A 106,405-nucleotide genomic window follows, 5' to 3' on the forward strand; every position below is an offset into this window, starting at 1 on the left:
CTCGATCGAGCGGCGGCTGACGTCGATCATCGGCCAGCCATGCCGCGTGCAGAGCTGGCGCGCATAGGCAAGCTCCTCGTTGATCGCGGCGCGGTCGATATAGTCGGTCGGCACGAAGGCGGCGCTGTTGCCGAGGATACGGTTTTGCCGGACATGCGAGATGCGCTCGGCCGTGGCGATGAGGCCGACGACCAATGGCTTCTTGGCCTCGACCAGGCTTTCGGGCAGCGGCACGCCGAGCACGATCGGGATGTTGGCGGTCTTGTGGCCGCGGTTGGCGAGATAGATGCTGGTCGGCGTCTTCGAGGTGCGCGAGATGCCGATCAGCACGATGTCGGCATCGTCCATATTGGCCGGCAGTTGGCCGTCATCATGCTCCATGGTGAAGTTCAGCGCATCGATGCGGCGGAAATATTCGGCATCGAGCACATGCTGGGCGCCGACGCGGCGGCCGGCCGGCGTGCCGAGATAGGACTGGAAGACGGCAAGCACCGGCTCCAGCACCGAGACGCAAGGCAGGCCCATGGCGGCGCAGCGTTCGTCGATCGAGCGCGCGAGCTTCTGGTCGACCACCGTATAGAGGATGATGCCGGGCTCCTCCTCGATGTCCTCGAAGACCTTGGCGACCTGCTTTTCGGTGCGGATCAGCGGATAGATGTGCTCGATGGCGCGCGCGTCCTTGTATTGCGCGGACGCCGCGCGGCCGGCCGCCAGCAGCGTTTCGCCGGTGGCGTCGGAGATCAGGTGCAGGTGGAAGAAGCTCTGAGGTTTGTTCACAGGGGATGGGTCCAGGCTGTGGGCAATTGTGGACAAGGCTGGATGGGAAGGCCTTGGATCAAAAGCTGAGTGTATCAGATGGCCGGTTGTCCACAATTCGCCCCGCTGTAGGCTTTGTCGCGGCGCTGGGGACAAAACTGGGGATCAACTTTTCTCGGCCGGTTTCATCCACAGCGCGGCGTTCGGGACGGGAAAGCCAAGCTTTTGACTCCAAAGCCTGAATCCGCGTCGTCCCCAGATCCCTCCAAATTGCGAAAGTGAGTACGCGACAATATGCTGACTGGCCTTTTCGGCCCGCAGGCTGGACAGGTCGCAACCATCACAACCAACAGACTCTTAGAATCAGAAGACTCTTTTAAAATAGATATTTGATTTAAGAGAACTGGAGAGGGCAGGCGCTGGATGGCTGGGAAACGGATGATGCTGGACGTCCTCAAGGGCGAGACGGTTTCACCGCCGCCGCTCTGGATGATGCGTCAGGCGGGCCGCTATCTTCCCGAGTATAGAGAGACAAGGAAGCGGGCCGGCTCCTTCCTCGATCTCTGCTACGATCCGGACCTTGCCGTCGAGGTGACGCTGCAGCCGATCGAGCGCTTCGGCTTCGACGCCTCGATCCTGTTCTCCGACATCCTCGTCGTGCCCAATGCCCTGGGGCGTGAGGTTCGTTTCGAAGAGGGCCGCGGACCGATCCTGAAGCCGATCACGGCCGCCGAGATCGCGGCGCTGGACGGCGATATGTTTCACGTGAATCTCGAACCGGTCTACGAGACCGTGCGCCGGTTGCGCGCGAAACTGCCGGGTGAGACGACGCTGATCGGCTTCTGCGGCGCGCCCTGGACTGTGGCGACTTATATGATTGCTGGACACGGCACACCGGATCAGGGCCCGGCCCGGCTTTTCGCCTATCGCGAGCCCGAGGCCTTCGCGCAGCTCTTGAAGACGCTGGCCGATCATTCGGCCGCCTATCTCATCCGCCAGATCGAAGCCGGCGCCGACGTGGTGCAGATTTTCGATTCCTGGTCCGGCGTATTGGACGAACCGTCCTTCGAGGCTTTCTGCGTCGAGCCGGTGGCCGAGATCGTCCGGCGGGTGAAGGCCGTGCACCCTGACGTGCCGGTGATCGGTTTTCCAAAGGGCGCCGGCGAGCGCTATCGCGATTACCGGAGGAAGACCGGCATAACCGGTCTCGGGCTGGACTGGACAGTGCCCTTGTCGATGGCAAGGGAGCTGCAGCGCGACGGGGCGGTGCAAGGCAATCTCGATCCGCTGCGTCTGGTCGCCGGCGGCAAGGCGCTGGCTGATGGCGTCGATTCTATTCTGAAGACTTTGGGTGGCGGGCCTCTGATCTTCAATCTCGGCCACGGCATCACGCCGGAAACGCCGGTGGCGCATGTCGAGGCGATGGTGAGAATGGTGAGGAGCCACCGATGAGCGATGCAGGCAATGACAACAGCACCGGTCAGGCGATGAAACGCATGGCGATCGGCATTGTCGTTCTCGTGGTGGCGACCGCGCTGCTCTATTTCGTGGCGGGCGACGGTTTCTATTCCTGGGCCAAGGCGATCCACGTCGTCGCCGTCATCGCCTGGATGGCGGGCATGCTCTATCTGCCGCGGCTCTTCGTCTATCACGTCGACGCCGAGAAGGGGTCGGTGCAGTCGGAGACCTTCAAGGTGATGGAACGCCGGCTTCTGCGGGGGATCATCAATCCGGCGATGATCGTGACCTGGGTGTTCGGCCTCTGGCTGGCCTGGAAAGGCTTTGGCTTCCAGGGCGGCTGGCTGCACACCAAGATCGCCCTGGTGCTCGTCCTGTCGGGCTTGCATGGCTACCTCGCCGGCGCGGTGCGGAAATTTGCCGAGGACAAGAACGAAAAACCGGCAAGGCACTGGCGGATCGTCAACGAGATCCCCACATTGCTGATGATCGCCATCGTCATCCTGGTCATCGTGAAGCCGTTCTAGACGAGGAGCATGATCTCCTCCGAAAATCGCTTCGGGATCACGCTTTAGGCTTCCCTCCGATCCAGCAAGAAGGCCCAGCAAAAGGCGGCTTGCTCTTTCAGACGACCGACGATACAAGACGGGTCTTCCTTCCCGTCATGCGCCGCCCCTTTACTCGCTTTCGGCCGCGCCCGGCATTTGTCGTATCCAGCCGATTTTTCTCCCCAAAGCCTACCCAGAGTCTATCTAATGCAAGAAATGAAACTCGCAGAGTTCAAGAACAAGAAGCCGCCAGAGCTGATCGCTTATGCCGAATCGCTCGAGGTGGAGAATGCCAGCGTCATGCGCAAGCAGGAGCTGATGTTCGCAATCCTGAAGAAGCTCGCCGCCCAGGACATCGAAATCATCGGCGACGGCGTGGTCGAGGTGCTTCAGGACGGTTTCGGCTTCCTGCGCTCGGCCAACGCAAACTACCTGCCCGGCCCCGACGACATCTATATCTCGCCGTCGCAGATCAGGCGGTTTTCGCTCAAGACCGGCGATACGGTCGAAGGACCGATCCGCAGCCCGAAAGAGGGCGAGCGCTATTTTGCGCTGCTCAAGGTCAACACCATCAATTTCGACGATCCCGAAAAGATCCGTCACAAAATCCATTTCGACAATCTGACGCCGCTCTATCCGACCAAGCGGCTGAAGATGGAGGTCGACAATCCGACCTCGAAGGATATCTCGCCGCGCGTGATCGACCTGGTCGCGCCGATCGGCAAGGGCCAGCGCGCGCTGATCAACGCGCAGCCGCGCACCGGCAAGACGGTGCTGATGCAAAACATTGCTCATTCGATCACCGCCAACCATCCGGAATGCTATCTGATCGTGCTTCTGATCGACGAGCGTCCGGAGGAAGTGACCGACATGCAGCGCTCGGTGAAGGGCGAGGTGATCTCGTCCACCTTCGACGAGCCAGCTGCGCGTCACGTGCAGGTCGCTGAGATGGTGATCGAGAAGGCCAAGCGCCTGGTTGAGCATGGCCGCGACGTGGTCATTCTTCTCGATTCGATCACCCGTCTCGGCCGCGCCTACAACACCGTCGTGCCGTCATCCGGCAAGGTGCTGACCGGCGGTGTCGACGCCAACGCGCTGCAGCGCCCGAAGCGCTTCTTCGGCGCCGCCCGCAACATCGAGGAAGGCGGCTCGCTGACCATCATCGCAACCGCGCTGATCGACACCGGCAGCCGCATGGACGAAGTCATCTTCGAAGAGTTCAAGGGCACCGGCAACTGCGAAATCCAGCTCGACCGCAAGGTGGCCGACAAGCGCATCTATCCGGCGATGGACATCCTCAAGTCCGGCACCCGCAAGGAGGATCTGCTTGTGCCGCGCGCGGACCTGCAGAAGATCTTCGTGCTGCGCCGTATCCTGGCGCCGATGGGAACGACCGACGCGATCGAGTTCCTCATCGACAAGCTCAAGCAGACCAAGACCAACGCCGACTTCTTCGATTCGATGAATACGTGATTGGTGGAGTGCTTCCCCTTCTCCCCTTGTGGGAGAAGGTGTCGCCGAAGGCGACGGATGAGGGGTGCTCCAGGGAAAGCCGACGTTCCACTCCGCTGGAACACCCCTCATCCGTCTCGGCGCTATCGCGCCGATCCACCTTCTCCCACAGGGGGAGAAGGAAGGCGCTATCGCCGCAACAACTTCTCCAATTCTTCTGGCTCCGTGACCACCGGCAGGCATACCTGCCCGGTGCAAAACCAGGCGCCTGCCCTGTCCGTTGGCGGCAGCACGCCGCCCGGTAGGAGCGCTCGATTCGCCTCCGAACCAATCGGAACGACGATGTCGACCCGGCGCGGATCGGGATTCCGATTCGCAACCGGAACAAGACTTGGATTCTCTACTGAGTCGACCAGAACAAGTTTCAGCGGTTCGAGCGCCTGCGCGCAGGCGTTGACGATGCCGGCCTGGCCATAGGCCTGTTGCGCGGTGCGCCCCATGGCATGCTCGGCGGTCGCCCAGGCCTTTTCCCAGAGTTGGAGATCGCCGGTGAGCGATGACAGCCGCACCAGCGCCTCGACGATCTGGCTGGTGGCCGAGGGGATGGCCTCGTCGACATCGCCGCGGATGCGGATCGGCACGTCGCCGCTGTCCGAGGCCGTCAGCCAGTAGCCGGTCTTTTCGCTATCCAGGTGCCAGCGGTCGAGTTCGTCGATGAAATGTCTCGCCTGTGCCGAATAGGCCTGATCGCCGGTCGCTTCGAAGAGCGCGATCGCCGTGTTGGTCATGGCGGCATAGTCGCTGGACAGCGCCGGGAAAAGCTTCTTGGCGCCGAGCATGGAATGTGGCATCCGGCCGCCCTCACTGGCCCCGACAATATGAGCGAAGGCTTTTGCCGCGGCGTCGACCCAGTCACGCCTGCCAAGCGAACGGCCGGCCTCAGCGAGCGCCGTAATCATCAGCCCGTTCCAGTCGGTGAGCGCCTTGGCATCGCGGCCAGGCCTGATCCGGTGCTCGCGGGCGGCCAGGAGTTTTGCCTTCATAGGCGCGAGCTGCGTGTAGTCGGCGATGCCCTGAGCTTGCTGCGTTTCGTGCTGACGGATGATCGGCTTGCCTTCCCAGCCATGCGGCGCGGCGAGCTCGAAGTAGCGGAAGAAGGTCGAAGCATCGCCGCCGAACGCACTTTCGACCTCTTCGCGGCTCCACGTATAAAAGAGCCCCTCCTCGCCGTCGCTGTCGGCATCGAGGCTGGCGGCGAAGGCGCCACCATCGACCAACATTTCGCGCAGCAGCCAGGCGACGGTCTCTTCGATTCGTACCCGGAACAAGCCGTTGCCCGTAGCCGAGTAGGCCCAGTTGCACAGACGGACCAGCTGGGCGTTGTCGTAGAGCATCTTTTCGAAATGCGGCACCAGCCATTCGGCGTCGGTGGAATAGCGGCTGAGGCCGCCGCCGACATGATCGTAGATGCCGCCGGCGAGCATTTTTTCCAGGCTGGTGAGCACGGCGTCGCGATGGGCGGCCTGGCCGTCGCGCAGCCAGGACAGCCACAAGGTGTGCATGAAGGGCGCATTGGGGAATTTCGGCGCGCCGCGCAAACCGCCGAGATCGCGGTCGATCATGCCGTCGATGCGCCCGGCGAGATCGGCCAAGGTGTCGCGGTCGAGCACCGCCTTGCCCTTGGCGCCGGCAAGCCGCTGCTCGACATGTGCGGTCAGCCCGTCGGCGCTTTCGGCGAGGCTCTGCTGCTTTTCGCGCCAGGCCTTGTCGACCGCTTCAAGAACCTGGATGAAACCCGGCCGGCCGTAGCGCGCCTCGCGTGGGAAATAGGTGCCGCCCCAGAAAGGCTTGCCGTCGGGCGTCAGGAACATGGTCAACGGCCAGCCGCCCTGCTCGCCCATGGCATGGAGCGCGGCCATATAGATCTGGTCGATGTCGGGCCGCTCCTCGCGATCGACCTTGATATTCACGTAGAGCCGGTTCATGACGGCCGCCACGGCGTCGTTCTCAAAACTTTCATGCGCCATGACATGGCACCAGTGGCAGGCGGCATAACCGATGGAAAGCAGGATCGGCCGGCCCAGTTCCCTGGCTTCGGCAAGGGCGGCAGGCGACCAGCCCCGCCAATGCACGGGATTGTCGCTGTGCTGCTGCAGATAGGGGCTGGCCTCTTCGGCAAGCAGGTTACGCGCGGGCAAGGTCACGATGAGCGGCTCGGCATTTGATTGGCAAAGACTGGGGCACGATGCCGAGACGTGTGAGCGGTTTCGGCCGTGCTTTATCTTAATCTAGGCGGTTCGGCAGGTCCGGCAAATGGTTTCCCCAATGGCTTCGAAGGATTCGATCGTAGCGCTGTCGAGCGGCCGCCTGCCCGCCGGCATTGCCGTCATCCGCATTTCCGGCCCGACGACTCGATTCGTTGTCGAAACAATTGCCGGGCCGGTTAAGGATCGTTTAACCACGTTGCGCAGGCTCAAGGCGGTGGACGGCTCGGTCATCGATCACGGCGTTGTTCTGTTCTTTCCAGGTCCCGGCAGCTTCACCGGCGAGGATGTTGCCGAATTCCAGGTCCATGGCAGCCGTGCCGTCGCGGCCAAGGTGCTGCAGACGATCACCAGCTTCGAAGGCGTCAGGCATGCGGAGCCCGGCGAGTTCACGAGGCGCGCCTTTCTCAATGGCAGGCTGGATCTGGTCGAAACCGAGGCGCTTGCCGATCTGGTCAATGCCGAGACCGAGGCGCAGCGCCGTTTCGCGCTCAGCAATGCGGAAGGGGCGCAGAGCGAGCTTTATTCGAGCTGGCGGCGCCGGCTGATCCACGCCCGGGCGATGATCGAAGCGGAGATAGACTTCGCCGATGAGGACGACGTTCCGGGCTCCGTTTCGGAGGCGGTCTGGTCCGACGTGGCGGCGATGATCGGCGAGATCGAGCGGCATGTCGAAGGGTTCAAGGCGGCGGAGATCATCCGCGACGGTTTTGAGGTCGTCATCCTGGGCGCGCCGAACGCGGGCAAGTCCAGCCTGTTCAACGCCTTGGCCAGGCGCGAGGCGGCCATCGTCACCGACGAGCCTGGCACGACGCGCGACCTGCTCGAGGTCGCTATGGACCTGAACGGGCTGAAGGTGCGCATCGTCGACACCGCCGGCCTGCGCGACGCCGCGGGCAAGGTCGAATCGATCGGCATCGAGAGGGCGCGCGCCAAGGCGGGAGCGACGGATCTGGTGCTGCTCCTCGAGGATATGGCCGACCCGGTGGCCGTGAGCGATGTCCCAAATGAGGTTCCTCTGCTGAGGATCGGGACGAAGTCGGACATTGCTCGGGCCGGCGCGGGTGACGGCTACGATCTGGTGATCTCTACCAAGGTTGGTGCGGGGATCGAGCGCCTTCTCAAAGAGATTGGAGACCGCGCCGCTGCGGCGGTGAGGAATGCAGGTGACGTCCTGCCGTCGAGATTGCGTCACGTCGAGCTTCTTAGCGAGACGCGGGATTTTCTGAGGGCGGCGTTGTCGGGGCAGAGCCAGGAATTGCGCGCCGAGGAATTGCGGCTCGCGGCGGATCGTCTTGGCCGCATCATTGGCGCGGTCGACGTCGAGGACCTGCTCGACGTCATCTTCTCGCAGTTCTGCATTGGTAAGTGATTCACGTGAAACACGGGGCGACCCTCCGCACTGACTCACGTGAAACACTCTGTGGAATACGCCGATTTATGTTTCACGTGAAACGATACGGGTGTTCGTCCTTGACAGGGAGGTGGCGCGGGGACATGTGTCGGGCAATCTCTGAAAGCGGATTCTTGGATAATGACCAGTCACTATGATGTGGTGGTGGTGGGCGGCGGCCATGCCGGATGCGAGGCGGCAAGTGCTGCCGCGCGCGCCGGCGCCAGGACGGCGCTGGTGACGCTGCGTTTCGACACGATCGGCGTCATGTCCTGCAATCCTGCGATTGGCGGTCTCGGCAAGGGACATCTCGTGCGTGAGATCGACGCGATGGATGGGCTGATGGGACGCATCGCCGACGCCGCCGGCATCCAGTTCCGCCTGCTCAATCGCCGCAAGGGTCCGGCCGTGCGCGGTCCGCGCACGCAAGCCGACCGCAAGCTCTATCGGCTTGCCATGCAGGAAGCGATTCGGCAGCAGAACGATCTTGACGTTATCGAGGGCGAGGTTCTCGATTTCGAAATCGCAGATGGGCGCGTTGCAGCGGTGCTGGTTTCAGGTGACCGGCGGCTCGCTTGCGGCGCCGTCGTGCTGACCACCGGCACCTTCCTGCGCGGACTGATCCATATCGGCGAGAAGAAGATTGTCGCCGGCCGCATGAACGAGCAGGCGAGCATGGGCCTGTCGGCGACGATGGCGCGCGCAGGCTTCAAGCTCGGGCGGCTGAAGACCGGAACGCCCCCTCGCCTCGATGGCCGTACCATCGACTGGGCGTCGCTGGAAAGCCAGGCGGCGGACGAGGATCCAGTGCCGTTCTCGCTGATGACCGATAGGATCGCCAATCCGCAGATCCATTGCGGCATCACTCGCACCATGCCGGCGACGCATGAGCTGATCCGCGCCAATCTCGGCCGCTCGGCGATGTATTCCGGTTCGATCGAAGGCGTCGGCCCGCGCTACTGCCCGTCGATCGAGGACAAGATCGTCAAGTTCGGCGACCGTGAAGGCCACCAGATCTTCCTGGAGCCGGAAGGGCTCGTTGACGACACGGTCTACCCGAACGGCATCTCGACCTCGCTGCCCGAGGACGTGCAGCTCGCGATCCTGAAGACCATTCCCGGGCTGGAAAAGGCAACGATGCTGCAGCCGGGCTACGCGATCGAATACGACCATGTCGATCCGCGCGAATTGAAGACGACGCTGGAGACGAAGCGCGTCGATGGCCTGTTCCTTGCCGGACAGATCAACGGTACGACCGGCTACGAAGAGGCTGGCGCGCAAGGCCTGCTTGCCGGCATCAACGCCGCGCGCAAGGCGGCGGGCGACGACGATGTCGTGCTCAGCCGCACCGAAGCCTATATCGGCGTGATGGTCGATGATCTCACCAGCCGCGGCATCGCCGAGCCCTATCGCATGTTCACTTCGCGCGCCGAGTTCCGGCTTTCGCTGCGCGCCGACAATGCTGACGAGCGGCTGACGCCACTCGCCGAGAAGCTCGGCATTGTATCGCCGGAGCGGTTGCAGCGGTTCGGCGATATGGCACAGAAGCTCGACGTCGCCCGCGCGCTGGCCAAATCCGTCACCTGGACGCCGAATGAAGCGGCACGGCATGGGCTGGAGATCAACAAGGACGGCGTGCGCCGCTCGGCCTATGAGCTGCTGGCGCATCCGGGCGTAGACATGGCTTGGCTCAGCCGCGTCGAGCCACGCTTTGCCACGCTCGACAGCAAGACGGCGGAGCGTCTTGAAACGGAAGCGAAATATTCTGTCTACCTGGATCGACAGCAGGCCGACGTCGCGCAGATCAGGCATGAAGAAGCGCGGCTTATCCCGGAAGCCATCGATTTCTCGGATGTGCCCGGCCTCTCGAACGAGCTGAAGCAAAAGATGAAGCTGCGCCAGCCGCGTTCGATAGCCGACGCGCAGCGCATGGAAGGCATGACGCCGGCGGCGCTGGCGATCATCGTCGCGCATGTCCGCAATGCCGAGCTTGCCGCGCGAAGGTCTGTGGCGTGAGCGCGGATGCCTGGGCGGACCTGCAAAAAGCAGCAGGTCCGGTTTCACGTGAAACATTCGAGCGGCTGCAGGCCTTCGAACAGCTGTTCCTGAAATGGAATCGCAGCATCAATCTGGCGGCGCCGTCGACACTGGACGATGTCTGGCGCCGTCACATCTTGGACAGCGCCCAGCTCGCGCGAATCGCGCCCGCCGCCACACGCTGGGTCGACCTTGGTTCCGGCGGCGGCTTTCCCGGATTGGTGCTTGGTTTTCTGCTTAAAGAGCGTTCCGGCGCGTCGATCGATCTGGTCGAGAGCAACCGCAAGAAAGCTTCGTTCCTGCAATCCGTCATCGGTCAGTTCGCTTTGCCGGCGCGCGTCGTGGCGAAGCGCATCGGCGACAGCTATGCGCTTGTTTCGACACCGGAAATCGTTACGGCGAGGGCGCTTGCGGCGTTGCCGGATCTGCTCGATCTCGCGGCGCCGTGGCTGACCACAGGGGCGCGCGCGCTGTTCCACAAAGGCCGGGATTACCGCGCCGAGGTGGAAGAAAGCACTCACCGCTGGAGTTTCGATCTGGTAGAACATTCGAGTATGACCGACCCCCATGGCGTCATCCTCGAAATCACCGAATTGCGCCCGGCGACAAGCAAATGAATTACTGGCACAGGCCCATGAGCACAGCACCGCGTATCATCACAGTCGCCAACCAGAAAGGCGGCGTCGGCAAGACGACGACGGCCATCAATCTGGCCACGGCCTTGGCGGCCATCGGCGAGCGCGTGCTGATCGTTGACCTCGATCCGCAGGGCAATGCCAGCACCGGCCTCGGCATCGACCGCAAGGATCGCACCACGTCGTCCTACGACGTGCTGACCGGCGAGCTCGAGCTGGAAGCCGCAGCTGTGCCGACCGCTGTGCCTGGACTGTCGATCATCCCCTCCACGCTCGACCTGCTCGGCATCGAGATGGAGATCGCCTCGGCGCCAGACCGGGTGCTGAAGCTGCGCAACGCGCTGCGCGCCGCTACCGAGCGTTCGGCGCCGTTCGGCTATGTGCTGATCGACTGCCCGCCCTCGCTCAATCTTTTGACCTTGAATTCAATGGCGGCGGCCGATTCCGTTCTGGTTCCGCTGCAATGCGAGTTCTTCGCTCTGGAAGGTCTCAGCCAGTTGCTGGAGACGGTCGAGCAGGTGCGCCGCACGATCAATCCGGATCTCACCATCCAGGGCATCGTGCTCACCATGTATGACGGGCGCAACAACCTCGCCAACCAGGTGGTGCAGGATGTGCGCACGCATATGGGCGACAAGGTCTACGAGACGATCATCCCGCGCAATGTTCGTGTTTCCGAGGCGCCGTCCTACGGCAAGCCGGCGATCCTCTATGACCTGAAGTGCTCGGGCAGCCAGGCCTATCTGCAGCTCGCCTCCGAGGTGATCCGCCGCGAGCGCAAGCTGCGCGCCGCCTGAGCCACAAGCGCATCCGGCTGCTTGGTTAACTAGCCGATTCGATTCCGAAACGATCTGGACAAACTAATGAGCGAAGACCAATCAAGAAAAAGACTGGGCCGTGGCCTCGCGGCGCTGATCGGCGAAATCGACCGTCCGGCGGCGCCGGAAAAGCCGAGCGCGGTGGTGGCGGCCGACGGCAAGGTGCCGATCGAATTCGTCAGCCCGAACCCGAAGAATCCGCGCCGGCATTTCGGCGATGCCGAGCTCACCGACCTTGCCCAGTCGATCCGCGAGCATGGCGTGGTGCAGCCTGTGGTGGCGCGCCCCTCGCCTTCGCAGGCCGGCCGCTACGAGATCATCGCCGGCGAGCGGCGCTGGCGGGCGGCGCAGCGCGCGGGGCTCACCGAGATCCCGCTGATCGTGCGCGACGTCAACGACCGCACCGCGCTGGAACTGGCGATCATCGAGAATGTGCAGCGCGCCGACCTCAACCCGGTCGAAGAGGCGCAAGGCTATCAGCAACTCATCGACGAACACGGCTACACGCAGGCCGATCTCGGCCAGGTCATCGGCAAGAGCCGCAGCCATGTCGCCAACACGCTGCGGCTGTTGAAGCTGCCCAATGTCATCCACGACATGCTGGTCGACGGAGCCTTGTCGGCCGGCCACGCCCGCACGCTGGTGACGGCCGAGGATCCGGCCGGGCTCGCCAAGCGCATCGTCGAGGAAGGGCTTTCGGTGCGCCAGGCCGAAGCGCTGGCGCAGATGCCTGCCGGCCCGACACCGGCCAAGGCCAAGTCGGCGGCGAGCGCGCCGGACAAGGACCCCGATACGCTCGCGCTCGAGAAGCTGATGACCGACACAATCGGCATGATCGTGAGCATCGAGCACAAGAGCAAGGGCGGCACGCTCAAGGTCAATTATCGCTCGCTGGAACAGCTCGACGAGTTGTGCCGGCGGCTGAAGGACGAGCGGTAGGCTCCTGCCGTTTATCGGTATTTGCCGGGATTTGAGGTGCTGGTTTAAGGTTGGATACGACTGATATATCGGTGATAGACAAAGAGGGCTGGCGGTTACGCTGGCCTTTTTGTTGACGGCGGTGGCTGGCGAAGGCGGCGGTGACGGCCAATCTCCCCCCTTGTGGGGGGAGATGCCCGGCAGGGCAGAGGGGGGCGCGAAGGAACGCGACGTCTCCCAGGGCGAAACAAGGAACGAGCGCCGCGCGCAGACATTAAGCCATTGTAGTGGCTACAGAATTCTGCGCCGTTGCGCCTTCCGCCACAGGCCACGGCGGGGATCCCCGGGAGGTCGAGGCCAAAGCGTCGATAAGCCGGCGGGACAGCGCCCCCCTCTGTCCTACCGGACATCTCCCCCACGAGGGGGGAGATTGGCCAATCGCCTGTCGCTGCCCCAACCTCGCGCTTTCGATCGCAACGCCAAGCAGTGCCTGCTTGGCTTGACAGTGCCGGGCATCGGCGTAACCTGATTTAGAGACAACTAAACTATATGCCCTGGCGTGCCGAGCAGTCGCGATGTCGGGCTATATGCCGTTTCCACGATGTAAGCGGCGCCACCTCGCCAAAGCGATCCGAGCCGACCCGCCTGACAGAGCCCGGAGGTGAAAATGGCAACCAGTTGGCAATTGTCTGGAAGTTATTTCGAAAACTGCAATTGCGATGTCGTGTGTCCTTGCCTGGTGTCCACCAATGCGCAGCTGACATCGAAGCCGACGCAAGGCGTTTGCGATGTCGCCTTGGTCTTTCATATCGACAAGGGCAATTTCGGCGACGTCCGACTGGACGGGCTCAACGTCGCCATGGTCGCGCACACACCGGGTCCGATGGCGCAAGGCAATTGGACGGCCGCCGCCTATATCGACGAACGCGCCGATGAGAGGCAGACGGAGGCGCTGGGCGCCATCTTCACCGGCGCCGCGGGTGGTCCGATGGCTGCCTTCGCGCCGATGATCAGCACCAACCTCGGCGCGAAGAAGGTGCCGATCAAATACCAGATCGACGGCAAGAAGCGGTCGGCGGAGATTGCGGGCGTGATGCATATGGCGGTCGAGCCGCTGCCGACAATGCGCGAGGACGGTGAGATGTCGATGGCCACCGGCCATCCCGTCAATCCCGACTGGCTGGCTCTGGCGGTGGGGGTGGAGGGTAGTACCTTCCGCGACCACGGCATGAGTTGGGACAATTCCCGCCGCAACGGACATTACGCTCCGATCAGCTGGTCCGGCCAGCATTAGCGCTTGCCGCACCTAGAGCGTTTCACCGTTTCACGGAAACGGCGAACCGCTCTATCTCTTTGTTTTGACGCAATTCCGGACGGAAAACCGCTCACACTTTTCCTGGAATTGCTCTGGTCGGAACGGGCTCGCAGATGCTGACGCTGCAGCGAAACATCATTCTCGCGCTGCTGATCGCCGCCGCAGCGGTGGCGTGGGCCTTGCTCGTCCGGCAGCAGATCGGCATGGGCGCGGGCATGCGCATGGACATGTATTCACCCACCATGGGCATGACGGCCGCGCTGTTTCTTGCCGTCTGGCTGATCATGATGATTGCCATGATGTTTCCGGCGGCCGCACCCATGATCCTGACCTTTCATCAGGTCCAGAGCGGCAAACGGGGCCGCGGCCAGGCCTTTGTGTCGACCTGGGTGTTCGTGGCCGGCTACATGCTGGTCTGGGCGGCGACGGGCGTTCTCGCCTTTGCCGGCGCGGCGGGCGCGGAGATGCTTGCCGCGTATGCGGGATTGTCGGCAGCGACGGCCGCGCGCATCGGTGGCGCACTGTTGATGATTGCGGGCGCCTATCAGCTGTCCCCGCTGAAAGACCTGTGCCTGGCCAAATGCCGCACGCCGATCGGCTTCATCCTGACCTCATGGCGCGATGGGCGGTGGGGCGCGGTGCGGATGGGCCTGCAACATGGGCTGTTTTGCCTGGGCTGCTGCTGGCTCTTGTTTTTCGCCCTTTTTCCCCTCGGGATCATGAACATCGCCGCGATGGCGGTGGTCACGCTGCTGGTCTTTGCGGAGAAGACATTCCCGCATGGAGAGTGGATAGCGAAAGTGTCGGGTGTCGCCCTGCTTCTTTACGGCGCGGCGGTGCTGGTCTTTCCGCAGGCGCTGCCGACCTTCCAGCCGATGGACACGATGATGCCGATGGACGGGATGACAATGAATTGAGCATGGGAAGCGGGTTTCGACATCCGCCCTTCTACCTTTGCCCCAGCCTCGCGCTTTCGATCGCGATACCGAGCAGCGCCTGCCTGGCCAGCGCTTCCGACAGATCGGGCCGCTTGCGGGTTTGCAGCACCGCCGTCTGCAGTCGGCCGAGCGCGCGGCCGAGCGCCTCGACATTCCAGCGCTCGAGCGTCTTTTCCACCAGCTTGCGCCGCGAGAAAAAGACCGGCGGGCGGGCGCCGGCGACGACCGAGGCGGCGTTGCGGCCGCCGGTTTCCATCTGGCCGCGCATCACCTGGATCGCCTGCAATTGCCGCATCGCCGAGGACAGCACCAGGAACGGGTGGCCGCCGGACTGGCAATGGCGGTTGAAGGCGATGTCGAAGTCGCCGACCTTGCCATCCAGCACGGCGTCGACCGCTGCGTCGAAGGAAGCGCCGGAGACATCGCCTGACAGCGCGTTGACGTCGTCGACATCGATTTCCTTCCGGCCATGGGCGTAGAGCATCAGCTTCTCGATCTCGCCGCGCGAGGCGAGCCGGTCGCCGCCGAGATTGCGGCGCAGCGCCTGGCGCGCGTCCAAGGTCATCGACATGCCGGCCTTGCGCAATTCGTCGTCGATCACCGTGTCGAGGTCGCGCGCCTCGTCGGCATAGCAAGGCAAGGCGATGGCGTTGCCGGCGGCCTCGACGATGGCCCTGAGGCCAGTGCCTTTCTTCAGGTCACCGGCTTCGATGAGGATGATGGCGTCGCGGGCTGGCTCGGTGGTCAGCGCCTTGATGTCGTCGGCCAGCGCCTTCTGGCCGCTGGCGTTGCGCACCCACAGCAGCCGCCGGTCGGAAAACATCGGCACGGTGCGCGCCTCGTCGAGCAGCCGGCCCGCGTCGCGGTCGACTGCGGCGCCATCCAGCTTGACCACCGAGAACGGATCGTCGAGCGGCAGGCCGGTTTTGGTGGCGAAGGCTTTCGCCCGCTCGGCGACGAGGCCGCGATCGGGACCGTAAAGCAGGACGATTCCCATGGCCGGGTCCGGCCGCGCCAGCCACGAATCGACCTCGTATCCTTTCTTCTGTGCCATGCAGGGTGAGTTAGCATGAGGCGGGGTGACGGAACCAGCGTTTCGAATGGGTCAGGTTCGCGTGGCGGATGTTCCGCGAGCATTTCGGTTGACACCAGGCGATCGCCTGAGCCTTGGCGGCCAATTTTCGAAAAGTCGGCGCTGCCCCTCATCGCCCTGCCGGGCACTTCTCCCCGTATAGTGACGGGGAGAAGGGGCTGGCCGCAACGACGCGCCTTTCCTGCGACGCCGGTGATTGGCGAAACCGGCGATGAAAGCGCCCCTCTCCCCGTCACTATACGGGGAGAGGATGCCGGCAGGCAGGTGAGGGGCAGCGCCAGCGTTGAAGGTTTGTTCTGAAGCGAACCAGCCGGACGTTGTCAGCTCTTGCGCCTAAAGCCCTGCCCGCATTCGCCAAATTGCGCCGCGTCGGAAAACATCGACAAGAAATTTCGCCGTCATATCTGCATCTTGTCGCCAGCGCGCCGTATCGGCCTTGATCAGCCGAGAAGCCGAGGGACGGCGCGCCATCTCGGCCGATGAATTAGCGGCGCGGATGTGCAAATATCGCACCGGCAACATTGGAGGACGTGAGCTCATGGCCGATGCTGGAATGTTGCGCTTTCATGTGCCCGAGCCCGAGGTGCGGCCCGGCGGCACGCCCGACTTCTCCAACGTGACCATTCCCAAGGCCGGCTCGGTGCCGCGTCCCGAGATCGACGTCGATCCGCGCACCATCCGCGACATGGCCTTTTCCATCATCCGGGTGCTGAATCGCGCCGGCGAGGCCGTCGGGCCATGGGCCGGGCTGCTCACCGATGACGAACTGCTGGAAGGCCTGCGCAACATGATGACGTTGCGCACCTTCGACGCGCGCATGCAGATGGCGCAGCGCCAGGGCAAGACCTCGTTCTACATGCAGCATCTCGGCGAGGAGGCGGTAAGCTCGGCCTTCCGCAAGGCGCTCAAGCCGGGCGACATGAATTTCCCGACCTATCGGCAAGCCGGCCTGTTGATCGCCGACGGCTATCCGATGGTCACGATGATGAACCAGATCTATTCCAACGAAGCCGACCCGCTGAAGGGACGCCAACTGCCGATCATGTATTCGTCGAAGGAGCACGGCTTCTTCTCGATCTCCGGCAATCTGGCGACGCAATATATCCAGGCGGTCGGCTGGGCGATGGCCTCGGCGATCTCCAACGATTCGCGCATCGCAGCCGCCTGGATCGGCGACGGTTCTACCGCTGAGTCCGATTTCCATTCGGCGCTGGTGTTTGCCTCGACCTACAAGGCGCCGGTCATCCTCAATGTCGTCAACAACCAGTGGGCGATCTCGACCTTTCAAGGGATCGCGCGCGGCGGCTCCGGCACCTTTGCCGCTCGCGGCCTCGGTTTCGGCATCCCCGCGCTGCGCGTCGACGGCAATGACTATCTCGCCGTCCATGCGGTGGCGAAATGGGCGGCGGAGCGGGCGCGCGCCAATCTCGGGCCAACGCTGATCGAATACGTCACCTACCGGGCCGGCGCGCATTCGAGCTCGGACGATCCATCCGCCTACCGGCCGAAGGCCGAATCCGATGCCTGGCCGCTCGGCGACCCGATCATCCGATTGAAGAACCATCTCATCCACAAGAAAGCCTGGTCGGAGGATCGCCACACCCAGGCTGAAGCCGAGATCCTCGAAACGGTAATCGCGGCGCAGAAGGAGGCCGAAGGCCACGGGACGCTGCATGCCGGCGGCAAGCCCTCGACGCGTGACATGTTCGAGGGCGTCTATGCCGAGATGCCAGCGCATCTCAGGCGCCAACGCCAGCAGGCGGGGGTCTGATCATGCCAAGACGGACGATGATCGAGGCGATCCGCGACGCCATGGACGTATCGATGGGGCGCGACGAGCGTGTGGTCGTGTTCGGCGAGGATGTCGGCTTTTTCGGCGGCGTCTTCCGCTGCACGCAAGGCCTGCAGGCCAAATATGGCAAGAGCCGCTGCTTCGATGCGCCGATCAGCGAATCCGGCATCGTCGGCGCGGCTATCGGCATGGCCGCCTATGGGCTGAAACCCTGCGTCGAGGTGCAGTTCGCCGATTATGTTTATCCGGCTTACGACCAGATCGTCTCTGAAGCGGCGCGGCTGCGTTACCGCTCGAACGGCGATTTCACCTGCCCGATCGTCGTGCGCATGCCGACCGGCGGCGGCATCTTCGGCGGCCAGACGCACAGCCAGAGCCCGGAAGCCCTGTTCACCCATGTCTCCGGCCTTAAGACGGTGGTGCCGTCCAATCCCCATGACGCCAAGGGGCTGCTGATCGCGGCGATCGAGGATCCGGACCCGGTGATCTTCCTCGAGCCGAAGCGGCTCTATAACGGCCCGTTCGACGGCCATCACGACCGTCCGGTGACGCCATGGTCGAAGCATGAGCTCGGCGAGGTCGCCGACGGTCATTACTCGATCCCGCTCGGCAAGGCGGCGATCCGCAGGCCGGGATCGGCGGTTACGGTGCTTGCCTATGGCACGATGGTCTATGTCGCGCAGGCCGCTGCCGAGGAGACCGGCATCGACGCCGAGATCATCGATCTCCGTACGCTTTTGCCGCTCGACCTCGACGCGATCGTCACCTCGGTGAAGAAGACCGGGCGCTGCGTCGTCGTGCATGAGGCGACGCTCACCTCCGGCTTCGGCGCCGAGCTGGTCTCGCTGGTGCAGGAAAACTGCTTCTACCATCTGGAGGCGCCGGTCGCGCGCGTCGCCGGCTGGGACACGCCCTATCCGCATGCGCAGGAATGGGACTATTTCCCCGGCCCGGCGCGGGTCGGGCGCGCGCTCATTGAAACCATGGAGGCCTGACATGGGCGAGCACGTCATCAAGCTGCCCGATGTCGGCGAAGGCGTCGCCGAGGCCGAGCTCGTCGAGTGGCATGTCAAGGTCGGCGACCTCGTGCGCGAGGACACGGTGCTGGCCGCCGTCATGACCGACAAGGCGACCGTCGAGATCCCCTCGCCGGTCGATGGCGAGATTCTGTGGCTCGGCGCCGAGATCGGCGACACGGTGGCGATCGGCTCGCCGATCGTGCGGCTGAAAGTAGCCGGCGAAGGCAATGTCAAGGCCGCCGCCGAGGCAGCGCCCGAGGTGAAAGCGCCGGCTGAACCGGTCGAGGCAAAACCGGCGCTGGCCGCTGCGAAAGCGGCGCCAAAGCCGGCCGAGGCGCCGAAAGCAACAGCCGCGCCGAAGGCGACGCGCCCTGGCTCCGTTTCCGGCGCGCCGCGCGCGGAAGGCGAAAAGCCGTTGGCGTCACCCGCCGTTCGGCTGCGTGCGAAAGAGGCCGGCATCGATCTGCGCCAGGTCGCCGGCAGCGGCCCGGCCGGGCGTATCAGCCATGAGGACATCGATGCGTTCGTCGCGCGCGGCCCGCAAACCGCCCGCGCCACCGGGCTTGCCCGGAAGGACGGCGTCGAGGACATCAAGGTCGTGGGGCTGCGGCGCAAGATCGCCGAAAAAATGTCGCTGGCCAAATCGCGCATCCCGCACATCACCTATGTCGAGGAGATCGACGTCACTTCATTGGAGGAATTGCGCGCGACGCTGAACAAGGAAAAGCGGTCAGATCGTCCGAAGCTGACGCTGCTGCCCTTCCTGATGCGGGCGATGGTCAAGGCTATCGCCGAGCAGCCGAATCTCAACGCCTTGTTCGACGATGATTCCGGCATCATCCACCAACATGAGGGCATCCATATCGGCATCGCCGCGCAGACGCCCAACGGGCTGGTGGTGCCGGTGGTCAAGCATGCCGAAGCGCGCGACCTGTGGGATAGCGCCGCGGAGGTCAACCGGCTGGCCGACGCGGCGAAGACCGGCACGGCCACGCGCGAGGAGCTGTCCGGCTCGACCATCACCATCACCTCGCTCGGCGCCATGGGCGGCGTGGCGACGACGCCGGTGATCAACTATCCGGAGGTGGCGATCGTCGGCGTCAACAAGATGATGGTGCGGCCGGTCTGGGACGGCACGCAGTTCATCCCGCGCAAGATGATGAACCTGTCGTCCAGCTTCGACCACCGCGTCATCGACGGCTGGGATGCCGCCGTGTTCGTGCAGCGCATCAAGGCGCTGCTCGAAACGCCGGCGCTGATTTTCGTGGATTGAGGGGGATGGCGGCGGTTTTGAACACTGCGGCGCCGGAATGTGGGCTCCCCCTTCTCCCCTTGTGGGAGAAGGTGTCGCCGAAGGCGACGGATGAGGGGTGCTCCAGGGAACGCCAGCATCTCACTCCGCTGGAACACCCCTCATCCGTCTCGGCGCTGTCGCGCCGATCCACCTTCTCCCACAAGGGGAGAAGGAAGAGACGCGCCGCGGCCTTCGCCAAAGGGAAGCAGTCGACATGAAAGAAATCTCCTGCAAGCTTCTCGTCATCGGCGCCGGTCCGGGGGGCTATGTCTGCGCCATCCGCGCCGGTCAGCTCGGCGTCGATACGGTGATCGTCGAGACGGGCAAGCCGGGCGGCACCTGCCTCAATGTCGGCTGCATTCCGTCCAAGGCGCTCATCCACGCCGCCGAAGAGTTCGAGAAGATCGCGCACATGGCCGGCGGCAAGAGCCCCCTCGGCATCAAAGTCGCCGCGCCGACGCTTGATCTCGCGAAGACGGTCGGCTGGAAGGATGGTATCGTTAGCCGGCTGAACAGCGGCGTGGCTGGATTGCTGAAGAAGGCCAAGGTCAAGACCGTGCAGGGCTGGGCGACGTTCCGGGACGGCAAGACCGTCGAGGTCGAGACTGAGACCGGGACGCAGGTGATCCGCGCCGAAACGGTGGTGATCGCCACCGGCTCGGCGCCGGTCGAACTGCCGTTCCTGCCGTTCGGCGGTCCGGTGATCTCGTCCACCGAGGCGCTGGCGCTTGGCGAAGTGCCGAAGAAGCTCGCGGTCGTCGGCGGCGGCTATATCGGGCTCGAGCTCGGCATGGCTTTCGCCAAGATGGGTTCGAAGGTCACCGTGGTCGAAGCGCTGCCGCGCGTGCTGGCGCAATACGACGCCGAGCTGACAAGGCCGGTGCTCAAGCGGCTCGGCGAGCTCGGCGTCGAAGTGATAACCGGCGCGAAGGCTAAGGGGCTGTCGACTAAGGGCGACGCGCTGCTGGTCGAGACGGCCGACGGAAAGAACGCCAAGGTCGCCGCCGACAAGATCCTGGTCACGGTCGGCCGCAAGCCGCTCACCGAGGGCTGGGGGCTGGAGCAGATCGACCTCGACAGGACGGGAAAATTCATCCGCATCGACGACCAGTGCCGCACCTCGATGCGTGGCATCCATGCCATCGGCGACGTCACCGGCGAGCCGATGCTGGCGCATCGCGCCATGGCACAAGGCGAAATGGTCGCCGAGATCGTCGCCGGCCACAAAAGAAGCTGGGACAAGCGCGCCATTCCCGCGATCTGCTTCACCGATCCGGAGTTGGTCACCGCCGGCCTCACACCGGAGGAGGCGAAGGCGCTCGCCGGCGAGATCAAGATCGGACAGTTCCCCTTCGCCGCCAACGGCCGCGCCATGACCAAACAGGGCGAGGACGGTTTTGTGCGGGTCGTGGCTCGCGCGGACAATCATCTGGTGCTGGGCATCCAGGCGGTCGGGCAGGGCGTGTCGGAACTGGCGGCGGCCTTCGGCCTGGCGCTGGAAATGGGCGCGCGGCTGGAGGATATCGCAGGCACCATCCATGCGCATCCGACGCAGGGCGAGGGATTCCAGGAAGCGGCGCTGAAGGCGCTGGGGCACGCGCTGCATATTTAGGGAAGCTCCCCCTTCTCCCCTTGTGGGAGAAGGTGTCGCCGCAGGCGACGGATGAGGGGTGCTCCAGGGAAAGCCAGCGCCTCACTCCGCTGGATCACCCCTCATCCGTCTCGGCGCTACGCGCCGATCCACCTTCCCCCACAAGGGGGGAAGGGAAGGGCGGCGCCGCTCAGCTCGCCAGCCGGCTCACCATCTCGTGCTGGGCGTAGGCGCGGCCGAAGCGGTTGGCGAGGAAGGCGTCGAGGGCGATGTCCTCCTGGCGCACGAAACCCTTCGACGGCAGGCTGCCGTCAGCCAGCATGTCGAGCACGGCGCAGATGCCGGAGGCGGTGGTGATCTGGATGGCGCTGCGCACCAGATTGCCGACGCGCTTGGAATAGATCTTGTTGGCGTAGGTTTCCTGCAGCAGGCGGCCGTTCTTGCGGCCCGACACGGTGACGAAGACGATGACCACGTCCTGCAGCGTCGCCGGCAGGGCGCTCTCAAAGATGTCCTTCAGCACGTCGCGGCGGTGGCGCAGGCCGAGATCGTTGAGCAGCGCCTTCATGATCGCGGCGTGGCCGGGATAGCGGATGGTGCGGTAGTTCAGCGTGCGCACCTTGCCCTTCAGCGTTTCGGCCAGCGTGCCCAGGCCGCCGGAGGTGTTGAAGGCCTCATAGGTGACGCCGTCGAGCGAGAACTCCTCGCGCTCCTCCAGCGGCGGCACCTCGATCAGCTCGCCCTCGACGATGGCCTCGCAGGGCTCGCAATATTCGTTGATGACGCCGTCGGTGCTCCAGGTGAGGTTGTAGTTCAGCGCGTTGGACGGATATTGCGGCAGCGCGCCGACGCGCATGCGCACGCTTTCCAGCGTGTCGAAGCGGCTGGCGAGGTCGTTGGCGACGATCGAGATGAAGCCCGGCGCCAGGCCGCATTGCGGGATGAAGGCGCTCTTGGCGTCGCGCGCCAGCTCCTTCACGCGGCGGGTCGAGACGACGTCCTCGGTGAGGTCGAGATAATGCACACCGGTGGCGGCGGCCGCCTCGGCGATGCGGGTGGTGAGGTGGAAGGGAGCGGCGCTCAGCACGGCGAACTTGCCGTCGAGCACTTTCTCGAGCTCGCCCGCGGCGGCGATGTCGAGCTCCTGGGTATCGACGCCAGCCGGTAATTCGGCGGCGGCAAGCTGGGCGGCCGAACGATCGACGAGGGTGACGTGGTAGTCGCCTGTGCTGCTCAGCATTTCCGCAATGGTCGAGCCGATCTTGCCGGCGCCGACGACAACGATGTTCTTCATGATCAATACCTGCCAATTTCCAATTTGGACTAATTCGATTTGGCGGGAATCTTCGCAGCTTGCCTGTCGAAAGGAAGCGTGGAATCTGGCAATATGAAGCTGAACTTTAAGCAATCTGCCGAGATGGATCGTCGAAATGATTACTGAAGCCGAACAAGCCTTGCTTACCCTGCTGCGCGCCGACGCACGCGCCTCGACCGCCGAGCTCGCCAGACAGCTCGGCGTGTCGCGCACGACGGTGCAGAGCCGCATCGAGCGGCTGGAGCAGCGCGGCATCATCGCCGGCTATGGGGTGAGGCTGTCGCCCGACTATGAGCAGGGGCTGGTCAAGGCGCATGTGCTGCTCACCGTCACGCCGAAACTCGCCGACAAGGTGGTGCGGAGTCTCGCGGCCATGCCGCCTGTGCGGACGGTGCATTCAGTGAGCGGCAATTTCGACATGATCGTCATCGTCGACGCGCCGTCGATCCGCGATCTCGATGCGCTGCTCGACCGGATCGGCGCGATGGACGGCGTGGAGCGGACGTCGTCGTCGATTATTTTGTCGACGCGGGTGGATCGGTGATTAGCTAATCTCCCCCCTTGCGGGGGAGATGGCCGGCAGGCCAGAGGGGGGTGTGAAGGAACGCTACCTTGGCCAGGTCGTCACGCTGCCTCGACTTGTAGCCAGTTGGAGACGCCGGCGGGACAGCACCCCCCTCTGCCTTGCCAGGCATCTCCCCCGCAAGGGGGGAGATTGGCCGTCGTGGCGGGTTTCGCCAATCTCCAGCGTCAGCCCTAAGCCCTTCTTCTCTCCGGCCCCTCATCCAACCACGCCACATCCTCCGGCGTCAGCTTGATATCCAGCGCCTTCAGACTGTCCTCCAGCTCGTCCAGCGTGCGCGGGCCGATCAGTGGCACCGAGGGGAAGGGCTGCGCCAGCACGTAAGCCAGCGCGACGTGGATAGGGCTCTTGCCCAGCCGCTTGGCCAATTCGATCGCGCGGTCGCGGCGGCCGAAATTCTTTTCCGAATACCAGACCCGCACCAGCTCCTCATTGTCGGTCCGGTCACGGCCCGCGCGCTCGGTGAAGAAGCCGCGGCCCTGGCTCGACCAGGCGAAGTTGGGCATCTGCCGTTTCATCAACCAGGCCTTCCAGGCGTCGGTGGAGGAGGTGACGCAGCCGGCCCAGATCGGCTCCAGCATCTCGGCCAGCGAGAAATTGTTGGAGAGCGCGCCGGGCTTCTGCCTGCCGTTCTTTTCGGCATAGGCAATCGCCGCGTCCATGCGTTCCATCGTCCAGTTGGAGCCGCCGAACAGGCCGCGGATGCGGCCGGCTTTCGCCTCCGCGTCCATGGCGTCGACGAACTCGCCGACCGGCACATCGGGATTGTCGCGGTGCATGAAATAGATGTCGACATGGTCGGTCTGCAGCCGGTCGAGCGACAGCGCCAGCTGCTTGCCGATCACATCGGGATAGCAGAGCGGCGAATGCGCGCCCTTGGCGATGATGACCGATTGCTCGCGCACGCCGCGATTTGTGAGCCACTGGCCAAGCAGCGTCTCGGTATAGCCGGCGCCATAGACAAAGCCGGTGTCGAACAGATTGCCGCCGGCCTCGAAATAGGCGTCGAGCAGGATCGAGCCCGAGGAGAAGGTGCGGAAATCCTCGAAGCCGAGCGCCAGAAGCGAGGTCGGGCGCGGCAGGCCCGGAATGGCACGCTTGCCGATCGCGGTGCCGTTGGTGCGCAGCGGCCGGCCGGAGAGGGTGGCGACGCGCTTAGCCGGCTTTTCGATCTCGTATTCCAGTCCGACCGCGGCGCGCCATCTGTCGAGGACGCGCAGCGTGCCGAGGCTGTCGGCCCAGGACATGCCCGGCCAGGCGAATTCCTGCCGTCCCGCCTGGATCGCCTCGCCGGCGGCGTCGACCTCGAAGGAATAGACATGGCGGGTCTCGTTGAGGCTGATCACCTCGCGTTGGCTGCCGGATCGGATCAATTCGATCCGGCCCGGTCCGACATCGCGGTCGCCACCGGCGAACCAGAAATCTGGCACCTCGATCTGACCCTTGGTGCCGAAAATGCGCAGCACATTGTCCTGGTTGAGCGAGATGCTGCAGGAGATTTCGGCGACGATGCCGCCGGGAAAATGCAGCAGCGCTGAGGCCCATTCGTCGACGCCGGACTGGCCGAGATGGGCAGCGCCAACGACCTTGTCGGGCTCGATGAAAGGCTGGCCCGTGGCGGCGCCGGCGATCAGCCGCGCCATCGACACGGGATAGCCGCCGACATCGAGGATGCCGCCACCGGCAAGCTCATTTGCATAGAGCCGGTGCTCGGGCATGAAGCCCGGCATGGCGAAGCCGAAGCTCGACTTGATCATGCGCACCTCGCCGATCGCGCCCGACTTGACCAGCTCAACCAGCTGCCGGGTCTGCGGGTGCAGCCGGTACATGAAGGCTTCGCCCAGAAACGTGCCGGCCTTGCGCGCGGCGTGCATCATGGCGTCGGCCTCGAAGGCGGTGAGTGCCAGCGGCTTTTCGCACAGCACATGCTTGCCGGCCTCGGCGGCCTTGATCGCCCATTCGGCGTGGCCGGGATGCGGGATCGAAATGTAGACGGCGTCGACTTGCCTGTCAGCAAGCAGCGCCTCATAGCCGTCGAGGATGCGCGGGCCGGGAAAGGTCTCGGCAAGCCCCGGTTTGCCCGGATTGCGGGCGCCAAGCGCCACCAGTTCGCCGGTGCGCGACTGCGCCACGCCACCGGCAAAGGATTTGGCGATGCTGCCGGGTCCGAGAATACCCCAGCGGATTTTTCCAGATGTCATGTCGAATACTCCATGGGTCGCCGCCACGCCTTGGGGATCGGGGCGGAAAGAAAAGTCAGCGGATCCTTGCGCCCGCCTTGTCGAAAAGCAGCGAGCGTTCCGCCTTGATCGAAACGGTGAAATGATCGCCGCTGGCGCGCTGCCGGGAGGCCTCGCGCTCGACGATCAGTTCCTCCGGTCCGGCATTGGCGTAGACGTAGCTCACCGAACCCAGATGCTCGGCGACGTCGGCCTTGACCGGAATGTCGCAATCGCCTTCACCGGCTTCGAAGAAGTGTTCCGGCCTGACGCCGAGCACGACCTCGGCGCCGACGGCGGGAAAAGCTTCGCGGAGCGGTTTGCGCAGCCTGGCGCCGCCATGATTGACGAGCTCGATGATCGCGGCGCTGTTCGACGTCTCGACGACCTTGGCGCCGAGAAAATTCATTTTTGGCGAGCCGATGAAGCCGGCTACGAATCGGTTGGCCGGGTCGTCATAGAGGTCGAGCGGCGCGCCGATCTGCTCGACATTGCCGCCTTTCAGCACCACGATGCGGTCGGCCAGAGTCATCGCCTCGGTCTGGTCGTGCGTCACATAGATCATGGTGACGCCGAGCTCCTTGTGCAGGCGCGAGATCTCGACCCGCATCTGCACGCGCAGCTCGGCATCGAGATTGGACAGCGGCTCGTCGAAGAGAAAAACCTGCGGCTCGCGCACGATGGCGCGGCCGATGGCGACACGCTGGCGCTGGCCCCCGGATAATTGTTTCGGCCGCCGCTGCATCAGTTCGTCGATGCGCAGGATTTCGGCGGCGCGCTTCACGCGACGATCGGTATCGGCCTTGGGGTTGCCGTTCATGCGCAATCCGAAGGAAAGGTTCTGTTCCACCGTCATATGCGGGTAGAGCGCGTAGGACTGGAACACCATGGCGATGCCGCGATCGGCCGCCTCGACGTCGTTCATCACCTTGCCGCCGATGGCGATGTCGCCGCCGCTGATGTCCTCCAGTCCGGCGATCATCCGGAGCAGGGTGGACTTGCCGCAGCCGGACGGGCCGACGAAGACGACGAACTCGCCGTCGGCGATGTCGATGTTGGCGCCATGCACGACCTCGAAGACGCCGTAGCGCTTGACGACATTGGTAAGAGTGACGGCCGCCATTGCGCTCCTGTCCTATTTGACCGCGCCGGCGGCGATGCCGGCGATGAAATGACGCTGCAACAGCACGAAGACGATGAGCATGGGCACGGTCAGCATGACGGCGCCGGCCATGATGCCGCCCCACGATACTTTGGTCAGACCGATCAGCGTGCCCAGCGCCACCGGCGCCGTCATCGCGCCGGGCTGGCTGTTGATCAGCAGCGGCCAGAGATAATTGTTCCACGAGGCGAGGAAGAGGATGATCGCCAGGGCCGCCAGCATCGGGCGCGCCAACGGCAGCGCCACGAACAGGAAGATGCGCCATTCCTTGACGCCTTCGACCCTGGCTGCGTCGAACAGCTCCGCCGGCATCATCGAGAAAGCCTGGCGCATGAAGAGCACGCCCAGCGAATTGAACAGCGGCGGCACGATCAGCGCGATCCAGGTGTTGGCCAAGGCGAAGTCGCGCGCCACCATGATGAATTGCGGGATCAGCACCACCGCATAGGGAAGCGTGATGGTGCCGAAGATGATTGCCACCACCGCGCCCTTGCCGTGGAATTCGTAGCGCGCCAGCGCCCAGCCGGCCATCGAGGTGAGCAGCACCGAAAGCACGGTGTAGGTCACCGCCACCGCGACCGAGATGCCGATGGCGCCGACGAAATTGGTGTCGCGCTGCAGATTGTTGAAATTGTCGATGAAGCCGTCATGCGGCAGAAGCTCGATGCCGGGGCTGAAGATGCCGTTGTCGGGCATGGTCGAGAACACCACCATCATCCACAGCGGGAACAGCCAGATCAGCGCCAGCGGCGTCAGGAAAAGATGCAGCAGGATGCTGCGGCCGAGCCTTGCCTGCGAGCGCGAGGTCATTTCGGCTCCCTCATCAGCCAGAGCTGCACCAAAGTGATGGCGATGGCGAGCCCCGCCATGGTGTAGGCGACGGCCGAGGCGTAGCCGAAATTGAGCGACCGAAAACCCTGGCGGTAGAGCAGCAGCCCGAGCGTCTCGGTGCCGCCGCCGGGACCGCCACGCTCGGTGATCAGGAACGGCTCGGTGAAGAGCTGCATGGTGCCGATGATCGACAGCACGGCGCAAAAGACGATGACGGGCTTCAACAGCGGCAGAGTGATGTGGAAGAACTGCTTCACCTTGCTGACGCGGTCGAGCGTCGCTGCCTCATAGACGTCCTCGGGAATGGACTGCAGGCCGGCCAGGATGATGATGGCGTTGTAGCCGGCCCAGCGCCAGGTGACCGCGATCATGATCAGCGCCATGGCCGGCGTGACGTTGGAGAACCAGTCGATCTTGGCCAGGCCGACGCTCTCCAGCAGCTTGTTGATGATGCCGAAATCGAGGCTGAACATCAGGCGGAAGACCGCCGAATAGGCAACCTCGCCGACCACGACCGGGGCGAAGAAGGCGAAACGGTAGAGGCCGCGCGCCTTCAAGAGCGGCGAATTCAGAAGCACCGCCATGACGATCGCCAGCGCAATCATCACCGGCACCTGAATGACCAGAATCAGCAGCGTGTTCTTCAGCGCGTTGTAGAAGGCGGGGTCGCCGATCAGGCGGCCCCAGTTGAAGGTCGGCGCGAAGCGCCAGGGCACGGTGCGGGTCGCCTGAAAGGAGATCAGGAACGAAGAGATGATCGGCCAGATCCAGAAGATGGCGAAGATCAAGAGGTAAGGCGTGAGGAAGCGGTACGCGGTGGCGTTCTGGGTGCGCATTGGCTTCCTCCTTTCTTTTTCTTTCCTTCTCCCCTTGTGGAGAAGGTGGCCGCGAAGCGGCCGGATGAGGGGTGTTCCAGCGGAGTGAGACGTTGGCATTCCCTGGAACACCCCTCATCCGTCTCGGCGCCAAAGCGCCGATCCACCTTCCCCCACAAGGGGGGAAGGGAAAGTCGCGCTCTACTTCACCGGTAAACCAGTCGCGGCGGCGATCTGCTTGGCGGCGTCGTCGAGCGCGGCCTTGGCGTCGGGATAGCCGTTGGCCAGATATTTGGTCTGCACGGCGCGCAGGATGATCTCGGCGTCGCTCTGGAACTGCGTGCCGCGGCTAGGCACGACCTTGGGCAGCGTTGCCAGGATATCCTTCCACACCGCCTGGTCGCCCCAATAGGGCTGTCCCTGCGCGACATAAGGATCGTCGAGCGCCGAGATCAGCGACGGCACCAGGCCGAAATCCTTCAGCATGGTGATCTGGCCGTCATTCGTCTCCAACGTGTATTTCAGATAGGCGTAGGCGGCTTCCTTGTTCTTCGAGGCCGAGGTGATGGCCAGGGACGAGCCGCCGAGATTGGCGGCGCGCGGGCCGTCGCCGGTCAGGCTCGGCATCAGATAGACGCCCCATTTGCCGCTTTCCTTCGGCGATTCGGTGCGGATCGTACCTTCATACCAGCCGCCATAGACCTGGGTGGCGACGGTGCCGGCGGTGTTGTTGGTGATCTTGGTCGACCAGTCGGCCGACGACACGATGCCGGCGTCCTTCATCTCCTTGACCTTGGTCATGGCGTCGACGCATTTCGGCTCGGCCACGGTGATCGACTGGCCGTCCTCGGCGAAATAGGCGCAGCCCTGTTCGTTGGAGATCATGCGGAAGAATTCGGTGTCGCCGTTGAAATCGGCGTTGGTCATCGACACGCCCGGATTGGCGGCCTGGATCTTCTTGCCGGCGGCGATGAAATCGTCCCAGGTCTTGATCGAGGCCGGATCGACGCCGGCCTTCTCGTAGAAGTCGCGGCGGTAGAAGACGGCGACCGGACCGGAATCCCATGGCATGGCATAGGCCTTGTCGCCGACCTCGAGCTCGGTGCGCTTGAAATCGGGGAATTTCTTCTGGTCCTCGGCGGTGTAGCCCAGCGTGTGCAGGTCGACGAAGCAGTCCGGGAACTGGCTCCAGTAATTTTCCGCCTCGCCGTTCTCGATCGAAACGATATCGGGCAGGCCGACGCCGCCGGCGGCGCAGCCGGCGATCGACTTGTCATAGGTCGGCTGGTTGCCGAGGTCCTGAACCGTGACCTTGATGTCGGGATATTTCTTGTTGAAGCCCTCGACCGTCGACTTCAGCGACGAAGCCGCGATGTTCCAGCTCCAGATGGTGATCTCGCCGGACTGCGCCAGCGCCGGGCCGGAACCCAGGGCAAGCATCAGCGCGGCGCAGGTCAGTGTCGTGCGCATTGAAATCCTCCCATTTCATTTGCTCTCTCGCTGTGAGCGTGGCTAGACTATGCAGCGCGGAAGGCTTGTCCCCGACAAAGGGAAAAGAAAATTGGCGGAAAGTAAGATGCCGGAAAGGCCGTTTTACCAGCCTGGGGCCAGCAGTGTGGAAGGCATGCCGCTAAAGCTGCAGATGTTCCACACACATCCCCTGGTTATGCTCAAGCCGCATTGGCACGCCCAGGTGGAAGTGAATTTCATCGTTCGCGGCAGCGTGCACTACTTGATGAACGATCACGAGATCTCGCTTTCGGCCGGCGAGATGTGCCTGTTCTGGGGTGGCTTGCCGCACCAGATGGACGATCTGTCCGACGACGCCATCTATGCCGGCGCGCATCTGCCGCTGGTACACTTCTTCCGCCTGCATTTGCCGGCCGACATACGCCACCGGCTGATGACCGGCGCGACCCTGGTCACCAACGCGACGGACCAGTCGGACAACGACAATTTCAAGCGCTGGAACGAGTATGCGCGCTCGGGCGATCCGACGAAGGCCGAGCATGCCGTCAACGAGTTGCTGCTTCGGCTCGAGCGGGTGCGCTTCGAGCCTTACCGCCTGGTGCCCGGAAGCGTGGCCGGGCAAGGGAGCGGCACTCCCTTCGACCAGCAATCCTCGCGCAATGTCGGGCGCATGTGCGACTATATCGCCGAGAATTTCCTTTACGACATCGACTGCGTGGACATCGCCTGCGCCGCCGACATCCACCCCAAATACGCCATGAGCCTGTTCAAGAAGTCGACCGGCATGACGCTCAACGAGTATGTGAACCTTTTGCGGCTGAGCTATGCGCAGGCGCTTTTGATGCATGAGGGCGCCAATGTGCTGACGGTCGCGATGGAATCGGGCTTCGGCTCGCTCAGCGCCTTCAACAAATCGTTCCGCAAGCTCGCCGGCATGTCGCCCTCGGATTTCCGCCGGGCGGGTGTCAGATAGGCAGAATCTCGCTTGGGCATAGGCCGGTATTACCCGTCGCTTGTGACGCGACCCCGCCCCGGATCTGGCCCCGCGGTGCGGTTCGTCGGCGGGCCCGGCGATTCACCGGCCCGCCGCAGATCCCCGGCCGCAGACGCGCCTATTTGGCCGGCTGGATGCTCGAAGCCGCCAGTTTGCCGGCCTTCGTCGAGTAGGTGACCGTCACCTTCTCGCCGACTTTCAGCGTCTCGGCTTCAATGCCTTCCGGCAGGGAGAATGTCTTGCCGTCGGAGAGCGTGATCGAATCGCCTTTCTTGTCGATGCTGGCGATCGTGCCGGTCGTCGCCTTGGCGTAGGCGACGCCGCTCGATGCGATCGCGATTGCCATTGCGGCCGTGATGATGGATTTTTTCATAATTCGGTTCCTTTCTCTCATCTGCCGAGGGCGGATGCCCAGGGCGGCTTCAATCCGGAACGTCCCGCCCCGCCGGATCACGAACCCCGGAGCCAGGATGAAGCGAAGCCAAACTTAGGGCCGAAAGCTTTCAACAGATTGGCCGCAGCCTTACAAATGCGTAAGCGCGGCGTGCGCGTCACAGGTCGCGCAATTGCTCGGCGGTCAGCGCCGAGGACGGCCTGGCGGTCCGAACGGCGGCGGCAACGGATGCGACGACGAGGCCAAGCATGATCGCCAGATAGAGCCATGGCACCGACAGTGCCTGCGGCGGTGGATCGAAGACGCCGGTCAGCAGCTTCACCAGCATCCAGGCGGTCAGTGCTCCGGAGAACAATCCGAAGACCAGGCCACCGACAATGATGACGAGACCCTCGCTCCACAGGAAGGCATCCAGTTGCGGCGGTTTGGCGCCTATGGCGTCGAGGATCGCGAAGGCCCGGCGCCGCTCGGCGAATCCCAGAGCCAGCATCAGCCCGGCGGCAGCGGCGGCCATCAGCACGGAAAATCCAAGCTCGATCCGCGTCAAGCCCCGAAGGTCAACCGCGGTAAGGCTCGATCCGATGAGATGTGCGGCCTGGCCGATATCGGAGACTTTCAACGCGGGGTCGACGGCAAGCACGGAAGCGACCTGGCGCGCCAATTCGACGGGATTGCCCTTCGCTCTCATCAGCACATATTCGGAGGCGTCCGACCCTGTCATGCGGGCTACGTAGGCGGCGTTGGCGACAAGGAAGGAATCCTTCGGCGCGGTCGGAAATTCGCGCACGACGCCGATAAATCTGAAGGCCACCGGATGGTACTGATGGTCTCTTGCATCGAGGAGCCGCAGATTGATCGTGTCGCCCTGCTGAAGCTGGAAATCCTGCACGGTCTCCTCCGAAACCAGGACGCCGTCGGGCGTGGCGCCCAGTTGGCTGAGCATGCCCTCGGCGTCGGCGCCGCTGAAATAGGCGTCGGAAAGGGTCGTGGCGCGCCCGATGCGTCTGGGGTCGATCCCATAGAGGTCCTGCAGATCCGCGCCCACATAGGCAAAACGATGCTGCATCGGCTCGACGGCGAGCGCATCCGTCAGCGTGGTCAAGGCCGCCAGATGCGCGCCGGCCGGTCTGTCCGACGTTCCGAAGATGGTGACGTCGGATCCATTCGTCAGCTCGGCGTCGACGTGCGCCTGGGCGTTGTAAGTGGTGTTGAAAATAGCGGTCGAAGCGGCGAAGGAGACGGCCAGCGCGGTCATGGCGATGCCGATGGTCAGGCGCTCTGACTGGCGCGATAGTGCCGCCGACACGATCGGCGTCAGACGACCCGCCACCGGGGTGAGGATCACTCGTAACAGTCCGCTGTTGTGCGCGATGATTATGCCCGACAGCCGCATGACCAGCAGCGTCATACCCATCCAGAGCAAGGCGGGGGCGATGAAAGCCTTGTAGTCGACCGAGGTCGCCGCCACGCCTTCCGGGGCCAGAACGATCTGGTATCCGGTGCTGGCCGACGACCAGAAGAAGAGGCCTGCGCCGGCAAGCAGCAGCAAATCCAGCCGCAAGCGTTGCCAGAGCGGCGCCCTCGCCCGCGTGACCGCGTGCCGCGCCGCATCGACGGTGGTCCAGCGCGCGTCGCGCCAGGCCGGCAGCAGGAGAGCGGCGAACCCCAGCAGCAGGCCGAGCAACGCGACGAGAAGGAGGGATGGATCACGAAGGGCTGCGTACCGGCCTAGCGTGGAAACAGGGTTGAAAAGCAAGGCTCCACCCATGCCGAGCGCAACTCCGGCGACGCCGGAGACCGCGGCCTCGGCGGCTGAAAGCGACAGGATCGTGCTGGTTGTGGCGCCGCGGACGCGAAGCAGCGCCTGCTCCATCCGCCGGCGCTGCTCGCCGGACGAGGTCACGGCATAGGTAAGCGCGATTCCCAGCGCCGCGCCTGGCAGCCCGAGGAACAGGAACAGCACGGAAGCATAAAGCGCATCCTCGCGAACGGCTGCGAGGCGGGAGCCGAGATTGTCGGCAACCAAGGCTTGGCCGACGGTCCTCGCCTCCAAATTGCGCGCCGCGCCGGTGACGAAGATATGAGCCTGGACGGGATCGGATGGCAGGGCTGCATGGTCCAGCCGCGCGTGCCATTGCAGCCGGACCGTGTCCGGACGCTGCTTCGCTTGCGGGGAGAAGAACTGCTGCCAATCCTGCCAGGGAAGCACGAGCACGTTGTCCGGAGGCGCTTGCGGCGCGGCCTGGGCAGGCAAGCCTACGGCCTGAAACAATGAATCAGCATCGGGCAGATCGACGACCCCGGCGATTTTGACCTTCACCTCTGGCAGGCCGATACGCTTGATCGACACCGCGTCGCCAGGGCGGGCATGAAGGTTGGCCGCCGTCTGCTGAGCGACCAGAACGCCGTCGACGTTGCCGGAAAGCAGCCGAATTTCCGCCGGAAAATCCTTGGAATAACCTTCGTCCAAGGCGATGACCTGCCCCGGCCCGGTGGTCTGCGTCGTGCCGCCCGCCAAGGCTTCGAAACCCGCCGCGTCAGCATAGCGAACGCGGTGAGCGGCCTTGACGGGTGCTGCTTCGGCGATCGCCTTGCCGATCGCTCCCGGATCGGCGCCGGAAATCACCTGAACCTGCCAGTCGACCGGGACGGCGCTGATCGCGCGGGCCGTCATCGAGGCGTTGGCATTGGCGAGGAAAAGGACCATGGCAGTTAGCAGCGCGACGGTCACCGCGACGCCGGTCGCGGCGCCGGCGACCCGCGCGAATCGTCGGGTGAGAATACCGCGCAGCCATAGAAGCATCATCATGCCGCGTCCTGCCTCGGCCATTCGGAGACGAGCCGGCCGTGGTCCATCGTCCATCTGGTCGCCATCCGGGCGGCCACTGCCTCATCGTGCGTTGCTACGACCAGGGCGATGCCGGTGCCCTCCAGCTGTTCCATGACGATGTCGAAGAAGAACTGCGCCGTGATGCTGTCGAGCTGTCCGGTCGGCTCGTCGGCCAGGACCAGTTTCGGCTTCATGACGAGGGCGCGGGCCATCGCGACCCGTTGCGATTGTCCGCCGGACAATTCCTCCGGCAGCCTGTCGCGAAGCTCGCCAAGCCCAAACAAATCCAGCAAGGCCGCGGCGGCCGGTCCAGCGGAGGCCGGGTTGCCGGCCAATACCAGCGGCAGGCCGACATTCTGAGCGACGGTGAGCGCCGGAAACAGGCTGGGCGTCTGGAACACGAACCCGATATGGCGCGGCCTCAGCTCCTCGAAAGGGCCGAGCCCGGGCCATTCGACGGTGCCGGACGTCGGCTTGTCCAGTCCGCCGAGAATATGCAGCAAGGTCGTCTTGCCGCTGCCGGACGGGCCGACCACAGCGATCCGCGCGTCGGAAGCGATCCGGCAATTGACATCGCGAAGCGCGGCAACGCCGCGCTGGAAGTCGCGGCCGAGATGCTTGCCGACGACAAGCGTGTCACTCATCGTCTATCCTCCCGTCCTTCAGGCCGATGATGCGGTCCGCCTTGTGGGCAAGCGCCTGGCTGTGGGTGGCGAGCAACGTCGCCAGGCCGGCCCGGCGCCGCGCCTCGAAATGCGCGATCAAGCGCAGTTCGGTGTCGCGGTCGACTTCGGCGGTCGGCTCGTCGGCAACCAGGATCGGCGGGTCCCCGGCAAGCGCCACGGCAAGGCCGGCCCGCGCCGTCTCGCCCCCGGAGAGTTCCGTCGGGAAGGCCCGGGCACGATGCTGAAGATCGACGCTTTCCAGGAGCGCACCAATTCGGCTTTCGTTCGGCTTCCCCGCGAGCTGCATCTGCAGGCGCAGGTTCTGTTCCACGTTGAGGTGGCCAAACAGGTTCCCGGACTGCGGAAGGATGCCGAAATTGGCGACGCGGATGCGGGTCCGCTCGGTTTCAGACCGACGGGTCAAGCGCCTGCCGGCCACCTCGACATGACCGCCGTCCGGCTCGTCCAGCCCGGTGACGCAGGACAACAGCGTGGATTTGCCGCTGCCGGACGGGCCAACCAGGGCAACGATCTCGCCGGCCGACAGATGAAAGCTGATGCCACGCAGCGCGGCGATCTCATCGTCGCCTATGTGGAAGAACCGGTAGAGTTCGTGCGCGTCCAGCGCGTACATTTCAATTCCACTGCAAGGAATTGGACATCAGTTGCCACTGGTCGACATTGTCGGCCCCCTTGGGCGCGTAGAGATCGAGCGTGACCAACTTGCCGTCCCTGAAATAGAGATAGCGTTCGTTTTCAAGACGCATTTGTTTGCTGGTGACGGCGTTCGGCTCGGAGTTGGACGTGTAGACGATACGGATCGCAGGGCCGGCGGGCAGCTTGACCTGCTTGATCGCGGTCACCTTAACGGCCCTGCCGGCCGCCTCTAGCTTCGGCACATAGTCCGTCTTGGCGCTCTCCGCGGTGGGCGCGGCGTCGGCCTTCGATACCGTGACGGAGACGCCGTCAAGCTTGTCGACGAAGCTGGCTCCGTCGGGGCGATCGGACCTCGCCCACCCCTCCGGTACCTTCAGCGTGAAGCCTTGCGGCGATACGTAATCGATAAAGACCTGGCTATCGGGAATGTCACCCGGCGGATTCTTTTCCGCAGGGACAGCTTTTTCGGCGGCGAAAGCCGGACCGATGCCGGACTGGGGAATTTGCAAGCCCGTTGCGAAGAGGCATGCGCCCAGCGCAAGGCTCGATGCGAGCCGGCCGACCTTCCAATGGAGAGAGATCATGACACGCGACCTCCGATAGAGCGGCATATGATGGCACTATAAAGTGTCAAGTTTACGGGAAGGTCGCCCCATCCATACGGATCGGTAAGCTTCAAAGACATCGACGCGCGAAATCAAATCACATGGCCGCCCGGCGACTTCGCTGCTGGAAAGCTAATGGTCGCGGCCAGGCCGGGGTTGCGGTCTTCGAGCGCTATGGCCGCGCCGTGCAGGTCGGCGACCGCCTTGACGAGGCTCAGACCCAGGCCGCTGCCGGGCGTCGTGCGGCTCGCGTCCAGCCGGTAGAGCCTCTGGAACACTTTTTGGCGTTCCTCGGCCGGAATGCCTGGCCCATTGTCGCGGACATGGATGAGGACATGGTTGCCGCTGCGCGTCACCGAAAGCTCGATGGCCGTGCCCGGCGGGCAATGCCTGAGCGCGTTCTCGACCAGGTTGGCGAGCATCTGCATCAGCAGGTCGCGATCGCCGTGGATATAGCATTTCGCATCCGGAACGATCTTGGTGGACAGCGTCTTCCCATCGTCCTCGGCGACATCGGCATAGACCTCACCGATGGTTTCCACCACGGGGCCGACATCGAGGTCGACGAAGCGCGCCTTGCGGGCGCCGGCTTCGATCTGGGCGATGCGCAGCAAAGCGTCGAAGGTGCTGTTGATCTGCTGGCTTTCGGCGCGGGCATCGGTCAGTTCGGTGAGGACATCCTCGCCGGACGCCGTCTTGTCGGCGGCGGATTCCAGGATCATCTGCAGCCGGTTGAGCGGTGTCTTGAGATCATGGGCGATGTTGGCGCTCACTTCGCGCATGCCGTCGACGAGGGCCGACAGGCGCTCGAGAGCGGCATTCACCTGGGCGGAGACGGCGTCGATGTCGTCGCCATTGCCGGTCAGCGGAATGCGGGCGTCGAGCCGCCCATGCGAGACGTCGACCATGGTGCTGGCGATGCCGTCGAGGCGGCGCTGGACCCGTGAGGCAAGCACGGCGCCGCCGGCGACGGCAAGGCCGGTGATGAAGAGCGTCGCCCAGCCGAAACTCATCAACACGATGGTTTCGAGATCCTCGGTTTCCGAAAGTGAGAAGGCGACCGTCAAATTGTTGCCGCCGACCATGCCCGAATAGGCGCGATACTCGGTATCGGGCGGCACGCCCGGCAGGTTGGCGGCGAACATGGAAAAGCCGTCCGGCAGGCTTGAGGCGGTGAAATCACCGGCGAGGCGATTGCCGTCCCGATCCGTGAGGGAAAATATCTGATCCTTGTCCTGGCTGAACTGGGCATGATCCCTGACGGTGCCGACGAGATCCTCCTCGTCGCTCTCGGCATAAGTCGCGGCGATGAGGGAGTAGGTCTCCTTGATCGATTGGTCGAGCTGCCTGGCGAGCGAGGCGCTCATCAATTGATAGACGATCGCACCCGACAGGATGAAAGCCAGCAGGAACAGGAAGGCGAAGGTCAGCGCCAGCCGGAACGGCGTGCTGCGAAGCAGGCTGAAGCGCATTCCGCTCATCCCGAGCCCGTGACTGGCGACACGCGGGTCCCCGGATGGACGCCGCCCATATGTCCAACCGCGCTAAGTCCTTGGTTTTGCGCAATTCCGGACGGAAAACCGCTGCGCACTTTTCCTGGAATGGCTCTAGGCCGGAACATGCAGGCTGTAGCCGGTGTTGCGCACGGTGTGGATCAGCGGCACGTCGAACGGCCTGTCGACCTTGGCCCTTAGCCGGCTGATATGCGTCTCGACGACGCTGGTCTTGGGGTCGAAGTGAAAGTCCCAGACGCGCTCCAGAAGCATGGTGCGGGTGATGACGCGGCCTTCGCCGCGCATCAGCACTTCGAGCAGGCTGAACTCGCGCGGCTGCAGGTCGATCGGCTGGCCCTGCCTGGTCACGCGGCGCTGGATCAGGTCCATTTCGAGGTCGGCGACGCGCAAGGCCGTCTTCTGCTCCTGCGCCGCCGGCCTGCGGCCGAGCGCATGGATGCGGGCAAGCAGCTCGGAAAAGGCGAAGGGCTTGACCAGATAGTCGTCGCCGCCGGCTTCAAGGCCCTCGACGCGGTCGTCGACGCCGCCGATCGAGGTCAGGAAAATGGCCGGCGTGTGGATGCCGGCGGCGCGCACCGCCTTGATCATCGACAGGCCGTCGAGGCCGGGAACCATGCGGTCGGCGACGATCACGTCATAGGCGTTGCGGGTCGCGGCGAAGAGGCCGTCATGACCGTCGCGCAACAGATCGCAGACATGGCCGGCCTCGGTCAGCCCGCGCACGATATAGTCGGCGGTTCTTGGATCGTCTTCAACAAGCAGAAGTCGCATTGCCCGGCGCTGTCCTTGCCGCCTCAGCCTTCATGGTAGCACCGGCTGCGGCTTTTTGCTGGCTGGTTGCCTATGTCTTTGTTTTTACGCATTTCCGGACGGAAGGCCGCTACACATTTTTGCGAGAGGCGCTGCCGCCGGAAACCGCTTCATACTTTTCGGCATGATGCTCTAGTCGAGCAGGGCATGGTCGTCCTCGTCGATGATCGTTTTCAAGGTCATGTAAAGAACGATGACCACGATGGCGCCAAGGAAGGTCACGCTGGTAACGGTGGTGCCGAAGCCCATGCCGCCGTATTCGACCGGCTGCGACAGCAGGTCGCCGAAGGAGGCGCCGAACGGGCGGGTGAGGATATAGGCGAGCCAGAAGGCGAGGATGCCGTTCAAGCCGAGGAAGAACCAGGCAAGCGTGATCGCCGCGATGATGCCGCCAAAGATGAGGCCGGTGGTGAGATAGCCCATGTCGAAGCTCTCGGCGACCAGGTCGCCGGCGGCGGTGCCGAGCGAGAAGGTGAAGAGGATCGCCAGCCAGTAGAAGATCTCGCGCCTGGTGGTGAAGATGGTGTGGATCGACAGGGTCCTTTCGCTGGCGTACCAGGCGATGAAGGTCAATGCCAAGACGATCGAGAAGACGATCGTCGTCGTCTCCAGCCGCACGCCGAAATTGTCGACGAGGTTGTCGGTAACCAAAGTGCCGACGACGCTGATCAGCACGACGGCCAGCCAATAGGCCCAGGGCACGTAGCGCTTCTGCGCGAATTGCAAAACAAGCGCGACAATGAGGATGCCGCTCATGATCAAGGATGTGACGGTGAGGCCGAGGCCGAGATTGACGGCGAGATAGTCGGCCGCCGTTTCGCCCATGGTCACCGCCATGATCTTGATCAGCCAGAAATCGAGTGTGACGTCCGGGACCCTGTTCAAGTCGGCCCGGCGTTCGTAGGTTATCGTGGTCATGGCGGCTTCCACTTTCCGGTTGGCGCTTACTTGCCGAGGATTTTCATGGCCTGGGCGAAGAAGTCGTCGGCGCGCTTGTCGTCGTCGGCGTTGCAGCGCTCGATGCCCTTCGTCTCCAGTTCGGAAACCTTGTTCTTGTCAGCGTCGCTGGGCTTCGCCGTAGCTTCGGCGGCGCGAAGATCCTTCAGCGCGGTCTCGCAAGGCGTCGGAGCGGCAACGGCCGAAGCCAAGGGAGCGGCGATCGCGGTAGCGGCAATGGCGAAAGCAAGGGCAAATTTGTTCATGATCTATCCTGACGTTGTGGGCCGGCATTCGGCGCTGTTCGGGTCGCCTCAAAATTCCGTGAGGCGCTCGTGAAGCTAGGCAGGCGAACTCACCGCAGCCTGTCCGCGTGCTTACAAATTCGTAAGGTCGGCCGAAAAATTTCGCGGGGCCTCGTCATCGCGCGGTGGAAGGGCTAAAGGAGCCTTGGCGTCCCTTGTCGGCGCCGGAGCGGTGACAAAAGAAGAATGGCTTACGCATCCCTCAAATCGGCGCCCAAAGCGTTTGACCAGCACAAGCGCCTGATCGTCGTGCAGGTGGCCGCCGTGCTTGCCATCATCCTGCTCCTGTTCAGCAAGCCGGCGCTGGCCGAAGGGTCGAACGGGCACGAAGCCCTCGAGACGATCGGGTTCGTGATGGTGCTGACCTGCTTCCTCGGCCGGCTGTGGAGCATCCTCTTCGTCGGCGGCAGGAAGAATGACCAGCTGGTCGTGTCCGGCCCGTTCTCGATGACCCAGAACCCGCTCTATTTCTTCTCGACCGTCGGCGCGGCCGGCATCGGGCTGATGTTCGGCTCGGGGCTGGCGGCCGCGATGCTCGGCCTGGCAAGTTTCCTCGTCTTCCGCTTCACGGCGCGCAAGGAGGCCGAGTATCTCGCAGGCAAGTTCGGCGCCGCCCATGCGGCTTACGCCGAACGCACGCCGCGCTTCTGGCCGAACCCGCTGCTTTACCGCGACGAGGACCAGTGGATGTTTTCGACGGGCGCGCTGCGCAGGACCTTCCGCGACGGGCTCTATTTCCTGGCGCTGTTCCCGCTCATCGAGGTGGTCGAGTATTTCCGCCTCGGCGGCCACCTGCCGACGCTCTTCACGGTTTACTAGTTGCCCGGCACCGACGGCTATGTTGCCTGGCAGGCGGCATAGGTTGGGGGATTGGCCGAAACGCCCATCTCGGTCGTCATTCCATGGCGGAGCAAGGAGCGAAGCGACGCGCGCAGACCATAGAATCCATTCCGTGACGTCGAGGCGTTGCTACGGTGCAGAATTCTGCTCCGCTGCATTTCTTGGCCAAGGTCATGGAATGGGATCCTCGGGTCTCCGCGTCCGCTTCGCTCCCGCTCCGCCCGTGGATGACGGGGTTGGGAGGCTCCAGCCAATCCCCAGCGTTTGCGCTGATTCCCAATAAGTGAACGCTGATCAGCGGGCCTTGTCGCGCGCGGCGCGGCGCGCGCTCTCCAGAAGAATCGCCAGGCAGCCGACCAGAAGCAGGAAGCCGCCGATGAGCGGCGGCATTGCGATCAGCTTCACCGCCGCGGTGACCAGCGCGATCAGGATCAGCGCCAGCAGCGCCAGGCTGCCGTCGTCGACGAACATGCCGACGAGTTCCTTGAGGACGATGCGGATCATATTCATCGGGCGGCTCCTTCGGCGGCTGCCGGATATGCGCCGCGCAGCCAGCGCACGATGGCGAAGGACGCCGCGGCGATGATGGCGAAGATGGCGAGCAAGGCCAGGTCGGCGCCCGGCCATTCCGCGCCGAGGCCTTCGCCGGTCCAGAACACGCCGAAGCTGGTCAGCATCAGCCCGACGACGAATTTGAGCGCATTCTCCGGCACGCGCGCCAAAGGCCGGTGCACGGCAAGGCCGATCAGCATCACCAGCACGAAGGCGGCCAGCGCACCGAGGCTGGCATAGAGCGTCTGCCCATGCGCGGCGCCGACGGCAATGACGATGAACACCACTTCGACGCCCTCGAGCAGCACCGCCTTGAACGACGCGACGGCTGCCAGATAATCGGCGCGGCGGTCGGCGGCTTGCCGCTGCAGCGCAGCCGTCTCCTTGGAAAAGGCCTGCTCCTCGTCATGCAGCGCAATCACGCCGACGCTGCGCAGGATCGCCTTCCTCAGCCAGCGCATGCCGAACAGGATCAAGAGCACGCCGACCGCGAATTGCAGGACCGTGATGGGGACCAGCGCCAGCAGCGGTCCGAAAATGAGCACCAGCGCCGCAAGCAAAGCGAGCGCCAGGGCGGCGCCGGTCAGCGCCGGGCGCCAGCTGCGCGTCACGCCGACGGCAAGCACGATGGTGAAGGCTTCGACCACCTCGACGAAGGACGCCAGGAAGGAAGCGGTCACGGTTGAAAGAATGGGTGTCAGGTCATGCATGCGGTTTCATCCAATGCTCGGGAATCATCGGGCGGCGGGAACGATACAGCGCTGCGGCGGCGGCGAGAATGCCGGGGACGAGCCTATCTGACTTCCGCGTAGGGCGACGGCGGGAATGGGGCATTTCGAAGAACTCATTGACGGTCTGTATCCGTTCGGTGTCCGTTGTATCGCGGCACGGCCCTGGCTATCTGCTGGAGCAACAAGGAGTTCGGGCGGCCGATGGCCGCTCCAGCAGGAATGGAGCCATGAAGAAGATCGGATTTCTGTCGTTCGGGCATTGGTCGCCCTCGCCGCAATCGGGCACGCGTTCGGGCGCCGACGCGCTGCTGCAGTCGATCGACCTCGCGGTCGCGGCCGAGGAGCTCGGCGCCGACGGCGCCTATTACCGCGTCCACCATTTTGCCCGGCAGCTCGCCTCGCCGTTCCCGCTGCTGGCCGCCGCCGGCGCCAAGACCAAGCGCATCGAGCTCGGCACCGCCGTCATCGACATGCGTTACGAAAACCCGCTCTACATGGCCGAGGATGCGGGCGCGGCCGACCTGATCGCCGGCGGGCGTTTGCAGCTCGGCATCAGCCGCGGCTCGCCCGAGCAGGTCATCGATGGCTGGCGCTATTTCGGCTATGTGCCGGAAGAGGGCAAGAGCGACGCCGACATGGCGCGCCGGCATTCGGAGATTTTTCTTGACCTGTTGCGTGGCGAAGGTTTTGCCCAGCCCAATCCGCGGCCGATGTTCCCCAACCCGCCTGGACTGCTCAGGCTCGAACCCTTCTCGGCGGGCCTGCGTGACCGCATCTGGTGGGGCGCGGCCACCGACGCCACCGCGGTATGGGCAGCCAAGCTCGGCATGAACCTGCAGAGCTCGACACTGAAATTCGACGAGAGCGGCGAGCCGCTGCATGTCCAGCAAGCCAAGCAGATCAGGGCCTATCGCGCCGCCTGGAAGGAAGCCGGCCATACGCGGGAGCCGCGCGTCTCGGTCAGCCGCAGCATCTTTGCCCTCGTCAACGACATGGACCGCGCCTATTTCGGCGGCAGCGAGGGCGAGGACCATTTCGGCTATATCGAGCCGGAGAAGCGCGCCGTGTTCGGCCGCACCTATGCCGCCGAGCCGGATTTGCTGATCGAGCAGCTCAAGGAGGACGAGGCGATCGCCGAGGCCGACACGCTGCTGCTCACCGTGCCCAACCAGCTCGGCGTCGACTACAACGCCCATGTCATCGAGTCGATCCTGAAGCATGTCGCGCCGGCCATGGGCTGGCGGTGAGGGCGCGCATCGGGGAAGGCGCCACGCGCCTTCCCTACGAACTGACCTTCAACCCGACCACCCCGAGAATCGTCACCACCGCAAAAGTGAGCCGCACGGCGTCGGTGCTTTCGCCGAAGAGCAGGATGCCGGCCGCCAGGGAGCCGACGGCGCCGATGCCGGTCCACACCGCATAGGCGGTGCCGAGCGGCAGCACGGTCAGGGCTTTCGTCAAAAGCGCGATGAAGATGACCAGAAGCACGAGCGAGACAGCAGCCCAGAGAGGCTCGGTCAAACCGGCCGATTTCTTGGTCGCCAGCGCCCAGGCGACGTCGGTGATGCCCGAGACGACGAGCAGCAGCCAGGCCAGCGACGGGCTCATGCAAGCCTCCCGGCGAAATCGACGGCAAGGCCCTGCAACTCGGCTTCGGTTCGCCTGACGCCGGCCTCCATGGCTTGCGGCTGGCCGATGGTTGGCGAAACGTGGACGATTGCCGCGTCCTTCAGGCCGATGAAGGCAAGCGCGGTGCTGAGATAAGGTGTCGCCAGATCCGGCCGGCCATAGCTCGGGCCTTCGGTGAAATCGCCGGAGGTGGCCATCAGCACGGCGGTCGGCCGCGCGCGCAGCAGCGGCGAATAGCCGGTCGCGGGATTGAAGGAGAAGCTCAGGTCGGGTTGCGTCACCAGGTCGAACAAATGCTTCAGCCGGTAGGGAACGCCGAGATTCCACATCGGCGTCGAGATCAGGATCGCGTCGGCGGCGTCGAGCCGCGCCACGTAATGGCCGATCAGTTTCCAGGCCCGGGTCTGCGCATCGGTCAGTGGCGTGCCCGAAAGTTTTGCGTATTTGGCCTCGATCGCCGCGCCGTCGAAGGTCGGCAGGATCGCCGTCCAGATGTTGAAGTGGTCGATTTCGAGCTTCGGCAGGTGCTCCTTCAGCTGCGTAAGGAAATTCCCGGCGGCCTTGCTCGACCAGGAGCGGTCGGCGCGGGGCGAGGCTTCGATGTGCAGGATGCGGCTCATGTCTGTCTCCAGTCAGGCTGGTTCGTTTCCGGAGCGCGATATATGTTCGCGGTGATGCGAGCGCATCGAGCAATTCTGCTATTCTCATTCGCATGGATGCGAAGATGATCGATTATGACGACGTGCGGCTGGTGGCGGCGATCGCAGGGGCTGGTGGGGTGCGCGGCGCGCAGGCAAGGCTCGGCACGCACATCGCGACGATCTACCGGCAGCTCCGGGAGCTGGAGAAGCGCAGCGGCGGCGCGCTGTTCGAGCGCCTCGGCGATCTTCTCGTGCCGACCGGCAGGGCCGAGCCTTTCCTCGACGCGGCGGAGGAATTGCGCGACCGCCTCGCCGAAGTGGAGCGGCGCGTGGCGGCGCAGGACGATCGCCTGGTCGGGCCGCTTCATGTGACGACCGCCGACACGCTGCTCGATATCGCCTGCGCCTGCCTGAAAGCATTCGGCGATGCTCATCCCGGCATCGCTTTGTCGCTGGAGGTGAACAACAGTTTTGCCGATCTCGGCCGGCGCGAGGCCGACGTCGCCCTCCGCCCGACGCTGACGCCGCCCGAAACGCTGGTCGGCCGGCGCGTGGCGCGTTTTTCCTACGCCGTCTTTGCCAGCGATCCGTCGCCCCTGGAGGGGTGGGTCGGCTTGGGCACCGCATTGGCCGCCCTGCCGGCGGCGCAGTGGCTGAAGGCGAATGTCGCGGAGGATCAGATCAAACTGAAGGTCAACAGCCTCACCGCGGCGGCCGCGGCCGCCGAGACCGGCTGGGGCAAGGCGCTGCTGCCCGACTATCTCGGCGCGGCGCGACGGTTGTCGCGCGTGAGCGAAACCATCGAGGAACTGGCCTCGGAGCTATGGGTGCTTTACCATCCGGACCTGAAGGGCAATCCGCGCGTGCGCGCGTTCAGCGACTTTTCGGCGAAGTGGCTGCGGGCGCGGCTCAGTCCCGCTGGACAGCTTGCGGGATAGCCGAGTGGCGCCACGCCACGACCGACGACGCGCCCTCGCGGCTTACCGTCGATATTGACATCTGGTAAAATGACAATCTAGTCTGTCGCGTAATCGGTTACGTAACCGATTACGGCTCATTAAAAGTGGAGGAAAGCATGAGCAAGGTTTCAACTACCCTTGGGCTCGATCTGGGCTCGTTCTCGCGTCGTCAGTTCCTCAAGACCAGCGCGCTGGCCGCCGGCGCGCTGGCTTTGCCGCTCGGCCCGGTTCTGGCCGCCGACAAGCCGAAGGTCGGCCTGGTCATGAAGTCGCTTGCCAACGAGTTCTTCAAGCAGATGCAGGCCGGCGCGGAGGCCTATGCGGCCAAGAACAAGGACAAGTTCGATTTCGCCGCCGTCGGCATGAAGGACGAGCGCGACTTCGCCGCCCAGGTCGACGCCATCGAGAACTTCATCACCCAGAAATACAACATCATCGTCGTGGCTCCCGCCGATTCGAAGGCCATGGTGACGCCGATCGCCAAGGCGCTGAAGGCCGGCATCAAGGTCATCAACATCGACGTCGCGCTGGACGAGAAAGCCAAGAAGAAGGCCGGTGTCGATCTCGCCTTCTTCGGCCCGGACAACCGCGCCGGGGCCAAGCTTGCCGGCGACGCGCTCGGCAAGGCTCTGGGCAAGGGCGGCAAGGTCGTCATCCTGGAAGGCAATCCGGAGGCCGACAACGCCAAGCAGCGCAAGCTCGGCTTTGACGATTCGGTGAAGGAATACAAGCTGAAGCTGCTCGACTCCAAGACGGCGCATTGGGAGACCGAGGAAGCCAACACGCTGATGACCAACTTCCTCACCCAGCATCCGGATATCCAGGGCGTGATGGCGGCCAACGATTCGATGGCGCTCGGCGTCGTCAAGGCGATCGACGCGGCCGGCAAGTCGGGCAAGATCAAGGTGGTCGGCTTCGACAACATCCCGGCCGTCGGCCCGCTGATGAAGGAGGGCAAGATGCTCGCCACCGTCGAGCAGTATGGCGCGCAAATGGCGGCCATGGGCATCGACTACGGCCTGCGCGAACTCGCCGGAGAAAAATTCTCGGGCTGGGTCAAGACCGACGTCAAGCTGATCACCGCTTGAGGCGAGCAAGGGCGCCGGGACTCCCTCCGGCGCCATCCATTCGCTTGTCTCACCGTCGTCGCCGGTAAACTGCCGGCGGCGACGGCGGCGCGCTCATATCTGTTCGCGACGGAAGAGCGCCATTCAAGGTTGCTGCATGGATGATGTGATTCTTTCCCTTGAAGGGGTCGGCAAGACCTTTCCCGGCGTCGTCGCGCTGAGCGATGTCTCGCTGTCGATCGCGCATGGCGAAACCCATATCGTCCTGGGAGAGAACGGCGCCGGCAAGTCGACGCTGATCAAGCTGCTCGCCGGCATCTACCAGCCGGACTCAGGGTTGATCGCGTTCAACGGCCAGCCTTACCAGCCGAAGACCCCGCATGACGCGCAGCAGAGCGGCATCCGCATCGTGCATCAGGAACTCAACCTGTTGCCCTATCTCAGCATCGCCGAAAACCTGATGCTGGAAAACCTGCCGCGCCGCGCCTTCGGCATCGTCGACCGCAAGGCGCTGAACAGCCGCGCCGTGGCGCTGCTCAAGGAAGTCGGCCTCGATGTCGATCCGCGGACGCGGGTCGAGGCGCTCGGCGTGGCGCAGATGCAGCTGGTCGAGATCGCCAAGGCGCTGAGCTACGACTCGAAGCTTCTGGTGCTGGACGAGCCGACGGCGACGCTGACGCCGCCCGAGATCGAACGGCTGTTTTCCATCATCAAACGACTCAAGGCCCGGGGTGTCACCATCATCTACATCTCGCATCGCCTGCACGAGGTGTTCGAGATCGGCGACCGGGTGACCGTGCTGCGCAACGGCAGGCTGGTCGCAACCCGCGATCTCAAGGGCCTCGCCGTGCCCGACCTGGTGCGGATGATGATCGGCCGCGACATCGCTGACGAATACAGCTTCGACGATACGATCGTGCCGGGCAAGGTCGCGCTCAGCGTCGCCGGTCTGAAGCGCGATGCCGCGACGCCCGCCATTTCCTTCGACGTCCGCCACGGCGAGATCCTCGGCGTCGCCGGCCTGGTCGGCAGCGGCCGAACGGAGGCTATGCGCGCCCTCTTTGGCGCCGACGCAAAACTCGACGGCGTGATCGAGATCGACGGCAAGCCGGTGGCGATCACTGCCCCGAAGGACGCGGTGCGGCATGGCTTGAGCCTGCTCACCGAGGACCGCAAGGGCCAGGGTCTGCTGCTCGACCTGGCCGTCGACAAGAACATCACCATCACCGATCTCGGCAAAGTCTCGCGCAACGGGCTCATCAACCGCCGTGCCGAGGCCGCGGCAGCAAATGATCTCGTCGGCCAGTTGCGGGTCAAGGCAAGCTCGATCGAGCAGGCGGTGCGCAACCTTTCCGGCGGCAACCAGCAGAAGGTGGTGCTGGCCAAGTGGCTGTTCCGCGGCACCTCGACGCTGATCCTCGACGAGCCGACGCGTGGCGTCGACATCGGCGCGCGGCGCGAGATCTACCAGCTGCTTTGGATGTTGGCGGCGCAGCAGAAGGGCATCATCATGGTGTCGTCCGACCTGCCCGAGCTGATGGGCATGTGCCACCGCATCATCGTCTTTTCCAAAAACAGGATCGTCGGCGAGGTGCCGCGCGCCGAATTCGACCAGGAGCGCATCCTGTCGCTTGCCTATCAGGAGTATGTGCGACCATGACCGAGACGTCCGAACCGCTGGTGTCGGCGCCTGTTTCCCCCGGCCGGGCGAAATTCCTGCGCTTCCTGATCCGCGACGCCGGCGTGCTGCTGGCGCTGGTGCTGATCACATTGTTCTTCTCGGTTACGGCGCCCTATTTCGCCACCCCCGACAATGCGCTGAAGATCTTCGTGCAGATCGCCATCAACACGGTGCTGGCGGCGGGCATGACCTTCGTCATCCTGACCGGCGGCATCGACCTTTCGGTCGGCTCGGTGCTGGCGCTCTGCACCGTGGTCGGCGCCACCGTGATGATCGACGAAGACCTGTCGCCGGCTGTCGCGATCACGCTGGCGCTTCTGGCCTGCATGGCGACGGGCGCTATCTGCGGCTTCCTCAATGGCTGGATCTCGACGCGCTGGAAGATACCCTCCTTCATCGTCACGCTCGGCATGCTCAACATGGCGGCGGGCGCGGCCCGCGTCGTCAGCGACAATTCGACCATCACCGGCCTGCCGCAGAGTTTTGTCGATTTCGGCAATCTGATCATCGGCGGCTTCCTGCCGTCGATCTTCCTGGTCGCGGTTCTGGTGATCGCGGCCGGCTGGTTCGTGCTACGCTTCACCGTCTTCGGCCGCATGATCTTCGCCGTCGGCACCAATGACGAGGCGGTGCGGCTGTCGGGCCACAATCCGGATTTCTACAAGGTCGCCGCCTTCACCATCAGCGGGCTCACCGCCGGCATCGCGGCCATGGTCTATCTCTTGCGCCTCAACATCGGCAGCCCGATCGCCGGCGTCGGCTACGAGCTCAACGCCATTGCCGCCGTCATCATCGGTGGCACCAGCCTCAGCGGCGGCAAGGGCTCGATCATCGGCACGCTGGTCGGCGCCTGCATCCTGCAGGTCTTGAGCACCGGATTGCAGTTGCTCGGCGTCGGCGACAACTTCAAACCCATCGTAATCGGCCTTGTCATCGTGCTCGCGGTCATCCTAGACGCGTATCGGGAGAGGCTGTTGCGGAAGATTCGTTAGAGCAATTCCAGAAAAGTGGGTAGCGGTTTTCCGTCCGGAGTTGCGTAGAGAAAACACAGGACAAGGGCCATGACGACGATTGCCGATGTCGCACGCCACGCCGGGGTATCCGTCGCAACCGTCTCGCATGTCATGAACCATACGCGCCATGTCGAGCCGGAAACGGCCGAGCGGGTGCGGGCCGCGATCACCGCGCTGCGCTACAGCCCGAATTCGGTGGCGCGGAGTCTGCGGCGCGGCGAGACCAAGACGATCGGCCTGCTTTTGCCCGACAATTCCAACCCGTTCTTCGCCAGCGTCGCGCGGCAGATCGAGGATGCCGGTTTCGTTTCCGGCTACACAGTGATCCTGTGCAACTCCGACGGCAATGCCGAGAAGGAGGAGCGCTACCTCTCTGTGCTGATGGCCAAGCAGATCGACGGGCTGATCTTCGCCGGCTCGTCCGACCATGCGCGGGTCTTTGCCCGCCTCCTGCCCAGCGTCCCGGCAGTGTTGCTCGACCGTGAGATCCAGTCGGTCAATGTCGATTCGGTGCTGGTCGACCACGACCATGGCGGCTATCTCGCCGGCAAATATCTGGTCGGCCTCGGGCACCGGACGATCGGCGTCATCGGCGGCCCGCGCGATTCCAGCTCCAGCCCGGCCCGGCTGCGCGGCTTCGTGCGCGCGCTTGGCGAGGCAGGCATCGAGCTGCCGCCGTCCTCGATCGTCGATTCCGACTATCATTTCGCCGGCGGCCGGCTGGCGATGGAGCAATTGATGGCGCAGGCGCCCGACATCACGGCCGTGTTCGCCTGCAACGACCTGATGGCCATGGGCGCCATTACCGCGCTGCGCTCGCACGGGTCACGGGTGCCCGACGACATATCGATGGTCGGCTTCGACGACATCCCCTATGCCGTCACCACCTGGCCGCCGCTGACGACGATCGCGCAGCCGGTCGAAAAGATCGGCACAAGGGCGGTGAGCCTGCTGCTCGAGCGCCTCGGCGAGCCGGAAGCGCCCTCGCGCCGCGAGGTGCTGGCGCCGGTGCTGATCGAGCGGGAAAGCTGCGCGGCGCGGCGGTAGTGTTGTTAATCGTCGACGCTGGCGCTGCCCCCGCTCCGTCTCGGCGCTGCGCGCCGAGCCACCTCTCCCCCACTTTGTGGGGGCGAGGAAATGCCGGATCGCAGAGGCCGCGACCTTCGCAAGCTTGGTTCCTCGCCCCCGCCAAAGGCGGGGGAGAGGTGGCTCGGCGAAGCCGAGACGGAGAGGGGGAGCGCCCTATGCGATTGGCTTATGCCGCCGGCTGCATCGCGGCCCTCAGCAGCATGCCGAACAGGTCGCGCGGCTCGTCGGGATCGGCGAGCAGGTCGAGCTCCTCATAGAGGCCGGTGGCCTGCAGCTGGTCGCGGACATAGCGCAGGGCCGAAAAATCCTCAGTGGCGAAGCCGACGCTATCGAACAGCGTGATCTGCTTGGCCGTCGTGCGCCCTTGCGCCTGGCCGGTCATCACCTGCCACAGCTCGGTCACGGGATGGTCGGCGTCGAGCTGCTGGATCTCGCCCTCGATGCGCGTCTGCGGCGGGAATTCGACGAAGATGTCGGAGCGCATCAGGATGTCGCGGTGCAGCTCGGTCTTGCCGGGGCAGTCGCCGCCGACGGCGTTGATGTGAACGCCCGAACCGACCATGTTGTCGGTGAGAATGGTGGCATACTGCTTGTCGGCGGTCACCGTGGTGATGATGTCGACGCCTTCAACCGCATCCTGCCCGGTGGCGCAGATGGTGATGTCGAAACCCTTGCCGGCGAGGTTGCGGGCGCATTTTTCCGAGGCTGAACGGTCGATGTCGTAGAGCCGCAGCCGGTCGATGCCGAGCAGCGCCTTGAAGGCGATGGCCTGGAACTCCGACTGGGCGCCGTTGCCGATGATGGCCATGGCGCGCGCGCCCTTGGGCGCCAGGTATTTCGCTGCGACCGCGGAGGTGGCGGCGGTGCGCAGCGCCGTCAGGATGGTCATCTCGGTCAGCAGCATCGGGTAGCCGGAGCCGACATCGGCGAGCACGCCGAAGGCGGTCACGGTCTGGCGGCCCTCGCGCATGTTCTTCGGATGGCCGTTGACATATTTGAAGCCGTACATCTTGCCGTCGCTGGTCGGCATCAATTCGATCACGCCGTCATGGCTGTGCGAGGCGATGCGCGGCGTCTTGTCGAACAATTCCCAGCGGCGGAAATCCTCCTCGATATAGGCGGCGAGCTCGGTGAGGAAGCGCTCGACGCCGACGGTGAGCACGAGCTTCATCATGCGGTCGACGCTGACGAAGGGAACGATGGCAAGGCGCGAAGGCTGGGTCATGCTCAGAGGCTCCCGGAATGGCTGCGGGTCGGGCGGTCCATGATGCGGCGGCCCATCAGGCTGGCGGTGAGGTCGACCATCAGGGTCGCGGTGCGGCCGCGCTCGTCGAGGAACGGGTTCAGCTCCACCAGGTCGAGGCTGGAGACCAGGCCTGAGTCGGATAGCATCTCCATCACCAGATGCGCCTCACGGAAGGTGGCGCCGCCGGGCACGGTGGTGCCGACGGCCGGCGCGATCGACGGGTCGAGGAAGTCGACATCGAGGCTGACATGCAGCAGCCCGTTCTCCTTCTCGACGCGGGCCAGGAAGGCGCGCAGCAGCGGCGCAATGCCGTGTTCGTCGATGGAGCGCATGTCGTGCACGGTGACGCCGGCTTGCGTCAGCGCGCGGCGCTCGGCCGGGTCGACGCTGCGCAGGCCCATGGCACAGATGCGGGCCGGGTCGACGGCCTGCGGCAGATCGGGGAAATAGCCCTGAAAACCCGCCTGGCCGCTGGCATAGGCAAGCGGCACGCCGTGCAGATTGCCGCTGGTGGTGGTGTCGAGCGTGTGGAAATCGGGATGCGCGTCGAGCCACAGCACGAAAAGCGGCCGGTCGCGCTCGGAGGCGCGGCGCGCCACGCCGGACACAGTGCCGGCGGAGATCGAATGATCGCCGCCAAGGAAGATCGGCATGGCGTCCTTCGAAGCCGCATAGGCGGTCTCGGCGATCGCCGCGGTCCAGGCGGAAATCTCGGGCAGCGCTTTCAGCGCGAGGTTGCCATGGACGACGGCGCGGGCCTGAGCCTTCTCGACCGCGCCCCAGTCCTCGACCTCATGGCCGAGCTCGGCCAGCACCGAGACCAGCCCTGCCGTGCGCAGCGCGCTCGGCCCCATTTCGCATCCCATCCTGCCCGCGCCGTCCTGCACCGGCGCGCCGACGATTCTGCAGCGCATGATTCTTTCCCTCGTGATTATCGCGGGATTGGATCATCGCGGGCTGGCGGTTTGAACAGCGAAAATTGGCATTTCGAGAAGACTGATCTATCATATTGGATAGATGACTTGATCGAAATGGAAAGAGATGGATGCTCTCGACGAGAAGCTGGTGACGCTGCTGAGGCACGATGCGCGGCGCAGCGTCTCCGACCTTGCCATCGATCTCGGCGTGTCGCGCGCCACGGTCAGGTCGCGCATGGAGCGGCTGGAAAAATCGGGCGGGATCATCGGCTACACGGTGGTGCTGCGCGCCGACGCGGTCGACCAGAAGATACGCGGCGTGATGACGATCGAGATCGAAGGCCATGCCGCCGACCGCGTGGTCAAGGCGCTCGGCGGCCTCGCCGAGGTCTCGACCATCCACACCACCAACGGCCGCTGGGACCTGGTGGTCGAGCTCGGCACCGCCACGCTCACCGATTTCGACGCCGTGCTGCGGCGGATAAGGCTGATCCCCGGCATAACGGGCAGCGAGACCAGCCTGTTGTTGGCGACGCCGCGGACGACAAGGGCGCGGCTGGGATAACCGATTATGCCCCGCGTTTGGGGAAGATGGATTTGAAGATGTCTTTGAGGTTAGGCAGCTTGCCGGCAGGCGGCTGCACGCCGCTTTCCGGCGGAATGTCGCTTTCCGGCTGTGTCTCGCTTTCCGGCAGTTTCTGGCTTTCCGGCTGAATGTCGACAGCCGCCGGCGGGGCGAGCTTGCTTTCCAGGAAAGCGATATGCTCACGCAGCGCCTGCATGCCTTCTCTCTCGCCCCACAGCGTGTCGACCTCGCTGGCCATGCGTTCGAGATAGGGAGCGAATGAAGCCGACGCCGTTCCCGACACGCCGGATTCCAGCGCTGTCCGGTAGAGGCCTTCCAGCTGATCGCCCGCGGCCTTGAGCGTGCGTTCGCGCCGCACTTTTGCCGTTACCTCGGCCGCGTCGTCGGCGGAATAGAGAGCCACTTCCCGCCGCAGCCATGCCTCGTTGATCGGCGTCGCCCCGCTATAGTAGCGAGGCGCGAAATTCGCGAACGACCAGGTATCGAAATTCTCCGTTGTCACCAAGGCGCCGGCCTGGGTCGGCGCCAGCGTCATCACCGCGCAGCCGGTCGCCATGGCCTCCAGCGCGGATTTGCCACTCGCGAAAACCAGATCATAGTGCTGCAGCAGCATCTCCGGCCGGGACTGGGCGTTGCCGTAGGCCGCGCCGATCTTGTCCAGCTCGAGGCCGAGCGCGGCGCAGCCGGATTCCAACTGCGAGAGATCATTTGCGGCCAGGCCACTGCTCTGAAAGAGCAGCGCCCGGCGCAACTGCGCGGGCGGCACGCGGACCTCCGAGAAGCGCGTCGTGTTGACGAAGTTCGGCACGCAGGCGACGCGCCCGGGATCGAGACCGAACTCCGCGATGACGCGCCGCACCATCCAGTCGCACATCATCACGTACCAGCGGATGCGCTCGTGCATGGGCGGCTGCTCCACCCATGGTATGGCGCCGTGACAATAGTAGATGGCAGGCGTTCGCTCGAAGCGCGCCATGGCCGCCATGGCCGGAAGATGATGATGGGCGTGGATCAGATCCGGGGTCCACGGCACTTCGTCCAGGCGGGACACGGTACGCACGCCGCTCGGCCAGAGCAGCTTGGCGACGCGGCCGAGGCGGGGGCTGAAAACGGTGATTTCGTGGCCGCGCTCGGCCATTTCCCTGGCGACCTCGACGGTGACCATCTCCGATCCGTGGAAGCCGACCAGCTCGCGCTGGGTCATCAGGAGGCGCATGGCGCTTCCATCGGCTGGGGCGGAGGCGTGGCCACGATAAGGCCGGACGTGGCGGCGTCGCTGAGATAGCCGATGCCGAAAGGCAGAGCCTGAAGGTCATCTCTTTCGGCATAGGCCGCGGCCAGATCCGACTGATGATATTTGGCGAAAACCGGAATATCGGCGACGAAGCGTCCATGCAGCTCGATGTGCCATCCCCAGGCGCGCAACAGGCTGTAGGGGATGCCGCTCGGATCCTGCACCAGAAGATCGGTCCGCTCGCGCAAGAGACCGCGAAGCCGCTCGAAAGGCGCTTCGTGCAGGAGATAGCTGGCACTCTTCACGAATGTCGCCAAACGGTGCGTGGCCCCGAGGTGTCGGCTGAGCGGGCTCTCCTGCGCCCAGTGATCATCGCGAAGATCCTGCTGGAAATAGCTGAGGCGCATCGGCGCCGCCTGGTCGCCGAATAGGATGCTGACCCCTGTACCGGAGCCATCGACTGGATCGATCCGATGCAGCGGCAGCCCGGCATGGGCGATCTGCGCAATCAGCAGCGGCAGCACGCCCCCCATGCCGCTGCTCGTCAATTGCGATCGCAGATCCCTGGTGACGAAAAAGGAACGGTCGAGATAGTGCCGCAGAATCTCCGCTATGCCGGTCAACGCGAAGCCGTCCAATCCCTCCGCCGGCGGCCAGGCGCCGCAAGGTTCGGCGCCGACCAGTATGTATTCGCGAGCGTGCGGGAAAAGGTGGAGGGGGAACAGCAGGTCCGGGCCGCCGAAAGGATAGAAAACGGTTTTGGCGGTGGCCCGGCGCGCCACAAGATTGCTATCTGCCCAGAGCGCCGCCGGCTCGCCGTAGCGGCTCTCGAAACGGGCGAACAAGGCACGGATTTCCCCTGCAGGCCCGGATCCGGAGGAGGGCCGGACAAGATTCCGCAAAGGCAAGAGCGCCTCGGCCAGACCGCTGCGCGGCTCCAAATCGGTTTGCGAGCGATCAGCCTGGTACATACGGCACCTGCGCAGCGGACGCCGCCATGGTTCCCGGACCGACAACCGCGATGCACCGAGCAGCCGTTGATAATGGAGGGAAGGTGGTCATGGATCTGGGATCTGTTCAGGCGCCAAGGGTGCCTGTGTTAAGCGACAAGCGCCTTTCGGAGCCTGCCTCGCCGTTGTTAGCGTACCTCCCATACCGGTGCAATCGTGAAGTGAACCGTCACAACTCCGCCGAGCAGCCGGTCGCGTGCGTGGCGGTCCGGCGGCACGGGATAAACGAGTACCGCGAATGACGGGGGGCGCCGGCGCGACGCTGAGGACTACGCTTACACCTGTGGCAGTCTGCAGAAAGGCATGAAACCCCGGTTCACCTCGGAGGTTGGTTGACATCGGGTGGTAGTTCTATCGACGGCTCCGGCGCCCAAGCTTCCGCCTCCGCCTTTGCATAAGCGTCGTCACCAGGATCAAGCTCGATAGAATCCGCACTTGCTTGAGCTTCATCGCCCTTTGCCAGGTTGCCCAGCGCCCTCCATCGCTTTGCCTCAACCAAGAGCCGGAATTTGCGCTCCCTTGGCTCTGCCTTGATTTCCGACAGGACGTGATTGGCTTCGGGTGAACCAAGGTCCGCGGCACGCTCGGCCAGCCACGCGAGCGCATCATCGTCACGAACACCGTCGCCCAAGGAGCGGAACCCGTTATAGGCATCGACGAAGTTGTTCAAATAAACACGCTGGATATACGCCTTGTATAGTTGTTGCTGTCGGTCGGACTGCCCGGCATCTTCAATTTCACGGCCGAGATTGTTGAAAGCCACGACATAATGCCCGGCGGCCGACTTGGTCAAAAGTTCGCGCCGCTTCGCACTACTTTGTACTTTGTTGTCGAGGACACGACCAAGAAGGAAATTGAAAACGGCATCGTCCGGATGGTCATTGAGCGACTGCCGGCATGCGGTGGTCGCCTTCGCGTAGTCGATCTCCGCGAAAACGATACCAGGGCTCCTTCTCTCAGGATCCAAGGGAGACGACGCCAGACGCTCGCAGTCACTCAATGCCGAGGCTGTTGCGGGCAACCGCTGATTACGCATGCGGCCTGCGACATACGCGACCGCGTATGCAGGCGTCATCATGTAGTCGTTGTCCATGGCATTGTCCGTGCCGACCGATACGCCACCCCTGACACGCAGGCGGTCCCAGGCCGCCCCGTAGCTCAGCGCAACCATCCGGCGAGCATAGATGTCCGCCACTTGTTGATCGAACGGCTTTTCGTTCGCAGTCCCGATTCCACCGAACACGCTCAGATGGTTCAGGAGCGAGGCGTGGAGGCCCACCGTGTCATCATTCCAGAGTGGCACCCAGTCCCCTTTTTCCACATCGGCGTCGAGCTCCTCAGCCGCGCGCCTGATAGCTGAGAAGTCTGTTGGCATTTTGTCCGCAGCGTTCAAATCCAGAGCGCCCGACGCCAAAGTCCTGTTTGCCGCTTCGACCAACAGCATGAGGTCATCGTTCGACAGAGATGGGCCTTTTTTCTCCCGCTCCATAAGTTCCGAGAAGGAGACATTGAGAAGTTTCTTATATTCTGTATCAAGTGTTGCTGCCTCAGGGCTATCTTTACCAAGCCTGTCCTTACGTGACCGCGCGTGAACGGCCATCCAAAACTTCGTTGCACTTCGAGCAGTTAGAACATCAGGTCTATCGGGAAGCTTTTCCGCAAGCGCCAAACGTTGACGCAATGTTTCTTCGACTACCTGAGAGCCAGCGCCGGTATCTTGCCGCACCGTGCTGAAATTGAACGCTCTTGGCCCGAAGACAAAGCCGTCGGCTACCGCCCTCAAACTGTCCCGTCGGGCGGACGAGACATCGCTCAATGCCTGTCGGTAGATCGCGATATCGATATTGCTGTCGTCGCCCTCCGATGCCGAGAGGTCGATCGGGCTGCCGGAGTTCTCCACGAGACTCACAATGGCCAAACGCAACCTGAGCCGCGTCGGTTCGTCTTCCGAGGAAACAGATGCGATGGTGTCGATCAACTGCAGCAACTCGGTGCGGCCGGATGGCATTCCAGGCGTTACCGGGACTGTAAGCAGAATGCGCAATATCTCGGCTTGGGCGTCGGCTCTGATCTTGGGGTCGGTACTTTTGGCTCTTAGCGACAATAGATGGAGCTTAAGCAGATCGATTTCCGGACCGCCGCCTATGAGCTTAGCCAAAGACCCCAGCGACGAAACATCCTGCGCCAATCGGTCCGAAAGAGAGGTTTGGGTGCCCGCTCCGGCAGGATCGAGAGGAGGAGCCGCTCTCCACAGTGAAAACTTTGCCGCTTCCTCGCTGCGCAGGTTCGTCGGCAGAAGATGACCGAGGGCGATGCGACGATCTCTCATCAGATCCGCATCGGTATCCTGGCCGGACTCCCGGAATAGCCGCTCAGCCAGCCAGTAATGAAGGAAGGCCTTGGCCCTGCCCTCCAACAAGCTCTCGCCCGGCTGTCCCTGCTCCGAGGAATATGCGATCAGGCGATGCAAAACCGGATCCGCAGTTTCCGCGCCAGATGAAACATATTTCTGGAATTCCGGTGGTATCTTCGAGGCGTTTGTTTCCTGTTGGGATGGGTTGAACAGCCGGTTCAACAATTGCTGTCCACCATCGCCCAGAAGTGACCCGGCATCGTGAGAAGCAGCCCAGACAAGCAACATACGCAATGCCGTGCCATCTCCTGCTGTCGCCCGCCGGAGCAATTGCGAAGCTGCAAGCGGCCAAGCCGCATCGCCTTCCTGGCTGTGAGAAGAAATCAGGTTCGCCGTTGCCACCGGGACTGTCCAGGATTTGTCAACGTCCGCGCAGGATTTGACAATGTCGGCCTGCCAGGCCGCGACCGCCCTCTCGAGATCAACGGCGCAGTCGAGATAAGGCTCGGCCGTCTGCACTTTCTTTGAGCTTCGCATTGCCTTGCCGGCGAGATCGAGAAGCGCGTCTTGATCGCGCGTGGCCGACGGATCGCTGGCTGCGCTGACGGTCTCTATCAATGTTGAAGCCGGAGCTACTTCAGGCAAGCTGAAGCGAAATACTTGGTCGCCAGTAATAACTTCGATGGTTCCGTCGTCATCGGCCAAACGAACCGTCGCCGCGCTGCCGAGGGGAAGCGGGACAAATCCGGCAAAAGCAAGGGATCCGGTCTTGGTTGTGGGATCGATCTTGACGACGAAGGCGCTCGACCATTGCGGATTTGTGCTATCTCCCTTTGCACCGCCCATTTCGTCGCGAGCAAGAAGCAGCATGTTGCCATGCGTTCGCAAGAGAGTCGCTTCGGTAAGGACGCTTGTCGGGATCTCGCTCGCGATAGAATCGACCCCGACGTTGCCGATAAAAAGCCGGTCGGATTGTGTGAGGACAGCAATTTGATCTGTTCCCACAAAGGCCGCGAGCTTGGCTGCCTCTCCAGCCGGTAGACGAACCGTCGTGGTTTGCGTAAGGCCCTTGTCGGTAGCCACCAGTACCTGAATCGAACCAGAGGACTGGTCTGCAAGAGCAACGCGACCGCCGGCCGCGTCCACGGCAACCATCCGTCCAATGTCGTCTTTGACGCAATTTAGATAACCGGCTGGCTGAAGAGCGCCAGTTGGATCTATCGCGACAATCCCGATAAGCCGGCCGCCCGATACGATAGCAAAGTCGGGCTTCGACAAGCTAATCGGCTCGATGTCCTGATACGCGGGATCAGCCGTCATCAGGGCACTTATCTTGTGCAGGCAACCCTTAGAGTCTGTGAGATGAACCGTTGACCATTTGTTTTGCTGACGAAAATTGTTAATGGCCCAGTCTCCACCAGCACTGATGGAGAGTGCCATGTCGCCGGCGCCGTCTATGGCCATCTTGCTAGCATCGCCCGGATGACTGAGATCAAATTGCGCTCCCTGCAATTTTTCTCCAGATAGACCGGCGCCGATCTTCATCTCCGCCGAGTCATAGATATCGATAGTATTTTCATCGAAATCGGTCTCTACAAATCGACTGTCTGACTGTAGTATTTTCCAGTTCGCCTCATTGTCTTCAGAGATATAACTGGTGAGCGTTGCCCACCATTTGAGAACTACTGCGTTGTCTGACGGCTCAGAACTCGGCAGCGGACCAAGCTGCCATGCCGGAAACCCATCCGCGGTCATTTGGATGGTGGGACCGGTTGGATCGAACGGCTCGGTCGACGAGCTACCAAGGTTAGGGGCCAGATGTGCCGGGCCGCGGATACTGGAAGTCGACAGATCGTAGTCCGCGAGGCAAGATGTGCCATAGTAACCGAGGTGGTCGTCCGTGAAAGTGCCGGATCTGCACGCTGTTGAAGAGATGGAGAGTTGCAGTCGCAATATCCGGGGGGCAGTGGTGGGGTAGGCTCCCGCCAAACCGCCGTAGGGGACCAGCCATTTTGATGCATTGGTAGCGGGATCGTAGCGGACCAGACCTGATCCCTCGTCAGAGATCTGCAAAATCGGATTACCCGCATCGAGAGCGACGAGATTGACTTTGGCGGACTCGATGTCCAGGTCAGTGTTACCGGCAATCGACTGCAAACTCTCTCGAATACGGCCCAATGGCCATGATGGCGCAAGCCATGCGTTCTCCTTAGGGATCACGGTCAGAAAATCAGTGTCGAATTGCGAATAGATCACCGCGATACCGTCGGTTGCCTGGTCGAAAACTGCCGCCTTGACAGTACGCGGCTTGAGCCACCGTCGATCCAATACGCGCCGTGCTTCTTTGTCCCCAAAGGACCAGCGATAGAGCCGGCCCTGATCGCCCAACAGCAAGGCATGTCCGCCATCGGCCGACAGAAAGTATTCCTTCTCTTTCGACAGATTTCCGAGCCTGTCCGGGTCGAATGAGAACACCGCCTTGGTTCTTCCGGTGCGCCGGTCGACGGCGCTGATGGTGTCTTTGCCGTCGCGCTCGCTCCAAAGCGCAAAGGCAGGCTGGGCAAAGGCCTGCTCTTCCTCCGGAACGATCCGCTTCATTCTGTTGCCGCGGGGTCGCTCTTCGTCCGCGGAGATGACAAGTGCATTGCCGGCGAGTGCCTGCCAGGCGAACTTATCTTTCAGCGTCAGTGGAAGCTCATCGGCCTCCCCAAGATTTTTGGCAAATGCGGCAAGCAGATCGCCTGCTTTGGCGTAGTCGCCATTGCGTTGATATCGATCGACAGGGCTGGCGCTGTAAAGGCGAATAGCCGAGATTGTTTCTGTAAGCGTTGCCTGCAGGGTTTTCTGCGCGCTCTTAAGGTCCTCTTGTGCTTTCGTCAGTTTGCTATTTTGCTCGTCAAGCTCCTTTCTGGCGGCTTCCAATGCGACATTCTTGTCTTCGGTCGCTTTTCTGACCGCCTCCTTCTTCGCATCGGCAGCCTGTCTTTCAGCGTCCACCATGGCCTGGGCGGCCTGCCTTTCAGCTTCCTGCCTGGCATCCGTGTATCTACTGTATGCCAGGTAGCCCACCGCGCTAACGACTGCGAGGGCGATGACTGCCCGACGCAACCAGGTGTCTTTCCTCCGTTGACGATCGGCGGCCAGGCTTCGATCCAGGAATTCGAAGACAGTCTTCGGCACTGCGACGTAGCGTGCAGCCCAGCTTTCCGAGAGACCGCTGGCGCTGCGCCAGCCGGCCAATGTGTGAAGATCACGACCTTGTAGCAGCTCTCCCTTGTCCTTGCCGGCGCGTTCCGCGGCATCCGCCAAGCGCTTGAGCTCCGCCGCGTCGCGGGCCTCTTCCTCGAGCCAGGAGGTAAGATTGGTCCACTGCCGGATCAGACTTTCATGAGAAATGTCGATGATCGTGTCGTCGGTCAAAGGCGTCGGCGGGAACGGCAGCAGGAAATTGGTGCCATGGGCACGAAATGCGTCGCATATCGCAATCACGTCCTGTCGACTGACGCCCGTTACGTTGACCAACTCAGCCAGCTTCGTGGGGCGGCGCACCGCGTCGGCGACGGAGGAGCCGACGGTCAGGGCGCGAAACAGCTGTTGGATCGAGGTCGTGCGCTCCGGCCCCAGTATCGCCATGACGTCGCGCGCGTGCTGGTCGATCGCTCCCCGCAAGCCGCCGATGGCGATGTAATCCTCAAGTTTCAGCTTGATTGCTCCCCCGGCGGCCACGGCCTTTATCCAGAGCCGGTTGAGCGCATGCTGCAGCAGCGGCAGCTGGTCGGCGCGCCGGCCGATCCGATCGAGCTGAGAAGACAAATCGATATCGTGACGGTCATCCCACGGGGCAAATTCACTGAGGTCGTTCAGAATCCGACTGACGAGCGCCGGTTCGATCGAAAAATCGCAGACCTGCGCAGGGCCCTCGATTGCCTGCCGGCATTGTTCGCGATTAAGCCGGGGCGTGAGATACTGCCCGTCATTCATCGCCTCGGCCAGACCACCGAACAAGGTGCAGGCGCCGAGAAATTCGGATCGCATCGTGAGCGTGACGAAGATCGGAAGATCGCGACTTTGAGCGCTCTCGATCAGCAGCGCGACAAAGGCTTCGGCCTCCTGCTGACCTTCATAGTGCTGATAGCGGAACAGTTCTTCGAACTGATCGACCAATATGAGCAGATTTTCATTGGCCTTCAGGTGGCCTTCGCGGCACCAGGTCGCGATGGAACGCGGCCCGCGCAACAGGAACGCGCGCATCTGCTCGATTTCGGCCTGATCGCCGTTTGGCTGACATAACCCGGCCGCCAGGCTGCGCAAGGGATCGCCACCCGGGTGGATGTCAACCACGCGCCACCATGACCCTGCCTCCGGCAGCAGGCCAAGTTCCAGCCCGTCGAGAAGACCGGTCCGAACCAGCGACGACTTCCCGCTGCCCGATGCGCCCAGCACGGCCAGGAATCTCGATTTGGCAAGCCGCCGAAGCATGTCGTTGACACTGCCTTCGCGACCGAAGAAGAGATCCGTCTCGTCGCGGCGGAACGATCGCAGCCCTGGGTAAGGCAGCCGTGCCTCAGACGCGGGATCACTCATCAGTCAAGCGCCCCAAGCACCTTGCTGATCACGTCCGGGCTGTCCGGATTCTGGCCGTCGATCCAGATTATCTGCGGATCGACGATTCCAAGCTCATCCTTCTCGCGGGGCGGGTGCAGGTAGACGGCCAGCACCTTGATCGGCGCTTCGCTGCGCGACCGGCCAAGTTTGCTGACATGCCTGAGTCGAGCCCGTACCCAGGTCGGCTGCGACTGGCCAAAAACCACGACCATACCGCTGCACTCAAGAATGGTTTCCTCAAAGTCCCGTAATATATCTTCGGGCAGCCCTTTAAAAACAGGCAGGACGACGCGCCTTTTTCTGGCCTCGATACTCTCGATACTGTTGGCAAGGACTTTAGCGAGTTCAAAATCGGTTTGATCGCTATCGACAAATATAGAGGCACTGGAGGAAGGCTGGCCAGGTGGCCTGGATTTGTCCTGCTGGGCCGCGAATCGTACAATTCTGGCCTTGAATTCTTCCATCCCCGTAGCGTTCAATTCCGGTGCAACGAACAGGCGGGCATCCCTGTGCTCCTCGCGCGCCTTGCGGTCGATATCCGGGCGACACCAAAGGAAAGGTTTGAGGCCCTCGGCCTTGGCTATGTCATACTGGCTGCAAGCATAGCCCTCGGGAAGATCGGGTGGGCGACGCTCCGACCATTCGCCCAGAAGCTGTACGAACATCGATGCGCGACGACAATCCGCTGCGAATGCCTGACGGAACTCGGCTCCGCCTTGCGGATAATTGTCTTCCGAAATCACGGCAATGTCGTATTGTTCCAGGTAGCTCTTCAGCCTGCTTCTTTCGGCTTCCAGATCTCCGGTGACCTGGGCCAGAAGCACGGTCTTTCCCTCGACCGATGGAGCGGAAGATTTCGGGGTTTTGCGCCTTTCGACCGGTACCCCTGCCTGCCTGCGTAAAGCAGTCAACTCAGAGCGAAGCTTTTCGGCCAAGTCGGCGATCTTGAGGCAGAACCGTTCCTTGTCCATCTCCAAGTCGATCGGGATGGGAGCCGACGTTTCCGGAGGGCGGTACCAGAAGGGGGTCGAGATCAGCGTATCCAGCGGCGGAGTGCACTCGGCCCGATTTTCGATCGGCAGTATTTCTACAGCAAAAATCTTGCCTTCAGAATTATTTCTCTGGCTGAAAGCAGTCAATTCAGCAAGAGTCCAGTCACGTACGATATAGCTGGGGGATACAATCGGGAGGAATAAAGCGGATAACCTCGCCTTTTCCGTCAATTGCTTGAGATGCTCGTTTCCCTTAAGCGCGGAAGTGTCGAAAAATATTGAAATATCTGTGCCAAGCCGTTGCTTCAGTGCTATCTGAAGATGCTTGACAAAGCTGGAGACCCAAGGGGCATCACCCTCATTGTCATTGTGCGCATAGCTGACGAAGATATCGTATTCGAACCGATCATCGAATGCCATGGAGAAGTCGCCCCTCCTGCCCAAATTTATTGTAGCGGTTGCTTAGAAAACACACAAGACGATCCTAATTAAGCGATACCATTTACTAGGATAGTGCGTCGTGAACGGGTTCACTTGACCGCGAGCCCGATGCCTCCCCTGCCAGGGAATATGCCCGGTCACCGGGTTCAGCCGACGCGCCTTGGAAATCTTCACAGCGGTAGCAGGAGGCGTTCGGATGAATCGGGGCGCCGTCTTTCCATCGCGGCTTTCCCCCATTCTATGTGGCTGGAGCACAAATCGTGGAGACCAGCATCATGCTGAAGACGATCGCGATCGGGGCAGATCCCGGCATTGCCGGGTCTCCAGGTGCCGGCGTCGATCCATAAAATATCGAAAAACACACACGGTCCGGCGCCCGTTTCAGATTGCAATGGAGATTACGCAATCACGGCTGTGGGCGACGGCCGCCGGCGCTGGACCTCGGTCCTTCCGGCGACTATGCAAAGACTATCATAAACCCGTGATAACAGGGGCTTGAGTCGCGTGAAAGTCAGATATGTCGCCGGCGTGAGCTGGCCGCGCAGCGGGCATCATCTGATGCATCGCCTTGCGCTCGCCTATTTCGGCGGCGACTTCAGATACTGCCTGTTCTACACCAGCGATCCGGCCTGCTGCGGCAGCGCCCCGTGCACGCGCCGGGGCATGAACTTCACGAAAAACCACGACTTCGACCTGTCGGTCCCGATCCTGCCGGACGTGCCCTATCTGATCCAGTGCCGGTCGCTCACGCCGGCGACGATCTCGGACTTCGAGCTGTACCTGCTGGACGGCGCAGAAGACACGAAGGAAAGCTTCCAGGAGTTCGCGCGCATCCGCGCCGAGGGCTGGGCGGCGTTCATGGCCAAGTGGGTCGACAGCCCGGTCCGTTTCGAACGCCTCCTGGTGCGCTACGAGGATCTGGTGGCCGATCCTCATCGGGCGTTCGGCGCGGCCGTGCGGTTCTTCGCTCCGGGCGCGAAGCCGGACCAGGCGCGGCTGGCGCGGGTCATAGAAGGCGAGACCCACGTCGCCGTCACCAAGCAGGACGGTGAAAAGTGGACCGAGAAAGCCGGCGTGAAGGCGTTTCGCAAGGTGGAGTCCTTCCGCTTTTATGACGCCGGCTTCTTCAACGAGCTCGAAAGCGTCGCGCAGGAAAGGCGGCGCAGCCTTGCCGTCGCGCCACAGGCAGGACCGGCAAGAGGTGTGGCCAGGCGCGCGCTCGACGGGCTTGCCCGCTCCGCCCGGCTGGTCGGGATTGGCCGATAGGGCAATTTCAGGAAAAGTGTGTCGCGGTTGGGGGCGGCTTGCCGCAGCACGGAAACGGCGAACCGCTCATCTTCTTGTTTTGGCGCAATTCCGGACGGAAAGCCGCTCACACTTTTCCTGAAATTGCTCTAGCAGCTGGAACCGGCGAATTGCCGGCGCAGCTGATAATTCCCGCATTGGCCAGACCGGCAAGCCGCTCGGCGTCGCTTCGCGCCAGCCCGATCAGCAACCGGTTTTCCAGCTCCGCCGGAAGGTCGGAAACCAAATCGCAGACAAGCCAGTCGTCACACGGATCCCGCACCGCCATGAACCTCACCGGTGCCGCCTGTCGCTTCAGCCCGCCGAGATTTCCGATAAGCGCCGACCGTCGCGGCGCCCGCGGCTGTGATTGCGGGAGGAATTCATTCGCCTGCCGGGCGATCCGCTCGGCCTCTTCGCGCGTCAACCCAAGCAGCAATATGTCCGGCATCCGCGCCGGCAAATCCGACAGCAGATCATACACCATCCATTGGCCGCACGGATCCTGTAAGGCGGTAAACCTCATGACCAATTTTTGTTCTGGTATGCCCCAACGTAACGATTTGCGGGAATGATCCCCGCGAACCTGCCCGGCTGAATTGTCTTCAGCACTTTCAGCAAACAATATAGTCGTCGGGGATCCGGCAAAAGGGGCTCTACAGTCCCTTGAAGATACGACTCAAGTCCGAGGGGCGGCTGACATTGTCGCGTCGATGAACACTGCCTGGATGCGCGAAGTCGAGCGCCTGAAGTTTGCGCGATCTACAGCTCTCGCGATGGTTCGAGCGCAAACCGGTGTCGGGCGCGGCGTTGAAGGCTGCCTGGCCTAAACGCGAAAAGCCGCGGAGAACCGCGGCTTTCCGATTGCTAGATCGCTGGCGAGAAACTGGAGCGGGTGAGGCGATTCAAACGCCGACCCGAAGGATATGCTCTGCCGCCGAGCGGCACCGGCTCGCGCCACTTCCGGACCGCCGGTGGCGCTCAGGCAGGCCTGGTCGCACCGGCGGCCATTTTATGAAGAGCAAATATCGTCAGCCGTTCGGATAGTAGCCGCCGTCGGCGCCGCCGCCCATATAGGTGCCCTGGCCGGTGTCGACCTGAAGCCGCTGGTCCAGATCATTGACCTGGCCCAACATGGAACGGCCTCCGGAGGTCAAGGCGGTGCGCTGGATGGTGTCCGCCTGCTGCATGAGGTCGCGGGCCTGGTCCTGCGTGATCTTGCCGACCTCCCTGGCCTCGCGGATACCCTGTTTCACGCCCAGCAGCTGCTGCATCGCGGCTCTGGCTTCCGGGTCCGCCGGCACCGATGCCGTGGTCGTGGTGTCGACGGGCACTATGCGGTGGCGGTGCACCGCATAGGCGCTCGAAAGCGGTATGGCCGCGAGGATCGAGGCGGCAATGAGCGTTTTGGATGTGAAAGAGCGCATGAGGACTCTCCTTGCGATGGAGAAGCGGTAAAATCGCTTCTGAAACGGGCCGTCTGGTCGCGTCGTGTCGCGGTGTCAGTCACTCATCGCCGGCGGTTCTCGGCCCAGGGCGGATATAGCGGCCGTCCTGGCGTTGAAACGGCCATGGAACGCAAACGTTATCCGAAGTGATCGAAGGTTGGATCGGCGGTCTCGCGCAACGCCGAAGGCGAGGCTTGGAGCCGGATATCGCTCAACGCCGGATATCAACGGCCGGATATCAACGGCCGGATATCAACGATTGTGTGAAGCGAACCGGACCGAGACGGCGGATTGGCGTAGCTTGACCAGTGCCGCCGCCTGAAAATGAAAAAGGCCGGATCGATCCGGCCTTTTCAGTGCTTAATTTCCTTGAGGAAACTGGAGCGGGTGAGGCGATTCGAACGCCCGACCCCAACCTTGGCAAGGTTGTGCTCTACCCCTGAGCTACACCCGCTCGCGCGGCCTCGGGCCGCAAGCCGGGCCTATATGGCCGAAGAGCGCGGCGATTGCAACAGGGAAATGACGGTCTTTTTCCGGCGGCCCGCAAGTGCCTGAATCCAGAGCCGCAAACGTTGGCCCAGCCGGCACGGCCTTGCCGGGATGGCACCGTTCGCCGTAAACGGCATGACGCTTCCCGATGCTGCGAGGACCGAATGCCGAAGACCGAAGCCGAGCTCAACGCCTTTCTTGCCGATCTCGGCATTGCCGTCTCGACGGTGCGGCATCCGCCGCTGTTCACGGTCGCCGATTCGCAGGCCCTGCGCGGTGAAATTCACGGCGGCCACACCAAGAACCTGTTCCTCAAGGACAAGAAGGACAATTATTTCCTGGTCACCGTCGGCGAGGAGGCCGTGGTCGACCTGAAGCAGATCCACCATTTGATCGGCGCGGCCGGCCGGGTGTCGTTCGGCAGACCGGAGATGCTGATGGAGCTGCTCGGCGTCATTCCAGGCGCGGTCACCGTCTTCGGCCTGATCAACGACACGCAGGGCAAGGTCAAGGCGGTGCTCGATCAGGAGTTGATGAACCACGACGTCATCAACGGCCATCCGCTGACCAATGAGGCGACGACCTCGATCGCGGCCGCCGATCTGATCAGATTCGTCGAGGCAACCGGCCACGATCCTGTTATCTTGAAGGTCTCATAATCTCTTGAAAGTCAGGGCCTGATCGCCACATGGAGGGCGGTTCCGAAATCCGACAATGACGCGCCGGGCGCCGACGCCCAGAGCGCGACCGAAAGGGCGACACGATGAGCGACAACAATCCCTATAGCGGCGCGTTTGGCGGCAATGGCGGCCAGTACGCCCAGACGGTGCAATATGGCGGCGGCGACCGCGCCAAGGTTTCGCTGGGCGACGCGCCGGCGGCCGCCGACCTGATCAAGGACACGACGACCGCCACCTTCGCCGCCGACGTCATCCAGGAATCGCGCCGCCAGCCGGTGCTGGTCGATTTCTGGGCGCCGTGGTGCGGGCCGTGCAAGCAGCTGACCCCGCAGCTCGAAAAGGCGGTGCAGGCCGCCGGCGGCAAGGTCAAGCTGGTCAAGATGAACATCGACGACCATCCTTCGATCGCCGGCCAGCTCGGCATCCAGTCCATTCCCGCGGTCATCGCCTTCAAGGACGGTCAGCCGGTCGACGGCTTCATGGGCGCCATTCCCGAAAGCCAGATCACGCAGTTCATCCAGAAGGTCGGCGGCAAGGGCGGCGGCGCGCCGCAGATCGCGGATGCGCTTGCAGCGGCGAGCGAGGCGCGCACGGCCGGCGACGTCCAGACGGCGGCCGACATCTACGACGCGATCCTGGAGCAGGCGCCGGAGACGATCGAGGCGATCGCCGCCTTGGGCGAAATCCTGTTCGATGCCGGCGACACGGAAGGCGCCGAAGCGGTGCTGGCGCGGGCGCCCGAGGACAAGAAGGACGCGCCGGCGCTGGCCGCACTGCGCGCCAAGATGACGCTCGCGGCGGAAGCGGCCGCACTTGGCAATCCGGCGGAGTTCGAGCGCCGGCTCGCCGCCAATCCGGCCGACCATCAGGCGCGCTTCGACCTCGCGATGATCCAGAACGCGCGCGGCGAGCGCAATGCCGCCGCCGACAATCTGCTTTCGATCGTCAAGGCCGACCGAACCTGGAACGATGACGGCGCCAGGGCGCAGCTGCTGAAGCTGTTCGAGGCCTGGGGAATGACCGACGAGGCGACGCTCGCGGCGAGGCGCAAGCTGTCATCGCTGCTGTTTTCGTAGAGCGATCCGGCATTTCACAGAAGCACCGAACCGCTTTAAGGTTTGTTTTGCGCAATTCCAGACGGAAGGCGGCGGGCCTAGCCGATACGCGCTTTTCCTGGGATTGCCCTGAAGTTTTTGCCGACTATCGTGGCCGGCAGACTTGAGCAGCGGGGCATCAGCGCCAGATAAAGGCAGTCTGACCGGTCGCTGTCATTCGAGACGAGTTTGCCGGGGTGAGAGGAGATCGCGGGTCGATGGGCTTGCCGGCTTGGCTTTGGGAGGGTCGCTGTGCGCGTCGGTAACGCACTCTACCGGCTTGCCAAGGATCTGCCGCCGGCGATCCCGGTGTTTCCGCTCGCCGGCGCGTTGCTCTTGCCTGGCGGCCGCATGCCGCTCAACATTTTCGAGCCGCGCTACCTGCAGATGATAGACCAGGCGATGGCCGGCTCGCGGCTGATCGGCATGATCCAGCCCAGCCTCGACGGCGCGTTGCGCGACGATGGCGAGCCGGAACTGTGCAATGTCGGCTGCGCCGGCCGCATCATCTCGCTCGCCGAGACCGGCGACGGCCGCTACCTGATCTCGCTGCAGGGCGTGTGCCGGTTTCGCATCGGGCAGGAACTGACGGCAAAGGCGCCGTTCCGGCAGTGCAAGATCGCGCCGTTTCTGGCCGATCTCGAGGAAGACCCGGCCGCCGCCGAGGTCGACCGGCCGGCGCTGCTCAAGGCGTTTCGCGCCTATCTGCAGGCCAACGATCTCGAGGCGGACTGGGAGAGCGTCAGCCGCGCCGAAAACGGCATGCTGGTCAACGCGCTGTCGATGATGGCGCCCTACGGGCCGGCCGAGAAGCAGGCGCTGCTGGAAGCGCCGGACCTGAAGACGCGCGCCGAGACGCTGATCGCCATCACCGAAATGACGCTGGCGCGCGAGGATGATGAGTTTGGGTCAAGCCTGCAGTAGTTAGCCGGGACGGGGGTTGGTTTCATGGCGGACGGACGTGACGGGCGGAAGGCCGAGGTCGACCCGAAGCTTCTGGAATTGCTCGCCTGTCCGCTGACCAAGGGGCCGCTGACCTGGGACCCCGATCGCGGCGAGCTGGTTTCGCGCGTGGCGAAGCTCGCCTATCCGGTGCGCGACGGCATCCCGATCATGCTGCCTTCGGAGGCGCGCACGATCTCGGCCGAGGACGTGCTGCCGCCTCCGCCGCCGCGGCTGAGCGGGCCGTCGTGAGCAGATCCCGCAAGCGGTAGCGATGCGTTAGCAACTATTCGAGGTGCTGGCGGGACAGCACCCCCCTCTGTCCTGCCGGACATCTCCCCCGCAAGGGGGGAGATTGGCAGCTTGGGCGCCGCGCCCTTCTCTCGACGTCCTCAATCTGTGCCTATTGAAAATTCCGTCCCTTGGGCATGACCTGTTGTGCGGCGCCCAATAGGGCTTCGATGTCCTGATGGACCGGCAGGCCACGGCTTGCAGCGGACTCCGATCCAACCGACCGTTCGGCGGGATTATGTTCGATGACCGGTCGATTGGCGGACTCCAGCAGCACGCTCAGCCATGGAGTCAAATCCTCGATCCGGTCGGCGACGATGTGGATGACGTCCGATTCGTGCTGCAATTTGCCGGTGACGCGGATGAAGCGGGCGCCCATGACGACGGAGCGGAAGCGGTCGAAGATGCGTGGCCAGATGATGACGTTGGCGATCGACTTTTCGTCTTCCAGCGTGAGGAAGATCGCATTGCCCTTGCCCGGACGCTGGCGCACCAGCACCAGGCCGGCGACGGAGACGCGGCGGCCGTCGCGCACCGACGGCAGGTGGGCATTGGGGGTGATGCCGGCCTGGGTCAGCCGCTCGCGCAGGAAGGCGACGGGATGCGCCTTCAGCGACAGGCCGAGCGAGCGGTAGTCGTGGACGACATGCTCGCCGAGCGGCATTTTCGGCAGTTTCGTTTCCGGTTCCAGCTCGCGCAGGTTAAGCGAGGGCTGATCGAACAGCGGCAGTTTTTCGGCGGCGCTCCTGCCGTCGAGGGCGCGCACTTCCCAGAGCGCTGAGCGGCGGTCGAGGCCGATCGAGCGGAAAGCGTCGGCCTGCGCCAGCCTCTCGATCTCGCCGACATCGAGGCCCGAGCGCAGCCAGACATCCCTGACCGAACGATAGCCGTCGCCGCGGCGCGCGACGGCGGCGTCCATGCGTTCCTCGGACAGGCCCTTGATCTGGCGGAAGCCAAGCCGCACGGCATGCGCCGTTTCGATGACGCCGCGCATCGAGGCGTGGCGCTCGAGGATGCGGGACGGATCGAAGGCCTGCCTTTCCAGCGTGCAGTCCCAGACGGAATTGTTGATGTCGACCTCGCGCACCTCGATGCCATGGTCGCGGGCGTCGCGGACGAGTTGGGCGGGCTGATAAAAGCCCATCGGCTGCGCGTTCAGGATCGCGGCGCAGAAGACATCCGGATAAAAGGTCTTGAACCAGCAAGAGGCGTAGACCAGCAGCGCGAAGGAGGCGGCGTGGCTTTCGGGAAAGCCATATTCGCCAAAACCCTCGATCTGCTTGAAGCAGCGCTCGGCGAATTCCTTTTCGTAGCCCCTGCCGACCATGCCGTCGATCATGCGCTGGCGGTAGTTGCCGATGGTCCCGGTGCGCTTGAAAGTCGCCATGGCGCGACGCAACTCGTCGGCCTCGCCCGGCCGGAAGCCGCCGGCGACGATGGCGATCTTCATCGCCTGTTCCTGGAACAGCGGCACGCCAAGCGTTTTGCCGAGAATCTCTTCCAGCTCAGGCTTGGGGTATTCGGCCTTTTCCTTGCCCTGCCGCCGGCGCAGATAGGGATGCACCATGTCCCCCTGGATCGGGCCTGGACGCACGATCGCCACCTCGATGACGAGGTCGTAGAAATCTCTCGGCTTGAGGCGCGGCAGCATCGACATCTGGGCGCGCGACTCGATCTGGAAAACGCCGAGCGTGTCGGCCCGGCAGATCATGTCGTAGACACGCTCATCGGCTTCACGGAGCGTCGCAAGGGTCAACGGCCGGCCATAATCGTCCCGCGCCTGCGGATAATGATCGGTGAGCAAGGTGAAGGCGCGCTTCAGGCAGGTCAGCATGCCGAGCGCCAGCACGTCGACCTTGAGGATCTTCACCGCGTCGAGGTCGTCCTTGTCCCATTCGACCATCTTGCGCTCTTCCATCGCCGTCTTGACGATGGGAACCACCTCGTCGAGCCGGTCGCGGGTGATGACGAAGCCGCCGACATGCTGGGAGAGATGGCGGGGAAAACCCATGATCTCGTTGGCGCGCTCCAGCACCTGGCGCGACAGCGGGTCGGTGCGGTCGAGGCCGCCGGCATTGGCTTCCCTTTCGCCGAGCTCCGAGGTCGACCAGCCCCAGATGGTGCTGGACAGCGCGCTGCGCACGTCTTCCGACAGGCCCATGGCCTTGGCTACCTCGCGCAGCGCCGAGCGGCCGCGATAGCTGATGACGGCAGCGGCCAAGGCGGTGCGCTTGGCGCTGTATTTCTCGTAGATATAGGCGATGACCTCGTCGCGCCTTTCATGCTCGAAGTCGACATCGATGTCGGGTGGCTCGTTGCGCTCCTCGGAGATGAAGCGTTCGAACAAGGTGTCGATGCGTTCGGGGCCGACCTCGGTGATGCCGATGCAGAAGCAGATGATCGAATTGGCGGCCGAGCCACGACCCTGGCAAAGGATGTCCTTGCTGCGCGCGAATTTGACGATGTCGTGGACGGTGAGAAAATAGCGGGCATAGTTCAGGCGCTCGATCAGAGCGAGCTCGCTGTCGATGCGCTGCGTGACATGATCGGGAACGCCGCCCGGATAGCGCACGATGGCGCCTTCGCGCGCCAGGCGTTCGAGCTCGGCCTGCGGCCCGAGCCCGGATTCGGTCGGCTCGTCCGGATAATTGTATTCGAGGTCGCTGAGCGCGAAGGTGAGCTCGTCGGCGAAGCGCAGCGTCTCGGCCAGTGCTTGCGGGTGGCGGCGGAAAAGCCGCGCCATCTCCAGCGGCGGCTTCAGATGGCGCTCGGCATTGGCCGTCAGCTCCAGCCCGACCTCGCAAACCGGCGTGTTGAGGCGGATCGCGGTCAGCACATCCTGTAGCGGGCGGCGCTCGGCGGCATGATAGAGCACGTCATTGGTCGCCAGCAGCGGGACGCGGATATGCTCGGCCATCGCCGCCGCCTGCTCGATGCGGAAGCGGTCATTGCCGCCATAATCCGGCGCCACGGCCAGCCGCAGCGCCGCGCCGAAGCGGTCTTTAAGCCGGCTAATAAGCGCGAGTCTCTCTTCCGCGCCGCCGGACAGATCGGGCAGGAGCGCCAGCGACATCCGGTCGCCCCATTCGAGCAGGTCGCTCAACTCAAGCAGCGTCGCGCCCTTCTCGTTCTCGTCGCGCAGATTGGCTTGCGTCAGCATACGGCAGAGATGCCCCCAACCCTGGCGGTCTCGGGGATAGGCGAGGATGTCCGGCGTGCCGTCGCCGAACACCAGGCGGCAGCCGGGATGGTAGACCATCTTCTCGACCTTGGCCTGCTGCCAGGCGCGCACGACGCCGGCCACCGTGTTGCGATCAGCCAGGCCGATCGAGGCAAAGCCGTAGAACTTCGCCGTGACCACCAGCTCCTCGGGTTTCGAGGCGCCGCGCAGGAAGGAGAAGTTCGACCGGATGCCGAACTCGGCATAGGGGATGACGGTCAGCGCGTTCATGCGAACACCCCATGCATGTACCAGCGCGGCGGCGCGGCCTCCGGGGCGCCGCCGTAGAGGCCCTGGCGGTAGAGCCAGTAGCGGCGCCCCTCGCTATCCTCGATGCGGTAGTAATCGCGGGTCGGCGCCTCTTCCTCGCCGGGCAGCCGGCGCCACCATTCGGCGGCGATGCGCTCCGGCCCCTCGGCGCGGGCGACGCGGTAAAGCGCGCGCCGCCAGCGGAAATTCATCGGTGGACCCTCGGGAATTTCGGTCGCCGGCACCTCGATCGGCTCGGGCGAGCGGAACAGGCGCACCGGCCGCTCCGGCGGATAGATGGTCATTGGCGGGGCTGTTCGGGGTGGCGCCGTCCGTCCGGCCGCCGGGGCGCGCCTTTGCGGCGCTTCGGCGAAAGGCACGGTCTTGACGGCCCGCTCCGGCAGATGGCTTTCGACGACGACCGGCTTCAGCACGGCGGCCTCGCCGAGGCGGGCGCGGACGCGGTCGGCGAACAGCGCGATGTCGGCGTCATCATCGTCCGCCTCGCCGGTCAGGTCGCCTTGAGTCAAGTCGAAGGCAGCGACCGACAGAACGGACAGCCGCACGAGATCGAAGCCGAAACCGGCATCGATATTCTGCTCCAATGCGGTGAGCCGTTCGTGAAACAGTTTCTGGATCAGCCGCGGCTCGCGCAGCGGGCGCGAGGTGCCGACGGCGATGCGGCTGACGGCGCCGTCGACGCGGAAGAGAAGCAGCGCCAGCGTCCTTGCGCCCTCGCCGCGCCGTTCGAGGTCGGCCTTCAGGGCGACGGCAAGCCGGCTTATGAGCCGTTCGATGTCGTCGGTGAGCGTGACCGGCTCGGCAAGGTGGCGTTCGACCGAGAGCGGCGCGACGGGAAGGCGCGGCGACACGGCCTCGTCGAGACGGCCGAGCGCCTGGTCGAGGCGCAAAAGCAAAGCGGCGCCGAAACGGCGGGCGAGCGGCGCGCGCGGTGCCGCCATCACCGCGCCGGCGGTGCGCAGGCCCACACTTTCCAGGCTGGCGCGGGTTTCCGGCGCGATGCGCAGCGCCGACAAGGGCAACGGCGCCAGCAGCGCCTCCTCCTCGCCGCCGGCGACGATGCGGTTGCCGTGGAAGCGCGCCGCCGCCCAGGCGGCGCCCGGCGTGGAGGCGAGGCCGGCGCGGACATCGAAACCCTGCTGGAAGAAGCGGGTGAGAATCTCGTCCTGCATGGCGCGCTCGCCGCCGAACAGATGCGTGCAGCCGGTGACGTCGAGAAACAGCCCGTCCCCGGCGTCGATCGCCACCAGCGGCGTGTAACGGTCGCACCAGTCGGCAAGGCCTTCGAGCAGACGGCGGTCTGCTTCCGGGTCGGCCTCGACCACATCGATCGAAGGGTGCATGGCGCGGGCATCGGCAATGCCCATGCCGCGCTTCAGCTTCAGCGCCTCAGCCCGCTCGTCGAGGGCCGCGATGCGCTGGGTGTTGTTGTCGCGATGGCTGATCACCAATGGCAGATGATGCGAGGGCCGGGAACGCCAGGACCGCCCCAGACGCTGGCGCAGGATCCGCTCCGCGCTGAGATGCGGGAACCACAGCGACAGAATTCTCTGTTCTTTCTGCAAAAGCGTGCTCATCGGGGTTCCACTCCAGTGTGAATTGTCCGGGCAGGGCCGTGCGGCTCTTGCCGATATCGACTTTGAAGGCGGGGTGGCCGATCGAGCCGGCGAGCGGCCCGGCGACCGTTTCGCGGCTTGCCGCCGGCGCCGCCGAAACAATGAGGCGCACCGGGGCCGCGGTGGGGTCGGCCTCGCCGGCCTGGCGCAGCAGCAGCACCGGCCGGTTGGCGCTTTGAGCCCGCGCATGCAGCCGGCGCGTGGCGGTGAGGTCGAGCCGTTGCGGGCTGCCGCGGATCTCGAGGATGACGGCGGCGAAGGCCGTCATGCGGGCCGCCTCCTCGGCGATCCACAGCGCGTCGAGCAGTTTCGGCGCCTCGGAAAACAGCAATTGTTCCGGCTCGATGCCGAACAAGGCGCTCAGCCCTCTGGCATAGGGAAGGCCGGCCTCATGGAAAATTTCCGCCGTGCCGACCCACAGGATCGGCTGGCCCTGCCTCTCCTTGAGGATCAGGCTTACGAGCGACAGCGCGAAACCGGCAACAGTGCCGGCATCGCGGGTCTCCAGGCCATGGATCTCGCTCAGCGCCGCCTTGGGCAGGCCGCCGCCAAGGGCGGTGTCGAGCCGCTCGATGCCGGTGTGCAGGAAGGCGTCCGCCGCGGCCACGGCAAGACCGCGCCGGATGATCGTCATGTCCGGCGTCATGCCCGATCCAGTGGCATGGATAGGCGCGCCAGGCGCCGGCGCCTGCAGGCGCTCGGGCAGCGTTCCTTCGATCTTCGCGATCTGGCGGCGCAGGGCAAAAACAGTGTCCCGCGCCACGGCGCTCATCGCCATGACGTTCACTTCCGGCAGCAATTGTTCCTGTTATGTTCTTATAGATTCCAGAGGCGCCCGGAAGAGTCAAGCAGAGTCACAAGGAATTTATTCCTTAAGGATTTCGCCCTGATTTCAACGCTGGCCGCCGAAGGCCAGCCGTGCCGCCAGTCCCGCGAAGACGGTTCCGAGCAGGATTTGCGGCGCGCGCCGAAACCGCGTGCGCCGCGACAGGGCGGCGCCGATCCGGCTCGCGGTCAGGATGACCAGCCCGTTGACCAGCAGCCCGATCAGGTTGAGGACGGTCGCCAGCATCAGGATCTGGCCCGCGACGGACCCCGTTTCGGGGTGCACGAATTGCGGGAACAGCGCCAGCACGAACAGCGCCATCTTCGGGTTGAGCAGATTGGTCAGCAGGCCCTGCCGGAAGATGCGCGCCCGCGAATAGCGCGGCAGGCCGGCGACCGGCGCGAGCGACGTCCCGTCGGAACGGAATGCCTTCCAGGCGAGATAGGCGAGGTAGGCGGCGCCGGCATAACGCACGATGTCGTAAGCGATCGGCGCCGCCAGGAACAATTGCGACAGGCCGAAGGCGGCGGCCAGCGCATGGCAATAGGTGCCGGCGGCGATGCCGGCATAGGTCGCAAGGCCCGACGCGCGCCCCTGGCTGGCGCTGCGCGAGGCGATCAGCAACATGTCCGGCCCCGGCGTGGCGGTCAGCGCGAGGCAGGCGATGGCGAAAAGTCCGAGGGTGGAAAGGTCCGGCATGAGAACTCCTGAATCATGGCCGGAACCGAGCGATAGCCGATTCACAAAGGATTCGAAACCAGGAATTGCCGGCTCATTTGCCTCTATCGGCGCGAAAGCCTATATGCCGGGATCAAAGGACATTTCATGGCCCGTATCTACAAGACACGCACCTGGCACGACCAGCTCTCGCCGTCGATGGACGAGATGGAGCTTCTGGCGCTGGAGACCTATGCCCATCTGCCGGAAGAGTTCCGCAAGCTCACCGGCGAGATCATCATCCAGATCGCCGATTTCCCGACCGACGAGATCATGGACGACCTGTCGCTGGAGACGCCCTTCGACCTGCTCGGCCTGTTCGAGGGGCGCGGCATCGCCGAGCGCTGGAACCCGCAGACCGGCGAGGGCCCGAACCGCGTCACGCTCTATCGCCGCGCCATCCTCGATTACTGGGCCGAGAACGAGGAGACGCTGGGCGACATCGTCACCCATGTGCTGATCCACGAGATCGGCCACCATTTCGGCCTGTCGGACGACGACATGGAGCGGATCGAGGAGGCCGCCGAGCAGGTGGCGCCGGGCTGAGCGCAGATCGTCACCCCAGGCAATTCGTCATCCACGGGCGGAGCAAGGAGCGAAGCGACGCGCGCAGACCCGAGGATCCATTCCGTGACATACGAGCGTTGCAGCGGTTCAGAAGTCATGCTGCCTTTTACCGACAGAACACGATAGCCTGCGGCGTCGCACTCTTCGGTTCAGGTAACGGCATGGATCCTAGGGTCTGCGCGCCGCTTCGCGTCGCTCCGCCCTAGGATGACGAAGTTGGAGGGGCCGCCCTTTCTACCTACCAGTCACTCAGCTTGGTGTCGGCTGTGTACTCCTGGCCTTCGACGTCCTTCACCACGGCCTGGCCGCAGCGCATCGACTTGGTCTTCTTGTCATAGGCGTAGGTCGGCGAGCCGAACAGATGCCAGCCCTTGTTCAGCGCAGCGGTGACCTTGTGGCAGAAAGTTGCGTCGTCCGGACCGGACAGAAAGCGGTAGAGTTTCATTTTTCGTCTCTGATCGTGATTGTCTCAAGTCTAAGCATGTCGTTTTCCCAAAATCGCCGCGCACTTTTGGGCGACATGCATCAGCCGGCGCATCATGCGCCGATGATCGCGGCCTTCGCCAGAAGTTTCTCGGCTTCGGCCAGATGCAGCCGCTCGACCATGCGGCCATCCATCGCAATGACGCCCTTAGCGGTATTTTCCGGCCGCGCGAACGCGTCCCTGATGGCAAGGGCCTTGGCCAGCGCCTCGGGCGACGGCGAAAAGGCGCGGTTCGCCGCCTCGATCTGGGCAGGATGGATCAGCGACTTACCGTCAAAGCCCATGGCCGCCCCTTCAGCGCATTCGCCGGCCAGGGCATCGAGGTCGCGAAAGTCGTTGGCGACACCGTCGATGACGTCGAGGCCGCCGGCGCGGGCGGCGAGCACCAGCTGCAGCAGCCAGGGCATCAGATAGCGCCGGTCGGGCGTTGCCAGAACGCCGGTGCTCTTCACCAGGTCATTCGTTCCGGCAACGAAACAAGCCAGGCGCGACGCCGGGTCGCGGCCGAGCTCGGCGATGGCGCCGATGTTGAGCAGCGCCTTGGGCGTCTCGACCATCGCCCATAGTCTCACGCTGTCCGGCACGAAATTGTCGTCGAGCAGGTCGCCGGCTTCGAGAATGTCGCGCGGCGTGCCGATCTTGGGCAGAAGGATGCCGTCGGGCTCGGTCTTGGCCACGGCCAGAAGATCGTCGGCGCCCCATTCGCTGGCGAGCGGATTGATGCGCACCACCATCTCGCAATGCCGTTCGGGGCCGGCGAGGATGCCGGCAACCTTGTCGCGCGCCGCAGCCTTATCGGCCGGCAGGACGCCGTCCTCGAGGTCGATGATGACGGCGTCGCAGGCAAGCGAGGCGAGCTTGGCGAGCGCCTTGTCGTTGGAGGCCGGGATGTAGAGCACCGAGCGGCGCGGGCGGTAGGTGGCGACGGTCATGACCGATCTATGCCGGGTGATGGCGGGTGAGGCAAGGCGGAGCCCCTCAAGGGACAGGACAATCGCACATGGCGGCGCCAGCCCCCGCTCCGTCTCGGCGCTGCGCGCCGAGCCACCTCTCCCCCACTTTGTGGGGCGAGGAAACGCCAACCGCCGAGGCGGCGCCCTTCGCAAGCTTGGGTTCCTCTCCCCCGCCAGAGGCGGGGGAGAGGTGGCTCGGCGAAGCCGAGACGGAGAGGGGGAGCGCCCTATGCGATTATCCTGTCTCAGCGCAACCTGCCTGCACCAAATCTGCAAATCCTTGCTGAAAAGCTCCGGGATTCCGCCGCGCGCTTTCCGCACGGGCCGGCGAAACAGCGGCATGCGAACACGTCACACATCCCGCTGGTCCCTGCCGCGCCGACTCCGAACTGAAGGCTGGTGGCTGGTCGAGCCGCAAGGGCGGCGCATCACGGCGACGGTCCTCCCCTTCAGATCGCGGCCGGCATGCGCCGGCGGCACCACGACAGCAGCCAGGAAGGCGCGGCGATGACGACGATGACCATAACGGCACCGGTGATGAAGGCATCGCTTGTCCCGAGCTATTGCCGCCGCGTCGGCGCCGCCTTGCTGCTGGTGGCGCTGGCCGATTTTCTTTTCTACGGCCAGCCGGCCGGCATCAGCGTCTTCATCTTCGCCATCGTGCTTGCGGCCGCCGTCGTCGCCATGCATCCGACAGCGTTGAACAATGCCAGGGTGTGGCTCAAGCCGGCGGCGCTGTTTGCGGCACTTTTGCCGCTTGTCGAAAATGTCAGCCCGCTTTCGCTGCTGGTCGCGGTTGCAGCACTTGCGATCTTTGCGCTGTCGCTGGCCGGCCGACTGCGGACGAGGCCTGCACGCATCGCACGCCAGCTCGGTCTGTTCCTGCTCGCAGCACCTTTCCGCTTCGCGCGAGACTTCTTCCGCTGGCGCAAGGTGGCGCGCCAGCTCGGGCAGCGGCGCATCCGGCTGGCGGCCATCGCCGTCTGGGTCATGCCGCTGACGCTCGGCGTCGTCTTCCTCGCGCTGTTCGGCGCCGCCAATCCGATCATCGAGCATTGGCTGTCGCTGATCGATCTCTACGCGCTGCTCGAGAAAATCGAGATCGCGCGGCTGATCTTCTGGCTGGTCGTGCTGGCCGGCGTCTGGGCGTTCCTGCGGCCGCGTCTGCCGCGCTTCGTCTCCCGCCTCAGGCGCATCCTGCCTACGGCGCGCGTGGCGCGGCCCGCGCGGACATCCGCCGAGGACGTCCTCTTCGGCAAGGCGGCGATCCTGCGCGCGCTGATCGTCTTCAACGCGTTGTTTGCCGTACAGAGCGCGCTCGATGCCACCTATCTGTGGGGCGGTGTCGCACTCCCCGACAGGCTGACCTATGCCGCCTACGCGCATCGCGGCGCCTATCCGCTGGTCGCCACCGCACTGCTTGCCGCCGGCTTCGTGCTGGCGGCGCTGCGCTCGGGCAGCGAGACGTCGCGGGATCCGCTGATCCGCGGGCTCGTCTATCTCTGGGTGGCGCAGAACATCGCGCTGGTGATCTCCTCCATACTGCGGCTCGACCTCTATATCGGCGTCTACGCACTCACCTATCTGCGCGTCGCCGCCTTCGTCTGGATGGGGCTGGTGGCAGCGGGGCTGGCGCTCATCATCATCCGCATCGCGCTTCAAAAATCCGGCGAATGGCTGCTCTCCGCCAATCTTCTGACGCTTTCGGCGACGCTTTATGCCTGCTGCTTCGTCAACTTCGCAGCAACCATCGCCAACTACAATGTCGACCATTCCTACGAGATGACTGGAAAGGGCGTTCCCCTCGACATCTGGCATACACGTTCGCTCGGCCCGAACGCCTTGCCGGCTCTCGGGCGCTATTTCGAGCATCAGAAGAAAACATTCCCCGATCGCGCGGTCGGCGACGGGCCCGACGCGATGACCGAATTCCACTATCGCACGGCGCAGAAAAACTGGCGGGCCTGGAGCTTTCGCGACTGGCGGCTGCTGCGCACTCTCGACAAGCACGGCCCGCTTGCTAATCCTGCCGTCACCGAACCATACGCACCGGGCCGCTGATCGATGCCACACAACATCCTCGTCGCCGACGACGACCCGCATATCCGCGAGATCATCTGCTTCGCGCTGGAAAAGGCCGGCATGAAGACGGCCGCCGTGGCCGACGGCGCCGCGGCGCTGCAGGCGGTTGAGCGCCGCGCGCCCGACCTCATCGTGCTCGACATAGGCATGCCGGAGATGGACGGGCTGGAGGTCTGCCGGCGGCTCAGGCAAAAATCCGACGTGCCGGTGCTGTTCCTGTCCGCACGAGATGAAGAAATCGATCGCATCCTCGGGCTCGAAATGGGCGGTGACGACTACGTCACAAAACCGTTCAGCCCGCGCGAGCTGGTCGCCCGCGTCAACGTCATCCTGCGGCGCGCGCGCCCGGCCGCCGTCGAGGAAGAGGCGGACGACCGCGCGTTCGCGCATGGCAAGCTCATGCTTGTCCCGGCAAGCCATGCGGCAAGTTTCGACGGCAAGCCGCTCACCTTGACGGCGATCGAATTCGCGATCCTGAAAGGTTTTCTCGCCCGTCCGCAGCACGTGCTCGGCCGCGACGCGGTGATGGCCAATGCCTATGCCTCCAACATCCATGTCTCGGAACGCACCGTCGACAGCCACATCCGCAACGTGCGGGCCAAGCTGGCGGCGGTCGGCTGTCTCGATGCGATCGCCACGGTGCATGGCGTCGGCTTCCGGCTCGGCCGATGCGGTGGTTGAGCAAGGAAAGGTGGCGGCCGCGGCTCGCCACCGTCGTCATCGCCATCCTGATCGTGGTCATGGCGCTGCCGCTGGTCGGGCTGTTCTTCTTCCGGCTCTATGAGAACCAGCTGATCCGGCAGACCGAGGGCGAGCTGATCGCGCAAGGCGCCGTCGTCGCCGCGATCTATGCCAGTGAGGTGCGCGCGGCCGGCATCGCCCCGGAAAAACTCGGCGCGCCGGTCTCGGCCGATCCGGCACGGGACAACAACTATCCCTACGACCCGATCGAGCCGCGCCTCGACCTTGCCTATGACGATGTCATGCCGTCGCGGCCGGCGTCGCTTCCCGCCACCCCCGATCCCGCCTTCACGGCAATAGGCGCGCGGCTCGACGGCATTCTGGACGAGACGCAGAAAACCACGCTTGCCGGCTTCCGGCTGCTCGACCCGCGCGGCGTGGTGATTGCCGGCGGCGACGAGGTCGGCCGGTCGCTCGGTGAAATCGAGGAGGTGCGGACCGCGCTTTCCGGCGCCTATGCCAGCGAGCTGCGCCTGCGTATTCCCGATCAGCCGGCGCCGCCGCTCTATTCGGTGAGCCGCGGCACCAAGGTGCGCGTCTTCGTCGCCATGCCGGTCGAGGTCGACGGCCGTGTCGCGGGCGTGGTCTATCTGTCGCGAACGCCGAACAACATCGTCAAGCATCTTTATGGCGAGCGCGGCAAGGTGACGTTGGCGGCCATCGCCATCCTCGGCGGCACGCTGCTGATCGCGCTGGTGTTCATCCGCACCGTCAGCCGGCCGATCTACGCGCTGATCGAGCGCACGAAGCGCATCGCCGCCGGCGACCGCGACGCGATCCGGCCGCTCGACCATCACGGCACACGCGAGATGGCGGCGCTGTCGACGGTCTTTCTCGACATGGCGACCAAGCTGCAGGCGCGCTCCGACTCGATCCAGACCTTCGCCACCCATGTCTCGCATGAACTGAAATCGCCGCTGACGGCGATCCAGGGCGCGGCCGAATTGCTGCGCGATTCCGGCGGCGCGATGGACGAGGCCGAGCGCAAGCGCTTCTCCAACAACATCGTCACCGATGCCGGACGGCTCAATCTCTTGGTGCGCCGGCTGCTCGACCTGGCGCGCGCCGAAAACCTGGCGCCGAGCGGCGAAAACACGACGCTCAGCGCCGCGCTGGCGCTGCTGCCGATCGACACCAGGCTGGAGACGCGGATCGAGGGCGACCGCGATACCGGCCTCGGCATCTCGGCCGAGAATCTCGGCATCGTGCTCGCCAACCTCATCGACAATTCGGCAAGGCACGGCGCCCGGCAGGTGGCGATCCATGCCTCGGCCGCGGGCGAGCGCGCGCTGGTCCAGATCGGCGACGACGGCGACGGCATTTCGGCGGCCAACCGCGGGAAAATCTTCGAGCCGTTCTTCACCACGCGGCGCGAGAGCGGCGGCACCGGCATGGGGCTCGGCATCGTGCTGGCCCTCCTGAAAGCGCATGATGGCACGATCAGGCTGGTTGACACCGAGCGCGGCACGCGCTTCGAGATCGACCTGCCGGTTGCGTGACAACGCAGGCGGTTTTCTACGCAATTCCGGACAGATATTTTCCCTGGAATTGCTCTGGATCGGAGAAAAAATGCGCTACGACATCGTCATCATCGGCGGGGCCATCGTCGGGTCCTCGGTCGCCTATTATCTGCGCGAGGAAGGCTTTACCGGCTCCATCGCGCTGATCGAGCGCGATCCGCAATTTTCCCATGCGGCGACGACGCTGTCGCTGGCCTCGATCCGCCAGCAATTCTCGATCCCCGAAAACATCCGCCTGTCGCAGTTCACGCTGAAACTGTTCCGGCGGCTGAAGGAGACTTTTGGTCCCGATGCCGATATCGGCTTTCGCGAGGGTGGCTATCTGATCCTTGCCGGCGAGGCCGGGCTGCCGATCCTGAAGGCCAATCACGAAACGCAGGTCGCCGAGGGCGCCGATATCCTGCTCGAGGATGCCGACCAGCTGGCGCGCCGCTTCCCCTGGCTGTCGGTCGAAGATGTCTCCGCCGGCGCCTTTGGCCGCAGCGGCGAGGGCTGGTTCGACGCGCATGCGATGCTGACGCTGTTCCGCAAGGCGCTGCGCGACAAGAAGATCGATGTCATCACGGCTTCCGCCACCGGCATCGCGCGCGAGGGCAATCGCGTCACCGGCGTGGTGCTCGACAACGGTGAGACGCTCGAAGCCGGCATCGTCGTCAACGCCGCCGGGCCGAATGCCGGCAAGGTCGCGGCTTTTGCCGGGCTGGCGCTGCCGGTCGAGCCGCGCAAGCGCAACGTCTTCGTCTTCGAGGCGCGCGAGAAATATGCCGACATGCCGCTGCTGGTCGATCCGTCGGGCATCTATGTGCGGCCGGAGGGCTCGGTCTATCTCACCGGCGGCGCCGAGCCGGAAGAAGGTGACGTTGCACCCGATCCCAAGGACTTCGACGTCAACTGGCCGCTGTTCGAAGAGGTGATCTGGCCGACCTTGGCCACCCGCATCCCGGCTTTCGAGGCGATCAAGCCGACGCGCGCCTGGGTCGGGCATTACGACTACAACACGCTCGACCAGAACGCGGTGATCGGCCCGCATCCCGAGGTGGAGAACTTCCTGTTCGCCAACGGCTTTTCCGGCCACGGCCTGCAGCAGGCGCCGGCGGTCGGCAAGTCGATCGCCGAGCTCGTCATGCATGGCGGGTATCGGACCATCGATTGCACGGCGTTCGGCTACAGCCGTGTGGCGGAGGGACGGGCGTTCCGGGAGCTGAACGTGATTTGACCGGAAAAGCCGGCCGGCGAACCCGGTCTTGTCGACAAAAGCCGTTGCTTCTCTTGTGCCGTGTCATATTAGTCTGAGCTTTATCGGCGCTCGGGGAAACCATTGCTTAAAAACGCTGTCGAAGATTTTCGGCGCACAAGGGGAGTCCAGTTTCTCTTGGGCCTTCGCCACGAGATCCTGTACCGCCAGTTCCTGGCAAGCGCCGCGTCGAAAGGCAGGGCATTCGCCAGAGGCCTAGGCGAAACCGAGCGGAATTATTGCTTCACCATCGCGTTCAACACGCCATGGATCATAGACGTGCTCACCAAGGCCTGGCAGGTCTTCCCAACCGGGACGAGGCTCGTGGTGATCGACAATTCGTCGAAGCAGGATGCGCGCGCTTCGATCGAGGCAATCTGCGCGCGGCGCGGGGTCGCCTATTTCGGGCTGCCTCGGAATTTTGAAGCGAACCCTTCCAGATCACACGGCGTCTCCCAGACCTGGGCCTTCCACAACATCGTCAAGCACCTCAAACCCGACATGTTCGGATTCATCGATCACGATTGCTTCCCGATCGGGCCGATCGATATCGCGAAACGGGTCGGACGCAAGATCGGCTACGGGGCGCCGCTGCATGCCAGGTCGAGCTACCTCTACAAGGCAGCCGAGGACGAGCCAGGCTGGTATTACTGGGCCGGCCTCTGCTTCTACAATTTCGCCGCCGTCGAGCATGCGAAGCTCGATTTCAGAAATCGGCTCGACATCGGAATGGATACCGGAGGGGGTAACTGGCCGGTGCTGTATTCGAAGCATCCCGTCGGGGAATTCGAGATGGCCCGGAAAAATCGCCTCACAGTCAACGTCGGTGGGACAATCGCCGACTACGAGCTGTATGACGAGGTCCTCTTCCATGTCGGCGGCGCGTCCTACCGCTCGGGCGCGAAAAGCCCGGACTATCGACGCCTGCTGTCGGACCATATCTGGAACACCTATCTCGACGGAACCCAGGATCGCCTGGTCTCCATCTGAGCTTAGTCGAGCGACGCGCCTCTTCAGGCCTTGTTGTTTCACGGAAGCGCCTAACCGCTTCACATTTTTCCTGGATTCGCTTCCAAATACTGTTGCAGCCAGCCAAGAACGCGCGCCCAGCCCTCGGCATGCTCGGCCGCCGCGTCCGGGAAACCGGCAAATCCGCCATGGCAGATGGTGAGCCGCGTGCCGCCGGCGATCGGCTCCAGTAGATAGGCGAGCGTCGTTTCGTGACGGCCCAGCGTCGGGTGGTCCCAATCGTAGCGCCTCGTCTGCACGATCCGGCGCGGCGTCTCGACTTCGAGAAATGTCCCGCTGGCGGGCAGGTGGCTGCCATCAGAGGTCTCCACGATGACACTCCAGCGTCCGCCGACGTGAAGATCGGCGGCCCAGTCGGTCATGCGGTAGGTTTCTGACGAGCCCCACCAGCGCTCGACCTCCTTGGTGACGAGCGCCGCGATGACCTGGCCCGGCGAAGCGGGAAGTTCGGCCGAGGCCATGACCGTGTCGGCATTCGCCATGGCCTGCGGCAAGGACAAGTGAAGCATAAGTCCACCTTTTTCGCCTATTGTCTCGTATCCGAAACGATCTCTTGTCTTGCGTAATTCCGGGCGGAAAACCGCTGCGCCCTTTTCCTGGAATTTGCTCTAGAGCGTTTCACCGTTTCACGGAAACGGCGAACCGCTCTACCTCTTTGTTTTGACGCAATTCCAAACGGAAAACCGCTCACACTTTTCCTGGAATTTGCTCTAGCCCTTCGACGGCGGGCGCTCGAAGCCTTTGCCGGTCTCGAGCAGGCTCTTCAGGCTCGCCAGCACCAGCGGCCAACCCTTGGCGACGTTGGGGATCAGGCTGTGCGGGCCGTCGGCTTCGTGGGTCACGGCGAGCTTCATCAATTCGCCGTCCGGCTCGATGGTGAAGGTGCAGCGCGTGTAGCCGTCCTCCTTCACCTCGGGCAGCCATTCGTTGCGCCACTTGATCACCAGGCGCTTGGGCGGATCGATCTCCAGGATCTCGCCGGAGTCGGCGACCCGGCCGTCGGGAAAGATCAGCTTCCAGCTCGAGCCGACCTTCCAGTCGCTCTCCTGATAGGAGCAGAGGAAGAACTGCCGGTTGAATTCCGGATCGGTCAGCGCCTGCCAAAGTTTTTCGGGCGTCGTGCGGATATAGGTGACATAGACGAAGCTGTTCTCGCTCACGGCTCTTCCCTTTCAAGGCGTTGCTTCAGGTCGCTCAATGCATTGAGCCGATGGCGCTCGAACTTGCCGATCCAGCGCTCGGCGATCTCGTTGATCGGAACCGGGTTGAGATAGTGCTCCTTCTCCCGGCCGCGGCGCATGGTGGTGACGAGGTTCGCTTCTTCGAGGATCGCCAGATGCTTGGTCACCGCCTGCCGCGTCATCTCCATGTGCTCGCAGAGCGCGTTCAGCGTCTGCCCGTTCCTGGCGTAGAGGCTGTCCAGCAGTTGCCGGCGGGTGGGGTCGGCCAAAGCGCGAAAGACAGCATCCATGCTCATGACCTTAATATGCAACCATTTGGTTGCATGTCAAGCGGCACGACAAAATTCGACCGATCACATGCCTGTGAGCCGATCAGCACTTTTCGGCAAGGAGGGATCAGCTTTTGCGACCGAACCAGAAGGCGTCGGTCATGCGTGTCATACCGATGCGCTCGTAGAAACCGACGGCGTCTGGCATCGAGATCAGGCTGATGGCGACTGATGGGCCGAGCTGGCGACGCGCCTCGTCCATCAGGCCCTTGCCGACGCCAAGCCCCTGCGCCGACGCGGATACCGCGAGGTCCGAGATGTAGCAAACCCAGGAGAAGTCGGTCATGCCGCGGGCAATGCCGAGCAGCGGCTTGCCCTCGACATCGAGCCGTGCGGTCAGCACCAGGTTGGCGTTGTCGAGCATGGTTTGCAGCCGGGCCTCGTCGTCGACGGGCCGCACCTCGCCAAGGCCGGATTCCACCAGCACGCGGCGGAATTCGGCGACGTCGAGCGCCGGCTCGCTGGCGTAGAGGACTTTGGAAGGCACAGTCATTCCGATCAAAGTGGCGCAGTCGGCGGCGTTTTGAAAGCGATCGGTGCCGATCTTGTGTTCGATGGCCCAAACCCAACCGCCAACACCTGCCTTTCATTTGCCCGGCGCTTTGTGTAAACGATGCCCCAGCTATCAAGATAGGCAAAGACCATGGACAAATTCACCAAGCTCACCGGCGTCGCCGCGCCCATGCCGATCGTCAACATCGACACCGACATGATCATCCCGAAGGATTATCTGAAGACGATCAAGCGCACCGGGCTTGGCAGCGGCCTGTTCGCCGAGATGCGCTACAATGAAGACGGTTCGGAGAACCCGGATTTCGTGCTCAACAAGCCGGCCTATCGCAAGGCGCAGATACTGGTCGCCGGTGACAATTTCGGCTGCGGCTCGAGCCGCGAGCATGCGCCGTGGGCGCTGCTCGATTTCGGCGTGCGCTGCGTGATCTCGACCTCGTTCGCCGACATCTTCTACAACAACTGCTTCAAGAACGGCATCCTGCCGATCACCGTCAGCCCGGAAGACCTGGACAAGCTGATGGACGACGCCTCGCGCGGCTCCAACGCCACGCTGTCGATCGATCTCGAAGCCAAGGAAATCCGCGGGCCCGATGGCGGCGTGGTCAAGTTCGACCTCGACGATTTCAAGCGCCACTGCCTGCTCAACGGCCTCGACGATATCGGCCTGACCATGGAGAAGGCCGGCGCCATCGCTTCGTTCGAGAAGAAGAACGCCGAGCTGCGCCCCTGGGCCTGAGCGGCCTGAAGCACCGAGACAGATAGACCCGGCCGTAAACGGCCGGGTTCGTGGCGGCTGAACGGAGGGACAGTCATGACACGTTCGCTTCTTGCCGGTGCCTGCGCGTTGGCATGGCTGCTGATGCCGGTGGCCGGCGCGCATGCTCAGACCGATCCGGTGCTGGTGCCGGCTGACGATACGTCCAGCGCGGCCGCCAACCAGGATCCGTCGAGCACCTCCAATGCGGCGCTGGGCGACGCCGACAGCCAGGCGCCGATCCCGTTCGAGGGCGGGCAGCTCACCATCACGCAGCCGGAGCAGGACGGCGAGAAGGTGCTGTCCTATGACGGCAAGCAGCTGGCCAGCAATTACGACGTTTCCTTCGACAAGGTGGTCAAGATCGGCGACGTCAACGTGGCGCTGGTCGATGTCGGCGACGGCGGCAACCAATGCGGACCGGCCAAGGTCATCGTCTGGAAGCCGAAGGACGGCGAGATCCAGACCACGACGGTCGAGCAGGACGAATGCGGCGCGCCGCCGGCCGCCGTCTCCGACAGCGCCATCTATTTCGTGCCCTATCTGCTGCCGGGGGAGACGCGGCCGGCACTGCAATGGTCGCCGACCGAGGGCCTGACAACGTCCGGCAATCTCACCTACACGCCTGAGCCAGGCACCGACTGGAAGGACGTCGATCCGTCGAAATTGGACAACATCATCGACGCCTTCCACAACGAGGCCGTCTACAAGGCCGGCGAGGCGCTGCTCGGCAAGGACATGCCCGACATGACGACCAGCCTGCTGGTCGGCGGCGGCACCGAAAAGACGGAGTCAGGCGCCTTCTACGCCACCGGTTGCGTGCCGCATGACTGCGGCGGCAGTGACGGCTTCATGGCCGTCGATCCGGCCAAGCACAAGGTCTATTTCGCCCGCCGCGGCGACAATGACCAGCCGCAGGCCTGGCCACCGCTGAAGGACTGGCCGGCGGATATCAAGAAAGCCTATGACGACGCGCAGGGGTCAGGGAATTAAACCACTTCTGCTAGGCCGCGATCCTTCGCGCCCCCCTCTGTCCTGCCGGACATCTCCCCCACAAGGGGGGAGATTGGCTGTTTCGCCGCTCCGCTCGTTCGGCAACGCCGGTGATTGGCGAAAGCCGGCGCGACGTCTGATCTCCCCCCTCGTGGGGGAGATGTCCGGCAGGACAGAGGGGGGCGCTGTCCCGCCAGCGTTGCGCTGTCTGGCTCACGACCCCCGCCGCGCCGCCTGCTAAATGCAGGCCTGCAAACCCTGCGAGGCCCCCATGCGAAGACTCATCTCCACAGGCTCTCCCTTCGAGAAAACCGCCGGCTATTCGCGCGCGGTGGTGCAGGGCGATTGGTGCTTCGTCTCCGGCACGACGGGCTATGACTATGCCACCATGACCATGCCGGAAACGGTCGAAGCGCAGACGCGCAATTGCCTTGCCACCATTGCCAAGGCGCTGGCCGATGGCGGCTTCGACATGGCCGATGTGGTGCGGGCGCATTACTACGTCACCGATCGGGCTTTCGTGGACGTGGTGTTCCCGATCCTCGGCGAGACGTTCGGCGATATCCGCCCGGCGGCGACGATGATCGTGTGCCAGCTCAACAAGCCGGAGATGAAGATCGAGATCGAGGTGACGGCGCTCAGGCGCGCGGCCTGATGCCCGTCGCCCGAAGCGCTCGGCTACGGCAGGCAAGGATCGGTCCATGGTGAAGGTCAGGCGCATCGTCGCCAATATCGAAACCCCGGACGCTGCTGCCGCGAAGCTTTTCTACCGGGATGTGCTTGGCCTCGATGTCCTCATGGATCAGGGCTGGATCGCCACCTATGGCTCCGATGAAAGCATGCAGGTGCAGATCAGCTTCATGGCGCAAGGCGGCTCCGGCACGCCGGTGCCGGACCTTTCGATCGAGGTCGACGACGTCGATAAGGCGCTCGATGCGATGAAGGCCGCCGGCTTCGCCATCGAATACGGCCCCGCCGACGAGCCCTGGGGCGTGCGGCGCTTCTATGCGCGCGACCCGTTTGGGCGGCTGGTGAATATTCTTTCGCATAGGTAGGCGTGTTGCCGATCTCCTTAGAGACGCTGGCGGGACAGCACCCCCCTCTGTCCTGCCGGACATCTCCCCCGCAAGGGGGGAGATTGGCTGCTTCAGCGCCTCGCCCTTTCTGCAACGTTAAGAGATTGGCGAAAGCCGTCGCGACATCGATCTCCCCCCCTTGCGGGGGAGATGGCCGGCAGGCCAGAGGGGGGTGTGAAGGATCTCGGCGCCCGTCCTCTTGCGCCGCAACCACTTGGCGTTTAGCAAGGCGCCGGTTCAATTCTCTCACCGGACGGTTCTCCATGGCTTCGAAAAATCTCTTCCTGCTCGCCGGCGACGGCATCGGCCCCGAGGCGATGGCCGAGGTGAAGAAGCTGATCGCGGCCATGAACGACAAGCTCGGCAGCGGCTTTGCCACCGATGAGGGCCTGGTCGGCGGCTGCGCTTACGATGCGCATGGCGCGGCGATCTCCGATGCCGACATGGCGAAGGCGATGGCGGCGGACGCGGTGCTGTTCGGCGCCGTCGGCGGGCCGAAATGGGACAAGGTGCCTTACGAAGTGCGGCCCGAAGCCGGGCTGCTGCGCCTGCGCAAGGACATGGAGCTGTTCGCCAATCTCAGGCCCGCGATCTGCTACCCGGCCTTGGCTGCATCCTCCTCGCTCAAGCAGGACGTGGTCGAGGGCCTCGACATTTTGATCGTGCGCGAGCTGACCGGCGGCGTCTATTTCGGCGAACCGAAGCAGATCATCGATCTCGGCAACGGCCAGAAGCGCGGCATCGACACCCAGGTCTACGACACGTTCGAGATCGAGCGCATCTCGGGCGTCGCCTTCGAGCTGGCGCGGACGCGCAAGAATCATGTCACCTCGATGGAAAAGCGCAACGTCATGAAGTCGGGCGTGTTGTGGAACGAGGTGGTCAGCCAGACGCATCAGGCGAAATACGCCGACGTCAAGCTCGACCATATGCTGGCCGATGCCGGCGGCATGCAGCTGGTGCGCTGGCCAAAGCAGTTCGACGTCATCGTCACCGACAATCTGTTCGGCGACATGCTGTCCGACATCGCCGCCATGCTGACCGGCTCGATCGGCATGCTGCCGTCGGCCTCGCTCGGCGCGCCGGACGTCAAGACCAAGAAGCGCAAGGCGCTTTACGAGCCGGTGCACGGTTCGGCGCCCGACATCGCCGGCAAAGGCATCGCCAATCCGATCGCGATGATCGCCTCCTTCGCCATGTGCCTGCGCTATTCCTTCGGCATGGTGGCCGAGGCCGACAGGCTCGAAGCGGCCATCGCCGCCGTGCTCGACGACGGCCTGCGCACCAAGGACATTTTGTCCGACGGCATGAAGGAAGTCGGCACCGTCGAGATGGGCGACGCCATCATCGCCAAATTCCTTGGCTGACCCCGGAGCCGTCGACGTTCGCTGGGCGAGGGTCGACGATGCCGAAGCGCTCGCCACCGTGCTTTGCGCGATGGCGGCGCATTACCGGCAAGCGCCGCTCGATCATGGCCGGGCGGCGGCCACGGCGCGACAATGGCTGAGCGACGAGAGCCCGGCCTATCCGCATTTCGCCTTGGCCTTCGCGGATGGCGCGGTCGCCGGCCTCGCCTCGGTGGCTATAGCGCATCCAGGCATCGATCTCGAAAGGCTGATGTTCCTGAAGGATCTGTTCGTGCGCGACAGCGCCCGCGACATGGGCGTTGGCCGCGCTCTGGTCGGCTTTCTCGCCGGTTATTGCCTCGCCAAAGGCATCGGCCGCATCGATCTGACCGCCGAAGACTGGAACGAAAGCGCGCTGCGCTTCTACGACCGGCTCGGTGCCGAGCGCCACGGCCAGAAGATTTTTCTTAGGCTGTCGGGTACGGCGCTGAAGGCGGCCGCTAAAACCTGACGCCCGCCGGCAATGGCCCCCACCTGTTCTCGCCGAATTGTGAGGGAAGAAGTCCAAAGACGAGAATGGCCACGGGCCCCAGGGCCGGAATGTAGCAAAGCAGGACAAGCCAGCCGGTCAGGCCGATGTCATGCAGGCGCCGCACTACGACCGCGATCGACGGCAGGATAGCCGCCAACACAAAAAGCAGGGCAGGAATGTACCCGATCGATGTCCTTGGCCCGTCATCGAAACCGCTTATCGCCAGGTTGAGGAGAGCGCCGAAGCCGAACAGCGCGACAAGCAGGACGTAGAGCCAGAGGTGGAATGCCCAAAACTCCTTGCGACGGGCCCGGCCGGTGAAATTGCGGTAGTCGTCTCCCAGCGCTCGCAGGAAATAGGCCCACAGTCCCAAGGATGTAGCGGAACGGTTTTCGATGGCGCGGCCGCCCGCCGGCTGCGGAATGCCGTGCGGCGGCGCTGCGGCTGATTTCGTGGCCACGATATCATGCGCCGTCCCGTCATCCGGCGTGAACTCGACTGGCATGCCTTTGGTCGGAGACATGCCCTGGGTCAGGTCACTTTGGCCGAAGATGTAACGCTTGCCGTCGATCCCGTCGATGTAGCCGTAGTCGTGATCCTCATCATAGTGAAAGACTGTCCCGCGCATTGCTTCCCCCTTCGCGTCGCAGCGGAAATCTATCTAAAGTTGTAGGAGTTTGCAATATGCACGGATAGCGCTAGAGCCTGACCCCTACGGGCACCGGCCCCCACTTGTTTCCGCCGACCTGGCTCGGAATCAGGCCGAACACCAGGATGGCAAGCGCGCCGATATAGGGCAGGAAGCACAGGATCGCGAGCCAGCCGGTCAAGCCGACATCGTGCAGCCGGCGCACCAGCAGCGAAATCCAGGGCAAGATGGTGAGAACGGCATAGAGCCCGAAGAGGCTCAACGAGACGATCGGCAGCCCGCTGCCGCCTTCGAAGTCGTCGGTCGACAGATCGAAGGAGAGCCCGATCGCGACGAGGACGGCAAGGCCGATCGGCCAGAACAGGCAGAAGCTCCAGAACTCCTTGCGCCGCGCGCGCCCGGTGAAGTTCACGTAATTCGCCGTCAGGTCGCGCCAGAAATAGCTCCATACGGCGGTGGATTCGGCATCATTCTCGGCGTCACGGCCGAAATGCGCCAGCGCCGCGCCCGGCAGCGGACGCGCAGCCGTTGCGGCCACATTGTCCACCGGATCGCCGGCGCGGGCCCGGACCGACAAGATGTTGCCGGCGCGATCGCCGTTCGGCTGGAACTCGACCGCGGCGCCTTTGGCCAGCGCCATGTCACGGCGCAGGTCCTCGCGTCCGAAGACGTAGCGCTTGCCGTCGGCGCCGCTGATGAAGCCGAAGCCATGCTCCCTGTCATAGTGAAGAATCTCGCCGCGCATGTCGTGCCCCGCGTCGCGCTGCTGTCACATTGTTGGAAGTCCACGCGGACCGCAAGAGGCATGCGATGAAGCGCGACCGGCAGCCACCACGCTGTCGTCATCCTCGGGTCTACGCGTCCGCTGCGCTCCCGCTCCGCCCGTGGATGACGAAGTTCGGATGCTTCGGTCAATCTCGAAGGTCGCAATTTGCTGCCGAAGGAGGTGCAATGTCCCCGCGGGTCAGCTGCCAACTTTAATTGCGAGCTACGTTGGTCGTTTCTTCGATTTCTTGTTCTTTGCCGGCCCTGGCTTGTCGAATTTCGGCTTGGCTGGCTTACCGGATTTGCCAGCCCATGGCTTTGCTTCGAATGGCGTGCGCTGATCGGCCGGCGCGCGCTTCTCGAACTTCGGCTTGTGAGCGGCGCTCTGGTCGAAAGCCCGCTTGCCGCGATGCGGTTTCTTGTCCGGCTTCGGCGGCTGGTAGCCGGCGCGCGACAAATCGGGCGTGCCGTCGATCCGCCTGACCGCGATGTTGCCCTGCAGCTTGCGGTCGGGGCCGATCGCGGCGAGGAAGCGGTCGGCCCAGTCGGCGGCGATCTGCACGAAGGTCTCTTCCGGCTGCATCTTGATGGCGCCGATCTCGCGCTTGGACATGCCGGCAGTGCGGCACAGCATTGGGATCAGCCAGCGCGGCTCGGCATTCTGGCGGCGGCCGACCGACAGCGAAAACCAGACGCTGTCGCCGAAATCGTCGCGGCGGGCGGGGGCCTCGTCGCTGCGTGTGAATTTCTCGCGCGACGGTGCGAAAGGCGCGACTTCGAGCAGGTCCTCGGGCGCCGAGCGGCTGGAGCGGCAGAGCCGCACGAAGGCCGCGGCCACCTGTTCGGCGCCATGCTTTTCCAGCAGCATGTCGATAAAACCGCGTTCTTCCTCGCGCACCGGTTCGTCGAAGGCCGCGTCGGCCAGGATGCGCTCGTCGTCGCGGCGCAGCACGTCGTCGGCCGAGGGCGGGCTTGCCCAGGTGGCGGTCAGCTTGGCGTTCTGCAGGAGGCGTTCGGTGCGTCTGCGGGCATTGTTCGGCACGATCAGCGCGCTCACCCCTTTTCGTCCGGCGCGCCCCGTGCGACCGCTGCGATGCAGCAGCGTCTCCGGGTTGGTCGGCAGGTCGGCGTGGACGACGAGATCGAGATTGGGCAGGTCGATGCCGCGCGCCGCGACATCCGTCGCGATACACACCCGGGCGCGGCCGTCGCGCATCGCCTGCAGCGCATGGCTGCGCTCGTTCTGGCTGAGCTCGCCGGACAGCGCGACGACGGAGAAATTGCGGTTGTTGAAGCGCGCCGTCAGGTGGTTGACGGCCGCGCGCGTGTTGCAGAACACCAGCGCGTTCTTCGCTTCATAGTAGCGCAGCACATTGATGATGGCGTTCTCGCGATCGGCCTGGGCGACGTTCAGCGCCCGGTATTCGATGTCGAGATGCTGCTTTTCCTCGCCGGCGGCCGAGATGCGCACCGCATCGCGCTGATAACCTTGGGCGAGCGTTGCGATGGCGCGTGGCACGGTTGCCGAGAACATCAGCGTGCGGCGCTCGGCGGGCGCTGCGTCGAGGATGAATTCGAGGTCCTCGCGAAAACCGAGATCGAGCATCTCGTCGGCTTCGTCCAGCACCACGGCCTTGATCGCCGACATGTCGAGCGATTGCCGCGTGATGTGGTCGCGCAGCCGGCCGGGCGTGCCGACGACGATATGGGCGCCGCGTTCCAGCGCCCGCCGCTCGGTGCGCATGTCCATGCCGCCAACGCAGGAGGCTATCTGCGCGCCGGTCAACTCGTAGAGCCATTCGAGTTCGCGCCGCACCTGCAGGGCAAGCTCGCGCGTCGGCGCCACGATCAGTCCCAGCGGAGCACCGGCCTCGGCAAAACGCTCAGCGCCCCCAAGCAAGGTCGGCGCCACGGCAAGGCCGAAGGCGACGGTCTTGCCGGACCCGGTCTGCGCCGACACCAGCGCGTCGGCCTCGCCGAGCTCCGGCCCCAGCACCGCCTTCTGCACCGGCGTCAGCGCCGCATAACCGCGCTTTTCCAGCGCCTCTGCCAGCGCAGGAACAATCGTTTCGAAACTGGACATTCTTCTCTTTCGGAATTCGGGGTTCTGCGCTCGTCGCGGAGCACAAGGCCGGCACTGCGCCAGCCAAACGGTATTTGGGCGTTCGTACTTCTTGCGGCCGATATTGTACAGGGCAAGCGGCACCGCCTTTCCCTTCTCCCCTTGTGGGAGAAGGTGGATCGGCGCGATAGCGCCGAGACGGATGAGGGGTGTTCCAGCGGAGTGAGACGCTGAAAAGCTGGCGTTCGATTCTTCACCGCCGCGATCCTTCCAGCACCCCTCATCCGGCCGCTTCGCGGCCACCTTCTCCCACAAGGGGAGAAGGGAAAGTCGCCGCCAATTGACTCTTTCATCAAACCGCGTAAAAGCCCGCTTCGAACGGGATCGTCTTTCGATGCGCGGCCTTTTGATGGCTCTTCTTGCATTCGACGCCCCCAGCCACAATGTAACGCATTGGGCTGGGCGCTTAGACGCGTCCGTCCGTTCCAGCAAAACTACGGCCAAAACCACCACCAAAACGGTGTGATTCCCTTGGCCTAACCACCCTCTCCCGGGTCCGGCCCGGGGGACGAAACCCGCATGAGGCCGGCGGGTTTTCTCCAACAACCAAGCGGAGAGGGACAGGAGATATCAGATGAGTTTCAAGGTTGCGGTAGTCGGCGCCACGGGCAATGTGGGCCGCGAAATGCTCAACATTCTGGACGAGCGCGGCTTCCCGGTGAGCGAGGTCGTGGCGCTGGCGTCGCGGCGAAGCCAGGGCACCGAGGTGTCCTTCGGCGATCGCACGCTGAAGGTGAAGGCGCTCGACCAGTATGACTTTTCCGACACCGACATCTGCGTCATGTCGGCCGGCGGCAACGTCTCCAAGGAATGGTCGCCGAAGATCGGCAAGCAGGGTTGTGTCGTCATCGATAATTCGTCGGCCTTCCGCTACGACCAGGACGTGCCGCTGATCGTGCCGGAGGTGAACCCGGACGCGATCTCGCTGTTCACGCGCAAGAACATCATCGCCAACCCGAACTGCTCGACGGCGCAGCTGGTCGTGGCGCTGAAGCCGCTGCACGACGTCGCCACCATCAAGCGCGTCGTCGTCGCCACCTACCAGTCGGTGTCCGGCGCCGGCAAGGAAGGCATGGACGAGCTCTTCACCCAGACCCGCGCGGTGTTCGTCGCCGACCAGGTCGACGTCAAGAAGTTCACCAAGCGCATCGCCTTCAACGTCATTCCGCATATCGACGTCTTCCTCGACGACGGCTTCACCAAGGAAGAGTGGAAGATGGTCGCCGAGACCAAGAAGATGCTCGATCCCAAGATCAAGCTGACGGCGACCTGCGTGCGCGTGCCGGTGTTCATCGGCCATTCGGAAGCGGTCAACATCGAGTTCGAAAAGCCGATCACCGCCGACGAGGCGCGCGACATCCTGCGCGAGGCGCCCGGATGCCAGGTGCTCGATAAGCGCGAGAATGGCGGCTACATCACGCCGCTGGAATCGGCCGGCGAGGACGCCACCTTCATCTCGCGCATCCGCGAGGACTCGACCGTCGACAATGGCCTGTCGATGTGGGTCGTCTCCGACAATCTGCGCAAGGGCGCGGCGCTCAACGCGGTGCAGATCGCGGAATTACTGGTCGAGCGCGGCCTGATCCAGCCGAAGAAGAAGGCGGCCTGACGGCTGTTTGATTAGCGCTCACGGGCCGTATCGCCGCTGCCGCGGCTGGCCCTCCGCGAGGGCGCCGGACGACCGGCGGCCCGCGGTCGCGGGCTCGGCCTGACGGCTGTTTGTTTTCGCTCACGGGCCGTATCGCCGCTGCCGCGGCTGGCCCTCCGCGGGGGGCGCCGGACGACCGGCGGCCCGCGGTCGCGGGCTCGGCCTACGGCCGGGGCGCTTCTTCCTTCTCCCCGTTTACGGGGAGAAGGTGCCCGAAGGGCGGATGAGGGGCAGCGCCGGCATGTCCAGTTTTCCTCAAGTCGCAATACGCCCCGCCATCGCTTCCGACGCCGCCGCCATCGCGACCATGATGCGCGCGTCGCTCAACGCCTTCGCTTGGATGCCGGTCCTGCACACGCCGGAGGAAGACCTCTTCTTCATCCGCGACATCCTGCTCCCCAATCAGCAAGTGACTGTGGCCGTCGCCGGCGAACCCATCGTCGGCTTCATCGCCGTCGACGGCGATTGGGTCGAGCAGCTCTACCTCGATCCCGCCCGGACAGGGCAAGGCATCGGCAGCCGGCTGCTTGACCAGGCCACGGCCGACATGCCGCTCATCAGGCTCCACTGCTTCCAGGCCAACACCGGCGCGCGGCGGTTCTACGAACGCCATGGTTTTCGCGCCGAAGCCTTCGGCGACGGCTCGACCAACGAGGAAGGCCTGCCGGATATTCTTTACGTGCTCAGGCGCTGAGTTCAGGCGCCGCTTTCGGTCGCCAGTTCGCGCAAGATGGTGAGTGCCTCCTCCGCCCGCTCCGCCGGCACGAACAGATGGTCGTGATAGAAGGCCGAGACCGGATTGACGCCCATGCCGGCTGCCGCGAGCCGCGTCGTGATGGCGGCGAGGAAGCCGACGGCTTCCAACGAGGAGTGGATGTCGAGCGTGATCATCCGGCAGCGGAACGTGCCGGCGAGGGCGGCCGCCTTCGCCTCGTCCTCCGTCACGATCAGCGTCAGGCCCTCGCGCTCGATGAAGCGCATGACCGGCTCCGGACCCTCCGGCAAGGAAACTCCGGGCGGCAAGGTCGTAAAGACATAGACTTCCGGGTGAAGCTGCGGCGTCATCGATGCCAGCAGCTTTTGCAGGTCCGTCTCGCCGCTCATGTCTCGTCCCTTCATGTGGTGCTTCGCGACGTTCTCGACAGTCCTGCTCGAAACGTCAACGGTCCGACGCTTTGACGACATGGCGATGTCGCTCGCGGCTGAGTCAGGAGTTCGTTATCGCCGTAGAAACATAACGGCTTGCAAAGGTTCACCCGATGATCGTCCGACCGCGCCCGACATTCCTGCAGCTGTTCTTCATCATGCGTGGCTCGGTGGTGCCGCGCATCCTGCCGCAGATTTTCGGCTTCGCCATCTATGCGACGGTCATCCTGGTGCTGGCGCGGCACTTCCAGCTTGATCTCAGCGCCTTCAACATCACGCCCTTCGGGCTCGTCGGCGTGACGCTGTCGATCTATCTGTCGTTCCGCAACAACGCCGCCTATGACCGCTGGTGGGAAGCCCGCAAGCTCTGGGGCGCGTTGGTCTTCGAGATCCGCAATCTGTCGCGCGCCACCACCAGCCTGATCGGTGACCGCACCGAGCAGCGCGCGCTGTTGATGGAGGCGCTTGGCTTCTGCCATCTGCTGCGCGGGCAGTTGCGCCGCATCGACGGCAAGGAAGACGCCCGCGCCTTTATCGGCGACGCGGTCGACAAGGCAGCCGCCCGCACCAACCCGGCCGACGACATGGTCCGGCGCATGGGCCGGCGCGCCAATGCGCGGCGCGAGGCCGGCGCGCTCGATCCGATCTGCTTCCGCATCCTCGACGAAAGGCTGGCCGCGATCGCCGCCATCCAGGCCGGCTGCGAGCGCATCGCCGGCACGCCCCTGCCTTTCGCCTATACGCTCCTGGTGCACCGCACGGCCTATGTCGTCTGCCTGCTTCTGCCGATCGGCCTGGTTTCGACCACGGGCTGGGCGACGCCGCTGTTCACGGCGCTGATCGCCTACACCTTCTTCGGGCTCGACGCGTTGTCGGAAGAGCTGGAGGACCCGTTCGGCGTCGAGGCCAACGACCTTGCGCTGGATGGGCTCTGCCGCGTCTGCGAGATCTCCGTGTTCGAGGCGCTGGACGAGACGCCGCCGAAGATGATCGCGGCCGACAAGTTTTACTTCTCGTAGCAACAGGCAACTTCGTCATCCTAGGGCGAAGCAAGGAGCGAAGCGACGCGCGCAGACCCTAGGATCCATGCCGTGACGTGCGTGATAGGCAAAGCGGGCCAAGGCCAGGCACCTGTTTCACCGCGGATGGGAACGCTTGTTCTGAGCCGCTGCAATCTTCGGCTGAGATCACGGCATGGATCCTTGGGTCAAGTCCAAGGATGACGAAGAACAGTTGCGCCCGCGCCGAAAAAACCGCAGCCATGTAGGATCGCGGTCCGTTCCCCCGTCCTTGGATCGAACCGGCACATAGCCGGCATTCGAAACCTTGGAGGGAACATCCATGAGCATTTCCGAAGCCGCGCCTGCTTCAAAAGGCGCTCTGTGGACCGGGCGCGCGCTCAGCGCCGTCGTGGTCCTGTTCATGATTTTCGACGGCGTCATCAAGTTGCCGCCGCTGGACATCGTCACGCAGACGATGACCGAGCTCGGCTGGCCGGCCGATGCCAATGTCGCGCGCCTGATCGGGGTCATCGGCCTGATCTCGACCGCGCTCTATGCTCTGCCGCGGACCTCGGTGCTCGGCGCCATCCTGCTCACCGCCTATATGGGCGGCGCGATCTCGACCCATGTGCGGATCGGCAACCCGCTCTTCTCGCACACACTGTTCGGCGTCTATCTCGGCGTTGTCCTGTGGGGCGGCCTCTATCTGCGTGACCAAAGAGTGCGGGCGCTGATCCCGTTCAGCCGCTAAGCGAAGGAGAATACGATGCTCACCACCATCCTCATTGTCCTCGTTCTCATCATCGCCGCCGTGCTGGTCTACGCCGCGACGCGGCCGAACGATTTCGTGGTCACCCGTTCGACCACCATCAAGGCGCCGGCCGAAGCGATCTTTCCGCTGATCAACGATTTCAAGCGCTGGCCGGAATGGTCGCCCTTCGAAAAACTCGACCCTGAGATGCAGCGCACGCTTTCCGGCGCCGACAGCGGCAAGGGCGCGGCCTATGCCTGGGAAGGCAATTCCAAGGCCGGCAAGGGCCGCATGGAGATCACCGGTTCGGTGCTGTCATCGCGGGTCGCGCTGAAGCTCGATTTCGAAAAGCCGTTCCGCGCCAACAACAGCGTCGATTTCTCGCTCTCGCCGTCCGGCGACGGCACGACGGTCACCTGGGCCATGCGGGGCGCGAGGCCGTTCATCGCCAAGCTGATGGGCCTGTTCATGGATTTCGACAGCCTGATCGGCAAGGAGTTCGAGGCTGGCCTCGATAATCTGAAACGCGCCACCGAGCGCTGAAAACCGAGCGATTTCAAATACCTGATGGCATGATCAGGACGTTGGCCGGCGCCGGGCCGGCCAATCTTCGTTGTTCCAGGGATCAAATTAGCCGTCTGCGAGTTTAGACCACGGCGGCGAGACGGCGCGTGAGAGAGGAACAGCAATGAACAAAGCAATTACCATTCTGGTGCTGACCATGGCCTTGGGCGCCTGTTCGCAGACGGAAAAGGGCGCCGCGATCGGCGGCCTGGGCGGCGCGGCGGTCGGCGCGGCCGTTGCCAACAATCCGGTGCAGGGCGCGGTGGTCGGCGGCGCGGTCGGCGCGGTCGCCGGCGCGTTGATCGGCCATGCCAGCGAAAGCGGCCAGTGCCGCTATCGCGACCGTTACGGTCGCGTCTATGTGGCGCGCTGCCCGTCCGGCTACTGAGACGTCGGGCTGATCCAAAGAAAAACGGCGGGCAATGCCCGCCGTTTGTGTAAGCCAAGAATGACCCGCGATTACTCGGCGGTGGCGGCTTCGGCCGGAGCGGCGGTCGCCGCGGCGGCAGCGGCAGCGGCGTCTTCCTGAGCCTTCTTCAGCAGCGCGGCGCGTTCCTGCGCCTTCTTGCCGGGCAGCGCCTTGTTCGGGTTCGAGCGGGCTTCGCGCTTGGCGAGGCCGGCCTCGTCGAGGAAGCGCAGCACGCGGTCGGTCGGCTGGGCGCCGTGCGACAGCCAGTGCTTGACGCGCTCGGCGTCGACCTTGACGCGCTCGCCGTCCTTCGGCAGCAGCGGGTTCCACGAGCCCAGCGACTCGATGAAACGGCCGTCACGCGGCGACCGGGCGTCGGCGACGACGACGTGGTAGTAAGGACGCTTCTTCGAGCCCGCACGGGCCAGTCTGATCTTCAGTGCCATTCTTTTCTCCTAAAAGCTCTGATTTTTCGTTCATTAACTCCCGGCCAATTAGCCGGCTTTTGCAGCGCCGTTGTTGGCGGCGATCTGTTCGTGGTGGCGGATGACCTCGCGGACGACGAAGTTCAAAAACTTCTCCGCGAAATCGGGATCGAGATTCGCATCCTTTGCCAGCTGGCGAAGGCGGGCGATCTGCTGCTGCTCGCGCGCCGGATCGGCGGGCGGCAGGCCATGCTCGGCCTTGAGAACACCGACCGCCTTCGTACAGCGGAAGCGCTCGGCCAGCATATGGATGAGGGCGGCGTCGATGTTGTCGATCGAAGCGCGGTAGCCAGCCAGGATGGCGCGTGCATCGGCCATGTCTTTCTCCTCGTTCATCGCCCCCTCACTTCTTCTTGCCGAGACCGGGCAGCCTGCCGCCGCCCAGGCCCGGAAGCTTCATGCCGCCGGGGAGGCCCGGCAGTCCGCCGCCACCGGGAAGTCCACCAGGCAAGCCGCCCGGCAGGCCCTTGCCGAGACCGGCGGCCTGCGCCTGCTTCTGCAAGGCTTCGAGCTGCTTGGGATCCATCTTGGAAAGGTCCGGCATGCCGCCCATACCGCCAGGCATCATGCCGCCAAGGCCCATCTTGGAGGCCAGGCCGCCCATCATGCCGCGCATGAGGCCGCCGCCTTTGCCCTTGCCGCCCATCGCCTTCATCATGTCGGCCATGCCGCGATGCATCTTCAAGAGCTTGTTGATCTCGGCCGCGTCGGTGCCGGAGCCGGCGGCGATGCGCTTCTTGCGCGAATGCTTGAGGAGATCGGGATTGGCGCGCTCGGCCTTGGTCATCGAGGAGATGATGGCGAGCTGGCGGCCGAACATCTTGTCGTCGAGGCCGGCGGCGGCAAGCTGGTCCTTCATCTTGCCCATGCCTGGCATCATGCCCATGATGCCGCCCATGCCACCCATTTTCGACATCTGTTGAAGCTGCTGGGCGAGGTCGTTCAGGTCGAACTTGCCCGACTGCATCTTCTTGGCCATCGCCGCCGCCTGTTCGGCGTCGATGGTTTCGGCGGCTTTCTCGACGAGCGAGACGATGTCGCCCATGCCGAGGATGCGGTCGGCGATGCGCTTCGGGTGGAATTCCTCCAGCCCGTCCATCTTTTCGCCGGTGCCGATCAGCTTGATCGGCTTGCCGGTGACGGCGCGCATGGAAAGGGCGGCGCCGCCGCGACCGTCGCCGTCCATGCGGGTCAGCACCAGGCCGGTGATGCCGACGCGCTCATCAAAACTTTTCGCCAGGTTGACGGCGTCCTGGCCGGTCAGCGAGTCGGCAACCAGCAGGATCTCGTGCGGGCTCGACACCTTCTTGATGTCGGCCATCTCGACCATCAGCGGCTCGTCGATATGGGTGCGGCCGGCGGTGTCGAGGATGACGACATCATGGCCGCCGAGTTTCGCCGCCTGCACGGCGCGCTTGGCGATGTCGACCGGACTCTGGCCGGCGATGATCGGCAGCGTCGCGACCTTGGTCTGCTCGCCGAGCTGGCGCAGCTGCTCCTGCGCGGCGGGACGCCGCGTGTCGAGCGAGGCCATCAGGACTTTCTTGTTCTGACGCTCGGTCAGCCGCTTGGCGATCTTGGCCGAGGTCGTGGTCTTGCCGGAGCCCTGCAGGCCGACCATCATGACGACGACGGGCGCCGGTGCGTTGAGGTCGATGGCGACGCCCTCGGCGCCGAGCATGTCGACCAGCTCGTCATGGACGATCTTGACGACCATCTGTCCGGGCTTGATCGACTTCAGCACGGCGGCGCCGACCGCCTTCTCGCGCACCTTGTCGGTGAAGGAGCGAACCACTTCCAGCGCGACGTCGGCCTCGAGCAGCGCACGGCGCACCTCGCGCAGCGCCGCCGAGACATCCGCCTCGGACAACGCGCCGCGCCCGGTCAGGCCGTTCAGGATCGAACCAAGGCGTTCCTGGAGTGATTCAAACATTCTTTTTCCTTTTCCCTGGCACCTGTGGATGCCCGAGAGGTAGTGCGTTCGCGCCGGGTCGCCAAGCAAAAGCGCAAAGCCAAAAAGCACCCGGGGGCGCATCGCGCTGCCGGGTGTTGGCCTCCAGGATCTCTTTACAGCACCCACCTCAAAGAGGCTTCGGCGTCCTGGTCGGCTTTCGCGAAAGAAAACTCGTCGCGGAATTCGAGGGGTCTAGAACAGGAAATCGGCCGCGGAGTCAAGGCTCATGCATGTCGCGCAAAAGTGCGCTGCGGCTTTGCGGCAACGACATGCATCAAAAACAATGCGCAAATTCGAGCCAAAACGCCGCGATTTGCGGCCTTAAAGCTGGCTTTGGCCGTTCGTGCCGACCCTGAGCGGCGAGCGCCGATGCAAAAGCAAAAGCATCGTCAAAAGCGTGCTGACGATGCCGATGGCGGCGATCAGCACGGCGTCCCAGCTGGTCCAGCCGGGGCCTTCGAGCGGCTTGGCGTTGAGCAGAGCGAAGCCATTATAGCCCTCCTGGTGCGAAATCAGCAGGAAGCCGGTCAGGTTGTTGCCGAGATGGGCGCCGAAGCCGGCGCCGAGATTGCCGGTGACATGAACCAGCAACGTGAGCAGCAGGGCAAAGATGCCGATCGAGATGAAGACGCTGGCATTGATGGCCAGCGTCGAGGCCGTATTCCAGTGCAGCGACGTGAACAGCAGGCCCGGCAGCACCGCCCAGATCAATGGGCTCCTGAAGCGATGGGCGAGCCCGCGCAGCAGGTAGCCGCGAAACAGCATTTCCTCCGACGAGGTCTGCAGGAAGGCGAGCAGTGCGATCGGGATAAGGAAGAGCAACCAGGACGACCATGCGATCGGTCCGCGCGCGATTTCCGGCTGCAGCCAATAGAGCAGCACCTCGGAGAAGAGCGAGGTGATCAGCACCGCGATAAGGCCTTTGAGGAAGTCGCCGCCCGCGATGCGGCGGGTGACGCCGAAAAGCGCTGAGAGCGGCTCGCCGTGAACGAAGCGCATCGCCACCCACAGGCCGATCCAGATGCCTGCAAAGGAGGTGAGCGCGCTCAAGATTCCGACGGGCGATGCCAGGAAATCCTGCATGTACTGCCCGGTCGAAGGACCGGGGAGACGCCAGACGATGTAGATGTAGGTGCCGGCAAACAGCACCAATGCCGTCGCGGCCATCCAGAAGGCGACCACGATCGCCGTCCCGACGAACAGGCGAAGCAGATTGGTCTTGGCATTCGGCGAGCGGCGATAGCCCTCGAAGGCGGCATTTTCGATCGTCACGCGGCTCCCCTGCCGAACGCTTTGGCGAAGTGATCTTGGAGATCAGTGGTTACCGCGCCATTACGCCATCAAGGTTCGCGGCTGAATTGGACCGCTTCGAGTGTGCAGAATGCGGCGCGGACGCTACGATTGGAGACTAGCTGAAACCTCCATCGCGTCGTCATCCTCGGGTCTACGCGTCCGCTTCGCTCCCGCTCCGCCCGTGGATGACGAAGTTCGGACGCCTCGGCCAATCCCAAACGTATGCGGCGAGGCATCGAACAAATGCAGGCGGCCTGAGCTACCGGCACACAAACAAGCGGCCGCCATCTCCGGCGGCCGCTTTTTAGGTCTCGGTCGCTATCAGCGCATCACATAGACGATGCGCCGCGTGCCGGGATCGACCAGCGCCGGCTGGTTGTTCACATAGACATAGCGGTACTGGTAGTCGGGGATTTCGCGCAGCTCGACCGTGTCGGGCAGCGTGGCGCCGGTCACCACCTCGCCGTCGAGATAGACCGGATCGACCCGGTGCGTGGAGACATAGGTGCCGACCTCGGCCGGCGGCCTCCCGATCGACTCGATGGCATCGGCGTCGTCACCGGAGACGATGGCGCCGGTGTAGGTGTCCGTGGTGTAGATGTTGTCGGTCGGCGGCGTCACGACGGCAATGCCGGCATCGGCCGGCCGGCGTGTCAAGACGACGCGGCTGCCGCCGAAATCACCCGTCACATAGTCGGAATAGATCCAACCTTTACCGCCGGCTTCGGCGATCATGCACCATTTGCTGCCTTCGATGCAGCCCGTGAGCGTGGCCGACTGGCCGGCCGGCAGCACACCGATGACCGGATATTGCGGGCCGGGGCCGGCGCGGACATTCAGGTCGGCCACCGCCGAGACGGGGGTGTCGGCGAAAGCGGCGCCCGATATGGTGAGCAGCGCACCGGCAAGCGCCGGAAACAACACGCGTTTCATGGTTTTTCACTCCGTTTTTCAACGCTCCCTCGGGCTCGGAAACGAAACAGAGGCTTATGCGTTCCGGCTAAAGCGCCTTTCGCCCGCTCACGAATTGTTCCATGGTTTTTCGGCGAACCGGCCAAAACAGCGTGAGCAGCTTCAAGTATTTCCGGGTCTCGAAGGCGCTTTTTCGCCTATTTCATCGCGAACTCGGTGACGACCTGCCGGGCGACGTTTTCACCCGACAGCCTCGCGCCGCCGCAGCTCTGGATGAGCGGTCCCGCGGCATGCTCGTCGGCGAAGGAGATCTTTTCCGCCAGGGGAGATATGAGGCAAGCCCGCCACAGTTAGCCCTTGATCGTAGGCAAATTGCCTGTCTTTCACCGGTGTCGGGTGCCACGGTTCCCGTGGGGGCGGTGACAACCGGGCGTTTCGCTGGCAAATTCGCAACCGGGACGTGATTCAGGCAATTAGGAGAGAAACGCATGGCATTTTTTGCCAAGGGTAGGATTTTCGTGGCCGCCGCGGCGGTGGTGGCTGTGCTTGGGCTGGCGACAGGCGCCGAAGCCGCGGCCAGCTGCGGCAAGAACGGCGCCGGCTTCGATGCCTGGAAGCAGGACTTTGCCGCCGAGGCCAAGGCCAACGGCGTCGGCCAAAAGGGCCTTTCGGCGCTCGCCGGGGCGACCTACGCGACAAGGACGATCGCGGCCGACCGCGCCATCCACAAGGCCTTCAGCGGTTCGGTGGAAGCGTTCATGAAGCGCCGCGGCGCTTCCGCGATCATCTCGCGGGGCCGCGCGCTGAAGAAGGCGAATGCGGCGATGTTCGCCAATATCGAGCAGACCTATGGCGTGCCGCCGGGCGTGCTGCTGGCCATCTGGGGCATGGAGACGGGCTTCGGCGCCTCCATGGGCAATCAGAACACAGTCTCGGCCATCCTGACGCTCGCCTATGACTGCCGCCGCCCGGACTATTTCACCCCGCATGCCATCGCCGCGCTCAAGCTGGTCGATCGCGGCGCGCTCAGCGCCTCCTCGGTCGGCGCCATGCATGGCGAGATCGGCCATACGCAATTCCTGCCCGGAAACGTGCTGAAATATGGCGTCGGCAGCGGCAATCTGCGCGACCGCAACACCGCGCTCGCCTCGACCGCCAACTTCCTCAAGGGGCATGGCTGGCACGCCGGCGCGAGCTACCAGGCCAATATGGGCGCGATCGCCGGCTGGAATTCGGCAAGCGTCTATCAGCAGGCGATCGCCAACATCGCCGAGGCGATCGACGCTCCCTGATCGAATATCTTTGTTCAACAAAAAGGCCCGGCCATATGCCGGGCTTTTTTTGTTATTGGGGCATAGCAGTGACGATTGGCGAAGGCCGGGGTGACGGCCAATCTCCCCCTTGCGGGCAGGGGAATCGCATATGGGTTTTTTGGGACTTGAAGTTGGCCTGAGAAGGGATTCTTTGGGCAGGCAGTCGAACT

97 protein-coding genes and 1 tRNA gene (1 of these 98 running past the window's edge) are annotated in these 106,405 nt (G+C 64.0%); 48 read left to right on the top strand and 50 right to left on the bottom strand.

Going from position 1 to position 106,405, the window contains the following annotated elements; genetic code table 11:
- Positions 1–777, bottom strand: the 5' portion of a protein-coding gene (locus KVT37_RS22160) for a pyruvate, water dikinase regulatory protein (RefSeq protein WP_217577007.1). The gene continues 45 nt to the left of window position 1, outside the view; only the first 777 of its 822 coding nucleotides appear in the window; its start codon is at positions 775–777; the stop codon falls past the left edge of the window.
- Between the two features lie 402 nt (positions 778–1,179).
- Between KVT37_RS22160 and hemE the strand changes: the two genes are divergently transcribed.
- From hemE to rho, 3 genes are all read left to right on the top strand, one after another.
- The gene (gene hemE, locus KVT37_RS22165) at positions 1,180–2,208 is read left to right on the top strand and encodes a uroporphyrinogen decarboxylase (RefSeq protein WP_217577009.1); all 1,029 of its coding nucleotides are present in this window, start codon (positions 1,180–1,182) and stop codon (positions 2,206–2,208) included.
- Positions 2,205–2,741, top strand: coding sequence for a protoporphyrinogen oxidase HemJ (gene hemJ / locus KVT37_RS22170; protein WP_217577011.1), 537 nt, complete (start codon positions 2,205–2,207; stop codon positions 2,739–2,741). The genes hemE and hemJ overlap by 4 nt, the downstream gene beginning before the upstream one ends.
- 228 nt (positions 2,742–2,969) lie before the next feature.
- On the top strand, positions 2,970–4,235 hold the full coding sequence (rho, locus tag KVT37_RS22175) for a transcription termination factor Rho (RefSeq protein WP_127230347.1): 1,266 nt from the start codon (positions 2,970–2,972) through the stop codon (positions 4,233–4,235).
- 167 nt (positions 4,236–4,402) lie between these two features.
- On the opposite strand, the gene KVT37_RS22180 is transcribed toward rho, so the two are convergent.
- Positions 4,403–6,418 (bottom strand): thioredoxin domain-containing protein, encoded by a 2,016-nt coding sequence (locus tag KVT37_RS22180; protein WP_217577013.1) that lies wholly within the window; start codon positions 6,416–6,418, stop codon positions 4,403–4,405.
- A gap of 121 nt (positions 6,419–6,539) precedes the next feature.
- On the opposite strand from KVT37_RS22180, the gene mnmE reads away from it, so the two are divergent.
- From mnmE to KVT37_RS22215, 7 genes are all read left to right on the top strand, one after another.
- Positions 6,540–7,850 (top strand): tRNA uridine-5-carboxymethylaminomethyl(34) synthesis GTPase MnmE, encoded by a 1,311-nt coding sequence (gene mnmE / locus KVT37_RS22185; RefSeq protein ID WP_217577015.1) that lies wholly within the window; start codon positions 6,540–6,542, stop codon positions 7,848–7,850.
- Positions 7,851–8,012: 162 nt separating this feature from the next.
- Positions 8,013–9,887, top strand: coding sequence for a tRNA uridine-5-carboxymethylaminomethyl(34) synthesis enzyme MnmG (gene mnmG, locus KVT37_RS22190; protein WP_217577017.1), 1,875 nt, complete (start codon positions 8,013–8,015; stop codon positions 9,885–9,887).
- Complete coding sequence (gene rsmG, locus KVT37_RS22195) at positions 9,884–10,525, top strand: 16S rRNA (guanine(527)-N(7))-methyltransferase RsmG (protein WP_217577019.1); 642 nt, start codon at positions 9,884–9,886, stop codon at positions 10,523–10,525. Before mnmG ends, rsmG begins: the two co-directional genes overlap by 4 nt.
- Positions 10,526–10,542: 17 nt before the next feature.
- Positions 10,543–11,340, top strand: a complete 798-nt coding sequence (locus tag KVT37_RS22200; protein WP_217577020.1) for a ParA family protein — start codon at positions 10,543–10,545, stop codon at positions 11,338–11,340.
- A 66-nt stretch (positions 11,341–11,406) separates the two neighbouring features.
- On the top strand, positions 11,407–12,300 hold the full coding sequence (locus KVT37_RS22205) for a ParB/RepB/Spo0J family partition protein (protein ID WP_217577022.1): 894 nt from the start codon (positions 11,407–11,409) through the stop codon (positions 12,298–12,300).
- Positions 12,301–12,946: 646 nt separating this feature from the next.
- Positions 12,947–13,573 carry a DUF1326 domain-containing protein gene (locus KVT37_RS22210; protein ID WP_217577024.1) on the top strand — a complete coding sequence of 209 codons (627 nt, stop codon included), beginning with the start codon at positions 12,947–12,949 and terminating at the stop codon, positions 13,571–13,573.
- Between the two features lie 134 nt (positions 13,574–13,707).
- On the top strand, positions 13,708–14,511 hold the full coding sequence (locus KVT37_RS22215; protein WP_217577026.1) for a DUF2182 domain-containing protein: 804 nt from the start codon (positions 13,708–13,710) through the stop codon (positions 14,509–14,511).
- A gap of 31 nt (positions 14,512–14,542) precedes the next feature.
- Here KVT37_RS22215 and holA read toward each other — a convergent pair whose 3' ends face one another.
- Positions 14,543–15,586: a DNA polymerase III subunit delta gene (gene holA, locus KVT37_RS22220; RefSeq protein WP_217577028.1), complete on the bottom strand. Its 1,044-nt coding sequence runs from the start codon at positions 15,584–15,586 to the stop codon at positions 14,543–14,545.
- Positions 15,587–16,163: 577 nt separating this feature from the next.
- Between holA and KVT37_RS22225 the strand changes: the two genes are divergently transcribed.
- The 4 genes from KVT37_RS22225 to lpdA all read left to right on the top strand — a co-directional run bounded on the left by KVT37_RS22225 (position 16,164) and on the right by lpdA (position 21,342).
- Entirely contained in the window at positions 16,164–17,396 is a 1,233-nt protein-coding gene (locus tag KVT37_RS22225) for a 3-methyl-2-oxobutanoate dehydrogenase (2-methylpropanoyl-transferring) subunit alpha (protein WP_217577030.1), read from the top strand.
- A gap of 2 nt (positions 17,397–17,398) precedes the next feature.
- A complete protein-coding gene (locus tag KVT37_RS22230; RefSeq protein WP_217577032.1) occupies positions 17,399–18,412 on the top strand; it encodes an alpha-ketoacid dehydrogenase subunit beta in 1,014 nt (337 codons plus the stop codon).
- A gap of 1 nt (position 18,413) precedes the next feature.
- Positions 18,414–19,709, top strand: coding sequence for a dihydrolipoamide acetyltransferase family protein (locus KVT37_RS22235; RefSeq protein ID WP_217577034.1), 1,296 nt, complete (start codon positions 18,414–18,416; stop codon positions 19,707–19,709).
- Positions 19,710–19,944: 235 nt separating this feature from the next.
- Positions 19,945–21,342: a dihydrolipoyl dehydrogenase gene (gene lpdA, locus KVT37_RS22240; protein ID WP_217577035.1), complete on the top strand. Its 1,398-nt coding sequence runs from the start codon at positions 19,945–19,947 to the stop codon at positions 21,340–21,342.
- 169 nt (positions 21,343–21,511) lie between these two features.
- Here lpdA and KVT37_RS22245 read toward each other — a convergent pair whose 3' ends face one another.
- Positions 21,512–22,615 (bottom strand): saccharopine dehydrogenase family protein, encoded by a 1,104-nt coding sequence (locus KVT37_RS22245; RefSeq protein WP_217577038.1) that lies wholly within the window; start codon positions 22,613–22,615, stop codon positions 21,512–21,514.
- 136 nt (positions 22,616–22,751) lie between these two features.
- Here KVT37_RS22245 and KVT37_RS22250 point away from each other — a divergent pair, with 136 nt between their 5' ends.
- On the top strand, positions 22,752–23,180 hold the full coding sequence (locus KVT37_RS22250) for an Lrp/AsnC family transcriptional regulator (protein WP_217577040.1): 429 nt from the start codon (positions 22,752–22,754) through the stop codon (positions 23,178–23,180).
- 212 nt (positions 23,181–23,392) lie between these two features.
- Here KVT37_RS22250 and KVT37_RS22255 read toward each other — a convergent pair whose 3' ends face one another.
- From KVT37_RS22255 to KVT37_RS22275, 5 genes are all read right to left on the bottom strand, one after another.
- A complete protein-coding gene (locus tag KVT37_RS22255; RefSeq protein WP_217577042.1) occupies positions 23,393–25,420 on the bottom strand; it encodes an aldo/keto reductase in 2,028 nt (675 codons plus the stop codon).
- 55 nt (positions 25,421–25,475) lie between these two features.
- Positions 25,476–26,561 (bottom strand): ABC transporter ATP-binding protein, encoded by a 1,086-nt coding sequence (locus KVT37_RS22260; protein WP_217577043.1) that lies wholly within the window; start codon positions 26,559–26,561, stop codon positions 25,476–25,478.
- Positions 26,562–26,573: 12 nt separating this feature from the next.
- Positions 26,574–27,410, bottom strand: coding sequence for a carbohydrate ABC transporter permease (locus KVT37_RS22265; RefSeq protein ID WP_217577045.1), 837 nt, complete (start codon positions 27,408–27,410; stop codon positions 26,574–26,576).
- Complete coding sequence (locus KVT37_RS22270) at positions 27,407–28,267, bottom strand: carbohydrate ABC transporter permease (protein ID WP_217577047.1); 861 nt, start codon at positions 28,265–28,267, stop codon at positions 27,407–27,409. Before KVT37_RS22270 ends, KVT37_RS22265 begins: the two co-directional genes overlap by 4 nt.
- Positions 28,268–28,447: 180 nt before the next feature.
- On the bottom strand, positions 28,448–29,716 hold the full coding sequence (locus KVT37_RS22275; RefSeq protein WP_217577049.1) for an ABC transporter substrate-binding protein: 1,269 nt from the start codon (positions 29,714–29,716) through the stop codon (positions 28,448–28,450).
- Positions 29,717–29,822: 106 nt separating this feature from the next.
- Between KVT37_RS22275 and KVT37_RS22280 the strand changes: the two genes are divergently transcribed.
- Complete coding sequence (locus KVT37_RS22280) at positions 29,823–30,689, top strand: helix-turn-helix domain-containing protein (RefSeq protein WP_217577051.1); 867 nt, start codon at positions 29,823–29,825, stop codon at positions 30,687–30,689.
- Between the two features lie 139 nt (positions 30,690–30,828).
- Here KVT37_RS22280 and KVT37_RS22285 read toward each other — a convergent pair whose 3' ends face one another.
- The 9 genes from KVT37_RS22285 to KVT37_RS22325 form a co-directional block, all read right to left on the bottom strand.
- Positions 30,829–31,083: a DUF1344 domain-containing protein gene (locus KVT37_RS22285; protein WP_217577053.1), complete on the bottom strand. Its 255-nt coding sequence runs from the start codon at positions 31,081–31,083 to the stop codon at positions 30,829–30,831.
- Positions 31,084–31,261: 178 nt separating this feature from the next.
- A complete protein-coding gene (locus KVT37_RS22290; RefSeq protein WP_254634189.1) occupies positions 31,262–33,913 on the bottom strand; it encodes an ABC transporter permease in 2,652 nt (883 codons plus the stop codon).
- Positions 33,910–34,578: an ABC transporter ATP-binding protein gene (locus KVT37_RS22295; protein WP_217577055.1), complete on the bottom strand. Its 669-nt coding sequence runs from the start codon at positions 34,576–34,578 to the stop codon at positions 33,910–33,912. Before KVT37_RS22295 ends, KVT37_RS22290 begins: the two co-directional genes overlap by 4 nt.
- Positions 34,571–35,233: an ABC transporter ATP-binding protein gene (locus KVT37_RS22300; protein ID WP_217577057.1), complete on the bottom strand. Its 663-nt coding sequence runs from the start codon at positions 35,231–35,233 to the stop codon at positions 34,571–34,573. Before KVT37_RS22300 ends, KVT37_RS22295 begins: the two co-directional genes overlap by 8 nt.
- A gap of 1 nt (position 35,234) precedes the next feature.
- Complete coding sequence (locus KVT37_RS22305) at positions 35,235–35,840, bottom strand: hypothetical protein (RefSeq protein WP_217577059.1); 606 nt, start codon at positions 35,838–35,840, stop codon at positions 35,235–35,237.
- Between the two features lie 113 nt (positions 35,841–35,953).
- Positions 35,954–37,333 (bottom strand): ATP-binding protein, encoded by a 1,380-nt coding sequence (locus tag KVT37_RS22310; protein ID WP_217577061.1) that lies wholly within the window; start codon positions 37,331–37,333, stop codon positions 35,954–35,956.
- A gap of 135 nt (positions 37,334–37,468) precedes the next feature.
- On the bottom strand, positions 37,469–38,146 hold the full coding sequence (locus tag KVT37_RS22315; protein WP_126063578.1) for a winged helix-turn-helix domain-containing protein: 678 nt from the start codon (positions 38,144–38,146) through the stop codon (positions 37,469–37,471).
- A gap of 171 nt (positions 38,147–38,317) precedes the next feature.
- On the bottom strand, positions 38,318–39,103 hold the full coding sequence (locus KVT37_RS22320; protein ID WP_217577063.1) for a hypothetical protein: 786 nt from the start codon (positions 39,101–39,103) through the stop codon (positions 38,318–38,320).
- 26 nt (positions 39,104–39,129) lie between these two features.
- Entirely contained in the window at positions 39,130–39,387 is a 258-nt protein-coding gene (locus KVT37_RS22325) for a hypothetical protein (protein ID WP_217577065.1), read from the bottom strand.
- 225 nt (positions 39,388–39,612) lie between these two features.
- Between KVT37_RS22325 and KVT37_RS22330 the strand changes: the two genes are divergently transcribed.
- Positions 39,613–40,245: an isoprenylcysteine carboxylmethyltransferase family protein gene (locus KVT37_RS22330; protein ID WP_217577067.1), complete on the top strand. Its 633-nt coding sequence runs from the start codon at positions 39,613–39,615 to the stop codon at positions 40,243–40,245.
- 315 nt (positions 40,246–40,560) lie between these two features.
- On the opposite strand, the gene KVT37_RS22335 is transcribed toward KVT37_RS22330, so the two are convergent.
- Together KVT37_RS22335 and KVT37_RS22340 are read right to left on the bottom strand one after the other, a co-directional pair.
- The gene (locus tag KVT37_RS22335; protein WP_217577069.1) at positions 40,561–40,776 is read right to left on the bottom strand and encodes a hypothetical protein; all 216 of its coding nucleotides are present in this window, start codon (positions 40,774–40,776) and stop codon (positions 40,561–40,563) included.
- A complete protein-coding gene (locus KVT37_RS22340) occupies positions 40,773–41,528 on the bottom strand; it encodes a COG4280 domain-containing protein (RefSeq protein ID WP_217577071.1) in 756 nt (251 codons plus the stop codon). Before KVT37_RS22340 ends, KVT37_RS22335 begins: the two co-directional genes overlap by 4 nt.
- 248 nt (positions 41,529–41,776) lie before the next feature.
- Here KVT37_RS22340 and KVT37_RS22345 point away from each other — a divergent pair, with 248 nt between their 5' ends.
- A complete protein-coding gene (locus KVT37_RS22345; RefSeq protein ID WP_217577073.1) occupies positions 41,777–42,796 on the top strand; it encodes an LLM class flavin-dependent oxidoreductase in 1,020 nt (339 codons plus the stop codon).
- A 34-nt stretch (positions 42,797–42,830) separates the two neighbouring features.
- Here KVT37_RS22345 and KVT37_RS22350 read toward each other — a convergent pair whose 3' ends face one another.
- Positions 42,831–43,157 carry a multidrug efflux SMR transporter gene (locus KVT37_RS22350; protein WP_217577075.1) on the bottom strand — a complete coding sequence of 109 codons (327 nt, stop codon included), beginning with the start codon at positions 43,155–43,157 and terminating at the stop codon, positions 42,831–42,833.
- A complete protein-coding gene (locus tag KVT37_RS22355) occupies positions 43,154–43,798 on the bottom strand; it encodes an FMN-dependent NADH-azoreductase (RefSeq protein WP_217577077.1) in 645 nt (214 codons plus the stop codon). The genes KVT37_RS22350 and KVT37_RS22355 overlap by 4 nt, the downstream gene beginning before the upstream one ends.
- A 104-nt stretch (positions 43,799–43,902) precedes the next feature.
- On the opposite strand from KVT37_RS22355, the gene KVT37_RS22360 reads away from it, so the two are divergent.
- The 5 genes from KVT37_RS22360 (at position 43,903) to KVT37_RS22380 (ending at position 49,586) form a co-directional block, all read left to right on the top strand.
- Positions 43,903–44,757, top strand: coding sequence for a LysR family transcriptional regulator (locus KVT37_RS22360; protein ID WP_217577079.1), 855 nt, complete (start codon positions 43,903–43,905; stop codon positions 44,755–44,757).
- Positions 44,758–44,894: 137 nt separating this feature from the next.
- The gene (locus KVT37_RS22365) at positions 44,895–45,866 is read left to right on the top strand and encodes a sugar ABC transporter substrate-binding protein (RefSeq protein WP_127229161.1); all 972 of its coding nucleotides are present in this window, start codon (positions 44,895–44,897) and stop codon (positions 45,864–45,866) included.
- A 136-nt stretch (positions 45,867–46,002) separates the two neighbouring features.
- Positions 46,003–47,505 (top strand): sugar ABC transporter ATP-binding protein, encoded by a 1,503-nt coding sequence (locus KVT37_RS22370; RefSeq protein ID WP_217577081.1) that lies wholly within the window; start codon positions 46,003–46,005, stop codon positions 47,503–47,505.
- A complete protein-coding gene (locus KVT37_RS22375; RefSeq protein WP_217577083.1) occupies positions 47,502–48,518 on the top strand; it encodes an ABC transporter permease in 1,017 nt (338 codons plus the stop codon). Before KVT37_RS22370 ends, KVT37_RS22375 begins: the two co-directional genes overlap by 4 nt.
- A 69-nt stretch (positions 48,519–48,587) precedes the next feature.
- Positions 48,588–49,586: a LacI family DNA-binding transcriptional regulator gene (locus tag KVT37_RS22380; protein ID WP_217577085.1), complete on the top strand. Its 999-nt coding sequence runs from the start codon at positions 48,588–48,590 to the stop codon at positions 49,584–49,586.
- A gap of 208 nt (positions 49,587–49,794) precedes the next feature.
- On the opposite strand, the gene KVT37_RS22385 is transcribed toward KVT37_RS22380, so the two are convergent.
- Both KVT37_RS22385 and rocF read right to left on the bottom strand, forming a co-directional pair.
- A complete protein-coding gene (locus KVT37_RS22385; protein ID WP_217577087.1) occupies positions 49,795–50,853 on the bottom strand; it encodes an ornithine cyclodeaminase in 1,059 nt (352 codons plus the stop codon).
- Between the two features lie 2 nt (positions 50,854–50,855).
- Positions 50,856–51,788 carry an arginase gene (rocF, locus tag KVT37_RS22390; RefSeq protein ID WP_217577088.1) on the bottom strand — a complete coding sequence of 311 codons (933 nt, stop codon included), beginning with the start codon at positions 51,786–51,788 and terminating at the stop codon, positions 50,856–50,858.
- A gap of 127 nt (positions 51,789–51,915) precedes the next feature.
- Between rocF and KVT37_RS22395 the strand changes: the two genes are divergently transcribed.
- The gene (locus KVT37_RS22395; protein WP_217577090.1) at positions 51,916–52,356 is read left to right on the top strand and encodes an Lrp/AsnC family transcriptional regulator; all 441 of its coding nucleotides are present in this window, start codon (positions 51,916–51,918) and stop codon (positions 52,354–52,356) included.
- A 4-nt stretch (positions 52,357–52,360) separates the two neighbouring features.
- Here the strand turns inward: KVT37_RS22395 and KVT37_RS22400 are convergent, their stop codons facing one another.
- From KVT37_RS22400 to KVT37_RS22415, 4 genes are all read right to left on the bottom strand, one after another.
- A complete protein-coding gene (locus KVT37_RS22400) occupies positions 52,361–53,593 on the bottom strand; it encodes a glycosyltransferase family 4 protein (protein WP_217577092.1) in 1,233 nt (410 codons plus the stop codon).
- Positions 53,581–54,456 (bottom strand): hypothetical protein, encoded by an 876-nt coding sequence (locus KVT37_RS22405; protein ID WP_217577094.1) that lies wholly within the window; start codon positions 54,454–54,456, stop codon positions 53,581–53,583. Before KVT37_RS22405 ends, KVT37_RS22400 begins: the two co-directional genes overlap by 13 nt.
- 481 nt (positions 54,457–54,937) lie before the next feature.
- Positions 54,938–61,558: a hypothetical protein gene (locus KVT37_RS22410; protein ID WP_217577096.1), complete on the bottom strand. Its 6,621-nt coding sequence runs from the start codon at positions 61,556–61,558 to the stop codon at positions 54,938–54,940.
- Entirely contained in the window at positions 61,558–62,991 is a 1,434-nt protein-coding gene (locus KVT37_RS22415; protein WP_217577098.1) for a toll/interleukin-1 receptor domain-containing protein, read from the bottom strand. Before KVT37_RS22415 ends, KVT37_RS22410 begins: the two co-directional genes overlap by 1 nt.
- Before the next feature lie 579 nt (positions 62,992–63,570).
- Here KVT37_RS22415 and KVT37_RS22420 point away from each other — a divergent pair.
- A complete protein-coding gene (locus KVT37_RS22420) occupies positions 63,571–64,278 on the top strand; it encodes a hypothetical protein (RefSeq protein ID WP_217577100.1) in 708 nt (235 codons plus the stop codon).
- Positions 64,279–64,384: 106 nt separating this feature from the next.
- On the opposite strand, the gene KVT37_RS22425 is transcribed toward KVT37_RS22420, so the two are convergent.
- From KVT37_RS22425 to KVT37_RS22435, 3 genes are all read right to left on the bottom strand, one after another.
- On the bottom strand, positions 64,385–64,921 hold the full coding sequence (locus tag KVT37_RS22425) for a hypothetical protein (RefSeq protein WP_217577102.1): 537 nt from the start codon (positions 64,919–64,921) through the stop codon (positions 64,385–64,387).
- Positions 64,922–65,327: 406 nt separating this feature from the next.
- A complete protein-coding gene (locus KVT37_RS22430; protein WP_217577104.1) occupies positions 65,328–65,723 on the bottom strand; it encodes a hypothetical protein in 396 nt (131 codons plus the stop codon).
- A 400-nt stretch (positions 65,724–66,123) separates the two neighbouring features.
- Positions 66,124–66,198: transfer RNA gene (locus tag KVT37_RS22435), tRNA-Gly, on the bottom strand.
- A gap of 199 nt (positions 66,199–66,397) precedes the next feature.
- Between KVT37_RS22435 and KVT37_RS22440 the strand changes: the two genes are divergently transcribed.
- The 4 genes from KVT37_RS22440 to KVT37_RS22455 all read left to right on the top strand — a co-directional run bounded on the left by KVT37_RS22440 (position 66,398) and on the right by KVT37_RS22455 (position 69,201).
- Complete coding sequence (locus KVT37_RS22440) at positions 66,398–66,892, top strand: prolyl-tRNA synthetase associated domain-containing protein (RefSeq protein WP_217577106.1); 495 nt, start codon at positions 66,398–66,400, stop codon at positions 66,890–66,892.
- A gap of 104 nt (positions 66,893–66,996) precedes the next feature.
- Positions 66,997–67,989, top strand: coding sequence for a thioredoxin (gene trxA / locus KVT37_RS22445; RefSeq protein WP_217577108.1), 993 nt, complete (start codon positions 66,997–66,999; stop codon positions 67,987–67,989).
- Between the two features lie 270 nt (positions 67,990–68,259).
- A complete protein-coding gene (locus KVT37_RS22450) occupies positions 68,260–68,931 on the top strand; it encodes an LON peptidase substrate-binding domain-containing protein (RefSeq protein WP_217577110.1) in 672 nt (223 codons plus the stop codon).
- A 24-nt stretch (positions 68,932–68,955) separates the two neighbouring features.
- The gene (locus KVT37_RS22455) at positions 68,956–69,201 is read left to right on the top strand and encodes a Trm112 family protein (protein ID WP_217577112.1); all 246 of its coding nucleotides are present in this window, start codon (positions 68,956–68,958) and stop codon (positions 69,199–69,201) included.
- 151 nt (positions 69,202–69,352) lie between these two features.
- Here the strand turns inward: KVT37_RS22455 and KVT37_RS22460 are convergent, their stop codons facing one another.
- The 4 genes from KVT37_RS22460 to KVT37_RS22470 form a co-directional block, all read right to left on the bottom strand.
- The gene (locus KVT37_RS22460) at positions 69,353–72,691 is read right to left on the bottom strand and encodes an error-prone DNA polymerase (protein WP_217577114.1); all 3,339 of its coding nucleotides are present in this window, start codon (positions 72,689–72,691) and stop codon (positions 69,353–69,355) included.
- On the bottom strand, positions 72,688–74,178 hold the full coding sequence (locus KVT37_RS22465; RefSeq protein ID WP_308642726.1) for a DUF6504 family protein: 1,491 nt from the start codon (positions 74,176–74,178) through the stop codon (positions 72,688–72,690). The genes KVT37_RS22460 and KVT37_RS22465 overlap by 4 nt, the downstream gene beginning before the upstream one ends.
- Positions 74,120–75,124, bottom strand: coding sequence for an ImuA family protein (locus KVT37_RS33500; protein WP_254634190.1), 1,005 nt, complete (start codon positions 75,122–75,124; stop codon positions 74,120–74,122). The genes KVT37_RS22465 and KVT37_RS33500 overlap by 59 nt, the downstream gene beginning before the upstream one ends.
- A 114-nt stretch (positions 75,125–75,238) precedes the next feature.
- Positions 75,239–75,871, bottom strand: a complete 633-nt coding sequence (locus KVT37_RS22470; RefSeq protein ID WP_217577118.1) for a LysE family translocator — start codon at positions 75,869–75,871, stop codon at positions 75,239–75,241.
- A gap of 126 nt (positions 75,872–75,997) precedes the next feature.
- On the opposite strand from KVT37_RS22470, the gene KVT37_RS22475 reads away from it, so the two are divergent.
- The gene (locus tag KVT37_RS22475) at positions 75,998–76,435 is read left to right on the top strand and encodes a metallopeptidase family protein (protein ID WP_217577120.1); all 438 of its coding nucleotides are present in this window, start codon (positions 75,998–76,000) and stop codon (positions 76,433–76,435) included.
- Between the two features lie 259 nt (positions 76,436–76,694).
- On the opposite strand, the gene KVT37_RS22480 is transcribed toward KVT37_RS22475, so the two are convergent.
- Positions 76,695–76,901 (bottom strand): DUF1737 domain-containing protein, encoded by a 207-nt coding sequence (locus tag KVT37_RS22480; RefSeq protein ID WP_042645368.1) that lies wholly within the window; start codon positions 76,899–76,901, stop codon positions 76,695–76,697.
- 92 nt (positions 76,902–76,993) lie between these two features.
- Entirely contained in the window at positions 76,994–77,872 is an 879-nt protein-coding gene (locus tag KVT37_RS22485; protein WP_217577123.1) for a CoA ester lyase, read from the bottom strand.
- 420 nt (positions 77,873–78,292) lie between these two features.
- Here KVT37_RS22485 and KVT37_RS22490 point away from each other — a divergent pair, with 420 nt between their 5' ends.
- The 5 genes from KVT37_RS22490 to KVT37_RS22510 all read left to right on the top strand — a co-directional run bounded on the left by KVT37_RS22490 (position 78,293) and on the right by KVT37_RS22510 (position 84,460).
- Positions 78,293–79,954, top strand: a complete 1,662-nt coding sequence (locus tag KVT37_RS22490) for a DUF4173 domain-containing protein (protein ID WP_308642725.1) — start codon at positions 78,293–78,295, stop codon at positions 79,952–79,954.
- 3 nt (positions 79,955–79,957) lie between these two features.
- A complete protein-coding gene (locus KVT37_RS22495) occupies positions 79,958–80,656 on the top strand; it encodes a response regulator transcription factor (RefSeq protein ID WP_217577125.1) in 699 nt (232 codons plus the stop codon).
- Positions 80,644–82,215, top strand: a complete 1,572-nt coding sequence (locus KVT37_RS22500; protein ID WP_217577127.1) for an ATP-binding protein — start codon at positions 80,644–80,646, stop codon at positions 82,213–82,215. The genes KVT37_RS22495 and KVT37_RS22500 overlap by 13 nt, the downstream gene beginning before the upstream one ends.
- 70 nt (positions 82,216–82,285) lie before the next feature.
- Positions 82,286–83,452 carry an FAD-binding oxidoreductase gene (locus tag KVT37_RS22505; protein ID WP_217577129.1) on the top strand — a complete coding sequence of 389 codons (1,167 nt, stop codon included), beginning with the start codon at positions 82,286–82,288 and terminating at the stop codon, positions 83,450–83,452.
- Positions 83,453–83,608: 156 nt separating this feature from the next.
- Positions 83,609–84,460, top strand: coding sequence for a hypothetical protein (locus KVT37_RS22510; RefSeq protein ID WP_217577131.1), 852 nt, complete (start codon positions 83,609–83,611; stop codon positions 84,458–84,460).
- Between the two features lie 59 nt (positions 84,461–84,519).
- Here the strand turns inward: KVT37_RS22510 and KVT37_RS22515 are convergent, their stop codons facing one another.
- The 4 genes from KVT37_RS22515 to KVT37_RS22530 form a co-directional block, all read right to left on the bottom strand.
- The gene (locus KVT37_RS22515) at positions 84,520–85,008 is read right to left on the bottom strand and encodes an SRPBCC domain-containing protein (RefSeq protein WP_217577133.1); all 489 of its coding nucleotides are present in this window, start codon (positions 85,006–85,008) and stop codon (positions 84,520–84,522) included.
- Positions 85,009–85,209: 201 nt separating this feature from the next.
- Positions 85,210–85,659, bottom strand: a complete 450-nt coding sequence (locus KVT37_RS22520) for an SRPBCC family protein (protein WP_217577134.1) — start codon at positions 85,657–85,659, stop codon at positions 85,210–85,212.
- Positions 85,656–85,976, bottom strand: a complete 321-nt coding sequence (locus tag KVT37_RS22525; protein ID WP_217577136.1) for a helix-turn-helix transcriptional regulator — start codon at positions 85,974–85,976, stop codon at positions 85,656–85,658. Before KVT37_RS22525 ends, KVT37_RS22520 begins: the two co-directional genes overlap by 4 nt.
- Before the next feature lie 100 nt (positions 85,977–86,076).
- A complete protein-coding gene (locus KVT37_RS22530) occupies positions 86,077–86,502 on the bottom strand; it encodes a GNAT family N-acetyltransferase (protein WP_217577138.1) in 426 nt (141 codons plus the stop codon).
- Positions 86,503–86,652: 150 nt separating this feature from the next.
- Between KVT37_RS22530 and leuD the strand changes: the two genes are divergently transcribed.
- The 6 genes from leuD (at position 86,653) to KVT37_RS22560 (ending at position 91,202) form a co-directional block, all read left to right on the top strand.
- Positions 86,653–87,258 carry a 3-isopropylmalate dehydratase small subunit gene (leuD, locus tag KVT37_RS22535; RefSeq protein WP_217577140.1) on the top strand — a complete coding sequence of 202 codons (606 nt, stop codon included), beginning with the start codon at positions 86,653–86,655 and terminating at the stop codon, positions 87,256–87,258.
- 75 nt (positions 87,259–87,333) lie between these two features.
- Complete coding sequence (locus KVT37_RS22540) at positions 87,334–88,269, top strand: hypothetical protein (protein ID WP_217577142.1); 936 nt, start codon at positions 87,334–87,336, stop codon at positions 88,267–88,269.
- Positions 88,270–88,540: 271 nt separating this feature from the next.
- Entirely contained in the window at positions 88,541–88,924 is a 384-nt protein-coding gene (locus tag KVT37_RS22545) for a RidA family protein (RefSeq protein ID WP_217577144.1), read from the top strand.
- A 49-nt stretch (positions 88,925–88,973) separates the two neighbouring features.
- The gene (locus KVT37_RS22550) at positions 88,974–89,324 is read left to right on the top strand and encodes a VOC family protein (protein ID WP_217577180.1); all 351 of its coding nucleotides are present in this window, start codon (positions 88,974–88,976) and stop codon (positions 89,322–89,324) included.
- A gap of 284 nt (positions 89,325–89,608) precedes the next feature.
- Positions 89,609–90,712, top strand: a complete 1,104-nt coding sequence (gene leuB, locus KVT37_RS22555) for a 3-isopropylmalate dehydrogenase (protein ID WP_217577146.1) — start codon at positions 89,609–89,611, stop codon at positions 90,710–90,712.
- Positions 90,705–91,202: a GNAT family N-acetyltransferase gene (locus tag KVT37_RS22560; RefSeq protein ID WP_254634192.1), complete on the top strand. Its 498-nt coding sequence runs from the start codon at positions 90,705–90,707 to the stop codon at positions 91,200–91,202. Before leuB ends, KVT37_RS22560 begins: the two co-directional genes overlap by 8 nt.
- Here KVT37_RS22560 and KVT37_RS22565 read toward each other — a convergent pair.
- The 3 genes from KVT37_RS22565 to KVT37_RS22575 all read right to left on the bottom strand — a co-directional run bounded on the left by KVT37_RS22565 (position 91,192) and on the right by KVT37_RS22575 (position 94,720).
- Entirely contained in the window at positions 91,192–91,851 is a 660-nt protein-coding gene (locus tag KVT37_RS22565; protein ID WP_217577148.1) for a DUF805 domain-containing protein, read from the bottom strand. The genes KVT37_RS22560 and KVT37_RS22565 overlap by 11 nt on opposite strands.
- Positions 91,852–91,921: 70 nt before the next feature.
- Positions 91,922–92,617, bottom strand: a complete 696-nt coding sequence (locus KVT37_RS22570; RefSeq protein WP_217577150.1) for a DUF805 domain-containing protein — start codon at positions 92,615–92,617, stop codon at positions 91,922–91,924.
- Between the two features lie 243 nt (positions 92,618–92,860).
- The gene (locus KVT37_RS22575) at positions 92,861–94,720 is read right to left on the bottom strand and encodes a DEAD/DEAH box helicase (RefSeq protein ID WP_217577152.1); all 1,860 of its coding nucleotides are present in this window, start codon (positions 94,718–94,720) and stop codon (positions 92,861–92,863) included.
- 613 nt (positions 94,721–95,333) lie between these two features.
- On the opposite strand from KVT37_RS22575, the gene KVT37_RS22580 reads away from it, so the two are divergent.
- Together KVT37_RS22580 and KVT37_RS22585 are read left to right on the top strand one after the other, a co-directional pair.
- Positions 95,334–96,368 carry an aspartate-semialdehyde dehydrogenase gene (locus KVT37_RS22580; protein ID WP_217577154.1) on the top strand — a complete coding sequence of 345 codons (1,035 nt, stop codon included), beginning with the start codon at positions 95,334–95,336 and terminating at the stop codon, positions 96,366–96,368.
- 280 nt (positions 96,369–96,648) lie between these two features.
- Positions 96,649–97,101 (top strand): GNAT family N-acetyltransferase, encoded by a 453-nt coding sequence (locus KVT37_RS22585; protein ID WP_217577156.1) that lies wholly within the window; start codon positions 96,649–96,651, stop codon positions 97,099–97,101.
- 2 nt (positions 97,102–97,103) lie between these two features.
- On the opposite strand, the gene KVT37_RS22590 is transcribed toward KVT37_RS22585, so the two are convergent.
- Entirely contained in the window at positions 97,104–97,511 is a 408-nt protein-coding gene (locus tag KVT37_RS22590) for an ACT domain-containing protein (RefSeq protein ID WP_217577158.1), read from the bottom strand.
- A 155-nt stretch (positions 97,512–97,666) separates the two neighbouring features.
- Between KVT37_RS22590 and KVT37_RS22595 the strand changes: the two genes are divergently transcribed.
- The 4 genes from KVT37_RS22595 (at position 97,667) to KVT37_RS22610 (ending at position 100,257) form a co-directional block, all read left to right on the top strand.
- Entirely contained in the window at positions 97,667–98,572 is a 906-nt protein-coding gene (locus KVT37_RS22595) for a bestrophin family ion channel (RefSeq protein ID WP_217577160.1), read from the top strand.
- A gap of 322 nt (positions 98,573–98,894) precedes the next feature.
- Complete coding sequence (locus KVT37_RS22600; RefSeq protein WP_217577162.1) at positions 98,895–99,305, top strand: DoxX family protein; 411 nt, start codon at positions 98,895–98,897, stop codon at positions 99,303–99,305.
- Between the two features lie 15 nt (positions 99,306–99,320).
- A complete protein-coding gene (locus tag KVT37_RS22605; protein WP_217577163.1) occupies positions 99,321–99,848 on the top strand; it encodes an SRPBCC family protein in 528 nt (175 codons plus the stop codon).
- 145 nt (positions 99,849–99,993) lie between these two features.
- Complete coding sequence (locus KVT37_RS22610) at positions 99,994–100,257, top strand: YMGG-like glycine zipper-containing protein (RefSeq protein WP_217577164.1); 264 nt, start codon at positions 99,994–99,996, stop codon at positions 100,255–100,257.
- A gap of 71 nt (positions 100,258–100,328) precedes the next feature.
- Here KVT37_RS22610 and rpsP read toward each other — a convergent pair whose 3' ends face one another.
- The 5 genes from rpsP to KVT37_RS22635 form a co-directional block, all read right to left on the bottom strand.
- On the bottom strand, positions 100,329–100,724 hold the full coding sequence (gene rpsP, locus KVT37_RS22615) for a 30S ribosomal protein S16 (protein WP_127866065.1): 396 nt from the start codon (positions 100,722–100,724) through the stop codon (positions 100,329–100,331).
- 48 nt (positions 100,725–100,772) lie between these two features.
- Positions 100,773–101,099, bottom strand: coding sequence for a chorismate mutase (locus KVT37_RS22620; protein WP_041000445.1), 327 nt, complete (start codon positions 101,097–101,099; stop codon positions 100,773–100,775).
- 7 nt (positions 101,100–101,106) lie between these two features.
- Positions 101,107–102,696 (bottom strand): signal recognition particle protein, encoded by a 1,590-nt coding sequence (ffh, locus tag KVT37_RS22625; RefSeq protein ID WP_217577166.1) that lies wholly within the window; start codon positions 102,694–102,696, stop codon positions 101,107–101,109.
- A gap of 342 nt (positions 102,697–103,038) precedes the next feature.
- On the bottom strand, positions 103,039–103,989 hold the full coding sequence (locus KVT37_RS22630; RefSeq protein ID WP_217577168.1) for a CPBP family intramembrane glutamic endopeptidase: 951 nt from the start codon (positions 103,987–103,989) through the stop codon (positions 103,039–103,041).
- A 342-nt stretch (positions 103,990–104,331) separates the two neighbouring features.
- The gene (locus KVT37_RS22635) at positions 104,332–104,943 is read right to left on the bottom strand and encodes a DUF1236 domain-containing protein (RefSeq protein ID WP_217577170.1); all 612 of its coding nucleotides are present in this window, start codon (positions 104,941–104,943) and stop codon (positions 104,332–104,334) included.
- A 467-nt stretch (positions 104,944–105,410) separates the two neighbouring features.
- Between KVT37_RS22635 and KVT37_RS22640 the strand changes: the two genes are divergently transcribed.
- Entirely contained in the window at positions 105,411–106,214 is an 804-nt protein-coding gene (locus tag KVT37_RS22640) for a lytic transglycosylase domain-containing protein (protein WP_217577172.1), read from the top strand.
- The last annotated feature ends 191 nt before the right edge of the window (positions 106,215–106,405 follow it).

It is taken from the genome of Mesorhizobium sp. GbtcB19 (assembly GCF_019091085.1).
In the GTDB taxonomy this organism is placed as follows: Bacteria; Pseudomonadota; Alphaproteobacteria; order Rhizobiales; family Rhizobiaceae; genus Mesorhizobium.

What these genes read in the sequence shown, in the direction of transcription:
- KVT37_RS22540 (WP_217577142.1), top strand. Translation starts at nt 87,334, where the DNA reads ATGACACGTTCGCTTCTTGCCGGTGCCTGCGCGTTGGCATGGCTGCTG.
- hemE (WP_217577009.1), top strand. Translation starts at nt 1,180, where the DNA reads ATGGCTGGGAAACGGATGATGCTGGACGTCCTCAAGGGCGAGACGGTT.
- KVT37_RS22605 (WP_217577163.1), top strand. Translation starts at nt 99,321, where the DNA reads ATGCTCACCACCATCCTCATTGTCCTCGTTCTCATCATCGCCGCCGTG.
- KVT37_RS22455 (WP_217577112.1), top strand. Translation starts at nt 68,956, where the DNA reads ATGGCGGACGGACGTGACGGGCGGAAGGCCGAGGTCGACCCGAAGCTT.
- KVT37_RS22320 (WP_217577063.1), bottom strand. Translation starts at nt 39,103, where the DNA reads ATGACCACGATAACCTACGAACGCCGGGCCGACTTGAACAGGGTCCCG.
- KVT37_RS22340 (WP_217577071.1), bottom strand. Translation starts at nt 41,528, where the DNA reads ATGCATGACCTGACACCCATTCTTTCAACCGTGACCGCTTCCTTCCTG.
- KVT37_RS22470 (WP_217577118.1), bottom strand. Translation starts at nt 75,871, where the DNA reads ATGCCGGACCTTTCCACCCTCGGACTTTTCGCCATCGCCTGCCTCGCG.
- trxA (WP_217577108.1), top strand. Translation starts at nt 66,997, where the DNA reads ATGAGCGACAACAATCCCTATAGCGGCGCGTTTGGCGGCAATGGCGGC.
- KVT37_RS22415 (WP_217577098.1), bottom strand. Translation starts at nt 62,991, where the DNA reads ATGGCATTCGATGATCGGTTCGAATACGATATCTTCGTCAGCTATGCG.
- KVT37_RS22295 (WP_217577055.1), bottom strand. Translation starts at nt 34,578, where the DNA reads ATGAGTGACACGCTTGTCGTCGGCAAGCATCTCGGCCGCGACTTCCAG.
- KVT37_RS22610 (WP_217577164.1), top strand. Translation starts at nt 99,994, where the DNA reads ATGAACAAAGCAATTACCATTCTGGTGCTGACCATGGCCTTGGGCGCC.
- KVT37_RS22500 (WP_217577127.1), top strand. Translation starts at nt 80,644, where the DNA reads ATGCGGTGGTTGAGCAAGGAAAGGTGGCGGCCGCGGCTCGCCACCGTC.
- KVT37_RS22330 (WP_217577067.1), top strand. Translation starts at nt 39,613, where the DNA reads ATGGCTTACGCATCCCTCAAATCGGCGCCCAAAGCGTTTGACCAGCAC.
- KVT37_RS22205 (WP_217577022.1), top strand. Translation starts at nt 11,407, where the DNA reads ATGAGCGAAGACCAATCAAGAAAAAGACTGGGCCGTGGCCTCGCGGCG.
- leuD (WP_217577140.1), top strand. Translation starts at nt 86,653, where the DNA reads ATGGACAAATTCACCAAGCTCACCGGCGTCGCCGCGCCCATGCCGATC.
- KVT37_RS22235 (WP_217577034.1), top strand. Translation starts at nt 18,414, where the DNA reads ATGGGCGAGCACGTCATCAAGCTGCCCGATGTCGGCGAAGGCGTCGCC.
- KVT37_RS22215 (WP_217577026.1), top strand. Translation starts at nt 13,708, where the DNA reads ATGCTGACGCTGCAGCGAAACATCATTCTCGCGCTGCTGATCGCCGCC.
- KVT37_RS22530 (WP_217577138.1), bottom strand. Translation starts at nt 86,502, where the DNA reads ATGACTGTGCCTTCCAAAGTCCTCTACGCCAGCGAGCCGGCGCTCGAC.
- KVT37_RS22350 (WP_217577075.1), bottom strand. Translation starts at nt 43,157, where the DNA reads ATGAGCCCGTCGCTGGCCTGGCTGCTGCTCGTCGTCTCGGGCATCACC.
- KVT37_RS22430 (WP_217577104.1), bottom strand. Translation starts at nt 65,723, where the DNA reads ATGCGCTCTTTCACATCCAAAACGCTCATTGCCGCCTCGATCCTCGCG.
- KVT37_RS22255 (WP_217577042.1), bottom strand. Translation starts at nt 25,420, where the DNA reads ATGACATCTGGAAAAATCCGCTGGGGTATTCTCGGACCCGGCAGCATC.
- KVT37_RS22360 (WP_217577079.1), top strand. Translation starts at nt 43,903, where the DNA reads ATGATCGATTATGACGACGTGCGGCTGGTGGCGGCGATCGCAGGGGCT.
- KVT37_RS22305 (WP_217577059.1), bottom strand. Translation starts at nt 35,840, where the DNA reads ATGATCTCTCTCCATTGGAAGGTCGGCCGGCTCGCATCGAGCCTTGCG.
- KVT37_RS22210 (WP_217577024.1), top strand. Translation starts at nt 12,947, where the DNA reads ATGGCAACCAGTTGGCAATTGTCTGGAAGTTATTTCGAAAACTGCAAT.
- KVT37_RS22440 (WP_217577106.1), top strand. Translation starts at nt 66,398, where the DNA reads ATGCCGAAGACCGAAGCCGAGCTCAACGCCTTTCTTGCCGATCTCGGC.
- KVT37_RS22285 (WP_217577053.1), bottom strand. Translation starts at nt 31,083, where the DNA reads ATGAAAAAATCCATCATCACGGCCGCAATGGCAATCGCGATCGCATCG.
- KVT37_RS22495 (WP_217577125.1), top strand. Translation starts at nt 79,958, where the DNA reads ATGCCACACAACATCCTCGTCGCCGACGACGACCCGCATATCCGCGAG.
- KVT37_RS22355 (WP_217577077.1), bottom strand. Translation starts at nt 43,798, where the DNA reads ATGAGCCGCATCCTGCACATCGAAGCCTCGCCCCGCGCCGACCGCTCC.
- KVT37_RS22635 (WP_217577170.1), bottom strand. Translation starts at nt 104,943, where the DNA reads ATGAAACGCGTGTTGTTTCCGGCGCTTGCCGGTGCGCTGCTCACCATA.
- KVT37_RS22565 (WP_217577148.1), bottom strand. Translation starts at nt 91,851, where the DNA reads ATGCGCGGGACAGTCTTTCACTATGATGAGGATCACGACTACGGCTAC.
- KVT37_RS22315 (WP_126063578.1), bottom strand. Translation starts at nt 38,146, where the DNA reads ATGCGACTTCTGCTTGTTGAAGACGATCCAAGAACCGCCGACTATATC.
- rho (WP_127230347.1), top strand. Translation starts at nt 2,970, where the DNA reads ATGCAAGAAATGAAACTCGCAGAGTTCAAGAACAAGAAGCCGCCAGAG.
- KVT37_RS22290 (WP_254634189.1), bottom strand. Translation starts at nt 33,913, where the DNA reads ATGATGATGCTTCTATGGCTGCGCGGTATTCTCACCCGACGATTCGCG.
- KVT37_RS22370 (WP_217577081.1), top strand. Translation starts at nt 46,003, where the DNA reads ATGGATGATGTGATTCTTTCCCTTGAAGGGGTCGGCAAGACCTTTCCC.
- KVT37_RS22485 (WP_217577123.1), bottom strand. Translation starts at nt 77,872, where the DNA reads ATGACCGTCGCCACCTACCGCCCGCGCCGCTCGGTGCTCTACATCCCG.
- KVT37_RS22420 (WP_217577100.1), top strand. Translation starts at nt 63,571, where the DNA reads ATGCATCGCCTTGCGCTCGCCTATTTCGGCGGCGACTTCAGATACTGC.
- KVT37_RS22375 (WP_217577083.1), top strand. Translation starts at nt 47,502, where the DNA reads ATGACCGAGACGTCCGAACCGCTGGTGTCGGCGCCTGTTTCCCCCGGC.
- KVT37_RS33500 (WP_254634190.1), bottom strand. Translation starts at nt 75,124, where the DNA reads ATGGCGATGAGCGCCGTGGCGCGGGACACTGTTTTTGCCCTGCGCCGC.
- KVT37_RS22580 (WP_217577154.1), top strand. Translation starts at nt 95,334, where the DNA reads ATGAGTTTCAAGGTTGCGGTAGTCGGCGCCACGGGCAATGTGGGCCGC.
- KVT37_RS22475 (WP_217577120.1), top strand. Translation starts at nt 75,998, where the DNA reads ATGGCCCGTATCTACAAGACACGCACCTGGCACGACCAGCTCTCGCCG.
- rpsP (WP_127866065.1), bottom strand. Translation starts at nt 100,724, where the DNA reads ATGGCACTGAAGATCAGACTGGCCCGTGCGGGCTCGAAGAAGCGTCCT.
- KVT37_RS22250 (WP_217577040.1), top strand. Translation starts at nt 22,752, where the DNA reads ATGATTACTGAAGCCGAACAAGCCTTGCTTACCCTGCTGCGCGCCGAC.
- KVT37_RS22365 (WP_127229161.1), top strand. Translation starts at nt 44,895, where the DNA reads ATGAGCAAGGTTTCAACTACCCTTGGGCTCGATCTGGGCTCGTTCTCG.
- KVT37_RS22575 (WP_217577152.1), bottom strand. Translation starts at nt 94,720, where the DNA reads ATGTCCAGTTTCGAAACGATTGTTCCTGCGCTGGCAGAGGCGCTGGAA.
- KVT37_RS22310 (WP_217577061.1), bottom strand. Translation starts at nt 37,333, where the DNA reads ATGCGCTTCAGCCTGCTTCGCAGCACGCCGTTCCGGCTGGCGCTGACC.
- KVT37_RS22280 (WP_217577051.1), top strand. Translation starts at nt 29,823, where the DNA reads ATGCCGGAAAGGCCGTTTTACCAGCCTGGGGCCAGCAGTGTGGAAGGC.
- KVT37_RS22245 (WP_217577038.1), bottom strand. Translation starts at nt 22,615, where the DNA reads ATGAAGAACATCGTTGTCGTCGGCGCCGGCAAGATCGGCTCGACCATT.
- KVT37_RS22600 (WP_217577162.1), top strand. Translation starts at nt 98,895, where the DNA reads ATGAGCATTTCCGAAGCCGCGCCTGCTTCAAAAGGCGCTCTGTGGACC.
- KVT37_RS22590 (WP_217577158.1), bottom strand. Translation starts at nt 97,511, where the DNA reads ATGAGCGGCGAGACGGACCTGCAAAAGCTGCTGGCATCGATGACGCCG.
- KVT37_RS22525 (WP_217577136.1), bottom strand. Translation starts at nt 85,976, where the DNA reads ATGAGCATGGATGCTGTCTTTCGCGCTTTGGCCGACCCCACCCGCCGG.
- KVT37_RS22460 (WP_217577114.1), bottom strand. Translation starts at nt 72,691, where the DNA reads ATGAACGCGCTGACCGTCATCCCCTATGCCGAGTTCGGCATCCGGTCG.
- mnmE (WP_217577015.1), top strand. Translation starts at nt 6,540, where the DNA reads ATGGCTTCGAAGGATTCGATCGTAGCGCTGTCGAGCGGCCGCCTGCCC.
- holA (WP_217577028.1), bottom strand. Translation starts at nt 15,586, where the DNA reads ATGGCACAGAAGAAAGGATACGAGGTCGATTCGTGGCTGGCGCGGCCG.
- KVT37_RS22300 (WP_217577057.1), bottom strand. Translation starts at nt 35,233, where the DNA reads ATGTACGCGCTGGACGCGCACGAACTCTACCGGTTCTTCCACATAGGC.
- hemJ (WP_217577011.1), top strand. Translation starts at nt 2,205, where the DNA reads ATGAGCGATGCAGGCAATGACAACAGCACCGGTCAGGCGATGAAACGC.
- KVT37_RS22265 (WP_217577045.1), bottom strand. Translation starts at nt 27,410, where the DNA reads ATGACCTCGCGCTCGCAGGCAAGGCTCGGCCGCAGCATCCTGCTGCAT.
- KVT37_RS22570 (WP_217577150.1), bottom strand. Translation starts at nt 92,617, where the DNA reads ATGCGCGGCGAGATTCTTCACTATGACAGGGAGCATGGCTTCGGCTTC.
- KVT37_RS22225 (WP_217577030.1), top strand. Translation starts at nt 16,164, where the DNA reads ATGGCCGATGCTGGAATGTTGCGCTTTCATGTGCCCGAGCCCGAGGTG.
- KVT37_RS22275 (WP_217577049.1), bottom strand. Translation starts at nt 29,716, where the DNA reads ATGCGCACGACACTGACCTGCGCCGCGCTGATGCTTGCCCTGGGTTCC.
- KVT37_RS22325 (WP_217577065.1), bottom strand. Translation starts at nt 39,387, where the DNA reads ATGAACAAATTTGCCCTTGCTTTCGCCATTGCCGCTACCGCGATCGCC.
- KVT37_RS22270 (WP_217577047.1), bottom strand. Translation starts at nt 28,267, where the DNA reads ATGCGCACCCAGAACGCCACCGCGTACCGCTTCCTCACGCCTTACCTC.
- mnmG (WP_217577017.1), top strand. Translation starts at nt 8,013, where the DNA reads ATGACCAGTCACTATGATGTGGTGGTGGTGGGCGGCGGCCATGCCGGA.
- KVT37_RS22585 (WP_217577156.1), top strand. Translation starts at nt 96,649, where the DNA reads ATGTCCAGTTTTCCTCAAGTCGCAATACGCCCCGCCATCGCTTCCGAC.
- KVT37_RS22620 (WP_041000445.1), bottom strand. Translation starts at nt 101,099, where the DNA reads ATGAACGAGGAGAAAGACATGGCCGATGCACGCGCCATCCTGGCTGGC.
- KVT37_RS22385 (WP_217577087.1), bottom strand. Translation starts at nt 50,853, where the DNA reads ATGACCCAGCCTTCGCGCCTTGCCATCGTTCCCTTCGTCAGCGTCGAC.
- rocF (WP_217577088.1), bottom strand. Translation starts at nt 51,788, where the DNA reads ATGCGCTGCAGAATCGTCGGCGCGCCGGTGCAGGACGGCGCGGGCAGG.
- KVT37_RS22410 (WP_217577096.1), bottom strand. Translation starts at nt 61,558, where the DNA reads ATGAGTGATCCCGCGTCTGAGGCACGGCTGCCTTACCCAGGGCTGCGA.
- KVT37_RS22400 (WP_217577092.1), bottom strand. Translation starts at nt 53,593, where the DNA reads ATGCGCCTCCTGATGACCCAGCGCGAGCTGGTCGGCTTCCACGGATCG.
- leuB (WP_217577146.1), top strand. Translation starts at nt 89,609, where the DNA reads ATGGCTTCGAAAAATCTCTTCCTGCTCGCCGGCGACGGCATCGGCCCC.
- KVT37_RS22545 (WP_217577144.1), top strand. Translation starts at nt 88,541, where the DNA reads ATGCGAAGACTCATCTCCACAGGCTCTCCCTTCGAGAAAACCGCCGGC.
- KVT37_RS22595 (WP_217577160.1), top strand. Translation starts at nt 97,667, where the DNA reads ATGATCGTCCGACCGCGCCCGACATTCCTGCAGCTGTTCTTCATCATG.
- lpdA (WP_217577035.1), top strand. Translation starts at nt 19,945, where the DNA reads ATGAAAGAAATCTCCTGCAAGCTTCTCGTCATCGGCGCCGGTCCGGGG.
- KVT37_RS22200 (WP_217577020.1), top strand. Translation starts at nt 10,543, where the DNA reads ATGAGCACAGCACCGCGTATCATCACAGTCGCCAACCAGAAAGGCGGC.
- KVT37_RS22345 (WP_217577073.1), top strand. Translation starts at nt 41,777, where the DNA reads ATGAAGAAGATCGGATTTCTGTCGTTCGGGCATTGGTCGCCCTCGCCG.
- KVT37_RS22505 (WP_217577129.1), top strand. Translation starts at nt 82,286, where the DNA reads ATGCGCTACGACATCGTCATCATCGGCGGGGCCATCGTCGGGTCCTCG.
- KVT37_RS22335 (WP_217577069.1), bottom strand. Translation starts at nt 40,776, where the DNA reads ATGAATATGATCCGCATCGTCCTCAAGGAACTCGTCGGCATGTTCGTC.
- KVT37_RS22380 (WP_217577085.1), top strand. Translation starts at nt 48,588, where the DNA reads ATGACGACGATTGCCGATGTCGCACGCCACGCCGGGGTATCCGTCGCA.
- KVT37_RS22515 (WP_217577133.1), bottom strand. Translation starts at nt 85,008, where the DNA reads ATGCTTCACTTGTCCTTGCCGCAGGCCATGGCGAATGCCGACACGGTC.
- ffh (WP_217577166.1), bottom strand. Translation starts at nt 102,696, where the DNA reads ATGTTTGAATCACTCCAGGAACGCCTTGGTTCGATCCTGAACGGCCTG.
- KVT37_RS22640 (WP_217577172.1), top strand. Translation starts at nt 105,411, where the DNA reads ATGGCATTTTTTGCCAAGGGTAGGATTTTCGTGGCCGCCGCGGCGGTG.
- KVT37_RS22480 (WP_042645368.1), bottom strand. Translation starts at nt 76,901, where the DNA reads ATGAAACTCTACCGCTTTCTGTCCGGTCCGGACGACGCAACTTTCTGC.
- KVT37_RS22395 (WP_217577090.1), top strand. Translation starts at nt 51,916, where the DNA reads ATGGATGCTCTCGACGAGAAGCTGGTGACGCTGCTGAGGCACGATGCG.
- KVT37_RS22230 (WP_217577032.1), top strand. Translation starts at nt 17,399, where the DNA reads ATGCCAAGACGGACGATGATCGAGGCGATCCGCGACGCCATGGACGTA.
- KVT37_RS22260 (WP_217577043.1), bottom strand. Translation starts at nt 26,561, where the DNA reads ATGGCGGCCGTCACTCTTACCAATGTCGTCAAGCGCTACGGCGTCTTC.